Source organism: Streptacidiphilus albus JL83, from assembly GCF_000744705.1.
Classification (GTDB): Bacteria; Actinomycetota; Actinomycetes; order Streptomycetales; family Streptomycetaceae; genus Streptacidiphilus; species Streptacidiphilus albus.
Genome location: NZ_JQML01000001.1, coordinates 9,486,312 through 9,597,873 on the forward strand (window position 1 = coordinate 9,486,312; position 111,562 = coordinate 9,597,873).

Consider the following 111,562-nt stretch of genomic DNA (forward strand, 5'->3'; position numbering starts at 1 on the left):
ACGGCTGGGTGCGCACCGGCGACCTCGCCTGGATGCGGGAGGACGGCTACCTGTTCATCGTCGACCGTAGGAAAGACATGATCATCTCCGGCGGCTTCAACATCTACTCGACCGAGGTCGAGGCCGTGCTCGACGAGCACCCGGCCGTCCAGGAGGCCTGCGTCGTCGGCGTACCGGACGAGCGTTGGGGCGAGGCGGTCCAGGCCGTCGTGGTCGTCCGCGACGGCGCCCGGGTCGGCGCCGAGGAGCTGATCGCCTTCTGCGCCGAGCGCCTGGACCGGTTCAAGAAGCCCCGCTCCGTCGACTTCCTGCCCGAACTCCCGCACAACCGCAACGGCAAGCTCGACCGCAAGGCCGTCCGCGAGACCTACTGGGCCGGCGCCTCGCGCCGGGTCAACTGAAAGGCCGTCCGATGCTCTTCTCCCTGCGCCCCGACTACTCCCACGACCCCTTCCTCGACGACCTGGTGCAACAGCTGCGCGCCTACCTGGACGGCGAGTTGGCCGAGTACGAGCGCGCCCACACGGTCACTCCGGAGAGCCCGATCAGCCGAGCCCTGCTGGAGCCGGTCTGGCGCCGCAGCCGCGAACTCGGCTTCTACGGCATCCACCTGCCGCCCGAGCTCGGCGGCCGGGGCCTGACGTACACGCAGCTCGCCGCGCTCAAGGAGGAGGTCGCCGCCGCCGGACGCGTGCTCGGCCACAGCGTGCTCGGCGAGATGGGCGGACCGCTGCGGGTCGGCGACATCCTCGCCGGTGCCACGCCGCACCAGTTGGAGCGCTGGTTCCTGCCCGTGGTGCGCGGCGAACGCGCCTGCTGCTTCTCCCTCACCGAGGCCGACGCGGGCTCGGACGTCCGGTCGATGCGCACCACTGCCGTCCGCGAGCCGGACGGCCAGGGCTACCGGCTGACCGGCCACAAGGTCTTCTCCAGTGCCGGACCGGTGGCCGACTTCGCCATCGTCATCGCCCGCATGGACGGCACCGAGAAGACGTACTCCGCCTTCCTGGTCGACCTCGACAGCCCCGGCTGCCAGGTGCTCGACGGAGCCACGCCGATGTCCGGCGAACACATCGAGAGCGACATCGTGCTGACCGACTGCCGGGTCCCGGCCGCGAACCTGCTCGGCGCGGAGGGCGACGGACTGCTGCTCGGACTCGGCCGGGTCAACGTCAACCGGCTGCTCCACTGCCCGAGCGTGCTCGGCCTGACCCGCCGCGCCCTGGAACTGACGCTGGACCGGGCCCGCACCCGTACCGTGGCCGGCGCTCCGCTCGCCGACCTGCAGTCGATCCAGCACAAGCTGGCCGACATGGCCACCTCCTACTACGCCGCCCGCGCCATGACCTACGCGGCGCTGGCCGCGCTCGACACCGGCACGGTGCCACGGCTGGAGGCCTTCATGTGCAAGCTGAACGTCGCCGAGAGCGCGTTCCGGATCCTCGACGAGGCGGTGCAGATCCACGGCAAGGAGGGCCTGACCCAGGGCAACGAGGTCGAGTTCCTGTTCCGCAAGGTGCGGATGTTCCGGGTGCTCACCGGCACCTCGGAGATCCAGAAGAACGGCATCGCCAAACTGCTGCTGCGGCAGGCGGGATGAGTACCGCGGCCCGCCCCGCCCCCGCCTGGTCGTCCCTGGCCGGCACCCGCATCCTGGACCTGTCCCGGCTGCTGCCGGGCCCGTTCGCCACCTCGCTGCTCGCGGACCTGGGCGCGGACGTGGTGACGGTGGAGGACCCCGGGCGCCCGGACCGACTCCGGACGGACCGCGAGGCGTTCGCCCGGATCCACCGCAACAAGCGCTCCGTCGCCCTGGACCTGCGCACCGACGCGGGCCGCAGCGCCCTGCTGCGGCTGGTCGCCGCGGCCGACGCGGTCGTGGAGAGCAACCGCCCTGGCGTCCTGTCCGCCCTGGGCCTCGGCTACCGGCAGTTGCGGCGCGCCAACCCGCGCATCGTGCTGTGCTCGCTCACCGGATACGGGCAGACCGGCCCCTACGCCGACAAGCCCGGACACGACCTCAACTTCCTCGGGCTGTCCGGATTCTTCGCCACCCCCGGCAGCCGGGACGGCCGGACCGCCCGTCCCGGCACCCGGGTCGGCGACCTGATCGGTGCGATGTACGCGGCGCTGGCGCTGGCCGTCGCCGTCCCGGGCGCCCGGGCGACCGGGGAGGGCCAGCACATCGACCTCTCACTCACCGAGGCGGCCACCGCCTGGTGCGCCCCCTTCGCCCTGAACGTACGGGAGTCGGACGACCCGACGGAGGCGTTCACGGTCCAGGGCGACAACGACGTCTTCGAGACGGCCGACGGCCACCGGATCTCCCTGGCCACCTTCGAGGACAAGTTCTGGCTCGCCTTCCGCACCTCTCTCGCAGCCGACTTCCCCGACTGCCCCGCCCTGGCGGACGGCGCCTGGGACGCCAGACTGCCCAGAACGGCCGCCAGACACGAGGTCGGGACGCTCCTCGCCGAACTCTTCCGGGCCCGGGACCTCGGCTGGTGGCGGCAGCGCCTCGATGCGCTGAACCTCCCCTGGGCCCCGGTCCACACCCAGGCGCGGCAACTGCTCGACGACCCGCACGCGCGCGAACGCGAGCTGTTCGCCACCGTCCTCGACACCGTGACCGGAGCCGGGATCCCGCAGGTCCGCTTCCCGGTGCGGTTCGGGCAGGGACTGGACAGCTTCCGCCGACCCGCGCCGGAGCCGGGCGAGCACACCGACGAGGTGTCGGCGGAATGGGACGCGGCCTGACCGCACACGTCGCTCCGCACGACGGCCCAACCGATCAGCACACCCCCACCCCGCCCCCAGGAGTACTGGATGCCCGTACCCGAGAAGTCCGTGCGCGAGAAGTCCGTACCCGAGAAGTCCGTGCGCGAGAAGTCCGTACCCGAGAAGTCCGTGCGCGAGGAAGCCCGCACGCTCGCCGGGGAGTTGACCGCCCTGCGCCGCGAGCTCCACGCCGAGCCCGAACTCGGGCGACACCTGCCCCGCACCCAGCAGCGTGTGCTGGACGCCCTGGCCGGACTGCCGCTGGAGATCAGCACCGGGACGGCGCTCTCCTCGGTGACGGCCGTCCTGCGGGGCGGGCGGCCCGGTCCGACCGTGCTGCTCCGCGCGGACATGGACGCCCTGCCGGTCACCGAGGACGCAGACCTGCCCTACGCCTCCCGCATCCCGGGCGTGATGCACGCCTGCGGGCACGACCTGCACACCGCCATGCTGGTCGGCGCCGCCCGCCTGCTCTCCGCGCGCCGGCCGGATCTGGCCGGGGCGGTGGTGTTCATGTTCCAGCCCGACGAGGAGGGCACCGACGGCGGCGGCGCGGCGCCGATGCTGGCCGAGGGACTGCTGGACGCCTCCGGCGAGCTCCCGGTGGCCGCTTTCGCGCTGCACGTGGCCGCCAACCGGCTGCCGTTCGGCCTGTTCGCCTCCCGGGCCGGAACGGCCGCCGCGGCCTCCGACACCCTGCGGGTGACCGTGCGCGGCAAGGGCGGACACGGCTCCGCCCCGCACAAGGCCGCCGATCCGATCCCACCGCTGTGCGAGATGGTGACCGCGCTGCAGACCCTGGTGACCCGCCGTTTCGACGTCCACGACCCGGTGGTGCTGACGGTCGGCGTGATCCACGGCGGCACCAAGGCGAATGTGATCCCGGACCACGCCGGGTTCGAGGCCACCGTGCGGACCTACTCCGCGGAGGCGCGCGAACGGGTGCGCACGAGCACGCAGGCGCTGCTGAGCGGCATCGCCACCGCGCACGGGCTCACCGCGGAAGTCGAGTACCGGAACGGCTACCCGGCTCTGGTCAACGACCCCGTCGAGACGGCGTTCGCCGCACACACCGTCACCGAGTTGTTCGGCCGGCCGCGCTATCTGGACGCTCCCGCCCCCACCCCGGGTGCGGAGGACATGGCGTTCGTGCTCGACCGGATCCCCGGTGCCTACCTGATGCTCGGCGCCTGCCCGCCGCACACCGACCTTGCCACCGCGGCCTACAACCACTCCCCGCAGGCGGTCTTCGACGACTCCGTCCTGCCCGACGGGGCCGCGTTGCTGGCCGAACTGGCACTGCGGCGGCTCACCCGCGACGCGCAGGCCCCGATCGGATGACCGCGACCCCACCCCATGCCGCCGCCTCCGACACCGCCGCCACCTCCGGTTCCTCCGACTCCACCGCCGGTTCCTCCGACTCCGCCGCCGGTGGGCGGGCACTGCGGCCCACCCTCGCCGCGCTGCTCCTCATCGTGCTGTTCAGCGGCTTCCAGCAGAGCTACTTCACCCCGCTCTTCCAGGCCCTGGGCAACCGGTACCACGTGGGGGTCACGCCGCTGGCCTGGACGGTCACCGGACCCGCGCTGACAGCGGCGATCGCCACCCCGCTGCTGACCGCCCTGGGCGACCGGCACGGGCACCTGCGGGTCCTGCGCGCCACGACGGCGGCGGTCGCGGTCGCCGCTGTGCTGATCGCGGTCGCGCCCGGCTACCCGCTGCTCGTGGCCGGTCGGGTGCTGCAGGGCTGCCTCGCGGGCTTCCTGCCGTTGATGTCGGGTCTGGTCCGCCGCCGCCACGGAATCCAGGACACCCGTCGGGCCATCGCCTACCTGGCGGCGGCGCTGATGTTCGGGGTGCTCCTCGGCAGCGTCTGCTCCTCGCTGCTGCTCCGTACGGCCGGACTCGGCCCGGCGCTGTGGACACCGGCCGTCGGAACAGTCGCCGGCCTCGGCCTGCTGCTGCGGGTGGGACGTGGGGACACGTCCCACCGCTCGCCCACGACCACGCGGGTCGACTGGGCCGGTGCCGTGCTGCTGGCCACAGCCCTGGTCCTGGTCGTACTGGCGCTGCACCAGGGCGCGGCCTGGGGCTGGGGCTCCCCCGGCACCCTGGGCTGCGGCGCTGCGGGCGCGGTACTGCTGGCCGTCTGGGCCGTGGTCCAACTGCGCAGCCCGGCACCGCTGATCGACATACGCCGCCTGCTGCGACCGCGGCTGCTACCGGTCTTCGTGGTCGGTTTCGCCGTCCACTACGTCGTCCTCGGCGGCCAGATCTCCTACTCGAGCTACATCACCCTCCCTGCGGGACTGGGCCTGCGGTCCTCCTCCGTCGGTCTGGTGCTGCTGCCTGCCTTCTTCGGGATGACCGTCCTCGCCGCGTGCAGCGGCAGGTTCGGACGGGCGGTCGGCTACCCGAAGGTCATCGTGCTGGGGGCGGCGCTGGTCCTACTGGGCACGACGGGACTGCTGCTCCGGCACGCGGAGGCGGTGGACCTCGCGATCACCCTCGGCATCACCGGTGCCGGGATGGGACTGATCTCCGGTGCTGCCCGCATCATCGTCGTCGACGGAGTACGGGCCGAGGAGACAGCGGCCGGCTCGGGGCTGTTCGAACTCGTGGTCAGCCTCGGCGCCGCGGTGGGATCGGCGACCGACGCGGCGGTCCTGACCGCGCAGGGCGGCGGCCACCGGGCGTACCTGACGGCCTGGGCGGTGAGTGCCGGGGTCGCGCTGATCGGCCTGGCTGCCGCCCTGCTCCTCCGCTCGTATCCCCGGGTACGGCACGGGGCCAGGTTCGGCAACGGGTGATCTGTGCCCACTGACTCCTCGACGGAAGCGGCTGGTAGTACCCGTGGCGGGGCGGTCCAGGGTCGGTTGTAGCCTTGGGCCGCCCCGCCCTGCATTCCGGGTTCATTTGCGACAGCGGTAGCGGTAGAAAAGGGAAGGTGTTCCTGGATGGGCGTCTGGAAAGATCGCCGCCTCGGGGCCAGGGCGATCCGTCGATGGCTGGTGGGAGGGTTCGGCGTCTGGCTGGCGTCCCTGGTGCTGCTGGCCGACACGGTGGGGCAGCAGTCGAACGCCTTCCGCCTGGTCGGCGGCGGCGGGTTCGCGGTGGGCGCCGTCCTGCTGTGGTCGGGGGCGGTGTGGCGGATGGCCCACATCGGGATCTACGTCAACGACCGCGGGGTGCTCGTCCGCTACCTTCTGTCGTCGAGGAGTCTCACCTGGGACCAGGTGGCCGGTGTGCATCCGGACGACCCGACCGCGCCCGCCGCCCGGCAGGCCGGGCCAGGCCGCGTCATCTGGATCACGCCCACGGCGGGCGCTCCGTTCGAGACCTCCGTCGTCCGCAAGGGATCCAGGGACGCCGGGCTGCGCAAGCGGAACCGGCGCATGCTGTCGACCCCCGACTTCGCCGCCGCGCTGTCCGAGCTCAGGGGATACACCCCCGCACCGCCACAGGTGGCGGCCGACCGGTCGAACGGCTTCGACGACTGGTGAGTCCTACGGCCGGTCGACCGACTTCTGCAGGAGGACCGCACCCATGTTCACCACCCGGCCGACCCTGCAGGGAACCTTCGGCATGGTCTCGTCGACCCACTGGCTGGCCTCGCAGTGTGCGATGGCGGTGCTGGAGGGCGGCGGCAACGCCTTCGACGCCGCAGTCGCCGCGGGCTTCGTGCTGCACGTGGTCGAGCCGCACCTGAACGGCCCGGCGGGTGAGGTGCCGATCATCCTCGCCCCGGCGGACGGCCGGCCGACGGTGCTCTGCGGGCAGGGCCCGGCCCCCGCCGGAGCCACCATCGAGCACTACACCTCGCTCCGCCTGGACCTGGTGCCCGGTGCAGATGACCTGGCTGGAGCCGGGCCTGCCCAACTCGCTCACCCCCGGCCGCCGCCCGCGCACTACGCTCAGCCCGTCCCTGGCGCTGCGGGACGGCGTGCCGGTCCTGGCCTTCGGCACGCCCGGCGGCGACCAGCAGGACCAGTCGATCACACCGTCGATGACGCCGCTGGCCAGGTCCGCCAGGAGTTGCCGGAACTGGGGGCGGACCACGACCCAGTCGACGCTTCCCTCGTCCTTGATGACCTTCCGCTTCTTGAAAGCGGAGGTGTCGTTCTCCTTGTAGACCTTGGTGAACCCGGGCCAGCGCAGCCGGGTGCGGGTGTCGTCGGCGTCCTGCTGCTGGCGGTCGACGCCGGCCTCCAGGCCGAAGCGGTCGGAGGAGATGCGGAGGTAGGCGGCAGGGCGCTTGGGGATGTAGGCGGAGAGGTGGTCGTGGAGGTTGAGCGTGACCTGGCCTCGGCGGCCCTGCGGCGGCACGACGAAGTCGTCCCAGCCGGACGGTGACAGTGCGGACATGCGGTTCCAGCTCCAGCGTTTGGAGTGTCTCGGACGCCGGTCACCCTCCGTGGATATCGCGGTTTCTCCGTGCCGTGACCTGGTGGTACGGTCCGCGGTCCGGCACGGGATACTGATCAACATGCGAATCGACTTCGACCCGCAGGTCATGGACTCGTCCGCCTTCTACAGGCTGCTGACGTCAGTGGTCGTACCCAGGCCGATCGCCTGGGTCTCCACCCTGTCGCCAGTAGTCCCATTCCCAGCAAATCTTGCCCCGCACTCCTTCTTCACCGTGGCCTGTACCGAGCCGCCGATCGTGCAGTTCACCTCGGTGGGGCGGAAGGACACGCTGAACAACGTCGAGGCGACCGGCGAGTTCGTCGTCAACTTCTGCTCCGAGCCGCAGTTCGAGCAGATCAACGCGACGGGCACCGACTTCCCGCCCGGGGTCGGGGAGTTCGACGCGGTGGGGATCGAGCAGGAGGCGTCGCTGCGGGTGAAACCGCCGCGGGTGGCCGGGTCGCCGGTGGCGCTGGAGTGCCGGCTGCACAGCACGCTGCGGCTGGGGAACTCGACGGTCGTCTTCGGCGAGGTCGTGCACGCCGCCGTCGACGAGGACACCATGGTCGACGGGCTGCCGGACGTCCGGCTGCTGCGCCCGCTCTCCCGGCTGGGGAGGAACGAGTGGGGCAACACCCCCGCGTCCGGGATCCGGGACATTGCGCGGATCCGCTACCAGGACTGGACGAAGGGCGAGTAGGCGCGAGCGCCGGCGGGGCCTGCGCGTCGCCGGCATCGGGCTGGGGGACACCGGCCGGAAGGCCACCGCCGGCCATGATCTGTTTGGTACGTGTGCCTGATTCCCATGCCCTCGCCGGACCTCACCCCGGCCGACAGCAAGCCGCACCCGGAGGAGAACCTCATGGCCGCCACCCGGTACGTCTGTGACGGCCCGTAGGGCGCAGAGAACCGGCGCGTAAGGTGGGGGCGTCGATGATCGTCCGCACGTATGGAGACCCAATGAGTTCGCCCCTCTCGCCCGGTGACCTGCTCCCCGTCGGAGTGATCGGCCTCGGCGACATCGCGCAGAAGGCGTACCTGCCGGTCCTCACCGGCCTGCCCGGTCTCGACCTGAGGCTGATGACCCGCGACCGGGCGAAGCTCGATCGCCTCGGCGACACCTACCGGATCGACGCGGCTGCCAGGTTCACCGACCTCGGGGAGCTGATCGGCAGTGGCATCCGGGCCGCCTTCGTCCACGCCGCCACCGATCAGCACGTCCCGATCGTCGAGACCCTGCTGACGGCGGGCATCGACGTCTACGTGGACAAGCCGCTCGCCTACGACCTAGAGGGAGCGCGCCGGCTGGTCGAGCTTGCCGAGCGCGAGGGGCGTTCACTGATGGTCGGCTTCAACCGGCGGCACGCCCCTGGCTATGTCCTGGCGAAGGAGCACGCGCGCGACCTGATCGTGTTGCAGAAGAACAGGGAGAGCCTGGCCGAGGCACCCCGGACGATGGTCTTCGACGACTATGTGCACGTGGTCGATCTGCTCAGGTTCCTGGTTCCCGGCGAGATCGAGCACATCGACGTCCGCGCCCGTCGCGTGGACGGCCTGTTGGAGCATGTGGTGCTCACGCTGGCAGGGGAGGGGTTCACCGCCCTGGGCATCATGAACCGAGTCAGCGGGGCCGTCGAAGAGGTGCTTGAGGTCTCCGGCGACAACACCAAGCGGCAGGTGGTCAACATGGCCGAGGTCATCGACTACAAAGGGCAGCCCACCGTCCGCCGCCGCGGGGATTGGGTGCCCGTCGCCCGCCAGCGCGGCATCGAGCAGGTGGTCCTCGCTTTCCTGAACGCCGTCCGCTCCGGACAGACCCTCGACGCCTGGGACGCCCTGCGCACCCATGAGCTGTGCGAGGAGATCGTCCGCCGAATCGAGTCGTGTCCTGGCCGTTTGCCAGAGTTGACCGGTACCCCTTTGGCGTAGTCGTGACCTCACCCGATGGCCGGGCCCACACACTCCTGTTCGAATGATCGCGTCAGGCAACGACGCCTGGCTACGAGCGTCACGGAGTACAGGCATGCGTATGACCATCGTCACGGCCCTCACGGTCACGGCTATTGCGGCGGGCGCCGTCACCGCCACCGCCGCCCAGGCGGCCCCCTCGCAGCTGCGATCACTCGGCGCCACGCACATCGTCACGTCAACGGTCAGCACCCCGAGCGCAATCTCCGGTGCGAATTACCCGGCCACTGCTACCTGTGCTGACACGGAGCAGGCCGTTGGCGGGGGAGTGAGCATCCAGACGGGATTCCCGCCCGGTGTCTTCGCGGTCATCCAGTCACAGCCTTCGATCGATGGGAAATCGTGGGTGGGAAGTGCCGCTACCGCGCAGAAGATCCCCAGTGGGAGAAGTCTTACCGTCACGACCTACGCCGTCTGTGCGCCGTTCGGCGTCTAGTACTCCAGTCATACTTCGCGATCTGCTTCGATAGCCTGCAGACGTGCTGGTCTGAGCTGAATCACGGGGGTGGGTGGATGGACGAGCGCACGGTCAGGCTGAACGAGCTCGCGCAGGGAATGCGTCCGCTTGGGCAGGGCGTCGCGTGGTTCGAGGACCTTGCCCATGACGAGCAGTTCGAGGTGCTGCGGGACCTGAGCGGGTTCTGCATCCAGGCCCGCGCGACAGTGGAGGACAGCCCGGAGAGCGTGCGCATGGCCGGCATCCGGCCGACGCATACTCCAGCGGTCCTGATCGCGCGCGGGCAACTGCACGGACAGCTGGAAAAGATCATCAATCTGCCCCAGGACGAGCGGGTGAAGGCGTTTCGGCTGCTGGTAGCCCTGCTGGGAGTAGCCGACAAGCGCCGCCGGGAGCGGTTCTGCGCCGACGGGTGCACCCACGCCTGGCACCAGCCGGCGGCCGGGACCGATACGGAAGCGGCCACCGCGTGATCATCAGAGGTTGTGTGGACTCCTGAAGACAGTGCGGTGGCCGCGGGCCACAGCGTAGACCCCGCCCGCTGGCGGGCGATGTTCGACCAGGCCATGGCCCGCATCGCGGGCCGGTTCCGACGCGTTGAACCCCGGGCGACGGCAAGGGCGTTCGTGCTCGGGCTGCTGTCCGGCGTCGAACGAAAGAACTGCTGGCAGTTGGCCGAGCAAGCCGGGCACGCCCGTCCCGGCGCGATGCAGCGGCTGCTGCGGAGCGCACGCTGGGACGCCGACGAGGTGCGCGACGAAGTCCGCTCTTACGTCCTGGAGCACCTTGGCGGTGGTGGGGTGCTGATCGTGGACGAGACGGGGTTCCTGAAGAAGGGCGACCGCTCGGCGGGCGTCCAGCGGCAGTACACCGGCACTGCGGGAAGAATCGAGAATGCCCAGGTCGGAGTGTTTCTCGCCTACGCATCCGAGCGGGGACGGTCGCTGATCGACCGTCGGCTCTACCTGCCCGAGCACACCTGGTGCAAGGACTCCGAGCGACGGTCGGGCTCCGGCGTTCCCGAGGACATCGAGTTCGCGACCAAGCCCCGCCTGGCCCTGCAGATGATCGAAGCGGCCCTGGACGCGGGATGCCAGTCCTCCTGGGTGACCGGCGACGAGGTCTACGGCCAGGACCCGCAGCTTCGCTCCGCGTTGGAGGCACGGGGGGTCGGCTACGTCCTGGCGGTCGCCTGCACCACCCGTGTGCGGATCAACCAGGACCGCACCGTCATCCGGGCCGACGCCGCGGCAACCGCCCTGCCCCCTGACGCCTGGCACCGACAGAGCGCCGGCGCCGGGGCGAAGGGCCCGCGCTACTACGACTGGGCCTGGGTGCAGATCGGCCCCGACGCCAACCGCTGCCTTCTGGTCCGCCGCAACCCCGCAACCGGTGAACTCGCCTTCTATCTCTGCTGGTCACCGGGACAAGTAGCCCTGTCGGCACTGGTGCGCGTCGCCGGGATCAGGTGGTGCATCGAAGAGTGCTTCCAAGCCGCGAAGGGCCAGGTCGGCCTGGACCACTACCAGGTCCGCCACTGGACCGCCTGGCACCGCCACATCACACTCGCCATGCTCGCGCTGGCCTTCCTGGCCGCCGTCGCCACCAGCACGAAACCCGCCAGAAGCGCAGACCCGTCCCGTCCCGCCCGCAGCAGCGACCCGATCGACCTCAGCATCCCGGAGATCCGGCACCTGATCGGGGCCCTGTTCAAGCGGCCATCCCTATCGGTGACCACGCTGCTGGCCTGGTCAATCTGGCGCAGACGCCACCAAGCACAGGCCAGGCGCTGCCACTATCGACGACGCCTCACCACCCGTTCGCCCACCTAAATCACGAAGTCGAACTGGAGTACTAGGGCTCCGACTTGTCGACTGAGGACCCCGTCTCCCCTTCCTGGGAGATACGGGGTCCTCAGTGGTGCTGTGGCTGTCGGTCCGTACTTGACCTGTGAGTTTCCAGGGTTGGGGTGTTGATGCCACACACATCGTGGACATCCTCCGCTGTCTCGCTCCCGGCGAGATCGACCACGTGGACCACGTGCAGCCCTGCGGACCCACGAGGTCTGTGAGCGGATCGTGCTGGAGATCGAGGACAGCGTGAGCGCGGTGGCGGCGGGGTGGTGGACGGGCGGGGGCGGTCCCGGCGCGTTGCGCGGGACGGTGCCTGACGGCTTGTCATCATGATCGGACGGTCGTGCACAGCCGATCGTCCGATCATGACTCCGGCTGGAGGTCCGACATGAGGCGGGACCTGTCACGGCGGTGGGCGGCAGCCCGGTGCGCACTGCCGCTGTCCGTCGCACTGGCGCTGACACTGGGAGCGGGAGCCGGTGGGGCGGCGGCTGCCGCGCAGCGCGGCACGGCGGGACAGGTGTCGGCGGGGGAACGTGCCTTGGCCGCTGTACTCGCCGAACGCTTCCCCCGGGCCGGGCTGGGGCCGGGCGGGGTCGGCCAGGTGATCGACGCGGCGTCCGGGCGCGTCCTGTGGTCCTCGGGGCCGGGGACGGGACGGATGCCCGCCTCGACCGCCAAGCTGGCCACGGCGGTGGCCGCGCTGACCGTCCTCGGACCGGAGCGGACCGAGTCGACCAGCACCCGCTACCGCGCCGAGGACGGCACCCTCTACCTGGTGGCCGGCGGCGATCCGGAGCTGGACCCCGACGGACTCGGCGCGCTGGCGGCGGACACCGCGAAGGCGCTGAAGGCGCGCGGGGTCACCCAGGTCCACCTGTCGCTCGACGACACCCTCTTCCCCGCGCCCAGCAGGCCGCCGGGCTGGCCGCCCGGCTACTACCCCTATGTCGTCGCCCCGGTACGGGCACTGTCCCTGGTCGGCGACCGGACCGAGGACACGGCGCAGACGGCGGCCCGACTCTTCCAGCGGCAGCTGGCCGGGGACGGGGTCCGGAGCGTGGCGGGCGGTCCGCCGTCGGGCACCCCGGCTCCGCCGACCCCTGCCCCGCCGACCTCGACCGGGCCGAGCGGGCCGACGGGTCCGAGCGATCCGACCGACCCGGGCGCGCCGCCGGTCGAGGAAGGCGATGCGGCGGCCGGGCGCTCCGGGGCGCTGCGGTCCGCCGCGTCGTATGCGACCGCCACCAGGACTGCCACCACGGCCGCCGCTGCGACTGCCGCCCCGGCGATCGGCCGGGCCGCCGTGCCGCGCGAGGCGGAGCTGCTGGCGGTGCACACCTCCCGGCCGCTCTGGAGCACCGTCGAGTACATGCTGAAGGTCAGCGACAACGAGATCGCCGAGGAACTGCTGCGGCTCACCGCGCTGGCCACCGGCCGACCCGCGACCTGGTACGACGGCACCGCCGCCGTCACCCGGGTGCTCGCCGGGTACCACGTGCCGCTCGACGGCGTGGCGCTCTACGACGGCAGCGGACTCTCCCGTCGGGACCGGCTCACCGCCCGTGCGCTCTCGGCGCTCGCCGCCCTCACCGTCGCCCCCGCGTACCGATCGCTGCTGTGGCCGGTCTACGCCGGGATGCCGGTGGCCGGGCGCGACGGCACGCTCAGCTCCGACCTGCACCGGTTCAGCACCCGTCCCAGCAGCTGCGCCGCCGGCCTGGTCCGGGCGAAGACCGGGACCCTGCACGACGCCACGGCGCTGGCGGGGGTGACCCGCGACCGCAATGGACGCTGGCTGGCCTTCGCTTTCCTGGAGAACGGCAGCACGCCCGTCCACACGGCCCGCCACGGACTGGACGGCCTCGCAGCGACCGTGGAGGGCTGCTGGTGAGCGGTGGCGGCGCCGGAGCGAAGGGCAGCGGAGCAGCCGGACGGGGGATGCTGACTGGCCGGGTTGTCGGTCCGGGCCGATAAGCTTGCGAGCTGCGCAGCATGCGCACCAGTTTCATCGCAGGGGAGGAACCCATGGGCCGGGCTCGGGGCCTGATGGCCATTCACGCACATCCGGACGACGAGTCCCTCTGGACGGGCGGCGTACTCGCCCAGCACGTCGCCCAGGGACGGCCGACGGCCGTGCTCACCTGCACCGATGGCGAGCGGGCGGACGAGGAGCCCTTCGCCGGGCCGGGCACGCGGGCCAAGGAGCTGGCCCAGGCGCTGGAGTTGCTGGGCGTCGCCGAGTCGGGGATGCTCCGCTACCACGACTCCGGGCACCTCGGGCGCGGCCCGGGTTCGCTCTGCGAGGCGCCCTTCGACGAGTTCGTCGGCGAGCTGGTCGCGCGGATCCGCTCGTTCCGACCGGCCGCCGTCGTCACCTACGACGCCTACGGGATATACGGACACCCCGACCATGTCCGGGTGCACCGCGCGGTGCTGGCGGCGGTGGAGGCCGCGGCCTGTGCCAGCACGCTGCCGCAGGCCGGACCGGCCTGGGCGGTGGACTCGCTGTGGCTGGCCACGGTCCCCGAGTCGCTGGTGCGGCAGCTCATCGGACTCGGCCTCGACCAGCCCATGCCGTCCACCCCGGACGCGCGGATCGCCGCCGACGTCGACGTCCGGCCCTGGCTGGACGTCAAATGGGCGGCCGTCCGGTCCCATGCGACCGAGTTCGCCCGGGGGGCACGGATCGCGGCGTTCGAGGAGCCGCAGCTGCGCGAGCTGTGCCTCGGGCGGGAGTGGTTCCTCTACCGGCCGGGACCGGGCGCGCAGAGCGGCCGGGAGCCGTACCGGGGCGGGCTGCTCGCCGACCGGGACTGAGGCCGGGACCGGCGAGCCGCCGCCCGGCCTCGGTTCAGGAAGCGGCGGAGGAGGCAGAGGAGGGGGAGGGGACGGAGGCGGCGACGGTGCGGGCGACGGCCGGTGCGATCCGGGTGGCCGCGTAGCGCGTGCCGACCACGAAGCGCATCATCGGGCCGAAGGCCGGCGCCGACAGGTTGCCGGTGAAGTAGAGGCCGGGCACGCTCGACTCGAAGTTCGCCGACAGCCGGGGGCCGCGCGCGCCCGGCACCCGGACCAGGGAGGCGCGCAGCTCCGGGGCGAGGAAGCGGGTCGCCTCGATGTCGATCCGGTAGCCGGTGGCCGCCAGGACATGATCGACCGTCAGCACCTTGGGCCCGGGGCCCGCGCCGCGCAGCCGCAGCCGGATCCCGTCCGTGCCCGCCTCGGCGTGGATGACCTCGCGGTTGGTGTGGATGGTGACCAGCCCGTCCACGCGCTCCCGCAGCCACCAGCCGCCCGAGGGGCCGAGCACCCGGCGCAGGATGTAGCGGCGGGTCGGACTCGGGAGCTTGCGTACCAGCTGCGGGTAGCGGCAGATCACCGCGAGCGCCCAGCCGGTGCCCAGTGGCGAGGAGGGTTTCACCAGCCGCTCGACCCGGCTGCGGGTCAGCACCGGGCGGCCCCCGAAGATCACCTTGTCGGCGCGCACCAGGACGTCGACCGTCGCGCCGGACTCCTGCATCAGCGCGGCGCTCTCCAGGGCGGACTGGCCCGCCCCGATCACCGCGACCCGCTTCCCGGCGAAGACCGAGAGGTCGGCGTGGTGGCTGGTGTGCGAGAGCAGCGCGTCGGCGGCGGGCCCCTCCGGGGCGAGGTGGGCGAGGTGCTGCGGGATCTGCGCGAGTCCGGTCAGTCCGGAGGCCACGACCACGGCGGACGCCGCGAACTCCTCGCCGTCCTCCAGCAGGACGGTGAAGCCGGGCGCGCCCCCGTCCGCCGCCACCTTGTTCTGCCGGACCGCCGCGACCCGGGTCTCCTCGACCTCGCCGACGTGCCGCTCCTGGAACCAGAGGCCGTAGCGGACGAACAGGGTGCACGGTATCGGCGTGAGCTCGGTCAGCTCCGACTCGCCCACGGCGCGGACGAAGTCCGCGAGCTCCGCGCCGGGTACGGGTGCCGAGAGGTCCACCGCGTCCGGCGTGGACTTGAGGAACATGCCCGAGGCCATGTCGTGCCTCCAGCTGCCCATCACCACGCCGAAGACGCGTACGGGTATGCCGAGGGCGCGGAGGTGGGCCGCGACGGAGAGCCCGTAGGGCCCGGCGCCGATCACCGCGACCGGCGCGGCGTCCGCCACCGGGTCGGCGGCGGGCTGCGCCGCGCGGCGGTTCCGTTCCATGGCGTCGTCCTGCTTGGACAGTGGCTGGGCCACAGAACCCCCCAGTGCGTCGATGTGCACCTCTCCCCAGGGTGCACGGCGGCAAGGACGCCACCGGTTCCGGATCGATCGTGCCAACCGTTGTCCGGAGGTGGCGACATCCAGTCCAGTGTGATCCATCGATCCTGGGAACAGGAGGACTTCAACGAAACTGAACGGTCCGACCGAGCCGGTCGCAGTCCATGTCCGGCCTGCTCCGACGCCCCGGCAGACCCCTGCGTCCCGGCCGACCCTGAGGCCCTTCCGGTGCACCACCCGGGCGGTGCACCGCGGTGCGCCCGAGCCCCGGTCGGGCTGGTCCGGCCCGGGTCGGTCTGGCGGGCCGGTCAGGCGGGCCGGTCAGGCGGGCCGGTCGGCGGGCCGGTCAGGCGGGCCGGTCGGCGGGCCGGTCGGCGGACCGGTCAGGTCCGGTCGGCCGGACGGCGGTGCCGCAGCAGCACCCACACCAGCACCGCCGCACCGACCAGCAGCGCGCCGGAGAGCACCGCCGCCAGGTTCATCCCCTGGACGAAGGCGCCACGGGCGCTGCTCAGCAGGGCGTCAGCCGATCCGGACGGCAGGGTGGACGCGGTGTGGACGGCTCCGCCGAGCGAGTTGGCCGACTCCGTCGCCGCCGGTCCGTGCACGGTCGCGGGCAGCACCAGCCCGGAGCGGTAGACGGCCGTCAGTACCGAGCCGACCAGCGCGATGCCCAGCGCGGTGCCCAGTTCGTAGGCGGTCTCCGAGACGGCGCCCGCTGCGCCCGACTTCTCCTTGGGGGCGGCGTCCAGCACCATCGTCGTCGACATCGCGTAGACGACGCCCTCGGCGACGCCGGTGACCAGGAAGGCGACGGCGATCAGCAGGTACGAGGTCCCGCTGTGGACCCAGCCCAGCGCGCCCAGGCCCAGGCCCATCGCCAGCAGGCCGCCGGCGAAGGCCGCGCGGTGGCCGCAGCGGCGGGCCAGGTAGGCGGCGGTGAGCCCGCCGACCACCGAGCCGGCGAAGGCCGGCATGTCCGCGAGCCCGGCCTGCAGCGGCGAGTAGCCGCGCACCAGCTGGAAGTACTGGGAGAGGAAGAAGACCACGCCGGCCAGCCCGATCAGCGCGATCAGCGCACCGGAGGCGGCAGCGGTGAAGCGCGGGTCCGCGAACAGCCGCACGTCCAGCAGCGGCACCGGCAGCCGCAGCTGCCGCCGGACGAAACCGATCAGGCAGCCGGTGCCGAGCACCGCCGTGACGATGACGCCGGCCTCGAACGGCCCGTTCACCGCGGCCTCCTTGACCGCGTAGACCACGGCGATGATCCCGACCAGGGACAGCCCGACGCTGGGCAGGTCCCAGGCCCCCGGGTTCGGGTCGCGGGACTCCGGCAGCAGCCGCCAGCCGAGCACCATCAGCAGGGCGATCAGCGGAAGGTTGATCAGGAAGACCGAGCCCCACCAGAAGTGCTCCAGCAGGAGGCCGCCGAGCAGCGGACCGCCGGCGGCGCCGGCGGTGGCCGCCGCGCCCCAGATGCCGATGGCCCTGGCCCGCTCGCCGTCGTCCGGGAACAGGTTGCGGATCAGCGACAGGGTGGAGGGCATGATGGTCGCCCCGGCGACGCCGAGCAGCGCGCGGGCGGCGATCAGCCAGCCCGCCCCGGGCGCGTAGGCGGCGAGGAGGGAGGCCGCGCCGAAGGCCAGCGAGCCGATCAGCAGCAGCCGCTTGCGTCCGATCCGGTCGCTGAGCGAGCCCATGCTGACCAGGAGTCCGGCCAGCACGAAGGAGTAGCTGTCGCCGATCCAGAGCAGCTGGGTGGCGGAGGGGTTCAGGCTCTCGCTGATGAAGGGGATCGCCAGGACCAGGACGGTGGCGTCGAGGGTGACCAGCAGCACGGCCAGGATGAGCACGGCGAGCGCGATCCAGCGGCGGCGCGCGGCGGGCGGGCCCGGCCGCGACGGGGTCGCGGCGGCGGGCGGCGCGGGCCGGACGGCGGCGCTCGGGGCTGCGGCCTGGGACGGGGCCTGGGACGGGGACGGGGTGTGCGGCCGTCCCTGGGGACTTCGGTACGCGGACGTGGTCTGCGGGACCGTCGGGCTGGTGGTCATGCCGGATCTCTCCTGAGGGCGCCGCCGAGGAAGAGCTCGGTCAGCGCATGGGTGCTGTCACGGGGGGCGAGGCGTCCTTCCTGGACCGCCCAGCCGACGCCGGCGAGCAGGTCGAGGAAGGCCTCGCTGAGCCAGGCCGCGGTCAGTTCGACGCGCAGTGCCCCGCACTGCTGGCCGCGCAGGAACAGCGCGGCGACGCGGGCGTCCAGGACGTCCCAGGCGTCGTTGATGGACTCGTCGTCGTAGAGGCGGTTCTCGCCGGCGACGAAGGCGGCCAGGCTGGCGTGCGGGATGAACGCCTCCGCCAGGCGACGGACGGCGGCCACCGGATCGCCCTCCTCGGGACGCGCCGAGTCCAGCGCTTCGTTCAGCCGGCGCAGCGCGTGCGCGCCCACCTCGTGGACGAGCGCATCGCGGCCGGGGAACATCCGGTGCAGGGTCGCTCGGCTGATCCCGGCCGCCCGCGCGATCTCGTCCATGGCAGCGGTGGGCTGCCGGGAGAGCACGCCGACGGCGGCGATGAGTACAGCGTTGCGATCCGTGGCCATGCGCCAAGGATAGCTCACATGAGACAGTTGTGTCTCAAGAGATACTGTCGAGACGCAAGGTCTTGTGCGGAACGGTCGAGCGGGCCCGGGGGACGGGGACAGGGGAGGTGGGAGGGGGCAGCCGCTGCCGACGCTGAACCCGCGCCCCCTGCGCTACTCCTCGGTCAGCGACCGGTACGCGGGCTCCAGCAGGGACTCCAGCGGGCGTCCCCGGACCAGGATGCCGGAGGGACCGAGCTGCGCCAGGGCGGTCGGTCCGGTCCGGTCCGGCTCGGCGGCCGGCAGCCGGTGCCGGTCGCCCTCGCGCCAGAAGTCCTCCAGGCACTCGGTCAGTGGCCGGTCGACCACCCGGAGCGTGCCCCCGCCCGGCCCGGCGTCGGCCGGGGGCTCCGCCGCGCGCAGTTCCCGCAGATGGCGCAGCAGTCGCTCGCGGGTGCGTCCGCGCCAGCGCAGCAGCAGGAACGGATCCGCGTCGAAGGCCGCCGCGAGCGTGCCCAGGGCCGCCGCCAGGTGGACGCAGGAGGACCACTGCGGGCAGGGGCACTCGGCGACCAGGTCGCGGGCGCGGGCGGGGAGCAGCGAGAGGCCCGCCCGGGCGAAGACGGCCTCCGTCCGGTCGGGGAACTCGCCGTCGAGCAGTTGCTCGCGGGCCTCGGCGTCCGCGTTGAGAGCCTGCTCGGCCCGGGTCCAGCGGAGGCCGTCGAACACCGGGAGCTCGAACCACACCTCGTAGCCGTCCCCGTCGCCGGACGGGTCCGCTACCCGGACGCGGACCGAGCCCGCGCCCACCTCGGGTCCGTCCACCGCCAGTGTTCGGGCGGCCTCGCGCACGGCGGAGGCGGTCAGGCCGGTGCCGAAGGACTCGACCCGTTCCAGGAACCGCTCCGACCACGGACCGCCGCCGTCGGCCGCACTGCCCGGCGCACCGCTCATGCCTCGCTCACCTCATGCCTCGCTCACCGCGTCCACCGACAGGGCCAGTACCTCGCGCAGGGCGTCCAGCGGCAGCTCGCCGAGCCAGCCCTCGGCGGAGCCGACGCCGACGCCGACCACCGCGTCCGCCAGCGCCCGTTTGGCCTCGATCATGGCGTCCACCCGCTCCTCGACCGTCCCCACGCAGACGAACCGGCGTACCTGGACGTCGCGCTGCTGGCCGAGCCGGTAGGCGCGGTCGGTGGCCTGCTCCTCGACCGCCGGGTTCCACCAGCGGTCGATGTGCACCACCTGGTTGGCCGCCGTCAGGTTCAGCCCGCGCCCGCCGGCCTTGAGCGACAGCAGGAAGACCGAGGGGCCGTCGGGATCCTGGAAGCGGTCCACCGTCGCGTCCCGCTGCCGCTTGGTCATCCCGCCGTGGAGGAACAGCACCTCGCTGTCCAGGCGCTCCGCCAGGTAGGGCTGGAGCAGCGAGCCGAACTCGGTGTACTGGGTGAAGCAGAGGGTGCGGTCGCCCTCGGCCACGGCCTCCTCCAGGGTCTCCTCCAACCGGGCCAGCTTGCCCGAGCGGCCGTCCAGCCGGGGCGGACCCGTGGGCCCGCGTTCGCCGGAGTAGTGCGCCGGGTGGTTGCAGATCTGCTTCAGCCGGGTCAGCGCGGCCAGCACGGTGCCCTTGCGCTCGATGGTGGAGTGGCTGCCGTCGCGGATCCGCTCCATCCGCCGCAGCAGGTCGTCCACCACCGCCTGGTAGAGGCCGGCCTGCTCGGCCGTCAGATTGCACAGCACCGTCATCTCCTGCTTGCGCGGCAGGTCCAGCGCGATGGCGGGGTCGTTCTTGGTGCGCCGCAGCACGAAGGGGGAGGTGAGCCGCCGCAGTTCGCTGGTGGCGCGGACGCTGGCATTGCGTTCGATCGGGACCGAGTAGCGCTCCTTGAAGCGCTCGGCGGAACCGAACAGGCCGGGGTTGGCGAAGTCCAGCACCGCGTGCAGCTCGCCGAGGCGGTTCTCGACCGGGGTGCCGGTCAGGGCCAGCCGGTGCCGGGCCGGCAGTCCGCGCACGGCGCGGGACTGCTGGGTGGCGCTGTTCTTCAGATGGTGGGCCTCGTCGGCGACCACCCGGTGCCAGTCGACCGAGCGCAGCGCGTCGAAGTCGCGCAGTGCCAGCCCGTAGGTGGTGATCACCACATCGGCCCCGGCCACCTCACGGCGCAGCGCCGGGCCGTCCGGGCGGCCCGCGCCGTGGTGGACGTAGACGCGCAGCTCCGGCGCGAACCGGGCGCACTCGCGCTGCCAGTTGCCGACCAGCGACATCGGGCAGACCACCAGGGTCGGGGCCGACCGCGCACCGGGCGGCCGGGGCGCGTCGTGCTCGACCGCGAGCAGCGCCAGGGTCTGCACGGTCTTGCCGAGGCCCATGTCGTCGGCGAGCACCCCGCCCAGCCCCAGACTGCTGAGGAAGGCCAACCAGGCCAGCCCGCGCTGCTGGTACGGGCGGAGCGCCGTGCCGAACCAGGGCGGGACGGCGACCGGGGCGGGCCGCAGCGCCGCGCCGGAGGGGCCCGCAGTGCCCCCGCCGTCGGGAGTTCCGCCGTCGGGGCTGCGTCGTTCGGGGCCCCGCCCCGGAGGCCGCGCAGCAGCTCGCCGAGCGCGCCCAGCTCCCCTTCGCTCCGGGTCACCAGGACCGGTAGGCCGGTGCCCGGCTCCTGCCCGGCGAGGGCGATCCGCAGCAGCTCGCCGGCGGTCGTCACGCCCGCCGCCTCGGCGCGGGCCAGGAACGCCGCGGCGGCCGCGATCCCGGCCCGGTCCGCCTCCAGCCAGTGGCCCCGGAGCCGGACCAGGGTGCCCTTGGCCGCGGCCAGCTCGGCCAGTTCGGCCGGACTGAGCGGCACCTCGCCGAGCGCGGCCTGCCAGGCGAACTCCACCAGCTCGTCCTTGCCGACCAGGCTCAGCTGCTCCACCGCGCCCGCCTGGACCGGACGGGCCGTCAGCGCCAGCCCCACCCGCACCGGCTGACGCCACCAGGCGGGCAGGAGCACGCCGAAGCCGGCGTCGGCGAGCGCGGGCGCGGCCTCGCGGAGGAAGTCCAGCGCCCCGGCGCGGTCCAGCGGCAGCCCGGTCGGGCGGTGTTCGAGCAGTGCGGGTTCCAGCTCGGGGCGGCAGCGGGCGGCCCGCTCCAACTCGGCGAGGAACGCCTCGCGCGGACGGTCCACCAGCCGCAGCAGCGCGTCCGCCGCCGGGCCGCCGGCCCACAGGTCGGCCGCCTCGACCAGCACCGAGGGCTCGTCCACCGCCTGGAGGCTGAACTCCAGCCGCCACGGGTCCTCCGGTGCGGGCTCGCCGGGCCGACCGGGCTCGCCGGGGAGGGCGTCGTTGTCGCCGAGGCGGTCGTCCGGGCGGTCGTCCCGGCGGTGGTCCGGGTGGTCGTCGAGGTCGTCGCCCATCGGTTCGACCAGTCGGAAGCCCAGCCGCAGCGGTCCGGGGGCCGCGCCGGGGGAGCGGTGCCAGGCGGTGAGCCGGCTCTGCAGGACGTCGAGCTCGGTGCGGGCGGACTCCTGATCGGGGAGCGCCGGCTCCGGCAGGCGCGGGTCGGCGGTCGACAGGGCGTGCAGCCAGCGCTCCGCGCCGGTGGCGGGGGGCCGGGTGCGGCCGGAGCGCAGCAGCGACGGACCGTCGGCCAGTACCGCCCGCACCTCGTAGTCGACCAGCGCGCTCAGTAGGTCCTCGACCAGCTCGACGGAGCCGGGGCCGACGGGGCCGCCCTCGGGGTCGGCCTCCGCCCGGCAGACCGGCGGGCAGTCGGCGGCCAGCGCGGCCGACTCGCGCCGGGCGGCGGCGTCGGGGCGGGGCGCCAACGGGCGCAGGCCGCGCCCGACTCGAACGCCAGCGCGGGCAGTACCCGGCCGCGACCGGCGAGCCGCCAGGCCAGGTCGTGGACCTCCGCCAGCCAGCGCAGCGACGCGCCGTAGGGGGCCTCGATCTGGCCCACCCCGGGGCGCTCGGGCTGGAGCACGGAGCGGTGCGGGTCGTAGAGCTCGCCGAGCAGTTGCGCGGCCTCGGCCGGCGCGAAGATCAGTGCCGGGAGCCGCCAGGGTGCCAGTGCCGCCGCCCCGGCGCGCCGGCCACCGCCGGTCCGGGCGGTCGCGGCCCGCTCCGCTTCGGGTGGGGCCGGTGGGAACGGGGGCGGGTCGGGCAGCGCCAGCTCCGGCGAGGGAATCCGGACGCCGTCCACGGTGGGGAGCAGCAGCGATGCGTGCCCCGCCGCCGCGCGTTCCGCGAGCCACTCCAGCCCCGGGCCGACCGAGCCGAGCAGGGCCCGCAGGGTCGGCGCGTCGCAGCCGAAGGGGGAACCGTCCTCCGCCCAGAGGGCGAGCTGTCGGTCGGTCCGCCAGAGTCCGTGCAGGACGATCAATGCTGTCACCCGCTCCCGCAGGCCGAAGGGTGTGCAGCGCGGAAGCGCTGCACACCCACCACCCTACGTAGCACCACCGTCATCGCCCGCCCCGAAGGCGAGCGGGGCCGCGCTCCGGGAGCTCAGCTCTGGTTGTAGAAGCCGGAGCCGTCCGAGGACTTGTCGATCACCAGCACCTCGACCTCGGGCGGGGCCAGCAGGAACACCCGCTTGGCGATCCGCTCGAAGTTGCCCCGGGTGCCGAAGACCAGGCCGGAGGCGAAGTCGACCAGGCGCTTGGCGTCCTCGTTCGACATCTCGCTCAGGTCCATGATGACCGGGGTACCGACCCGGACGTGTTCGCCGATGACCCGTGCCGACTCGAATCCGGTCGGTCGCACGGTCGTGATCTGCGGCGCCTGTGGAACCGGGGTGAACTCGGGGGAGTCCCAGGGCTCCTCGTAGTCCGGGACCGCCACCGGATAGTTCCCGGAGGGCGCCAGCCACCCGCGGTAGTCGTCACGCAGTGCTGCTCCCATGCCGTGCCTCCCCATCTTTGCTGCTGCCCCGTAATACGCACGCGGGTCGGCGTGCGGTTCTGCTGTTGCCCGATGTTTCTGCGCCGGATGTTTCCGGACTGTCCCACCGTGCTGTCTGAGTATCGCATTGATCACCGACAAGACACTCGTCCGGTCGTGCCGCCGCGCCGTTCGTGTCAACCGTTCTGACGTGCTGTTCGGACAGAGAAGCGAGATGCCCGAGAGCGTTCGCACAGTTGTACGAATATAGTGTCGCTGATTATGCTGAGCTGGAAGCGAGCCGGGTTTTGCTCAGGGAACTCCGGGCATGACCCCATGATCGTCCATCATCTGGCGTTTCTCTTGCGCACTCTGACGCACCATCATTGCGTGTGGACGATTTTCATACCAGCCCTTTTGCCCAAGGCGTTAAGAAGGGCTAACTATGCCGCCGCCCTCCGGATGCACGAACGGCCAGGCCCGGAGACCGGCCCGGCTGTTGTGACACTTCTGTGCCCCGGAGAGTTCACCCGGCGTCGGTTCAGGAGGCGTGTGCCCGGCCCGCCGTGGCGCCCGGAGTCGAATCCGAAGCCATATTCGAATGTGAATTCGAATCTGCTGCCAGGGTCGAGGCCGGGGTCGAGGCCAGGGTCGAGGTCGGGGTCGAAACCGGGGCCGGCGGCGCCAGCACCCCGGCGCCCAGGACCAGGCCCAGCGTCAGCACCGTGACCACGCCGAAGGAGACCGGGAGGGAGGTCCCCTGGGCGACCCAGCCGATCGTGGCCGGCGCCAGCAGCCCCGAGGTATAGGTGACGGTCGCCACTCCGGCGATCGAGCGGCTCGGGTTGTCGCCGCTGCGCCCGGCCGCCGCGAAGCAGAGCGGGACGACCACGGCGATGCCGATGCCGAGCAGGGCGAAGCCCGCGATCGCCGGCGCCGGGTTCCGGGCGACGACCACCAGTACGCCGCCGGCCAGCGCGACCAGGCCGCCCAGCCGGACCGCCGCCACCGCCCCCAGCCGCCGTACCGCCGCGTCCCCGAACAGCCGGCTGAGCGCCATCATGCAGGCGAAGACCGTGTAGCTGCAGGCGGCGACGGTCGCCGAGGAGCCGGCCACGCCGTGCAGGTAGACACCGCTCCAGTCGCCGCTGGCCCCCTCCGCGAAGACCGCGCAGAAGCCGACCATCCCGATCGCCAGGGCGGAGCGGGGCGGCAGGGCGAAGCGCGGGGGAGCCTCGCTCTCCGGCTCCGGGTGGACGTCCAGCAGGCCCCGGCAGGCGACCGCGCCCAGGGCGATCAGGACCGCCGCCACCACCGCCAGGTCGAGCCTGGCATCCATGTGCAGCGCGATGGCGGCGACGCCGACGCCCGAGGCGGCCAGGCAGCCGACGCTCCACATCCCGTGCAGCCCGGACATGATCGAACGGCCGTGGCGCTGCTCGACCTCCACGCCCTGGGCGTTCATCGCCACGTCGGCCGTCCCGGCCGCCGCCCCGGACAGCAGCAGGCTCAGCACCAGCACCGGCAGGTCGGGTGCGAGCACCGGCAGCACCAGCGAGGCGCAGCACAGCAACAGCAGCAGCCGCACCGCCGAGCGGTGTCCTCGTGCGTGGACCAGCCGCCCGGCGAGCGGCATCGCCAGCGAGGACCCGATCGCGGGCGCCATCAGGGCGATGCCGAGCTCGCCGGTGGAGAGGTGCAGATGCGCCTTGATCCAGGGGATGCGGGTGGCGAAGGAGCCGGACTGCGCCCCGTGCACGGCGAAGACGGCGGCGATGGAGCGACGCGCTCGACGTATCTCGGGTTGATGCACGATCGGAGCCCCCTGGGCCAGGATGGATCAAGGGATCAAACCTATCCGATCGGACTGCTGCGGCCTGAGGATTTTTGAGATCCTCCGAGGTGACCGACTGTCACCTCGCACATGCAAGGGGCATAGAGCGATGGCCCTTGCCTGTGCAATGCTACGAGTGACCAGGAGACAGCACATGCGACAGGATGACACTCAGGTGAACAGCTACCGGATCGGTGAAGCTGCCACTCTGCTCGGGGTCAGCGCGGACACCATGCGGCGCTGGGTCGACGGAGGGCGGCTCGACGCCGAGCGGGACGAGCACGGCCACCGGATCGTCCCCGGTGCCAAGCTGGCGGCCTTCGCCCGCGAGCTGGCCCGACCGGACACCGCTGCCGAGGAGGGCTACCCCTCGTCGGCGCGGAACCGCTTCCGCGGCATCGTCACCGAGGTGCTCCTCGGGGACGTGATGGCGCAGGTGGAGATCCAGGCCGGACCGCATCGCGTGGTCTCACTGATCAGCCGGGAGTCGGCCGAGGAACTGGGCCTCCAGCCCGGGACGCCGGCCGTCGCGGTCGTCAAGTCGACCAATGTGGTGGTCGAACGTGCCTGACACCGACAGCCCGGCAGCGATCCGGACGCCCGGCGTCCGGTCTCTTTTATTAGCAAACCCTGACATAAGCACCAGCTGACTACCGACGCCCTTGGGGGTACCGCCATGACCGCTGACCAGACCGCCGACACCGCCGCAGCCCGTCGCCCCGGCCGGACCAGGATCCGACGATCCGGTGCCGTGTTGACCGCCGCTGCGGCACTGCTCGCCCTGGCCGCCTGTAGTTCGAGCAGCAGCGCCTCAGCCGGCGCCTCGGCCTCGGCCACGGCCTCCGCCGGTTCTTCCTCCTCGACCGCCGCGAGTCCGGCGGTCACCGGGAAGATCACCGTCTTCGCGGCGTCCTCGCTGCAGCAGGTCTTCACCAAGCTGGGCAACCAGTTCGAGGCCGCCAACCCCGGAGCCAAGGTCACTTTCAACTTCAGCGGCAGCGGCACGCTCGCGGCCAGCATCACCTCCGGCGCCCCGGCCGACGTCTTCGCCGCCGCCAGCGACGCGACCATGGCGACCGTCACCAAGGCCGGTGACAACTCCGGCGCCCCGGTGACCTTCACCAAGAACATCCTGGAGATCGCCACCGCGCCCGGGAACCCGAAGCACATCACCAGCCTGGCCGACCTGACCAAGCCCGGGATCAAGGTCGCGCTGTGCGCCGTGACCGAGCCCTGCGGCGCGGCCGCGGTGACCGCGCTCAAGGACGCCGGGGTCAAGCTCAAGCCGGTCACCTACGAGCAGGACGTCACCAGCGCCCAGAACGTGGTCCAGCTGGGCGAGGTGGATGCCTCGCTGGTCTACCGGACCAACGTCCTCGGTGCGGGCGGCAAGATCACCGGCGTGGACTTCCCGACCGCGGTCCAGGCCATCACCGACTACCCGATCGCCGTGCTGAAGGACGCCCCCAACGCCGCGGGGGCCCAGGCGTTCGTCAACTACATCCTCTCCGCCCAGGGTCAGCAGGTGCTGACCGCCGCCGGATTCGAGAGCCCGTGACCTCGAACACCACCGCGCCGGCCGGGGGCGGGTCCGTGCGGACCGCCCCCGGCCCGGCGCGGGTCCGCCGCACCGCCCGCAAGGGCGGCGGCGTGCCCGTCGTGCTACTGGTTCCGGCCCTGCTCGGGCTGGCCTTCCTGGTGCTGCCGCTGATCGGGCTGCTGGTCAAGGCGCCCTGGAGCAGCATGTCCAGCGAGTTGGACGGCGGCACGGTCTGGCCCGCGCTGCGGCTCTCGCTGGAGACGGCGACCGCCGCCACCGCCGTCTCGCTGGTGCTCGGCGTCCCGCTGGCCTGGCTGCTGGCCCGCACCGAGTTCCCCGGACGCCGGTTCGCGCGCACCCTGGTGACCCTGCCGCTGGTGATGCCGCCGGTGGTCGGCGGGGTCGCGCTGCTGCTGGTGTTCGGCCGGAACGGGCTGGTCGGCGAGTGGTTGAACAGCGCCTTCGGGATCACCCTGCCGTTCACCACGGCGGGGGTGGTGGTCGCCGAGGCATTCGTGGCCATGCCCTTCCTGGTGCTCAGCGTCGAGGGCGCGCTGCGCGGCTCGGACTCCCGCTACGAGGAGGCCGCCGCGACCCTCGGCGCGTCCCGCTTCACCGCCTTCCGCCGGGTCACCCTGCCGCTGGTCGCCCCCGGCATCGGGGCCGGCGCGGTGCTGGCCTGGGCCCGCGCGCTCGGCGAGTTCGGCGCCACCATCACCTTCGCCGGGGACTTCCCCGGCACCACCCAGACCATGCCGCTGGCCGTCTACCTGGCACTGGAGAGCGACCCGGACGCAGCCATCGCGCTGAGCGTGGTGCTGCTGATCGTCTCCGTGCTGGTCCTGGCCGGACTGCGCGGACGCTGGACGGGAGGTGCGGCGTGAGCGCGCCCACGGCCCCGCGGACCGGCTCCGAGGGCGTCGAGGCCCATCTCGTGGTCGACCGGGGTGACTTCAGCCTCGACGTCGCGCTCACCGCCCGTCCGGGCGAGGTGCTGGGGCTGCTCGGTCCCAACGGCGCGGGCAAGACCACCGCGCTGCGCGCCCTGGCCGGGCTGACCCCGCTCACCGACGGGCGGCTCAGCCTGGACGGCGAGGTCCTGGAGGAGCCTGCCGCCGGACGCCGGGTCCCCACCGAGGACCGGCCGGTCGGCGTGGTCTTCCAGGACTACCTGCTCTTCCCGCACCTGTCGGCGCTCGACAACGTCGCCTTCGGGCTGCGCACCCGCGGTCGGCGCCGGGCCGAGGCCAGGGCCGAGGCCGCGGACTGGCTGGAGCGGGTCGGCCTGGCCGACCACGCCTCGGCCCGGCCCCGGGCGCTGTCCGGCGGGCAGGCGCAACGGGTGGCACTGGCCCGGGCGCTCGCGCCGCGGCCCCGGCTGCTGCTGCTGGACGAGCCGATGGCCGCCCTCGACGCCCGCACCAGGCTCGACGTCCGCGCCCAGCTGCGCCGCCACCTGGCGGCCTTCGACGCGGTCGCGGTGCTGGTCACCCACGACCCGCTGGACGCGATGGTGCTCGCCGACCGGCTCACCGTGATCGAGGCCGGGCGGGTGGTGCAGCACGGGACCCCGTCCGACATCGCCCGGCACCCGCGCAGCGACTACATCGCCCGGCTGGTCGGGCTCAACCTCTACCGGGGCACCGCCGAGGGCCACGACGTCCGGGTGGACGCCACCGGCGCGGGCGGGGCGACCGGCGCCGGCCCGGTGCTGGCGACCGCCGACAGCCACCAGGGGCCGGTCTTCGCGGCCTTCGCGCCCTCGGCGGTCACCCTGCACCGCAGCCGCCCGGAGACCAGTGCCCGGAACCTCTGGCAGGTCACCGTGCAGGGCATGGAACTCCACGGCGACCAGGTGCGGATCGCCCTGAGCGGACCGCTGGCGATAACCGCGGACCTCACCCCGGCCGCCGTCGCCGACCTCGCCCTGGGCGAGGGCAGCGAGGTCTGGGCCGCCGTCAAGGCGACCCAGACGCGCTCGTACCCGGCCTGACCCGGTGGCTGTCGCCGGTCGCCGACGTGCCCTCACGGCGTCATGCCGTCCGCCGACCGGCGCGCGACCGCCGGTCGCGCGCCACCCGGACAGATGATCGGGGATGCGGCGCCCGGTCCGGCGGAGGAGCCTCGACAGGGGTACCGCGGAACGGGCGGGCGAACGGAGTGGGATGACGGACCAGCAGCACCAGCGGGGGCGGCGCACCGGCGTCCGGGCCGCAGCCCTCGCCGCGCTCGCGGCCGGCTGCGCCGCACTGGCCGGCTGCGGGAGCGCCGGCTCCACCGCGGCCGGTTCGACCGCCGGCGGCCCGGCGTCCGCCTCCGGCGCCCACCCGGTCACGCTGACCGTCAGCGGCAGCCCCCGGGCCTGGTCGAAGGAGCGCTTCGAGAAGGCGCTGTCGGAGCACGGCGGCACCTTCCACGCGGCCAAGGCCACCACCAGCAACGCCCGGGTGGGGGCGATCTTCTCGCAGGGCGTCGACGGCGACCACTTCTGCACCGCCAGCGTGGTCCACAGCGCCGCCGGGGACCTGCTGGTCACCGCCGCCCACTGCGTCCACGGCGGCCAGGGCGGCAGCTACGGCAGCGACCTGGTCTTCGTTCCGGACTACCGCGACGGCAGCGCGCCCGACGGGCAGTGGCCGGTCACCCGGATCGTGGTGGACCCGCGCTGGATCTCCTCCTCCGACCCCGACCTCGACGTGGCCTTCGTGACCGTCGGCCAGGTCGGCGGCAGGAGCATCGAGCAGGTGCTGGGCGGGAACACCCTCGGCATTGACAAGGGCTTCACCAAGGTCGTCCAGATCACCGGCTACCCGTCCACGGCGAGCGCCCCGATCTCCTGCTTCAACCGGACCACCCAGCAGAGCCAGTACCAGATGCGGATCGCCTGCACCGGTTTCCCCGGCGGCACCAGCGGCAGCCCCTGGCTGACCTCCTTCGACCGGACCACCCGCACCGGGACGGTCATCGGCGTCATCGGCGGCTACCAGCAGGGCGGCGACACCGCCGACGTCTCCTACAGCCCGTACTTCGACGCCGACGTCCAGACGCTCTACAACGAGGCCGCCGGCCAGGGTAGCTGAGCCGGAAGGGGCCCAGGGGGCCGAGCGGGAGATCGGGTCGGACTCGCGGCAACTCGCACCAAGCCGTACGCCCGACCGTGTCGAATCACTTGTGACCAGGGAATCTGGGCAAGGGTCGCGTGACTGCGGCCGGGATTCGGGACGCAGGGGTGAGTGGGGATGTTCGAGAGCGCAGCGACAACCGCCGTACCGGGGCCGGTCGGCGGCGGTCGCCCCCGCCCCGGGCGGCACCGGGGCGCGGAACCCGGCCGCCGCGTCGCCGTGGTGGGCAGCGGCGTGGCCGGGCTCACCGCCGCCCACGAGCTCACCCGCAGCGGCGCCCGGGTCACCCTGCTGGAGGCCGACGACCGGCTCGGCGGCCACGCCCACACCCAGGACGTCACCGGGGGCGACGGTCGGGCGCTCGCGCTGGACACCGCGTTCCTGGTCCACAACGAGCGCACCTACCCCCGGTTGCTGCGGCTCTTCGCCGAACTCGGGGTCGCCACCCAGGAGTCCGAGATGAGCATGTCGGTCCGCTGCCTGGGCTGCGGCCTGGAGTACGCCGGGGCGCGCGGCGCGTCAGGTCTGCTCGCCCGGCCCGGGAGCCTGCTGCGGGGCGACTACCTGCGGATGCTGGCCGAGGTCCCGCGCTTCCACCGGCAGGCCCGCCGACTGCTCGCCGCCGGCGCCGCCGACGACACCCTGACGCTCGGCGCCTTCCTCCGCGCGGGCGGCTTCTCGCCCTACTTCGCCGCCCACTTCATGACCCCGCTGGTCTCCGCCGTCTGGTCGTGCGACCCGGCGCTGGCCGCCGACTACCCCGCCCGCTACCTGTTCGCCTTCATGGACAACCACGGCATGCTGTCGGTCACCGGCTCGCCCACCTGGCGCACCGTCGTCGGCGGCTCCCGCACCTATGTCGAGCGGATCGCCGCCCGGCTGCACAGCGTCCGGACAAGCGCCCCGGTCACCCGGGTGCACCGCCACCCGGACGGGGTCACCCTGACCACCGGCGACGGCCTCGCCGCCCGCTACGACGCGGTGGTCCTGGCGACCCACCCCGACCAGGCGCTGCGGCTGCTGGCCGACCCGACGGCGGACGAGCGGCGCACCCTGGGCGCGTTCCGCTACAGCCGGAACCCCACCGTGCTGCACCGCGACGCCTCGGTGCTGCCCCGGGCCCGGCGGGCCCGGGCCTCCTGGAACTACCTGATGTCCTCCTGCGAGGACCGCTCCGAGCAGGTCCGGGTGTCGTACCACCTGAACCGGCTGCTCCGGCTCGACACCGAGGAGGACTACCTGGTCACCCTCAACGAGGACCCGGCCGCGCCCGTCCCCGAGCGGTACGTCCTCTCCCGGACGGTCTACCGGCACCCCCAGTACACGCCGGACTCGCTCGCCGCCCAGCGCCTGCTGCCCGCGCTCAACCGGGGCCGCACCGCCTTCGCCGGCGCCTACCACGGCTGGGGCTTCCACGAGGACGGCTGCCGTTCCGGCGTGGAGGCCGCCGAGTCCCTGCACGCACTGGTGGCGGCATGAGCACCCGGGCCCCGCAGCAGGAGGCGGCCCCGGACCGGGCGGCCGTGCCCCCGCCGCTGCCCGGCCCCTGGGGTGCGGCGCTCTACGACTGCCGGATAGCCCACGTCCGCACCCGGCCGCTGCGGCACGCCTTCACCCACCGCACCTACCTCTGGCTGGTCGACCTGGACCACCTCCCCGCCCTGCCCGCCGCGCTGCGCCCGCTCGCCCGGTTCCGGGCCCGCGACCACCTCGGCGACCCGGACCGCACGCTGCGGCAGAACCTCGACCGCTACCTCGCCGTCCACGGCGTCGACCTGCACGGCGGGCGGGTGCTGATGCTCGCCCACGCCCGCTCTGTCGGCCACGTCTTCAACCCGCTGACCCTGTACTGGTGCCACGACGCGGCCGGCGCCCCGGTGTGCACCGTCGCCGAGGTCCACAACACCTACGGCCAGCGCCACTGCTACCTGCTCCGGCCGGACGCCGAGGGGCGGTCCCGGACCGGCAAGGACTTCTACGTCTCGCCGTTCTTCCCGGTCGACGGCGGCTACCGGATGTCCCTGCCCGAGCCGGACGCCGCGCTCCGGGTCACCATGCACCTGGAGCGGGAGGGCGACCGGGTGTTCACCGCCACCGTGCGCGGCCGCCGCCGCCCGGCCACCCCGGTCGGACTGCTCCGCGCGGCGGTGCGGCACCCGCTGTCGACCCTCGCGGTGTCGGTGCACATCCGGCTCCAGGGGCTGCGGCTGCTCGCCCGCGGCCTGCCGGTCCAACCCAGACCCGACCATCCGCACCAGGACGGAGTGACCACACGATGACCCAGGTATCCACCCGGACGGCCCTCGTCGTCCCGGCCGCCGACGCCCGCCGCTGGCCCGACGTCGTCGCGGTCCCGCACGGACCGCTGCGGGCCCGCGTCGCCCGGCTGCTGCTGCGCCGGGTCGCCCGTCGGCTGGCGATCCGGGTCGAACTCCCCGGTGGCAGGCTGCTGGCGCCCGCGCCGGCCGGCGCCGAGGTGCTCCGGCTGCACGACCCGGACGCCTTCTTCAGCCGCGTCGGCGCCGGCGGGCTGATCGGCTTCGGCGAGTCCTACCAGGCCGGCGACTGGGACAGCCCGGACCTGGTCGGCGTGCTGACCGTGCTTGCCCGCTCGCTGCCCTCGCTGGTCCCGGCCCGGCTGCAGCACCTGCGCCGCTGGTACGCGGCCCGGCAGCCGGAGGAGCAGAACGGCACTCCGGAGAACGCCCGGCGCAACATCGCCGCCCACTACGACCTCTCCAACGAGCTCTTCGCGCTCTTCCTCGACCCGACCATGACCTACTCCTCGGCCGTGTTCGAGCCGGGCCCGACCGGTGAGCCGGTCGCCCGTCCCGAACTGCTGGTGGCCGCCCAGCACCGCAAGATCGACCGGCTGCTCGACCTGGCCGGGGTCGGGGCCGGCACCCGGCTGCTGGAGATCGGCACCGGCTGGGGCGAGCTGGCGCTGCGGGCCGCCGCCCGCGGCGCCGACGTGGTCACCCTCACCCTGTCGACCGAGCAGCAGGCCCTCGCCCGGCAGCGGATCGCCGCCGCCGGCCACGCCGACCGGGTCGACGTCCGGCTGTGCGACTACCGGGCCGCCACGGGCGAGTACGACGCCATCGTCAGCGTGGAGATGGTGGAGGCCGTCGGCCGGGCCTACTGGCCCGCCTACTTCGGGGTGCTGGACCGGCTGCTCGCCCCCGGCGGCCGGGTCGCCCTGCAGGCGATCACCATGCCGCACGAGCGGATGCTCGCCACCGAGGCGACCTTCACCTGGATCCAGAAGTACATCTTCCCCGGCGGGCTGCTGCCCTCGGTCGAGGCGGTCGAGCAGACCCTGGCCGCGCACACCGGACTGCGGCTGGCGCACCGTCAGTCCTTCGGCGCCCACTACGCCGAGACCCTGCGGCTGTGGCGGGAGCGGTTCGCCGCGCGCGGCGCCGAGGTCGCCGCCCTCGGCTTCGACCAGGTGTTCCGCCGGATGTGGACGCTCTACCTCGGCTACTCCGAGGCCGGGTTCCGCAGCGGCTACCTCGACGTCCAACACCTGCTGCTGACCCGACAGGACGAGGTGCGATGACCCGAACCACGCCTGGGGCCGCCGGTCGCCCCGCCGCTCGGGCGGGCGAGTGAACGGCATCGACGGTGCGGCGCTGGCCGACTGCCTGGCGGCCACCCTCGGCGCGGCCCTCGCCGTGCTGCTGGCGGCCTTCGTGGTCGGCGCGCGCAGCGGCGTCCACCGCCATGTCGACGTGGCCTGGGGGCTGGCCTTCTGCGCCGTCGCGCTCACCGGCTTCCTGCTCTCGGCCGGCCACGGCGCCGACTCCCGACGGGTGCTGATGCTGGTCCTGGTACTGCTCTGGGGCCTCCGGCTGTCTGCCCACATCTGGTGGCGCGGCCGCGGCCGGCCGGAGGACCCGCGCTACGCCCGGCTGCTGGAACGCGCCCCGGTCGAGCGGCGCACCGGCTACGCCCTGCGGAAGGTCTACCTGCTCCAGGGCGCGATCGTCTGGCTGGTGTCGCTGCCGGTCCAGGTCGCGATGTTCCTGCCGCACCCGCCCGCCCTCCTCGGCTGGACGGGCACCGCCCTGTGGGCGGTCGGCCTGTTCTTCGAATCCGTCGGCGACCACCAGCTCGGCCGCTTCCGCGCCGACCCCGCCAACCGGGGCCGGGTCATGGACGGCGGACTGTGGCGGTACACCCGGCACCCCAACTACTTCGGCGACGCCTGCGTCTGGTGGGGCCTGTTCCTCTGCGCCGCCGACGCCCCGATCGGCTGGGCCACCGTCCTCTCGCCGCTGCTGATGACCTACCTGCTGGTCAACGGCAGCGGCAAGCCCATGCTGGAACGGCAGTTGGGCTCCAGCAAGCCGGGTTGGGCCGACTACGCGGCCCGCACCAGCGGCTTCCTGCCGCTGCCGCCGCGCCACCGGCACGCGGCGGGGGGCCGCTCGCACCCGACCCGCCGACCCGAGGGCTGATCAGCCGAGCTCGGCGCGGGTCCGGTCGATCCACCCGGCGGTCCCGTGCGCGCCGCTCGCCGCGGCCAGGGCGGCGGCCTCGTCCAGCAGTGCCAGCGCCTCCGCCCGGTCGCCGGTCCGGGCCGCGAACTCGGCCAGGCTGAGCTTGGCCGCCGCGACGCCCGGGAGGAAGCCGACCTCCTCCCGGAGCCGTACCGACTCCTCGAACAGCCGCCGGGCCTCCGCGGCGCTGCCCTCGTACATCTCGAAGAAGGCCAGGTGCCGCACCGCGTAGGAGAGGGTGAGCCGGTCCCCGGCCTGTCCGGCGAGTTCGCGGGCGCGTCGGAGGGAGGGCAGCGAGCCGCGCCCGTCGCGCAGCACCACCTGGTGGTAGAGGCCCACCCAGAGCAGCGCCTCGCCCTCGCCGCGCACCTCCCCCAGCGACCGGAAGAGCTCCGCCGAGCGGGTGAACAGCCGCAGCTCCTCGGGGTCCGGCCGCTGGTCGTCGAGGAAGCGCGCGTGCAGGATCCGCCCCCGGGCCAGTGCCAGTTCCGCCTCCACCCGGTCCAGCAGCCGGTCCGCCCGGCCGGGCGCCGTGGCGTCCCCGCCGAAGACCGCGGCCTCGTACAACTCTCGTGCGGTGTCGGCCCAGTTCGCGTCGTCGATGGTCATGGCGGCACGGTAGCCGGTGGTGGCCGGCGCGTGCCCGCAATATCCGCTTGCGCGGACGATTCGGCCTCGTCTAACGTCGGCGCCAACGCTACGAGGGAGACGAGTAGCCCCGGGGAACGGGTGGGACGAGAGAGCCGCCGGCAGCTGTGAAGGCGGCCCACACACCCGGGACGAAGACACTCCTGAGCGCGGGGAGGAAATGCCCCGCCGGCCTGCCCCCGTCACCGGGCCGAACGAGGCCGCCACCCCCGGTGGCGGCGAAAGTGCGGTGGCACCGCGAGTCGCCCTTCTCGCCCGCACTTCCAAGGGATCAGCCGAGGTCCGCAGGAGGACTGAGATGATCCGCACGACAGAGCACACCGTGACGCGGCCCACCGCGACACCGCGCACCCTGGTCCACGACCTGCGCGCACACCTGGGCGGGACGGTCTCCGTCTCGGGCTGGGTGAACACCCTCCGCCTCCAGCGCGCCATGCAGTTCGTGCTGGTGCGCGACCACACCGGCACGGTCCAGGTCGCCCACCGCCGGGCCGGCGCCGGCCCGGACGACGCGCGGGCCGCAGCGCTGGCCGAGCTCATCGACGGGCTCACGCCCGAGTCGGCGGTCCGGATCACCGGCCGGGTCGTCGAGAACCCCGTCGTCAAGCTCGGCGGCCTGGAGATCGTCCCGACGCGGGTCGAGGTGCTCAACCGGGCGGAGACGCCGCTGCCGATCGACCAGCAGACCGGGCTCGAACACCGCCTGGACTGGCGCTTCCTGGACGTGCGGGCCCGCCCGGCGGCCCAGCTGCTGTTCGCGGTGCAGACCACCGTCGAGCGGGCCATGCGGGCGTTCGCCCAGGCCGAGGGCTGCACCGAGATGCACACCCCGAAGCTGATGGGCACCGCCTCCGAGTCCGGCGCGGAGGTCTTCGAGCTCGGCTACTTCGGCCGCAGCGCGTACCTTGCCCAGTCGCCGCAGTTCTACAAGCAGATGGCGATCGCGGCCGGCATCGACCGGGTGTTCGAGGTCGGCCCGGTGTTCCGGGCCGAGCCCTCGTTCACCTCCCGGCACGCCACCGAGTTCACCGGCGTCGACGTCGAACTGGCCTGGATCGACGGGGTCGAGGACGTGATGGACTTCGAGGAGCGGATGCTCGCCCACGCCCTGGCCGAGGTGGCGGCGGTCCACGGCGCGGCGATCCGTGAGCAGTTCGGCATCGAGGTCACCGTGCCGCAACTGCCGTTCCCCCGCATCACCATGGCCGAGGCCCAGGAACTGCTGCGGGCGGAGGGCTGGGACCCGGAGGGGCTGAAGGAGGACCTCGACCCGGACGGGGAGCGCCGACTGGCCGCGCACATCCGTGAGCGCAGCGGTCACGAGTTCGTCTTCGTCACCCACTACCCGTCCGGCATCCGGCCGTTCTACCACATGCGGCCGGAGGGGCAGGACGGGCTGACGCTCAGCTTCGACCTGCTGTGGAAGGGGCTGGAGATCACCACCGGCGCCCAGCGCGAGCACCGCTACGAGGTGCTGCTCCGCCAGGCGGCGGAGAAGGGCGTGGGCACCGAGTCGCTCCGCGACTACCTCAACTGCTTCCGCTTCGGCTGCCCGCCGCACGGCGGCCTGGGGATGGGGCTCGGCCGGGTGCTGATGGTGCTGCTGGGACTGGAGTCGATCCGCGAGGCGACCTTCCTCTTCCGCGGCCCGAACCGGCTCACCCCCTAGCCGGGAGGCTGCGCCGATCCGGGCGGACCTCAGAGCGTGCGGCGGCGGGGGAGCGGCAGGTCGAGACCGCCCGGGTCGGTGCCGCGTCGGTCGAAGGCGTCGCAGACCTCGCCGGGCAGCGGGGTCAGCCCGAGCAGGCCGGTCGCCAGGCGGGTGGTGACGGCGTGCCAGTCGGCGGCGCGCTCCAGCATCGCGTGCCGGCCGCCGGGCAGGGTGAGGACACAGACCTCGGCCCCGGCCGCCCGGGCCTCGCGGGCTGTCCGGCGCGAGGCCGCCGGCTCGGTCACCCGGTCGGCCGAGCCGTGGACCACGGCCAGCCGCCGCCCGGCCAGCTGCGTGCACGGTTCGCCCGGCGGGCACCAGGGCGCCAGCGCCACCACGCCGGTGACCGCCGGACCGCCGGCCGCCCGCAGCGCCGCCCGGCCGCCCATCGAGTGGCCCACCAGCACCACCGGCACCGGCCCCCAGTCCGCCGCCACCTCCTCGACCGCCGCGACCGCGTCCACGGCCGCGTCGGCCCGGCCGCCGTTCCAGCCCTCGCAGCGGTAGACGACCTCGCCGACCGCGACCCCCCGTCCGCGCGTCGCCCGTGCGAGCGCGGAGACGAACGGGAGCATCCGCAGCCTGGCCGGCGTCCAGCGCCCGGGCGGCTGGAGCCCGTGCTCCTGCCCGCCGTGCAGCACCAGGACGACCGCCCGGGGCTGCGCCCCGGCCCGGCGCCAGCGCACCCTTGCGCTGCTGCGGACGGCAGTGGCGGGCCAGGTGTCCATGGCTTCCTCTCGCACGGCGGCCGGGGCGCCGGCGGCGGTCACGTCCAGCGGTACGAGCTGACGCTGCCCCCGGCGACGGCCACCACGCCCTCGACGGTGTCCGGATCGCGCCAGACGGTGTAGTCCCCTTCGGGCAGGGGAGTGATGACGACGCAGTACACAGTACGGCCCACCAGTTGCCGGGGGCGCACGGCGGCATGGGTCCGCCGGGCGTCGTCGCCGACAGGGCTGACCTCGATCTCCTGGCCGTCCTGCTCGGGGCCGGTGTGGATGATCAGCGCGCCGGTGTCCGCGCCGATGTCCAGCACCACGCTGCCCTCCCGCGAGGGCGGGGGAAGCGGTGCGTGGGTCGACCCGGCAACGTGCGGATGGGCGTGCGGGTGCGGGTGGTCGTGGCGGGACGGCGAGGTCATCGGGAGGACTCCAGGGGGGTGAACCGGCCGGGCCGGTGCGAGCAGCAGTGGGCGCGGTGCAGGGCCGCGCCGGAAGGTCCCGGTTCCGGGACCACCGGCGGGCCCTGGGGGAGCGTCAGCTCGGGTTGTAGAAGCCGTCGTAGGGCACCCCGAGGTACGGGAAGCGGTCCAGGTAGGGGTTCTTCACATCGGCCGGCGTCAGCCCGTCCGTCACCTGGCCGGCCGCGCCGTCCGGGGTGTAGGTCGGGTCCACCAGCGGGATGGTCACCCCCGCGATGGCCCGCAGCTCCACCGTGACCACGTCGTCGAAGACCCGGCGGCCGTTGGGGAAGCCGGCCGCGTCACCGGCGACCAGGCCGAGGATGTCGGGCTTGTCCACGGTGGGCGGGACCGCGACGTTGAGCCGCAGCATGTCCGCCTGCACCGTGCCGGTGTAGTTCTGGAAGCCGGGGACGACGCCCTTCGGGATCCCGGTGAGCAGGATCGCCAGCAGGTCCGCGCGCGGCTTGCCGGCCTTGGTCCGCGCCTCCAGGTTGGGGAACACCCCCGGGTAGAGCGAGGGCAGCAGCGAGGCCAGCTCCGGCTTGGCCACGTAGCCGGCGAACTGGCTGTCCTCGGCCGGCGGCAGCGAGTTCCAGCGGTCCTTGCGGCTCATCGGGACCAGCACCTCGTTGAACAGCGGGTTGCCCAGCCGGGAGACCTGGACGAACGGCCCCGACTCGTGGTCGGTGCCGGTGCGCGGCTCGATCACCCGGGCCGCGCGGCGGCTCGCCGTGGTCCACACGCCGATGGTGGCCCGCGGGTCGTCGACGTCGCCGCCGTTCCAGCCGTCGCGGGTCAGGTCGGCGATCGGCAGCTGCAGCGCCAGGCTGTGGACGTTCAGCTCGCGGGTGGTGTTCACCCCGGGCGCCGGCTTGTCGAAGAGGTGCAGGCCGAACTGGTTGTGCAGCTGCTGGAACGGGCGCAGGTTGCCCAGGTCGAAGATGGCGCCCAGGTCGACGTAGAAGCCCTCGGCACGCTGCCCGGCGAAGACCTTGCGCCCGTGGCCCAGCTGGTGCACCGCCTCGTCCGCCAGCTTCGGGTAGTCCGGGGTGGACAGCGGGCCGATGTTGCACGGCGGGCAGGGCAGGTCGGTCCCCAGCACCGTGCTGCGGCCGCGCGCCTCGACCCGGGTGAGGGTGTAGCTCTGGTGGCGGTTCCAGTTCGGGGAGTCCAGCGAGCCGATCGGACCGGTGTTGTAGAGGAAGGTGTCGTTGTCGCGCAGCTTGGTGGTGAAGCGGAACTGGTAGCTGATGTCGGGTCGGCCGTCGCCGTCGTTGTCGATGTGGATCTCGTACAGCACGTCGTCGCCGAACTCGAAGAAGTTCGGTCCGGAGGCCGCGCCCTGGAGCGGGATGTAGTTGGCGATCAGGGTGACCTTGGTGCAGTCGTCCGGGCTGACGAACGCGTAGACGTCGGTGCTGTCCGCCACCGGGTCCTGGGAGATCTCGGGGGCTTCACGGTGCGACGACATGGGGTAGTCCTCACTGGTGGGGGGAGCGGGGCAGGGGAGCTGGGCTGGGGAGACGCGGGGCGGGAGCGGGACGCGGAGGGGTCAGCCCGCGGCCTTGCGCAGCGCGGCGGCGAGGTCGGCGTCGTGCACCTGGCGGTGTTCCTCGCCGTGGAAGATGTCCAGGGCGTCCGAGCCCGCTGCGGGCAGACGGACGATCAGCGGTTCGGCCACCGCCGCGCGCCGGTCGGGCGCGGCGGCAGCGGGCTGGGCAGCGGGCTCGGCCCGGCCGGGGGTGGCGGCCGAGGCGGCGGAAGCGTTGAGCAGCACACCTGCGGCGAGGCCGGCGGCTCCGGCCCCGGCGGCGTTGCGGATCAGGCCGCGCCGGGAGAGCGCCGACGCGGTGTCGTTCTCGGGTACGGGGGATTCGATGGCCATGGACGGATCCTTTGCAGAAAGCGAAGTTGGAAGCCGGTGAGCGGAGCTGCGGGAGGAATCCCGGCGCATTCACGGCTGAGCCGACGCAGGTGCGCCGGACCGACTTGTGGCAGACGAACTGCAGCCACTCGGAAGTGAAGACCTGTCCGGCTGCGGCGTCAAGGGGACACGCGTAACGGGAGCCGGAGATCGGTGGCGCTTCAGCCATCTGCACTGGTCAAGGCGGTCATTGTGGCTTCCTGGCGACGGTGCGGAAATCTCTTCGGACGCGGACCGATCCAAAGCGCCCACGGCTCCGAACCACTGTCGGCAGAAGACTTGTGGAGGTGGCCGAGAGCCGAGCGCCGTGACGAATCGTCATTTCAATGGAGAGCACGGCCCGTATTTCGCACGGAAACAGTGTCAGGGGTCGTGGCGCTCCTGCGCGCCCAATTCCATTTGTGTGCAGAAGGTGTACCGGCCAAGGCGATCTCGGGAATCAGCCGGTGCGGCGACGGCTCGCGCGGGGTTGTCGAACCGGACCAGCAGGCCCTGCCGGCACGCGAGTTAGGCCCGGTCCGCTCGAACTCGCGGCGCGGCAGCCCGCGATCGGCGGCGCTGGCCGACGGTGGCTCAGTAGCGGGCGGAGGGGCCGCCGTCGGGCTCGGGGGTGTCGACCACGCCCAGCCGCAGGTGCTCGACATGGAAGATGGCCTGGTCCAGCAGTTCGGCCACATGGTGGTCGTGGAGCGCGTAGACGATCGAGCGGCCGTGGCGTTCGCCGGTGATCAGGCCGAGGTTCTTCAGCAGCCGCAGCTGGTGCGAGCAGGCGGAGCGCTCCATCCCGGCGGCCTCGGCCAACTCCCCGGCCGAGCAGGCGCCCTCGGCCAGGCGGGCGAGGATCAGCAGCCGGGACGGGGTGGCCAGGGCCTGGAGCATGGTGGCGACGCTGGTGCTGCCGACCGTGTCCAGCCGTTCGCGCGCGGTGGCTTGCTGCTTCGCTGCGGTTCCGTGGCCCATGCGGTCATCCTACCGACGATGCGTGAATGGTTGTTCAATCATGCGTGTATGGTGGTCGGGTCGCCCTGTCCTGCCGCCGCGAAGGATGCCGAACGCCATGTCGACGACCCTCACCGCACGCCCGGCGCCACCCGCCGCGCGCGACGTCTCCCCACCCCGGCGGCGCACCCGCCTGCTCGCGCAGCCCGAGGCGCGCTGGGCGGCGGCGGCCACCGTGCTGTTCCTGCTCGCCCTCGCGCTGCAGCTGGCCGGGGCGAGCGCCTGGGTCTGGGGCCCCCTCTACGCGCTCGGCTACGCCACCGGCGGTTGGGAGCCCGGCCTGGCCGGGCTCCGGGCGCTGCGTGAGCGGACCCTGGACGTGGACCTGCTGATGATCGTCGCGGCCCTCGGCGCCGCCGCCATCGGCCAGGTCATGGACGGCGGCCTGCTGATCGTCATCTTCGCCACCTCCGGCGCGCTGGAGGCGCTGGCCACCGCCCGGACCCAGGACTCGGTGCGGGCCCTGCTCGACCTCGCCCCGGCCACCGCCACCCGGCTCACCGCCGACGGCGGCGAGGAGACCGTCGCCACCGGCGAACTGGGCGTCGGCGACCTGGTCCTGGTCCGCCCCGGCGAGAGGATCGGTGCGGACGGCCGGGTCCTGGACGGGAGCAGCGAGGTCGACCAGGCCACCGTCACCGGCGAGCCGCTGCCGGTGGCCAAGGCCCCCGGCGACGAGGTCTTCGCCGGAACCCTCAACGGCACCGGCGCGCTCCGGGTACGGATCGAGCGCGACCCCGCCGACTCGGTGATCGCCCGGATCGTCCAGCTGGTCGAGGAGGCGTCCGAGACCAAGGCGCCGACCCAGCTGTTCATCGAGAAGGTCGAGCAGCGCTACTCGATCGCCATGGTGATCGCCACCCTCGTGGTCTTCCTGGCCCCGGTCGCCCTCGGCGGGAACACCACGGCCGCCCTGCTGCGGGCGATGACCTTCATGATCGTCGCCTCGCCCTGCGCGGTGGTGCTGGCCACCATGCCGCCGCTGCTGTCCGCCATCGCCAACGCCGGCCGGCACGGCGTCCTGGTCAAGTCGGCCGTGGTGATGGAGCAGCTCGGCCAGGTCGACGCGGTCGCCCTGGACAAGACCGGCACCCTCACCGAGGGCGCCCCGCGCGTCGCCGAGACCCGTCCGCTCGCCGGCAGCGGCCTGTCCGAGGACGACCTGCTCGCACTCGCGGCGGCGGCCGAGCACCCCAGCGAGCACCCGCTGGCCCGGGCCGTGGTCGACGCGGCCCGCGCGCGCGGACTGGAACCGGCCGAGGCCCGGGACTTCGCCTCCGCGCCGGGCATCGGGGTGACCGCCACCGTCGACGGCTCCGCCGTCGCGGTCGGCGCCCCGGCCCGGCTGCTGGGCGGCAGTGCTGACACCGAAGCCGTGGAGGCCGCCGCCGTCGCCCGGGAACTGGAGGTGCGGGGCCGGACGGCGGTCCTGGTCGAACGCGACGGCGTCCCGGTCGGCCTGCTGGGCATCGCCGACCGGCTCCGCCCGGACGCCGCCGCCACCGTCGCCGCGCTGACGGCGCTGACCGCCCTCCCGCCGATGCTGCTCACCGGGGACAACCCGCGCGCCGCCGCGCGACTGGCCGCCGAGGCGGGCATCCCGGCCCGGGGCGTCCGCGCCGGGCTGCTGCCGCAGGACAAGGTGGCGGAGGTCCGCCGGCTGGAGGCGGACGGCCACCGGGTGCTGGTGGTCGGCGACGGCGTCAACGACGCGCCCGCGCTGGCCGCCGCCCACGCCGGGATCGCCATGGGCCGGGCCGGCTCGGACCTGGCACTGGAGACCGCCGACGCGGTGATCGTCCGCGACGAGCTCGGCACCGTCCCCACCGTCGTCGCGCTCTCCCGCCGGGCGCGCCGGCTGGTGGTGCAGAACCTGGTGGTCGCCGCCGTGTTCGTCACCGGCCTGGTGGTCTGGGACCTGGCCGGGCGCCTGCCGCTGCCGCTGGGCGTCCTCGGCCACGAGGGCTCCACGGTCGTGGTCGGACTCAACGGGCTGCGGCTGCTGCGCGACCGCGCCTGGGAGCGGGCCGGCGCGGGCAGCTGACCGGCTCGGCCCACGGACCGGCGCGCCGCCCGGTCCACTGTCCGGCCGCCACGCCCACCGGACCACCCGGCGGGCGTGGCGGCCCGGGCGGCGTGACAATGACGGCATGAGCGACAGTACGGAACCCGAGCCGCCGCACCATCTGGTCGAGGTCGCGCCGTTCTCCGCCGACACCCGCTACCGGCTGGTGCGGCTGATGGGCGTGGGCTGGAGCCCGATGGACGAGGAGGAGTTCGCGGCCAGGGTCCGCTCGGTCTTCGTGGACATCGACCTCAACGACCCGGAGCAGGTCCAGTGGGCGGACCGGCCGGGGGAGTGGCCCAGGTGACCGACGCCGGCGGCCCGCCGCCGAGCGGAGAGCCGGACCGCCCGCCGACCGCTCCGCCGGTCCCGGACGCCGGTCCGGTGCCGCCGGCCGCACCGCCGGTGCCGCCGTCCCCGCCGTCCCCGCCCTCCGCGCCGCCTCCGATCGCGTCCCCGTCGGGGCCCCCGTCGGGGTTCCCGTCCGGGGCCGGCGCGGAGCGGACCTGGGACCGGAGCCATGTCATCGGGCTGGTCGCCGCCACGCTGATCGCGGTGGCCGCGATCGGCTTCGCGGTCGGGCGCAGCACCGCGCCCCGGATCGCGGTGGGCAGCGAGCCGCAGGCCCCGGTGGCGGTGGGCGACTGCACCACCGCCCAGCGTCCCGGCGGCGGTGCCAACACCTTCGTGGTGGTCGGCTGCCGGGACAGGGCCGCCCGCTACGAGGTGCTCCAGGTGTTCTCGGGCACGACCGACCAGCGGCTGTGCGACGAGGTCCCGAACGTGGAGTTCGCCCTGACGCAGCAGACGACGAAGACCTCGGCGGGCTTCGTCGTCTGCGTCGATCGGCTGGACGTGCCGGCCCGCGGCAGCCAGGAGTAGCGACCCGGGCCCGCCGGCCGGGCGGTGCGGATCAGACGTGCTTGCGGTGGCCCCGCTCCTGCTGCGGGAAGCGCTGGTCGGCGCCGGGCAGCGTCGGCGCCGGCAGCGTGGCGACCTCCTGCTCGGCCAGGGCCAGCTGGGCGGCGGTGGGCGGCAGCGGCGGGGCGCTCTTGCCGCGCCGGTGGAACTGGAAGGCGGAGGTCAGGTCGCCGAAGGTCTCGCGCCGCCAGTCGGTGACGTTCACCGCCGGGACGCCGGTGAAGCTCTCCAGGAACTGCAGCACCGAGGTGTGGTCGAAGGCCTCGGTGGCGACGTAGCCGCCGACCGTCCACGGGGAGACGATGATGCACGGCACCCGGAAGCCGCCGCCGATCGGCAGGCCGCCGATGTACTCGTCCTTGGTGCCGGCCGGCGAGGTCGGCGGCACGACGTGGTCGAACAGGCCGTCGTTCTCGTCGTAGTTGAGGATGAAGACGGTCTTCGCCCACACCTCCGGGTTGGAGGCGATGGCCTCGATCTTCGAGGCGACGAAGTCCGCGCCCGCCGCCGGCAGGTAGTCCGGGTGCTCCGACTGGTAGCTGGTCGGCAGGATCCAGGACACGGCCGGGAGCCGGTCGTTGCGGGCGTCGTCCTCGAAGGTGCCGGTCGGCTGCGCCAGCATGCCCTTGTCGTAGAGCGGGTCGCCGGGCTTGGCCTGCTGGAAGGTCTCGAAGAGCGAGAGCACGTCGGTGCCGTAGTTGTCGGTCTCCTGGTAGACCTTCCAGCTCACGCCGGCCTCTTCCAGGCTCTCCGCGTAGGTCTTCCAGGTCAGCGGCGTGGGAGCGGCGTTCTGGATTATCGGGCCGCCGCCGGTGCCGGCCGGGTCTATCGAGCCGGTCATCCAGTAGAGCCGGTTCGGCCAGGTCGGGCCCTGGACCGAGCAGAAGTAGTTGTCGCAGATGGTGAAGGACTCGGCGAGGGCGAACTGGAAGGGGATGTCCTCGCGGGTGTAGTAGCCCATCACGTAGGGGCCGTTGACGCCGTCGGCGGCCCGGTGCGCGGGCAGCCACTGGTCCATCTTGCCGTCGTTCCAGGCCTCGTGCTGGACCGACCAGGCGTGGCTGGTGGAGGGGATGGCCTGGGCGCTGGTGGTGCTGGTGTTCAGGTGGAACGGCAGGGTGTAGCCGTCCGGGTTGACCGCGTCGGGCTGGTAGAAGACGGAGCGTCCGGTGTCCAGCCGCAGGGCGTGCGGGTCGTTGAAGCCGCGGACGCCGGACAGGGTGCCGAAGTAGTGGTCGAACGAGCGGTTCTCCTGCATCAGCAGGACCACGTGCTCGATGTCCGCCATCGAGCCGCGCTTGGGCACTCCGGCCGCCACGGCCTGCTGGACGCTGGCCGGCAGCAGTGACAGCGCTGCCGCTCCGCCGGCCACGCCGGCCGTCGAACCGAGCAGCCGGCGTCGGGTCATTCCGGACATGTATGTCTCCCCATCTGTCGTACCTCAGTTGGTACTTGAGCTACTTGAGGTGTTCGAGGTAAGGCCGTCCAAGGCCGAGGAAGACTCTGGCGCAGGGGGGAGCCCGGGTGCGGGAGGCTGTTGGTGAACAGATGGATAATGTCAGGGACGCGGCAGAACCGGAGCGCGTCCTCCTGCGTCTGCGGCGCGCCGGTCGACTATGCTGCCTCTCCGGGCACGGCAAGCGCGGAGACCTCCGCGGCGTGACTCCCCGCCACCGTCCCGACCAGCTCTGGTACCAAATGAACCGCTTGACGACCGCTCACGGCCCGCTCGACCTGGCCCGCCACCCCGAGGACCCCCGGGAGCAGCTCCGGGCCTGGGACGCCGCCGACGAGTACCTGCTCCGCCACCTCGCCGGAACCGCCGCGCTGCCGGGAGCGGAGCCCGCCGCGCCGGTGGACCTCTCCGGCGCCGTCGCCGTCGTCGGCGACCGCTGGGGCGCGCTGGCCACCGCCCTCGCCGTGCAGCGCCAGGCGCAGCCGCCGGTGCAGATCAGCGACTCCTACCTGGCCCAGCAGGCGACGCTGCGCAACCTCGACCGGAACGGCCTCGCCCCGGAGGCGGTCCGGCAGCTCACCACCCGGGACGCCCCGCCGGAGCGGATCGACGTGCTGGTGGTCCGGGTGCCCAAGAGCCTGGCCCTGCTGGAGGACCAGCTGCACCGGCTGGCCCCGGCGCTCCACGCCGGGACCGCCGTGGTCGGCGCCGGCATGGTCACCGAGGTCCACACCTCGACCCTGCAGACCTTCGAACGGCTGGTCGGGCCGGTCCGGACCTCGCTCGCGGTCCGCAAGGCGCGCCTGATCCACTGCGCGCCCGACCCGGAGCTGGTCCGACCGGCCAACCCCTGGCCGCACCGGTACGACCTGCCCGCCGACACCGGCCCGCTGGCCGGACGGACCGTCACCAACCACGCGGGCGTGTTCTGCGCCGACCACCTGGACATCGGCACCCGCTTCCTCCTGCGGAACCTGCCGCAGCGGCACGGCTTCCGCCGGATCGTCGACCTCGGCTGCGGCAACGGCGTCGTCGGCACCGCCGCCGCGCTCGCCGCGCCCGGAGCCGAGCTGCTCTTCGTCGACGAGTCGCACCAGGCCGTCGCCTCCGCCCGGGAGACCTTCACCGCCAATGCCGCGCCGGAGGCGGTCGCCGACGCGAGCTTCCGGGTCGGCGACGGCATGGCCGGGATCCCGGCCGGCTCGGTCGACCTGGTCCTGAACAACCCGCCCTTCCACACCTACCACGCCTCCACCGACTCCACGGCCTGGCGGATGTTCAGCGGCGCGCACGTGGCGCTGCGCCCCGGCGGCGAACTGTGGGTGGTCGGCAACCGGCACCTCGGCTACCACGTGAAGCTGCGCCGGATCTTCGGCAACAGCGAGGTCGTCGCGAGCGACCCGAAGTTCGTGGTGCTGCGGGCGGTCAGGAACTGACGGCTGGTCCGGCCGAGTCGTCGGCCGCCCAGCGCCGCACCGCGCAGGCGGCCAGCAGGGTGGCGCCGGCCAGGCCGCCCCACAGCACGCCCGAGCCCCGGTCGAGCAGCGCCATCAGCACGGCGGGTGAGGCCGCCAGCCCGATCCCGCTGCTCAGCTGGAACCGCGCCAGCGCCCGTCCCAGCTGCCCGGGCGGGGTGGTCGCGGCGATCAGCGCGGTGGCGCTGCCGGTGTAGAGGATCTCCCCGGCGGTATAGACCACCGACACCAGGGCGATCCCGGCCGGGGCGGCCCAGGAGCCGAGCGAGCCGGCTGCCCAGAAGCCCAGGTAGGAGCCGGCCAGGAGCAACCCGGAGAGGGCCAGCGTCGAGCGCCGCGCCCGGGTGCGCAGCCGGGTCACCACGGCGATCTGGGCGGCGACGACGATGGCGGTGTTGCCCACGAAGATCCCGGCGGACCAGGCGGGCGCGGCGTGCAGCCGGGTGACCAGCACGGCCGGGAGGGCGACCTCCAGCACGTTGAAGCAGAAGGCGTAGGGCAGGTTGGCGACGTCCAGCACGCCGAGCCCCCGGCCCCCGGACCGGCCCCCGGACCGGGACCGAGCGCCGGGCCCGGACCGGTCACCGGAGCGCGACCGGTCGCCGGACGGCGCCCGCCCGGGTTCGGCCGGGCCGGCCGCGCGCACCCGGACCGACCACGCCAGTACACCGGCCACCGCGTAGCCCAGCGCGGTCACCGCCGCCAGCACCCGCAGCGCGCCGGCCCCGCCGCCCAGGCAGACGGTGGCGATCAGCGCGCCCGCGCCCAGCCCGGCGTTGCGCAGCGACCGCCCGGCGGCCAGCGCGGCGTCCCGCTCCTCGGCCGCCGCCACCGTGGCGACCAGCGCGGCGTGCGCCGGGGGCCAGCACTGGTTGCCCACCCCCAGGAACAGTGCGGCCACGGCGAAACCCCAGACCGGCGGAGCTCCGGCGTGCCCGGCCGCGAGCAGCAGCGCCACGCCCAGCACCCGGACCAGCATCGCCGCCGCGACCACCGTCGAGCGGGCGCCCCGGTCGATCCACCGTCCGACGAAAGGCACCGAGACCAGCCCCAGCACCATCCCCGCCGACATCGCCACCCCGGTCGCCGCCGCGCCGAGCCCCAGTACCTTGATGCCGTAGAGCAGCAGGAAGGGCCGCAGCAGGCCGGAGCCGAGCGAGTCCACGACCAGCGCCAGGCCGTAGCGGGGCCCGCCGGAGGCCCGCACCAGCGCGCCGAGCCGCAGCAGGGGCGGACGGTCGGCGGTGCGGGCGGGTGGGTCGGCGGCGGGCGAGCCGGAGCCGGGTACGACGGCGTCGCGGCCGACCGGGGGCCGGATCATCGAGGAGGTCATGCGGTCACCGTCGCGGTCCCGCCCGCCGCCGGTCACGCCGATTGACGGTTGTCGTCAATCGGCGCCGGAACAGCGGTTTCCACCTGCGACGATGTCCGGGTGAGCCTCACCGTCGACATCACCGGCGTCCAGCCGGAGCAGCTGCTGTTCGCGGCCTCGCCGCTGGCCGAGCTGACCGCCATGCTGCACGTCCTCGCCGTGCCCGGACACCACCCCGCCTGGCAGGGCTGGGCGGCCAAGACCCGGACGGCGCTCGACCCCGACCTCGCCGAACGCCTCGCCGAGGCCGAGTTCCTGTGGCGCTCCTCGCGCGCCGACTTCCTGCTGCCCGGCCGCCCCGGCGCCTCCCTGGCCGAGGAGCTGGACACGGTCGACCGGCTCGACGACCACGTCTACGTCGCCGCCGCGCTGACCACCACCTGCGGCAGCGACCGGACGCTCTTCGGACTGCCCTCACCGCTGGCGGACGCCCGGGTCCGGGCCCGTGCCCTCGACCTCGCCCAGGCGCGGGGCCCGCAGCAGGCGTCCTTCGCCGACCGGCTGATGGCCGACCCGGCCTCGGTGCGGGCCCGGGTCCGGCGGACGCTGGAGGACTGCGGACCGGCCTTCTTCGACGCGACCTGGCAGCGCGTCCACCCGCAACTCGCCGCCGACCTGCGGCTCAAGGCCGACCTGATGGCCCGGCGCGGCCTTGCCGACACCCTGGCCTCGGTCTCCGGCTCGGTCGGCCTCGACCCGGCCCGGCGGACCATCGTCGTCGACAAGCTCCAGGACAACCGCGCCGACGCGACCGGCGGCGGCCTGACCTTCGTCCCCACCGTGTTCGGCCGGCCGCACCTGGTCGTCGTGCACGCCCCCGGCTGGCGCCCGGTCATGCAGTACCCGGTCGCCACGGCGGAGGAGCCGGCGCCCGTCCCGATGGAGCTGGTGCGGCTGCGGCTGGACGCCCTCGCGCACCCGGTCCGGCTGCGGTTGCTCCGCACCCTGGCCCGGGGCCCGCACACCACCGGCGAACTCGCCTCGGGCTGGGACCTCAGCGCCCCCGAGGTCTCCCGCCACCTGGCCCTGCTGCGCCGCGCCGGACTGCTGACGACCCGTCGGCGCGGACGCTACGTCCTCTACGAGCTCGACGCATCCACCACGGCCGACCTCGGCCCCGACCTCCTCGACGCGCTGCTGCGCTGACCGGGAGCGGGCGGCCGGTCCGGCCGGCCCCCCCGAGCCCGGCCGGACCGGTCCGCCCCCGGTGTCAGCCGAGGAAGTTCGACCCCCCGGTGCTGCCGAGGCGGTGCTGCTCCTCGATCCGGATCGCGGTCACGTCCGGCCCCGGGGCCCCGTACTGCTGGGTCGAGCCCGCCAGGTCCCGGTTCCGGTCCCCGGCCAGCCACACCCGCCGAGCCACCGACACGATCGTTGCCCACACCCGCTTCATAGCGATCCCCCTGACACCCGAACAAGTACTGCTGATGGCACACAGTAAGCCCGGAACCATGGCCGGAGAACGAATATTGAGCTGAATCTGAGGTTGATCGTCCCGCCTCCCCGGGCGCGGAGCTCCGACGCCGGATCAGGGGCGGTCGGCGGCGGCGGACGAGTGGAGGAACGGGGGCGCGTCTCCCACACTGGAGGGCAGGTCACCCCGGTCGGGGTGCGCGTCCGAAGGGGAGCCCGCCGTGGCTGCTGTGCACAGTGTCCTGTTCATCACCGCCACGGACGGCGATCAGATCTCCAAGGCCTTCGAGGAGGCCCAGCACCTGCCCGGGATCCGCCAGGCCGCCGTGCTGACCCGCTCGGCCGAGGGCATCGTCGAGATGGGCGACAGCTACGTCCACCTCGCGGGTGCCCCGACCGTGCTGACCGGGGCGATCGGGGCGCTGGTGGGCCTGGTCGCCGGGCCGATGGGCTCCTTCCTCGGGATGGCGGCGGGGGCCTGGGTCGGCAGTGCGCTGGAGGGCCACAACATCCAGGAGGCGGGGGCCGGGCTGATCTTCCTGGGCGCGGGCGTCCCCGACGCCAGCAGTCAGCTGATCGTCGAGCTGAAGGAGGAGGACCCCGCGCCGGCCGACGAGCTCGCCGCCCGCCACGGCGCCACGCTGGTGCGCCGTCCGGCGGAGGAGGTCGCCGAGCAGGTGCGGGCGGCGGAGAAGGCGGCGGAGGACTCGCTGCACGGAGAGGTCGAGCTGGCCGAGTCCGAGGACGACGACGATGACGCGGATCTCGGCGACGGCCACGGCGGCCCGGAGAGCGGCAGCGGTCGCACGGACTGACCCGCTCGCTCAGCCGGGGGCCGGTCCCCCCGGCTGCGGGAGTTCCCGCAGCCGGGGGAGCGGGGAGGGCAGCAGCCAGAGGAACGAGGCGGTGGCGCCCGCGACGGCGAGCCACAGCGTCGGCCGCAGGCCGATCGCACCGGCCAGCAGTCCGCCGGCGAGCGAGCCCAGCGGCCGGACGCCGAAGTTGACGGTGCGGTAGGCGCCGGTGACCCGGGAGAGCAGCTCGGGCGGGACGACTGTGGAGAAGATCGATCCGGCGGCGATGTCCAGCCACATCATGCCGATTCCGGAGCCGAACTCGGCGGCGAAGAGCAGCGCGAGGATGGTCGGGGTGGGCCCGTGCGCGGCCGGGATCAGCAGCATGGGCGCCGGGAACACGATCAGGCCGATCAGGAACGTCCGGCCGACGCCCACCCGCCGGGCCACGGCCCCGGCGCTGACCGCGCCCACCACCCCGCCGACCGCCCCCGCGCCGAGGACCGCGCCCAGCAGCCCGGCGCTCAGGTGCAGGGTGCCGATCGCGTAGAGCACGAACAGCGCGTTGGCCATGAAGGTGAAGAAGTTGACGGTCGCGGTGGCGGCCAGCGCGGCCCGCATCACCGAGGAGCCGGCGATGAACCGGCGTCCGGCCGTGAGTCCGCCCCGGCCGCCGGGGGTCGGCGGCGGTTCGGCCGGGGAGATCCGGGACAGGCAGAGCGCCGAGGCGACGAAGGAGAGCGCGTCGGCCAGCAGCGCGAGCGGCGCGGAGAGCAGTTGGACCAGCAGCCCGCCCAGGCCCGGTCCGAGGACCTGCGCCATCGCGCTGCTGCCGCTGACCAGCGAACTGCCTTCGACATAGCGTCCGGCCGGGACCAGCGCCTGGAACAGCGGGGCCCGGCTGACGTCGAAGAGCACGGACAGGGTCCCGGTCGCGAAGGCCACGACGTAGAGCTGGGTCAGCGTCAGGGCGTGCAGGGCGTAGCCGAGCGGCAGGGTGGCGACCAGGGCGGCGCGGCCGAGGTCGGTGGCGATCATCGTCCGGCGCCGCCGGCCCCGGCGGTCGGCCCAGGCGCCCGCGTGCAGCGCGAAGAGCAGGTTGGGCAGCCAGATCGCGGCGGTCAGGAAGCCCATCCGGGTCGCGTCGGCGTGCAGGGTGACGACCGCGATCAGCGGGAGGGCGAGGGCGGAGACCTGGTCGCCGAGCACGGATATGGACTGGCCGGTCCAGTAGCGGCGGAAGGCGGTGTCCAGGAGCAGTTCGGGTATCCACCGGCGGCGGACCGCGGCCCCGGCCGTCGGCCGGGCGGAGGGGTCGACGGCGGTCATGAGTCCTGGCTCCCGGTGGTGTCGGTCCCGCTGAAGCGGCTGGGGAAGGCCAGGTGCACCAGGCTGATGGGCCGTGACCCCTCGGGGCGGAGCCCGGGGTTGACCAGCCGCTCCTGATAGGGCCGCATCAGCTGCTGGAACTGCTCGCCCAGCTCGGTCAGTTCGGCGGCGGTCAGGTACAGCAGCGAGTCGCCGAAGTGCGCCGCCTGCTGCCACTCCGCGGGCTCCCGCGGACGGTCCCGGATCCAGCGCGTGGTGAGGTCGAAGTACAGCCCCGCGATCGCGAGCTGCAGCGCCTCGCTGGCGGCTGCGGCGGCCGGGTCGGCCGGGCCGTCGTCCCAGCTGGTGGTCATCGCGGTGGCCTGCCACGGCTTCTGCCGGCCGCGCCCGCCGCCGGCCTCCTCCACCAGCCCGTACTTGGCGAGCTGGCGCAGGTGGAAGGAGCAGCTGGCGACGCTCTCGCCGATGACCGCCGAGGCCTGGGTGGCCGTCAGCGGGCCCTCCCGGCGCAGTAGTCCGACCAGGGCCATCCGGGTCGGGTGGGCGTAGGCGCGGAGGGCGCGGGGGTCGGTCAGGCGGATGGAGGGCAGCGGTTCCTGCTCGGTCATGATGGAAAGATATCTTTAGAAAGAACCCTTTACAAGCACCGCGGGCGATCGCCGTCGGGCGAAGGCGGTTGATGGCCTCCAGCGGTCCGCCCTAGATTGGCGCGATGAGTGAAGCCCCGGACGTCCCGCCCACCCTGCTGCGCATCATCGGTCCGCCCGCCGTGGGCAAGATGGCCGTCGGGCACGAGATCGCCGCCAGGACCGGGCTGCGGCTGTTCCACAACCACGTGTCGATCGAGCCGGTGCTGCGCTACTTCGACTTCGGGACGCCGCAGTTCCACCGGCTGGTGGGCGGCTTCCGGCGACAGCTGATGGCGGAGGTCGCCGGAAGCGACCTGCCCGGACTGATCTTCACCTATGTGCTCGCCTTCGAGGAGCCCGAGGACCACCGGGCGCTGGAGGAGTACGCGGCCCCGTTCCGGGCGCGCGGCGGCCGGGTGCTGCTGCTCGAACTGGCGGCGAGTCGGACCGAGCGGCTGCGCCGCAACGAGGGCGAACTGCGGCTGGCCGAGAAGCCGTCCAAGCGCGACCTCGCGGCCTCGCGCCGCCATGTGGTGGAGCTGGACGGCGCCCACCGGCTGAACTCCGAGGGCGACTTCGACCACTGGCCGGACTCGGAGTACCTGCGGATCGACAACACCCACCGTTCGGTGGCGGAGGTGGCGGAGCGGACGATCGAGCACTTCGGCCTGGTCCGGGCGGCGGAGAACGGCTGAGTCGACGGATGGGTGCGTCGGTGGCAGGACCCGGGGCGTTGCCCTTACAGGTTGTCAGTGGTCGGCGCGGCCGGGCCGGGACCAGGGTGGGGGACGGTCCGGCAGGACCGTCGTTCCCGTCGGCCGGGGCCCGTGCCTGGGCCCCGGCCGCACCGTTCGAGGCAGGAAGTCACCGCATCATGGCCATAGTGCTGCACGCCGCCGACAGCGCCGATCTGGGCGCCCGCGCCCCCAAGCCGACCACCACCACGCCGGGCCAGGAAGAGGCCGCGCTGACGGTGTGGCAGACGGAGGGCGGCGTCGAGACCGGTATCTGGGAGGCCACCCCCGGCCGCTTCACGGCCGCACGCGCCGGCTACCACGAGGTCTGCCAGATCCTCTCGGGCCGCGCCACCGTCACCGAGACCGGCGGTGAGCCGGTGGAGATCGGTCCGGGCGACACCCTGGTCACCCCGGCCGGCTGGACCGGGGTGTGGCAGGTCCACGAGACGCTGCGCAAGACCTACGTGGTCATGGACGAGGTCACCCCGCAGGGCTGAGCACCACCACGGCGGCGGTGCCGTCCACCTCCAGGACGGCGCCGCCGCCGGTCAGCAGTACCGCGTCCAGCGGCCCCAGGTGCTCCGGCGCGGTGGCGTCGCCGCCACGGAGCACCGCGCCGCCCTCGAACAGGATGGCCAGCACCGTCGGCCCTTCCAGCCGGGTCGTGCCCCTGACGATGTCGACGCGCGCGGTGACCGTGCCCCGACGGGTCATCACATTGAAGTCGACGAGCGCCCCTTCGAGCAGCCGGCAGTCGGTGTCCGCGTCCCCGGAGAAGGCGAACGGCCGGTAGGGCTCGTCGACCACGTGGTCCGTCCCGTCGACGGTCAGCACCATGCCGCCGCCCCGGACGACGGTGATCACCCGGTCGATGCCGGCGAAGACCGAGAACGGTCCGCCCCGGGCCACGTCGGCGAGGCTCACCCGCCAGTGGAACCCGGCCAGGTCCGCGCCCTCGGGAAAGGCCGCGACCTCGCGGGTCACCCCGCCGCCGTTCTTCCACGCGGACGCCGTCCGCTCGCCCGCCCGCAGTACCCGTACCTCTGCCGTCGCCATTGACCGCTCTCCGTTCCGTGCCGTGCCGTGTGGTGCCGTGCCGTGTCTGCGACGTCTGTCGCGGCCTGCGACGGCCATGATCACATGTCGGCCCCGGCCACGGGGGGCGCCGGGGCGGGGGAGAGGGCCTCGCCGGTGCCGAACAGGGGGCCGAGGACCAGGCCCGCCGCGCCGAGGGCGACCGCCTGCCGACCCGCCCCGGCCACCGAGACCGCCACCTGCTGCCAGTCCGGGTCCGGCAGCCGCTCGCCCAGCAGCGCGGTGATCCGGGTGCGGTAGAGCTCGGGCGCGGCCAGGACGGCCCGGCCGCCGAGGACCACCTCGTCCAGGTCCAGCAGCCGGACCAGGTTGGCGATGCCCTCGCCGAGGAGGTCGGCGGCGCGGTCCGGCGCCCCGGCGTCCAGCGCGGCCAGGCACAGGGCCTCCAGGCAGCCCAGGTTGCCGCAGGCGCAGCGCGGGCCGCGCGGGTCGAGGACCTGGTGGCCGAACTCGCCGGCGTTGGTGCGGGCCCCGCGCTGCACCCGGCCGCCGAGGACCAGCCCGGCGCCCAGCCCGTCGTCCAGGTAGACGAAGGCGCGGTCGGGCGATCCTGGCTGGCTGAGCACGCCGGCGGTGGTGTTCTTGTCCAGGGCGACGGGCAGGCCGAGCCGGGCGCCGAGCTCCGGTCCCAGCGCCGCGCCCGCCCAGCCGGGCCGTCCGGTGACCCGGTGCAGCACGCCGGCCCGCTGGTCCAGCGGTCCTGGGCAGGCCAGGCCGACGCCCAGCACCCGCTCGCGCTCGACCCCGGCGAGCAGGCCGTCGACGAGCTCGGCGAGCCGGTCCAGGATGTGGTCGGGGGTGATGTCCGGGCCGATCGCCAGCGCGGCGGATCCGGCGACCCGGCCGTCGAGGTCGACCAGCAGCGCGGTCACCCCGCTGCGGTGCAGGTGGGCGCCGACGGCCCAGCGGGCCTGCGGGACCAGCCGGAGCAGGGTGCGGGGCTTGCCGCCGGTCGGCAGGGCCTGCCCGGCCCGGGTGACCAGGCCCTCCTCGGCCAGCCGCTTCACGATCTTGCTGATCGCCTGGGCGGTGAGCCCGGTCGCGGCGGCGAGTTCCACCTGGCTGGTCTCGCCCGCGCCGCGGATCGCCCCGAGGACGGCGGCGGTGTTGTGGTCGCGCAGGGCGGTGAGGTTGGCCATGGACTCCAGTATGGCGCAGCTTGCCACTTTCTCCACACTGTTGTTTTACTGGGGGCATGGCTACTCCTCCTTCTTCCAGCCCCGCTCCGCTGCGGGTCGGCCTGATCGGCTACGGCCTGGCCGGCTCCGTCTTCCACGCGCCGCTGATCGCCGCCACCCCGGACCTGGAGCTGACCGCGGTCGTCACCGGTGACCCCGGGCGCCGGGCGCAGGCGCTGCGCGAGCACCCCGGCGTGCGGGTGGTGGACGACGCGGCCGAACTGCCGACCCTCGGCCTCGACCTGGTCGTCGTCGCCTCGCCCAACCGGTTCCACGTCCCGCAGGCGACCGCGGCGCTGGAGGCCGGCCTGGCGGTGGTCGTGGACAAGCCGCTGGCGGCCTCCGCGGCCGAGGCGCGCACCCTGGCGGCCCTCGCCGAGCGGCGCGGCCTGCTGCTGAGCGCCTTCCAGAACCGGCGCTGGGACGGTGACTTCCGCACGGTCGCCGAACTCGTCAGCACCGGCAAGCTGGGCACGGTGCACCGGTTCGAGTCCCGGTTCGAGCGCTGGCGCCCGCAGCTCAAGGGCGGCTGGCGCGAGCTGGGCGACCCGGCCGAGGCCGGCGGGCTGCTCTACGACCTGGGCAGCCACCTGGTCGACCAGGCGCTGACCCTGTTCGGTCCGGTCGCCGAGGTCTACGCCGAACTGGACGCCCGCCGGGCGGGCGCGCAGACCGACGACGACGCCTTCCTCGCCCTGCGCCACGTCGGCGGCGTCCGCTCGCACCTGTGGATGAGCGCGGTCGCCGGCGACCCGGGCCCCCGGTTCCGGGTCCTCGGCAGCGAGGCCGCGTACGTCTGCCACGGGCTCGACGGGCAGGAGGCCGCGCTGAAGGCCGGCGGCTCCCCGACCGCTCCGGACTGGGGCACGACCCCGCCGGAGGGCTACGGGCTGCTGGGCGCCGACGACCGGCTCGCGCCCCATCCGACCGAGCGCGGCGCCTACCAGGACTACTACGCCGCCGTCGCCGAGGCGCTGCGCGGCCGGGGACCGGTGCCGGTGACCGCCGAGGAGGCGGCGGTGGCGCTCACCGTCCTGGAGGCCGCGCGCCGCTCGGCCGCCGAGCAGCGGGTGGTGGCCCTGTGACGGCCGAACAGCCGCCGACCTCCGCCGAGTTGGAGGCCGAGGAGCAGCGGCTGCTGCTGCCGCGCCTCGACAACGACGACGCCTGGCGGCTCGGCTGCCTGACGGTCGCCCTCGCCCGCGAACGGGGCCACGCGGTCACCGTCGACATCCGGCGCGGCGAGCAGCAGCTGTTCCACTGCGCGCTGCCCGGCACCACTCCGGAGAACGACGCCTGGATCGAGCGGAAGACCGCCGTGGTCCGCCGCTTCGACGCGAGCTCCTACCGGGTCGGGCAGCGCTTCCGGGACCGGGGCGTCAGCTTCGAGGAGGGCTCCCGGCTGGACCCCGCCCGCTTCGCGGCGCACGGCGGGGCGTTCCCGCTGCGCGTCCGCGACGTCGGCCCGGTCGGGACGTTCGCGGTCTCCGGGCTGCCGCAGCTCGCCGACCACCGGCTGGTGGTCGAGGCGCTGGGACTGTTCCTGGCCGAGCCGGCGGCGGCCGACGGCGGGGAGCGGGGCCTAGCCGGCCGGGGCGTCGAGCCGGGCGGCGACCAGCAGTTCACAGCCGGTCGCCGCGCGGACCTCGTCCACGGTGACCCCCGGGGCGAGCTCCACCAGCCGCAGGCCCGCCGGGGTGACGTCGAGGACGGCCAGGTCGGTCACCACCCGGTCGACCACGGACTGTCCGGTCAGCGGCAGGGTGCAGCACTCCAGCAGCTTCGGGCTGCCGTCCTTCGCGGTGTGCTCCATCACCACCACGACCCGGCGGGCCCCGTGGACCAGGTCCATCGCCCCGCCCATGCCCTTGACCAGCCTGCCGGGGATCGTCCAGTTGGCCAGGTCGCCCCCGGCCGAGACCTGCATCGCGCCCAGCACGGTGACGTCCACCCGCCCGCTGCGGACCATGCCGAAGGAGGCGGCCGAGTCGAAGCAGGACGCGCCGGGGCGCAGCGTCACCGTCTCCTTGCCGGCGTTGACCAGGTCGGGGTGGGCCTCGCCCGGGTACGGGTAGGGGCCGACGCCGAGGATGCCGTTCTCCGAGTGCAGGACCACCTCCACCCCGGGCGGCAGGTGGCTCGGGATCAGCGTCGGCAGGCCGATGCCGAGGTTCACGTACTGGCCGTCGCGGAGTTCGGCGGCGGCGCGGGCGGCGAGCCGGTCACGGGTGAGCGGTGGCACGGTTCAGTCCTTCCTGGGCGTGGTCGTGGTGCGCTCGATGCGCTTGTCGCCGGGGTCGGCGCGGACGATCCGGTCGACGTGGATGCCGGGCAGGTGCACGGCGTCCGGCGGGATCTCCCCGGGCTCGACGATCCGCTCCGCCTCGACCAGCGTGGTCCGCCCGGCCATCGCCGCCAGCGGGTTGAAGTTGCGGGCGGCGGCGTGGAAGACCAGGTTGCCGTGACGGTCCGCCAGTTCGGCCCGGACCAGGGCGAAGTCCGTGCCGATCGCCTCCTCCAGCAGGTAGCGGCGACCGCCGAAGACGCGGACCTCCTTGGCCGGAGAGGCCAGCGCCACCGCGCCGTCGGCGGCGTATCGCCAGGGCAGGCCGCCGGCCTCGACCTGGGTGCCGACACCGGCCGGGGTGAAGAACGCCGGGATGCCGCAGCCGCCCGCCCGCAGCCGCTCCGCGAGCGTGCCCTGCGGGGTGAGCTCCACCTCCAGCTCCCCGCTCAGGTACTGCCGGGCGAACTCCTTGTTCTCGCCGACGTAGGACGAGGTCATCCGGCTGATCCGGCCGGCCCGCAGCAGCAGCCCCAGCCCCCAGTCGTCGACCCCGCAGTTGTTCGACACCACCCGGAGCCCGCCGGTCCCGGCCTCCGCCAGGGCCGCGATCAGCGTCGAGGGGATGCCGCAGAGGCCGAAGCCGCCGACGGCGAGTGACGCCCCGTCGGGAATGTCGGCCACCGCCTCGGCGACCGAGCCCACCACCTTGTCCATAACGTTCTCGCCTGTGCCTTCCACGCGTCCCGGCTGTGCCCCGCCGTCCCTCGGCGGGGTGTGCCCACCCTTGCTGCGGCGGCGCTGTGCGGTCCATGTGCGCCGGACACATGGGCGCGCCGGTAGGAACGGTTGCCCACCACATGTCCAGCCCGGTGCCGTGCTCCTACGGTTCGAGCAACCAAAACCACCCAGGCCGGGCCGCACCCGGGCGCCGAGCAGCACCGGCGTCCTGGGGCTCCACGAGAGGGCCAACCATGAAGCCGAACACCAGCACCGCCGCCACCGCCGCCGGCCGGGGCAGACTGCTCCCGCCGCTGGCCCTGGTCACTGCCGCAGGACTCCTGCTCGCCGGCTGCGCCTCGGCCGGGACCGCGGGCACCGCCGCCGGGGGCCCGGCCTCCGCGACCGCGCCGGTGAAGGTCGGGCTGATCTACTCCAGGACCGGCCCGCTCGCCGCCTACGGGCTCCAGTACCAGCAGGGCTTCGAGGCCGGGCTCGCCTACGCCACCGGCGGCAGCGGCAAGGTGGACGGGCACCGGATCGAGGTCACCGAGGACGACGACACCGGCAGCCCGACCACCGCCGTCGCCGACGCCAAGGACCTGATCGGCAAGGGCTACAAGGTCCTGGCCGGCACCGTCGACTCCGGCATCGCGGTGCAGCTGGCCCCGCTCGCCGCACAGAACCAGGTGCTCTACATCAGCGGCCCGGCCGCCGCCGACGCGATCACCGGCAGCAACAAGTACACCTTCCGCTCCGGACGGCAGAGCTACCAGGACGTCGCCGCCGCCGGCAGCCTGGTCGGCGACCCCGCCGGGAAGAAGATCCTGGTCCTCAGCCAGGACTCGGCCTTCGGCCAGGCCAACGTCGCCGCCGTCAAGGAGGTCCTCGGCGCCAAGGGCGCCACGATCAGCTCGGTGCTGGTCCCGCCCAGCGCGACCGACCTCACCTCCTACGCCCAGCAGGTCAAGTCCGCCGCGCCGGACCTGGTCTACGTGGCCTGGGCCGGGGCCAACGCCCCCGCCCTGTGGACCGCGCTGGACCAGCAGGGCGTGGTCGGCTCGGTCAAGGTGGTCACCGGCCTGGCCGGCGTCGCCTCCTACCCGCTGTTCGGCGACGCGGGCAGCAAGGTCTCCTTCATCGCCCACTACTTCCCGGGCGCCGGCGGCGACAACCCGGTCGAGACCGCGATGATCAACGGCATCACCAAGGCCGGCGGCACCCCCGACCTGTTCTCCCCGGACGGCTTCACCGCCGCGCAGATGATCGTGCACGCGCTGCAGTCCAGCACCACCAGCACCGCGACCATGGTCGGCGCGCTGGAGGGCTGGAGCTTCGACGGCCCCAAGGGACCCGAGCAGATCCGTGCCGCCGACCACGCGCTGCTCCAGCCGAGGTTCCAGGCGACCCTGGTCGGCACCGGCGCCGCTGCCAAGCCGCAGCTGGTCGCCACCCTGACGGCCGCTCAGGTGGCCCCGCCCACCGTGACCATGGCGGGCTGAGCCGATGAGCACCCCCACCCCGACCGGCGGCCGCGGGCCCGCGACGGTCGAGGCCGAGGACCCGGGTGCGGGGACGGCGGCCACGGCCGTCCCCGCACCCGTGCTCCGACTCGCCTCCCTGGGCTGGCAGGTCGGCGGCGCGACCATTCTCGACGAGGTCACGTTCGACGTCCGCGAGGGCGAGTTCCTGGCCTTCATCGGACCCAACGGGGCCGGCAAGACCTCGCTGTTCAACCTGATCAGCGGGCTCAACCGGGCCACCCGGGGCAGCATCGCGCTGGACGGCACCGACATCACCGCGCTGCCGCCGCACGCCCGCGCCCGGCGCGGCCTCGGCCGGACCTTCCAGACCTCCAGCCTCTGGCCCGGGATGACCGTCGCCGACCACGTCCGGCTGGCCGCGCAGGCCGCGGGCGGCGGCTCCTACAGCCTGTGGCGGCGCGCCCGTCCCTACACCGGGGAGACCGCCCGCACCCTGGAGCGCACCGGCCTCGCCCACCGCGCCGACACCCCGGCCGGCGCCCTCTCGCACGGCGAGAAGCGCAAGCTCGAACTGGCGGTGCTGCTGGTCGGCGACCCCCGGGTGATGCTGCTGGACGAGCCGATGGCCGGCGTCAGCGCCGAGGAGGTCCCCGCGCTCACCGAGCTGATCCGCTCGCTCCACCGCGACGAGGGCCGGACCGTGCTGATGGTCGAACACCACATGGACGTCCTGCTCGGACTCGCCGACCGGCTCGCCGTGATGCACCACGGGACGCTGCTGGCGCTGGACACCCCGGAGGCCGTCACCGCCGACGAGACCGTCCAGTCCGCGTACCTGGGGGAGGCCCTGTGACCGCCGAACCCCTGCTGCGCGTCCGCGACCTCCGGGTGGTCATCGGCGGCCGGCACATCCTGCACGGCGTCGGCTTCGACGTCGCCGCGAGCGGGGTGACCGCACTGCTCGGGCGCAACGGCGCGGGCAAGACCACCACCGTGCGCGGCATCCTCGGACTGGTGCCCCGGACCGGCAGCATCCGGTTCGACGGCGCGGAGACCGTCGGCCTCCCCACCCACGCCCTGGTGCGCCGGGGCATCGGCTACGTGCCGGAGGACCGGGGCGTCTTCGCCGGGCTCACCGTCGCCGAGAACCTCCGCCTCGCGGAGCGGTCCGGACCGGGCGAGGCCGCCGAGCCCGACTACGCGCTGGTGCACGAGCTGTTCCCGGAGCTCAGGCAGCGCGCCCGGCAGGCCGCCGGGACGCTCTCCGGCGGCCAGCAGCAGATGGTCGCCATCGCCCGGACCCTGCTCAACGGCAACCGCCTGATCATCGCCGACGAGCCCACCAAGGGCCTCGCCCCGCGCATCGTGACCGAGGTCGCGGTCGCGCTGGAGCGCGCCGCCGAGGCGGTGCCGGTGCTGCTGGTCGAACAGAACCTGGCGCTGGTCCGCCGGCTCGCCGCCGACTGCGTGGTCCTCGCCGACGGGCGCACCGCGCACACCGGCCCCGCCGCCGAGCTCCTCGCCGACGCCTCCGCCGCCCGCACCCTGCTCGGCGTCGGCCGGAGCACCCCGCTCCGACCTGCGGCGGAACCCGCAGCGGTGGAACTGTCAGTGACGGCGGCCATACCTGACCCCACGTCAACCCACTCCCCCCGACCGACCGGCACCCCCCGGGCAGGAGGTCTCTGATGTCCGTCCTCGTACTGCTCACCCTCACCGGACTCGGCCTCGGCGCGCTGTACTTCCTCGTCGCCTCCGGCCTCTCGCTCATCTTCGGGCTGATGGACGTGCTGAACTTCGCCCACGGCGCGCTGCTCGCCGTCGGCGCCTACGCCACCTGGTGGGCCGCCTCCCGGGGCAGCGGCTTCGTCCTCGCCGTGCTCTTCGGCACGGCCGTCGGCACCGCCGCCGCCGTGCTGCTGGAACTCGGCCTGATCCGCCGGCTCTACGCCAGGCCCCGCGAACAGGTGCTGGTCACCGTCGGCGTCGGCCTCGCCGTGCCCGCGCTGCTCTCCGCGATCTGGGGCTCCGACGCCCGCACCTTCCCCACCCCGGCCGCGCTGGCCGGCACCGTCCGCGTCCTCGGCGCGGTGATACCGGTCAACCGGCTGCTGCTGATCGGCGCGGCGGTGCTGGTCCTGGCCGGACTCGAACTCTTCCTCGGGCGCACCCGCTTCGGCCTGGTCGTCCGGGCCGGCGTCGAGGACCGCGCCATGGTCACCGCCCTCGGCATCGACGTCCGCAGGGCGTTCACCCTGGTCTTCGCCCTCGGCGGGGCCGCCGCCGCCCTCGCCGGGGCGCTCGGCGGCGTCTACTTCGGCGAGGTCGACCCCGGCCAGGGCAGCTCGCTGCTGATCTTCGCCTTCGTGGTGGTGGTGATGGGCGGCATGGGCTCCGTGCGCGGCGCCGCGCTCGCCTCCGTCGTCGTCGGCCTGGTCCAGCAGTTCGCCAACTACTACACCACCGGCGGCCTCGGCGACCTCTCCGTGGTCGTGCTGCTCGCCGCCCTGCTGCTGCTCCGGCCGCGCGGACTGACCGGGAGGCTCGCTTGAACTCCACCGCCCTGCACCCGCCCACCACCCCGGCCCCGCGCCGACCGCCGCCCGCGCCGACCGCCGCGCCCTGCTGCGCCGGAGCGGACGCTACTGGCCGGCCGCCGTCCTGCTGCTGCTGGTCGTCGCCCCCTACAGCGCGCTGCCGCTGCCCGGCCTGCTCGACGGTCCGGTCGGCAGCCCCGGCAACCTCCAACTGCTGGCCCTGTGCCTGGTCTTCGGCGCCCTCGCCACCGGCTACGACCTGCTGCTCGGCCGCACCGGACTGCTCTCCTTCGGCCACGCCCTCTACTTCGCGGCCGGCACCTACGCCACCAACACCCTGATGCTGGAGTCCGGCCTGGGCTTCTGGCCCGCCGCCCTGCTCGGCCTCGCCTTCGGGACGCTGCTCGCCGCCCTGCTCGGCTCGGTCAGCCTCCGGGTCAGCGGCATCGGCTTCTCCATGGTCACCCTGGCCTTCGCCCAGGCCGGGTCGATCCTGGTGAACCGCGACCCCGGCGGCGTCACCGGCGGCGAGGAGGGCCGCGCCGCCCAGGGCCTGCCCGGCGCCTTCGTCGGCATCGACCACACCGCCAACCTCTACTGGGTGGCCCTCGGCTACCTGGTGCTGACCCTCGCCGCCGTCCACTGGGCGGTCCGCTCGCCCACCGGCCGGGTCTGGGAGGGCATCAAGGAGAACGAACGCCGGGTCGAGGTGCTGGGGCTGCGCCCCTACGGCTACAAGCTCGTGGCCTTCACCCTGGCCGGGGCGCTGGCCGCGCTCGGCGGCGTGGTCTACCTGCTGCTCACCGGCGGCGCGACCCCGCAGACCACCACCTCGGACTTCACCCTGTCGCTGCTGGTGATGGTCGTTCTCGGCGGCTCCGGCAGCCGTTGGGGGCCGATGGTCGGCGGGATCCTCTACACCTGGGCGCAGCAGCGGCTCACCGACCTGGCCGGCACCGGCGCCGTCGCCGGGCTGCCGGCGGTGCTGCGGGTGCCGCTGTCGCAGCCGCTGTTCCTGCTCGGCGCCCTCTTCGTGCTGATCGTGTACGCCCTCCCCGGGGGCGTGGTACGACTTCCGGAACACATCCGCGCGGTCCGCGCCGCCCGGCGGGAACAGCGTCAGCAGCGGGTCGAGCAGAGAGGGAGGACAGCGGCATGACCGACCACCAGGAGATCCGGGTCCCCGTCGACGGCGGCGAACTGACCGCGCTGCGCTGGCCCGCGACCCGGGCGGACGCCCCGGTGGTGCTGGCGCTGCACGGCGTCACCGCCAACGCCCTGTCCTGGGGCCGGGTCGCCGACGCGCTGGCCGGACGGGCCACCCTGATCGCCCCCGACCTGCGCGGCCGGGCCGGCAGCAGGGCCGTCGCCGGCCCGTTCGGGATCGGGGTGCACGCCGACGACGTCGCCGCGCTGGCCACGGCGCTGCGCCTGCCGGCCGTGGTCCTCACCGGCCATTCGATGGGCGCCTTCGTCGCCGCGACGGCCGCCGTCCGCCACCCGCAGCTGGCGGACCGGCTGCTGCTGGTCGACGGCGGGGTCGGCTTCCCGCGTCCGGCCGGGGTCGACCCGGACGAGCTGATCACCGCCGTGATCGGCCCGGCGATGACCCGGCTGTCGATGACCTTCCCGGACCGCGCGGCCTACCGGACCTTCTGGCGGCGGCATCCCGCCTTCGCCGACGACTGGTCGGACTGGGCCGACGCCTACATCCAGCGGGACCTCACCGGCACCGAGCCGGAGCTCCGCTCGACCTGTCGGCTGGACGCGGTGCGGGCCGACAGCGTCGACCTGTTCGACAGCGAGGAGGTGCTGGGCGCCGTGCACCGGCTGCCCTGCCCGGCCCGACTGCTCCGGGCCGAACGCGGCCTGATGGACGAGGCCCAGGGGCTGTACGACCCGAAGCGACTGGAGGCGGCGGCGCTCGACCCGGACCGGCTCGCCGTCGAGCTCGTCCCCGACACCAACCACTACAGCATCCTGATCGGCGAGCGCGGCGCCCGCACGGTCGCCGACCGGCTGCTGGCCGCCGCCCGGTGAAGTGGCCTCAGGCCAGTTGCGGGGTGTTCCGCCGCAGGCCCCTGCGGTCGTAGCGGAGGCCATGAGACTTCCCGGGGCCTCTGGGGCACCGGAACATGCTGATATCGGACACCCCGACCACAGGCTCAGTTCGTGGACGGACCCGGGCGCGACACCGGTTCCGCCCGGCGCTGCGCCGATGCGGCGAATGCCGCGCAGCCGTCGTGACGGAACCGTGGGCTGCTGGTCGGCACTGGCGGACCCCGTCGCGGCCGACGAGGGCCTCGGGGCCGGGGCGCTGTGCCCGAGTCGACAGATTGCCCCAGTCAGGATCGGGTAGCAGGTCGGCAGCCGACCGAGAAGGAGTTCGCGTATGAGTTCGCCCGACGTGCCCGCCGAGAACGAGACGCCGCAGCCCCAACCCAGGCCACCGGCTCCGGAGCAGGGCTTCTGGGCGGAGTGGTGGGACGCCGTGTCTCCTCGCACGGTCGCCCTGCTGTTCGGGGTGCTCCTGCTCCAGCTCGCGTTCATCCTGTCCTACGTGGGCGCCTTCCACTCCCCGCAGCCGCACCGGATACCCGTCGCCGTGGTCGCCCCGGCGCAGGTCTCGGCCCGGACCGTCGACCAGCTGAACGCGATCGGGTCGAACCCGGTGAAAGCGACCGCCGTCGCCGACCAGGCCCTGGCCGAACAGCAGATCCGCGACGACGACACCTCGGCCGCGTTCATCGTCGATCCGACGTCCAACACCGACACACTGCTCGTGTCCTCGGCCGGAGGCACCTCGGTCTCGGGGGCGGTCACCACCGTGCTCACCCAGGTCGACGCCGCGCAGCACCGCTCCCTGACGGTGCGGGACATCGTGCCCCTGCAGCCCGGCGACGGGCGCGGCCTGACCGGGTTCTACCTGGTCATCGGCTGGATCGTCGGCGGCTATCTGGTGGCTGCGCTGCTCGGCGTCGCCAAGGGAGTCCGGCCGGCCACACCGCGCCGCGCGTATTTCCGCCTCGCCGCAGTCGTCCCGTACGCCGTCCTGTCGGGACTGGGCGGCGCGTTCGTCGTCGACCAGCTCCTGGGCGCCCTCACCGGCCACTTCCTCGCCCTGTGGCTGCTCGGCGCGCTCCTGGTCGCCTCCTCGGCCACCGTCACCATGGCCTTCCAGATGCTCTTCGGCGTGCTGGGCATCGGGGTGACCGTGCTGGTGTTCGTGATCCTCGGCAACCCGTCCGCCGGCGGCGCCTACCAGCCCACCCTGTTGCCGCCGTTCTGGCGGGCGCTGAGCGGCGCCCTGCCCAACGGGGCCGGTACGGACGCGGTCCGACGGATCGTCTACTTCGGCGCCGACGGCATCACCGGTCATCTGATCGTCATCGCGGTCTACATCCTCGGCGGCGCGGTGATCGCCGCAGCAGGCTCGCACCTGCAGCACCACCGGCTCCGCCGGCGCGGCGAAACCGCTTCGCCGACCGGCGAGTTCGACACCGACACGGCCGTCGCCTGACGGCTCGCCCGGCCGGCCGTGGCGCGGTGACCACGGCCGGCCGCCACGGGGCGCGCCGCGACGAGTCCTTGAGCCGCTCGTCAGGCTTCGCCTAGAGTGCGGTCGCGAGGGAGGGAGCACGGATGGCGGACGGGTTCGCGGAGTTCATGCGGACGGCGACGGGGCACACGCCCTACGGGTACCAGGCCGCGCTGGCGGCCGACGGGCTTCCCGAGTACCTGGAAGCGCCGTCGGGGGCGGGCAAGACCGCCGCCGCCGTACTGCCCTGGCTCTACCGGCGGCAGGTCGCCGCAACCGGGGTGACGCCGCGTCGGCTGGTCCACGTGCTGCCCGCGCACAGCCTGGCCCACGGCACGGCCGTGCGGATCGGGGAGTGGCTGCGGCGGCTCGGGCTCGCCGACGAGGTCGGGCTGCACCTGGTCGCGGGCGCGGCGGCGTCCGGGGGAGCCTGGCGGCGGCGTCCCGAGCAGAGCGCGATCCTGGTCGGCACGGCCGACGCGCTGCTCAGCCGGGCGCTGATGCGCGGCTTCGCCGACTGGCGCGGGATGGAGGCGGTGTCCTTCGCGCTGCTGCACACCGACACCCAGTGGGTCTTCGACGAGATGCACCTGCTCGGACCGGCACGGCAGACCGGCATCCGGCTCCAGCAGCTCCGCGACGAGCTCGGCACGGTCGCGCCCACGCGCACCATGTGGATGTGCTCGACCCGGACGGGTGGCGGGATCGGGGACGACGAGGAGGCGCTGCAGGCGCGGCTGGGCGCGGAGCGGCGGGTCGAACGGCTGCGACCCGACCCCGCCCGGTACCTGCCGGAGCTCGCTCGGTCGCTGGTCGCGGCGCACGTCCCCGGCACGCGGAGCATCGCCGTCCTCAACACCGCCGAGCGGGCGCGGGCGCTGTACCGGGAGCTGCGGGCGACCGCGCCCGGACGCGAGGTGCGCCTGCTGCACCGGGGGTTCCGGGCCGGGGAGCGCCCCGTCGTCACGGAGGGACCGGCCGACCTGATCCTGGTCGCCACCCCGGCGCTGGAGGCCGGGACCGACCTCTCGGCGCGGACGCTGCTGACCGAACTCGCCCCCTGGGCGTCGATCGTGCAGCGGGCCGGCCGCTGCAACCGCCACGGCGAGGAGCCCGACGGCGGGCGGCTGCTGTGGTGCCCGCCGCCGGGAGCGGACGGCGGCGGCGACCGGGTCGCCGAGTGGTTGACGGAGCGTGAGGGGAGGGCGGTGAGCACGGGGGAGTTCTTCGAGGCGTCGGTCGCCGAGCCCTCCCCGCCCGCGCCCCCGCTGCGGCGGGCGGACCTGCTCGACCTCTTCGACACCAGCCGCGAGCCGGACGGCACCGGCGTCGCCGGTTGGATCCTCGGGCCCGCCGAGGGCGACGCCCTGGTGGCCTGGCGCCGTTGGGAGCAGGGCGCGCCCGGCGAGGAGGAGCCCGACCCGGGTGCCGACGAGCTCTGCCCGGTGCCGCTCGCCGACCTGCCCGAGCTGCTCGACGGCCGCGCCTGGACCCGGGACCGCCGGGACCACCGGTGGCGGCCCGCCGACGCCGGCGACCTGCGTCCCGGGGCGGTCCTGCTGCTCGACGCCGGGCTCGGCGGCTACCTGCAGGACGAGGGCTGGGCCCCCGACAGCCGGACGCCGGTCGTGCCCTGCGGTGCGATCGCGGAACCCGGGTCCGCTGCCACGGCCCGGCAGCTCTTCGCCTGCACCAGCTGGGTGAGCCTCGACCAGCACCTGATGGAGACCGAGGAGGAGGCCGAGCGGCTGGTCACGGCGCTGACCGGCGTCTCGGCGGCCCACCGGGCGGCCGTCGCCCGGGCCGCGCGCTACCACGACCTGGGCAAGTGCCACCCGGCGTTCCAGGAGATGCTGCGCTCCGGCGGCGGCGACCCGCCGCCCGGCCTGCTGGCGAAGTCCAAGGCGCCCCACAACGGCATCGGCAACAGCCGGGCCCACTTCCGCCACGAACTGGTCAGCGCCCTGATCCTGCTGGGCGAGGAGCAGCCCGACGGCGGCGGCGAGCCGGACCACCGGCTGGTGGCGTACCTCGCCGCCGCCCACCACGGCCAGCTGCGGATCGCGCCGCACCGCCGTCCGGAGGAGGCAGCGCAGCTGCTGGGCGTCCGCGACGGGGACCGCACACCCCCGATCGAGCTCTCCACCGGCGAGCGGTTCCGCGCGCGGACCCTGAGCACGGCGGCGTTCCGCACCGCCGGGCCGGGATCCTGGACGGAACAGGCCCTGGCCCTCCGCGACCGGGAGGACCTGGGACCGTTCCGCCTCGCCTACCTGGAGACCCTGGTCCGGGTCGCGGACTGGCGCTCCAGCGCCCGCCACGACGGTCCGGTGCCGCCGCTGCTGCTGCCGCCCGGCTAGTCAGCGGGGGTCGAGTCCCGCCAGCATCTCCGGCAGCTCCCCGCTGTGGACGACCCCGAGGGTCTTCGTGGCGCGGGTGAGCGCGACATAGAGGTCGTTCACGCCGCGGCTGTGCGCCGCGAGGATCTCCGTGGGCTCGACGACCAGGACCGAGTCGAACTCCAGCCCCTTGGACTGGGCGGCCGTCATCAGCACCACCGGCGAGTCCAGCGCCGACGGCCCGTCCGCGACCGTGACCCCCTCCAACCCGGCCAGCAGGTCGATCAGTCCGGCCGGGAACCCGGGGGCGTGGATGATCGCCATCCGGCGGCCGTCCAGCGCCGCGACCTCCCGCTCGACGGCGGTGCGCAGCGCCGGCCCCCGGTCGTCCCCGGGGATCCGGAGGCTCCACGGGCGGCTGCCGCCCTCGCGCACCGCGCTGGGCGCGGTGAGTGCCGGGCCGACCGCCCGCAGGACGCCCTCGGTGACCCGCATGATCTCGGCCGGGGTCCGGTAGTTGACGGTGAGTTCGACCGTGCGCCAGCGCCCCGCCGTGTACTCCTCCAGCGCCTCGCTCCAGGCGTTCAGCCCGGCCGGGGCGCCGGTCTGCGCCAGGTCGCCCACGATGGTCATGGAGCGGCCGGGGCAGTGACGGGTCAGCAGCCGCCAGTCCATGGGGGAGAGTTCCTGTGCCTCGTCCACGATCACGTGGCCGAAGGCCCAGGTCCGGTCCTCGGTCGCGCGCTCGGACAGGGGGCGGAGCGACTCGTCGCCCCGGTACTGGCGGGCCAGCATCTCCGCGTCCATCTCCACCAGGCCCACGCCGAAGTCGTCGAGGACGATCTTGGCGAACTCCAGCTCGGCGGCGTCCGGTCCGCCCCGGTGGGCGGTGTCGCTGCCGGGGAGCGGACCGAGCAGCTCGGCGGCCTCGTCGAGCAGCGGCACGTCGGCCACGGTCCAGGCGGGCGCGGGAACGGTTGACGTCGCGGTTGCAGTCGCGGCCGCCGCATCCGTGTCCGGCAGTTCGCGCAGCAGCGCGGCGCGCTCGGCACCGGTGAAGCCCGGCATGGCCCGCGCCAGCCGTTCGGGGGAGGCCAACAGGGTGGTGAGCAACTGCTCCGGGCTCAGCAGCGGCCACAGCCGGTCGGCCGCGGCCTGGAGCTCGGGCTCGCCGACGAGCGCGTCGGCGAGGTCCGCCACGTCGTCCAGGTGCATCCGGGAGCCCGGGTCCTTGGCGTCCCGGTCCCTGGCGATCCGCAGGGCCAGCTCCGAGGAGAGCCGCTCGACCAGGTCGGCCCGCGCCTGGTTGTGCGGTTCGCGGCTGCGGTGCGCGGCGGCGTGGGCCCGTTCGCACAGGGCCCGGCTCAGCTCCAGCTCCAGGTGGTAGGGCGAGCTCTTGCCGACGGTGATGGTCCAGGACTCCTCCGGCAGCTCGCGCAGGCCGTCCAGCGCGGCGGCGAGCACCCCGGCCATCCGGACGTCGCCCTTGACGGCCGCGGCCTCGGGCGTGTCCGTGCCGGTCGGGGTGACGCCGGGGAAGAGCGCGCCGATGCTGCTGAGCACGACCTCGCTCTCGCCGAGCGCGGGGAGCACCTGGTCGATGTAGCGGAGGAAGGTCGTGTTCGGCCCGATGACCAGCACGCCGCTCTTGGCCAGCCGGTCGCGGTGGGTGTAGAGGAGGTAGGCGGCGCGGTGCAGCGCGACCACGGTCTTGCCGGTGCCCGGGCCGCCCTGGACCACCAGCACGCCGCCGAGTTCGGAGCGGATGACCCGGTCCTGCTCGGCCTGGATGGTGGAGACGATGTCGCCCATCCGCCCGGTGCGGGCCGCCGTCAGCGAGGCGAGCAGCGCGGTCTCCCCGCTCAGCTCGGAGCTGTCCCGGCCCTCCAGGGCGTTCAGGCCGAAGGCGTCGTCGTCGAAGTCGACGACGGTGCGGCCCTTGCTGCGCAGGTGCCGTCGTGCCGCCACGGCGCCGGGGGCGGCCGGCGTCGCGCGGTAGAACGGCTCGGCGGCGGAGGCCCGCCAGTCGGTGAGCAGCGGCTCGTGCTCCTCGTCGGCCAGGGCGATCCGGCCGATGTACTGGCGCTCGCCGTCGGCGCTGTCGATCCGTCCGAAGCAGAGCCCGTACTCGGCGGCGTGCAGTTCCGACAACCGGCGGGTGTGGTGGATTTCGAGCGTGTCGCGCTCCATGCGGGACTGGCTCGTTCCGCCTTTGTCCTGGAGGTGGATCTCGCGCAGTCGGGCGGTGGCGAGTTCGCGCTGGGCGTCGAGCCGCTGGTACAGCCTGCCGACGTACTCGTTCTCCGCGCGCAGCTCCCCGGCCCGCCAGGTGTCGGAGGCTTCGGCAGGGCCCGTTGAATCGATTTCGGACGATGACGATGACGATGACGCGGCGACCACGGTTGCTCCATTGACTAGAAAGAATTGGGCCGGGGCAGACGTGCGGGGCACGCATTCCGCGGTTTCCAATTCCGTCGATTTCGACCTCGGCCGTCGATTGTGCAGCATGACCAGGGCCTTGCGGCAAGCCCCCCGGTACGCTATATATTAGTTATGGAGAGGAGTGGGTAAACCTCCTCGTTCCTGGTCCGCGTGACGCGGAAGCCATCGGTCAGAGACCGGTACGGTACGCCTCCAGCCGCTCCGCCAGTTCCTTCGGGTGGCCGAGCATGGGGCAGTGGTCGCCGCGCATCTCGTCCGGCCGGAAGCCCAGCCGGTCGGTGACCGTGCCCCGGACGAAGTCGGCCGGGAAGAAGCGGTCGTCGGCTGCGAGCAGGAACCTGGTCTCCACCTCCGGCCAGGCGTCCAGCGGCCACGGCTCGCCGAACGGGGCCGGCGCCTGGCTCCGTTGGTGCGCGGCGACGAACTCGGCGGCCAGTTCGGCCGGGGTGTCGTGCAGCACCAGCGAGAGCACGTCCTCCCCGGCGCCGTCGGCGACGCCCCGGTTCCGGTCGGCCTCCTGCCGGGCCGGGCCGTAGCCGGTGTTGCCCCACCAGGCGCCCGGCGACTCGCCCGGTGCCGGGACCTGGGCCTGGAGCAGCACCAGCAGCTGCACCGGCACCCGGTCACAGACGAGCGGCCCGGTGAACCCGCCGAACGAGTGGGCGACGACGACGAGTTCGGTGCGCCCGCCGATCGCCGCGACCACCGCATCGGTGTACTGCGCGAGTCCGGCCGACTCGTCCTCGCACGGCAGGTCCGGTGCGACCACGTCGTGGCCCCGGTCGCGCAACTCGGCGGCCAGCGGGCCCCAGTACCATGAGTCGACCGCTGCGCCATGGATCAGTACGTATGTCGCCATGCACCGGGATCCTGCCCGATCGGCGCGTGCGGGCGCCACCGGGACGGGCGCGGACCCGCCGGCCGGCCGGGCGAACAGTTCGGCCTGTGGATCCGACACTCATAAGTGGTCTAGTCCAGAATACGGAGCCCCGGGAGCCCCTGGTCTGGACCTGAGGCCGGCAATGAGCAGGTGAACTACGGCTCTCGACAAAAAGGTTGACTGTACATCAGAGGAGCTGGTCTACTCAGCGCCCAGATTGGTCTACTCCACTTCTGTTTGCTGACATGACAAGGAGTGACGATGGCGCATCGCAGTCGCCGCATCCCACTGGCTGTAGCAGCAGTCCTCGGCGTCGGGCTGTTCGCCCCGTCGGCCGTGCCCGCGACAGCCGCGCCCGCGCGCCCGGCGGCGCGCCCGGCCGGCGACCGGCCCGCCCTGCCTTCCGTCCACCCGGTGCCGCAGTCGATGCAGTCGCACGGCCCGAATGTCCGGCTCGGCAGCTCGGTCGCGCTGGTCGCGCCCGCCGACGTGGACCCCTCCGCCCTCGCCGCCGCCCGCGCGGTGCTGCAGCAGGCCGGGGTGGCCCGGATCGACCAGGTCGCCTCTTCGGCCGGGATCGGCCACGACGAGACCGCCGTCTGCCTCGGCTACGAGCTGGAGGCCTACCCGCTGGTCTGACCCGACACCGGGGCCCCGGTCCTCGGCCCGCACCGGACCGGGGCCCCGCCGACCACCCCGGCCGCGACCCTCGGCCGAGCTACAGCCGGCCGATGGCGACGAAGGCGGCCAGGGCCAGGTAGACGACGTTGACGGCCACCAGCTTGGACTGGTTCAGCCGGGCGTGGGTGGCCATGGCGCCGACCATCAGCAGGATCCAGCAGAGGGCGGTGACCGGGACCATCACCGGGGCGATGCCGAGCGCGGCCGGCAGGACCAGGCCGGCGGCGGCGAGGAGCTCGACTGCGCCGAGGGCCTTGACGAGGCCGGGCGGGACGTTCGCGGTCCACTCGCCGCCGTGCTGCGCGGCCAGCCTGGCCCGGGGGACGAAGGACTTGGTGAGGCCGCCGACCAGCGCGACGGGGGCCAGCAGGGAGGCGGCGATCCAGAGGGCGAGGTGCATGGCAGGACTCCTCAGGCTGCGGTGGTGGGCATGTTGTGGGCGGTGCCGGGGAGCGGGGTGTCGTCGAGGTAGCGAACCTCGTAGACGCGCTCGGCGAACCGCCAGCCGTCCCGGGTCCGGCGGTAACGGTCGTGGTAGAGCGCGTAGTTGAGGTGCGAGCTGCCGTCGCGCAGCCGACCGAACTCCTGGATCCAGGCGCGGCCGGTGGCGGCGTCGCCGTCGAGGCGCACCACACCTGAGTGGGTGTGCTGCACGAAGAACTCCCACAGGCCCTGGCCCCAGGCGATGCCCGCCCGGATCTGCTCCCGGCCGACGAACTCCCGGTTGATGTGCGGCCAGCTCACCACCGCGTCGGGGGTGAACTGCTCGGCCACCCGTTCGAAGTCGCGCATCAGGATCGCGTCGGTGAGCTCGGCGCAGAGCGCCTCGATCTCCACCCGGTCGGCGGTGAGCCGCATCTCGTCCATCGGAAACTCCTTGTTCTGCGGACCGGACCGCTCGCCGATCCGCTGAATCAAGGTTCGTCCCGCTCGGGAACCGGAACAATGAGAGGTTCACCGACCGATCGATAACACCGGGGTTATGGGTGGAGCTGCGCGACATCGAGATCTTCCTGACGCTGGCCGAGGAACTGCACTTCGGCCGCACTGCCGAGCGGCTCCACGTCTCGCAGGCCCGGGTGAGCCAGGCGGTGGCCCGGCAGGAGCGGCAGTTGGGCGTGGCGCTGTTCGACCGCACCAGCCGCCGGGTCGTGCTCACGCCTGTCGGTCGTCGGCTGCGGGAGGACCTGCAGCAGGTGGTGGAGCTGCTGCAGCAGAGCCTGGACCGGGCCCGCGCCGCCGGACCCGAAGGCCCCGGACGCCCGCTGCGGGTGGGCGTGTTCGGCCAGGCGGGCCACGAGCTGCTGCCGCTGGTCGAGGCCTTCCGTGCGCAACACCCGGGGCAGGAGCTGGAGTTCGCGGAGGTCAACGGCACCGATCCGTTCACCCCGCTGCGCACCGGGGAGCAGGACGCCGCCGTGCTGTGGCTCCCGGTGGCGGAGCCGGACCTCACCGTCGGCCCGGTGCTGCTCACCGGCGGCCGGGTGCTGGCCGTCGCGGCCGACCACCCGCTGGCCGCGCGCGGCAGCGCCGGCCTGGAGGCCCTGGCCGAGGAGCACGTGGTGGACCTGGGCCCGGACGCCCCCGATTACTGGGTGGCGTCCATGGTGCCGACGCACACCCCGCTCGGCCGCCGCATCCCGCGCGGCCCCGCCGCCAGGACCTTCCACGAGATCCTGTCGCTGGTGGCGTCCGGCCGCTGCGTCCACCCGCTGGGCGAGATCGCGGCCCGCTACACCCGCCCGCCGGGCATCGTCTTCCTCCCGATGCCGGACGCCCCGGTGCTGCACTGGGCGTTGGTGTGGCCCTCCCAGACCGACAACCCCGCCGTGCGCGCCCTCGCCCGCACCGCCGGCGCACTGGGTCCGCTGCTGCTGTAGCGGTCCGTGCGGCGCTGCAGCCCGGGGGCCGAACGGCTCAGGCGCCGGACAGGGCGTGCAGCCGCAGGGCGAGTTGGAGCTCCAGGGCGCGCTGCGGGCTGTTCCAGTCCGGGCCGAGCAGCGACTGGATCCGGTCCAGCCGCTGGACCACCGTGTTCACATGGACGTGCAGCTGCTCCTTGGCCCGGATCAGGCTCCCGGAGCAGGCGAAGTAGGCGTCCAGGGTGCGGACCAGCGCGGTGCCGCGCCGGGCGTCGTACTCCAGCAGCGGGCGCAGCGTCGCCGTGACGAAGCCGCCCACGTCGTGGCCGTCGCCCAGCAGCACGCCGAGGAAGCCCAGTTCGAGCGCGTCCGCGCCCTCGCCGACGCGGCCCAGGACCTGCAGCGCGCGCAGGCAGCGGACCGCCTCGGCGTGGGCGGCGGCCAGCGGCAGCGGTCCGGCCGCGGGCCCGGCCGCCGCGACCGTGACCGGGGTGCCCAGACGGTGCGTCAGCTCGGCCGCCGCCGCCCGTGCGGCGGCGCCGGGCGCGGTCCCACCGTGGGGGAGCAGCAGCACCACCGCCCCGGCGTGCTCCGCGCCGATCCCCTCACCGGTGAAGAGGTACTGGGTGGCGGCCCCGGCCAGCCGGTCCCGGTGCGCCGGGCCGGCCTCGGCGACCAGCAACAGGTGCGGGCGGTCGAGCCGGACGCCCAGCCGCCGTCCGCGCTCGGCCAGCCCCGCCGGATCGCGGTCCGGCGCGGTCAGCAGGTCCGCGATCAGCTCGCCGCGCACCCGGTTCTCGGTCTCGGCGACGGTGCGCCGCAGTAGCAGCAGCAGCGCGGTGACCACCCCGGCCCGCTCGAACAGCCGCCGGTCCGGGTCCTCCAACTGCGCCCGGCCGCGCAGCACGAAGCTGCCCAGCAGCTCCTGACCGGCCAGCACCGCGCAGATCCAGGCGTCCTCCCGGAGCACCGCCCGCCCGGCGGCCCGGGAGTCCTCCACCGCCTGCGCCAGCGCGGCCGCGCCCACCGGGTCGGCCTCCGTGCGCGGCGCGACCGCGCCGTCCGGCCGGGCGACTGCCAGCGGCAGGCCCAGCGGATCGTGGAGGGTGATGGTCCCGCCCAGCAGCCGGGCGACGGCGGCGGCGACCTCCGGCACGTCCCCGCCGCGCAGCACCAGGTCGGTCAGCCGGTCGTGGGCCTCCTCGGCCCGCTGCATCGCGGCGGCGTGCTCCTGGATCACCGCGTTCGCCCCGGCCAGTTCGACCAGCGCCGCACGGGTGTCGGACAGTGCGCGGGCGGTGTCGATGGCGATCGCGGCATGGGCCGCCAGCGAGCACAGCAGCGCGACCTCCTCCGGCGAGAACGTCCGGGCGCTGCGGTCCGAGGCGAACAGCACCCCGATCACCTGGCCGCCGTTCTGCCGGCTGCTGCCCAGCAGCAGCGGCACCCCGAGGATGGCGACCAGCCCCTCCTCCAGCACCCCGGCGTCGATGCTGCCCCGGCGGCGGAACCGCTCGTCGGTGCGGTAGTCGGCGGACGCGTAGGGCCGGGCGCTCTGCGCGACCAGGCCGCCGAGACCGTCGCCCGGACGCAGCCGCAGCGACTGGAAGACGGGGGAGATGGAGCCGTCGGTGACCCGCATGTAGGTGTCCCCGGCCTGCTCGTCCGGCAGCGTCAGATAGGCGACGTCGGTGCCGAGCAGCATCCGGGCCCGGCGGACGATGGAGCGGAGCACCGCGTCCAGGTCCCGCAGCGCGGCCAGGTCGCTCGCGGTGTCGAAGAGCGCGGCCAGCTCCGTCTCCCGCCGCCGGTGCTGCCGCAGGGTGCTGCGCACCCGCAGCGCGGTGCCGGTCGAGCGGTCCACCTCGGCGATGTCCGGCGCCGCCGCGCCGCTGGCGCGGGCGGCGACCGCCACCGCCTCGAACTCCTCGGCCGGCGCGTCCTCCGCCAGCAGCTCCAGCAGCCGGCGCAGGTAGGGCGCGGCGGAGGGGACGGCGGAGGGGGTCAGGTCGGCCATGGCGGGTCATCCTTCCACAGGTCGGGCCGGGGGTCGGCGTCAGTGCGCGGTCCAACCGCCGTCCAGCGGGAGCGAGGTGCCGGTGACGTAGCCGGCGTGCGGCGAGCACAGCCACAGCGCGGCCTGGGCGACCTCCTCCGGCTCGATCAGCCGCTTGATCGCGCTGCGCTCCAGCATCACCTTCCGCACCACGTCGTCGGCGGGGATGCCGTGGGCCAGGGCCTGGGTGGCGATCTGGTTCTCGACCAGCGGGGTGCGGACATAGCCGGGGTTGATGCAGTTGCTGGTCACCCCCTGGGCGGCGGCCTCCAGGGCGACGACCTTGCTCAGCCCCTCCAGCGCGTGCTTGGCCGTCACGTAGGCGCACTTGTAGGGGCTGGCGCGGAGCCCGTGGACGGAGGAGATGTTGACGACCCGTCCCCACTGCTTCCGGTACATGTGCGGCAGGGTGCGCCGGAGGATCCGGAACGGGGCCTCCACCATCACCCGCTGGATCAGGGTGAACATCTCCGGCGGGAAGTCCTGGACCGGCGCGACATGCTGCAGCCCGGCGTTGTTGACCACGATGTCCGCGTCCTCCGGCAGTCCGTCGACGGCCGCCGGGTCCGAGAGGTCGACGACCAACGCGGTCCCGCCGATCTCCTCGGCCACCTGCTTCGCCGCCGCAGCGGCCCGGTCGACCACGTAGACGTCGGCCCCGGCCCCGGCCAGGGCCAGCGCGCAGGCCCGGCCGATGCCGCTGGCGGCACCGGTGACCAGCGCGGTCCGGCCCGCCAGGAACGCCTCGGGCGGGGCCTTCCGGCCGACCGCCGGGTCGAGGCCGGGCGGGTCTGCCCGGTCGTCTGCCCGGTCGTCGGCGTGGTCGGCGGTGCGGCGGGAGGGGGCGGTCCGGCCGGTGGCGGGCCGGGACGGGGCCGGGGGCGTGCCGGGGCTCTGGATGCTCTGCATGGCCGCCACGCTAGGAACGGCCGTCCTCCCGGCACATGTGGCAGCGAGCCACAGTTGGCAACCGATCCATGGTGTCCACCACCATGCCGGGACGGCTGCCGGGCCATCCGGGCAGACCGGGCCGGGGCGCGGCCGGGGCGCACGCGGCGCAATGGGGCCGCACGCCATGCCGGGGCCGGGGAACTGTCGGCCCACCCCATGCCCACGCCCGGCGGCGAGTCGTAGCGTCCGGCGCCAGAACCGCGAAGTCCCAGAACCGCGAAGTCCCGGCCGCTCCACCCACGGCGGCACCCCCACCCCGAGGAGATCCACCCATGCAACTCTCCCTGCGGAGACGCCTCTTCCGAGGCATCACCCTGGCCACCGTGACCGGCCTGCTCGCCGCCGGCCTCGGCCTGGTGGCCGCGTCCGCCCCGGCCTCCGCCGCCACCGGATCGTTCCAGCAGGTCACGAGCTTCGGTTCGAACCCCGGCGCGCTGCAGATGTACAGCTACGTCTCCGCCGCGCCCCAGGCCGCCGCGCCGCTCGTGGTCGCCCTGCACGGCTGCACCCAGACCGCCACCGAGTACGAGCAGGACTCCGGCTGGCAGCAGTACGCCGACCAGTGGGGCTTCGACATGGTCTACCCCCAGCAGACCAGCTCCAACAACTCACTGGAGTGCTTCGACTTCTTCGACCCCTCCCAGGACGCCCGGGGCAACGGCGGCGCGGCCTCGGTGGTCCAGATGGTCCAGTACATGGAGGCGCACTACAGCATCGACCCGAGCCGGGTCTACGTCACCGGCCTCTCGGCGGGCGGCGGGCTGACCTCCGAGCTGCTGGCCGACTACCCCGACGTCTTCGCCGGCGGCGCCATCGACTCCGGGCTCCCGGCCCAGTGCGCCACCGGCGGCAGCAACTCCGCCTACACCTGCATGGACGGCGCGGTGAACAACACCGAGGCCCAGTGGACCTCGCTGGTCACCAACTCCGACCCGGGCTACACCGGTCACTGGCCGCGCGTCGCCATCTGGCAGGGCACCTCCGACACGGAGGTAAACCCGGCCAACGCCACCGAGGAGATGGACCAGTGGACGGGTGTCTGGGGGATCTCCCAGACGGCGTCCAGCACCCAGTCGCTCACCGGCGGCACCACCGAGTCCGTCTACAACGACGCCACCGGCAAGCCGGCGGTGGAGCTCTACGCGATCTCCGGCATGGGCCACGGACTCGCCGTCAACCCGGGCAGCGGCACCGGCCAGTGCGGGACGACCGGGGCCTACTTCCTCCAGGCGATCTGCTCCAGCTACTACACCGCGCTGTTCTGGGGCCTGAACAACACCGGCTCCACCGCCTCGCCCACTCCCACCCCGTCCGCGTCCGCGTCCGCGTCCACCTCGGCCTCACCGACCCCGACGCCGACCGCGTCGGCCTCGGCATCCGCCTCACCGACCCCCACGCCGAGCGCGAGCTCCACCCCGCTCGCCAACTGCTGGACCACCAACAACGTCGCCCAGAACCTGGCCGGCCGCTCCTACTTCATCGGCACCGAGAGCTACGCGATCGGCTCCAACGAGGACGCCGGCGCCTACAGCAGCACCGTCATCAGCAGCATCCAGGAACCGAGCCCCGGCTACTGGACCGTCGTCCCGCACTGCTGACCGGGACGCGGCGCGGGGTCGCGGCAGCCGCCGCGCCCCCGCGCGCTCTGCGGTCGTCGCGCTTCGGGCGAGCCCGCTGGGCTGATCCGCGCATGGCTACTTCCCTCTGTTCACCCATCGGGGTGATCATCAAATTAGATAGTGTTCGCACCGTTTCCCGGTCGATGCAGCTCTGAGCTGCGCAGACATCTCCAATTGCGTTGTGCGGGCCGGTTCTTCGGCGCCCGTGCGAGGTGACTCAAGATCCCTCTTTGCCTACAGTCGAGCCGGTTCCCTTGGGCTTGATCTTGGTGAGGTTACGAGTGTCGATCGAACTCGGCTCCGCAGCAGCGGTGTTGGAGGGACTGGGCGGCTGGGTGCCGCCGCGGGTGGTGACCAATGAGGAGTTGCCCGCAGCCTGGGGAGTCGACGATGCCTGGGTGCGGCAGCGCACCGGCATCGCCACCCGGCACTGGGCGGACGCCGGTACCTCGACCGGGGATGCGGCCGAGCGGGCCGCGCGACGCGCGCTGGCCACCGTCGGCACGCCCCGGACGGACGCGGTCATCGTGGCCACCTCGACCCCGGACCGCCCGATGCCCGCAACGGCACCGCAGCTCGCGGCCCGGCTGGGGCTGGACGGGGCTGCGGCCTGGGACGTCTCGGCGGCGTGCAGCGGGTTCGTCTACGGGCTGGCCGCCGCCGCGGGCGCGATCTGCGCCGGCATCGCCGAACGGGTCCTGCTGGTGGGCGTCGAGATCTACTCCACGCTGATCGCCCCTGACGACCGCAGCGCGGGAGTGGTCTTCGCGGACGGCGCCGGCGCCGTCGTGCTGCGCCGTGGCCTGGCCGGGGAGCCGGGCAGCGTGCTGGGCTTCGACCTCGGCAGCGACGGGTCCGGCCACCGCCTGATCGAGGTGCCCGGAGGCGGAGCGCTGGAGCGGGCCAGACCGGAGGCCTACGGGCCGGCCGACCGCTACTTCCGGATGGACGGCCGTGAGGTCTTCCAGCACGCCGTGACCCGGATGACCGAATCCTCGCGACTGCTGCTGAAGAACGTCGTCTGGACCGTGGCGGACGTCGACCGGCTGGTCGCGCACCAGGCCAACGCCCGCATCCTGAGCGCCGTGGGCGAACGCCTGGGCATCCCCGCAGAGCGCCGCATCCACCACATCGAGAAGGTCGGCAACACCGGCGCGGCCTCGATCCCGCTGGCCCTCGCCGACGCAGCCGCCCGCGAGGACCTGCGCCCCGGCGAGAAGGTCCTGCTCACCGCCTTCGGGGCCGGACTCACCTGGGGCTCGGCCGCTGTGCTGTGGCCCGGGCTTCCCCCCATTGCGCCGGTGCACGACACCGGCGTCCCCACCGTCCGCTCGCTCTGAGCGGCCCTTCCATCCCGAAAGGGCTTTGCCATGTCCTCTGTTCAGATGTCCCTCCATGCCGCCTTGACCGCCAAGTTCGAGGTCCCGGCGTCCGCGATCGTTCCCGACGCCACCCTGGAGAGCCTCGGTCTGGACTCGCTGTCGCTGGCCGAACTGGCGCTGGTCCTGCAGGAGGATCTCGGCCTCATGGTCGAGGAGTACGAAACGACCGGCGGGACCACCGTGGGCGAGCTCACCCAGGTGCTCACCGCCAAGCGCGCGGCGTCGGCAGGGGCAGGGGCAGGGGCGGAGTGACCCGCACCCGCCGGGGCGGTGGCGGGCAGTTGTGAGGTGGGTGCGGACTGCGGTCTGCGCCTCAAGGTACGGGTACGGCCGGACGGTGCGTACCCGATGTCGAGGGAAGGAACAACCGTGCTGTCCGAATGCACGACACCTGATCGCGCGTGGCACATCTCCGCGGTCCATGTTGCACGGGACGCCCCCGCTGACGACGCGTTGGTCAGCGACGTGCGGCAGTTGAGGGCGCGAATCCTGTACGACCGTGGGCGCCGGCCCGACTTCCGCACCCCGGACGGCCTGTACGCGGATGATCAGAACCTGGACTTCGGCGCCTGGCACTTCTTCGCCGGACGCACACCGCACGGGCACCCCCTGGGCTATGTGCGGCTCTCGACGCCGGAGACGAGCGAGCTCTTCCAGAGCAGGGCGTTCCTGGGGTCCGAGCGCTTCGAGGAAGTGCTGCGCGCGCACGGCCTGGGCGCTGCTGAAACGTTTGAGCACAGTCGCCTCGTCGTCGAGCACCATGCCCGGAAGCTGGGTCTGGGTGTCCACCTGAACGCGGTCGCCATCGCGGCCGCACAGCACCTGGGCGCCAAGGCGATGATCGGGACCTCGGGCACGGCGGACGGCCAGGACCGGTTCCACGAGCGCTTCGGGTTTCGGCCGGTGGCGGGAACGCGGCGGTACGTGGAGCAGTACACGGAGGACGTCGTTGCCATGCTCTACCGGCTGGTGGAACCGGCCGGGGAGTACCGCGACCTGGTCGAACGCCTGGAGGAGGACTTCCCTGCCTTCGTGACCACGGCTGAGCAGATGCGGACCGATGCGGCGCGGGCGGGGCACGAGCGGGGCGAACGCGGGCGCAGTGCCCCGACCGGTACCGCGCGTCCGGACGGTCTCGACTGCTGGCAGCCGGTTCTGTTCGACCTCGGATGCGAGCGGGACGGGGCGGACTTCGCGGCCCTGCTCGCATCGGGACAGGTCCGCGAGGTGCTGGACACGATCGAGGACCAGCTCAAGGAGCTGGTCACCAGCCGCGACCCCGGGCTGCGGCGCTCCGCCGAGGCCGTCGACCAGGCCGTCACGGAGCAGTTGGCGGGAGGCGGGCCGGGGGAGTACGGAACCTGGGTCTGGTACCCGTGGTCGGGCCGGGTCGTGCACCTGCTGCCGCGCGACGAGTTCCGGCTGGTGCGGACCGACCGCAACCGGGGCCGGATCGAGCGCCCGCAACAGCGGCAACTGTTCGAACGTCGGGTCGGCATCATCGGCCTGTCGGTCGGCAGCAGCGCCGCCCTGACCTTCGCCATGGAGGGGCTCGCCGGGGCGTTCAGACTGGCCGACTTCGACACCCTCAGCCTGTCCAACCTCAACCGGCTGCGCGCCGGCGTCCATCACCTGGGGCTGAACAAGTGCGTGATCGCCGCCCGGCAGATGGCGGAGATCGACCCCTGGCTGGACATCGAGATCTACCCCGGCGGCCTGACCGACGACCTGATGGAACGCTTCTTCACCGGTGGAGCGGGGCCCATTGACCTCCTCGTGGAGGAGTGTGACACCCCCTACGTGAAGCTCGCTGCCCGCGAGCATGCCCGTGCCCTGCGCATTCCCGTCGTCATGGACGCCAACGACCGCGGCATGCTGGACATCGAACGATTCGACCTGGAACCGCAGCGGCCTCTCCTCCACGGGCTGCTCGGCCGGACCACGGCACAGGACCTCGCCGACCTCACGCACCAGGAGACGGTGGACACCATTCTCGCGATGGTCGGCCGGGACACGATCAGTGCCGACATGGCCGCCGCCATCCCCAGAATCGGCACCACCCTGAGCAGTTGGCCCCAACTGGCCTCCGGGGTCGCCCTGGGCGGAGCCCTCACCGCGGAGGCGGCCCGCCGCATCCTGCTGGGAATGCCCCGTCCGTCAGGACGGTTCTACGCCGATCTCGAAGCCCTCACCTCTGCCGACCGGAGCACGCTGACATGACCACGGTCGCCCACGAGCAGACCGCTGCCTCCCACACCGGAGACGGCTTGGCCGTGCCCTTCGCGATCACCGGCACCGGCATCCACATCCCGTCCGCGGTGGTGACGAACGCGGACCTCACCCACACCACCCAGCGGAGCGGCGACTGGATCGCCGCGCGCACCGGCATCCACGAACGGCGCCGTCTGGCACCGGAGCTGGCCACCTCCGACATGTGCGCGGCCGCCGCTCGTCCCGCCTTGGCAGCGGCCCGGGTCGGCCCGTCCGACCTCGACGCCATCATCGTGGCCAGCTACACCCACGACCAGCCCATGCCCTCGACCTCACTGATCGTCAAAGACACCCTGGGAGCGCGCCGGGCCATGGCCCTCGACGTGGCCCAGGCCGCCTGCGCCTCCGGCGTCCACGCCGTACTCCTGGCCGCCCACCTCCTGCAGAACCCCTGTATCGGCACCGTCCTCGTCATCGGTGCCGACTGCGCCTCCCGCGTCACCCGGCCCGGCGACCGCACCGCCGGAGTCTTCTTCGGCGACGCGGCGGCCGCCGCGGTCCTGAGCCGCAGCGGGACACCGGGAGCCGGACTGCTCTCCTACGACATCGGCTCGCAGCTCTCCTACGCCGTGCAGATCCCGGCCGGTGGCTCCCGACTGCCCACCAGTTCCGAAACGCTCGCCGCCGGAACCCACTACGTCAGCATGGACGGTCCGGCTGTCTGGGACACCGCCACCGCCCGCCTGCCCGAGAGCATCACCAACGCCACCCGCCAGGCCGGCCTCACGCCCCGGGACATCGACCACTTCTTCCTCCACCAGGCCAACATCAATATCCTGGACGCGGCCCGCGACGCGCTCGGCATCGCCGCGGACCGTGTCCCCATCACCCTCGACCGACTCGGGAACACCGGCGCCGCCGGCATCTTCACCGCCCTGCACCAGACCGCCTCCGCCGGCGGACTGCGCTCGGGAGACACTTACGTCATGTCCGCCATCGGTGCCGGATTCCACTGGGGCACCCTTTGCCTGCGCCAGGCCTGACCCCCGGGCCAACACGGAGAACTGCGGCGTTGTTGCCGAGCGGCTCCCGCGGACGGTCGTCGACGCCGGGGCGGCGACGGTGGTGCGGGCTACGAGGTGGGTCGGTCGGCGGCGCGGGCGGCCATCTTGGCGAGGGTGACGGTTTCGTCGGCGCGGCCCCAACCGCCGTCGGTGACCTCGTCGATGAGGACCATGGTGTGCGGGCGGGCGCCGTCGCCGAAGTAGTCGGCGAGGAGGCTGGTGGTGCGGTGGATGATCTCCTCCTTCTGCTCGGCGGTCAGGGTGCCCTGGGGGATCTTGTAGTTCGCGAACGGCACGGTGGTGTTCCTCTGCTGTCTGGTGGCGTGGTGTGCTGCGGGTGGGCGGGGTCAGTGGGAGCCGGTGCGGGTGAGCAGGTCCTCCAGGTCGATGCGGCGGTAGAAGTCGGCGCGGATGCGGTCGGCGACCGCGGACACGACGTCGCTGCCGTCCCCGCTGGGGTCGATGTGGACGCGGAAGGGACGCTGGCCGCGGGGGAGGTCGACCACGTGGGCGATGGCCCGGGCGACCTCGTTCGCGTCGGCGTCCGGCGGGACCAGGGCCGAGAGGCGGCTGTCGAGGTCGTGCATCAGGTCGCCGTAGCGGGTGCCGTAGGCGGCGGCGCGCACGGTGTCGGCCGGGGTGCCGGCGTTGGCGAAGTGGTTGGTGCCGGAGGTGTAGGCGCCGGGGACGATGATCGTGGTGTCGATGCCGAAGCGGATCAGTTCGGCCGCGTAGCTGACGGCGATGGCGTCCATGGCCGCCTTGGCGCCGAAGTAGGGGGCCAGGAAGGGCGGGCAGCCGCCGCGGGTGCTGGAGGAGCCGACCCAGACGACCAGGCCGCTGCCCTGGGTGCGCAGGTAGGGCAGGGCTGCGCGGTTGACGCGCTGGGTGCCCAGGACGTTGACGTCGTAGACGCTCGCGTACTGCTCGGGGGTGAAGGCCTCGGCCGGCCCCTGGACCATGTGGCCGGCGTTGTGGACGACGACGTCCAGATGCCCCTGTTCGTCGACGATCCGGTCGATGGCGGCGTCGACGGAGGGCTGTGAGGTGACGTCCAGTTCGACGGGGCGCAGGTCCACGCCGTGCAGCGGGGCTTTGTGCTGGATCTCGGCGACGGCGGGGGCGTTGCGGCCGGTGGTGTCGCGCATCCCGGCGTAGACGGTGTGTCCGGCGCGGGCCAGGGCGCGGACGGTCAGTGCACCGAAGCCGCTGGAGGCCCCGGTGACCACGACGGTCTGACGGGCGCTCTGCTCCGGGGTGTCGTGCGGGACGGGGCTGGTGGTGTCGGGCATGGGTGTCCTCTGCTGGGGGCGGGAACCCGGGGGCGGGAATCCGGGGCGGTGGCTGGGGCGGGGTCTCAGGCCAGGCCGCCGTTGACGCGGATGTTCTGGCCGTTGACCCAGTGGCCGGCGGCGCTGGTGAGGAAGGCGACCAGTTCGGCGATGTCACCCGGGGTGCCCAGGCGCTGCAGCGGGACGGCGTCGGCCAGGCGGGCGATCTGCTGCTCGTCCTTGCCCTCGAAGAACAGGTCGGTCGCGGTCGGGCCGGGCGCGACCGCGTTGACGGTCACGTCGCGTCCGCGCAGTTCCCGGGCCAGGATCAGGGTCATGGCCTCCACCGCGCCCTTGCTGGCGGCGTAGGCGGAGTACTCGGGGAAGGAGGTGCCGAGCACCGAGGTGGAGAAGTTGACGATCGATCCGCCGGGCCGCAGCCGGCGCGCGGCCTGCTGGTTGGTGACGAAGGTGCCGCGAATGTTGGTGCGGTGCACCGCGTCCAGCACGTCCAGGTCCAGCTCCGCCAGCGGCGCCAGCACCATCCGGCCGGCGGCGTGCACCAGGATGTCGACACCGCCGAAGACCTGCTCGGCCTGCCCGAACACCTCCGCCATCGCCTTCTCGTCCGCCACGTCGGCGCGCACCGCGATCGCCCGCCCACCCCGCTCGGTCACCTCGGCGACCGCGGCCGTGGCCGCCACGTCGTTGGAGGCGTAGGCGATGACGACCGCCACGCCCTCGTCGGCGAGCCGGAGGGCGGTCCGCTGTCCGATCCCGCGCGACCCTCCGGTGACCACTGCCACCCGGCCGGTGCTGTTCTGCTCTGCCATGGGTTCGGCTCCTGTCTGTGCGGGTGCTCCGGTGGCAGCGGGTCCTCCCTGCTGCCGTTACCCAGCCTCGGCCACGCAGGGCTATGCGTCCAATGAATCATTCGGATATAGGGTATGCGTGTGACGCATCTCGATCGGGTGGACCTGAATCTCCTCATGCCGCTGGCCGCACTGCTGGAGGAGCGGCACGTCTCGCGCGCCGCTCAGCGGGTCAACCTCTCCCAGCCCGCAGTGAGCCGAGCACTGCAGCGCCTGCGCGAGACGCTGGGCGACGAACTCCTCGTCCGGGGCGCGGCCGGCTACGAACTGACCCCGCGCGCCGAACGCATCCAGCGTCAACTGGTCGCGGTCCTGCCCCGGCTGGAGATCCTGTTCGCCGGCGAGACGTTCGACCCCGCATCCGCGGCCGAGTCGTTCCGCCTCGCCGGCACGGACTACCCCGCGATGGTGTTCGGCCCCGCCCTGTTCCAACGCGTCTTCCAGCAGTCGCCGCACTCCACCGTCGCCTTCCGGGCCTGGCACGACGGCGTCTTCGAGGACCTCACCCGAGGGCTGACCGACATCGTCTTCTACGGCGTGGCGGCACCACCCGTCCTGCGCTCCGAGAAACTGTTCAAGGAGACCTTCGTCTGCGTCATGTCCGCAGACCACCCCCTCAGCGCCCAGGCACAGCTGCAACTGGACGACTACCTGCGCTGCTCGCACGTCATGGTCGACATCGTCGAAGGCGACCAGACCGTGATCGACCGCCACCTGCACGCCCTCGGCACCCCGCGCACGGCGAGCCTCAGGGTGCCGTACCACGCCGCCGCCCCCCTGGCCGTACCCGGAACATCGCTGGTCGCGACCCTGCCCCGGCGCATGGCCGCGCAGCACGCCGACAACCCCGCCCTGCGCCTGGTGCCCGCGCCGACCGAGATCCTGGAGATGACCTACTACATGTCCTGGCACCCCCGACTCGACGACGACCCGGCCCAGCGCTGGCTCCGTGAGACCGTACGGTCCGTCACCGCCGACATCTGAGGGTCTGTAGGGTGCGCGGTCGCGCTCTCAGGCGTCGAGCACCAGCCGCAGCAGCGCGCGCAGCGACTCGCGTTGCTGCGGGGTGAGCCGCTCCGGCGGGGCTGCGGCGAAGGGCATCCGGGCGCGGAGGTCGGCGGCGTACGCGCGTTCACCGCCGTCAAGCTCGCGGACGGCGACGAGCTCCAGCGTCCGCGACTGCTCCTCCGCGTCGCCGATGGCACAGCCTGGGGAAGGAGGGGGCGGGGGCGCCGGCCCCTCTCCAGGACAAGCCGACGGCCCCGCCGCACGGGGGAGCGGTAGGGCCGTCGTGGGTCCAGGATGCACCGTCTGACCGGTGTCTGGCTGGAGATCGGGCAGACTGCAGCCAGGGCCACGCGCAAGACCGGCCGGAGCCGAGCAGCGGACAGTGGCTTCGGTCACGACGATCCGCAGCAGCAGGTGCCCGTCGGCGGGTGCGGCGGTGGGGGCGGGCGGCGGCGGATCAGCGACCGGTGGTGACGACCATGCGGAAGCGGGCCTTGCCGCTGGACATCTTTGCCACGGCGGCGGCGGTCTGCTCCAGCGGGACTTCCTCGATCCAGGCCCGCACGCCGGTCTGGGCGGCGAAGCGCAGGGTGTCCTGGGTGTCCAGGGCGGCGCCGGAGGAGTGGCCGTAGACCTTGCGGTCCCCGGCCAGCAGTTGCAGCGGGCTGACGGCGACCGGCTCCAGAGAGACGCCGACGATGATGAGTTCGCCGCGGCGGCCCAGGCCGTCGACGGTGGCGGACATCGCGTCGGCGTCGGTGACGGTGGCCAGGACCACCTTGGCGCCGCCGAGCGCCTGGAGGGCTTCGGCGACGTTCCCGGCGGTGCTGTCGATGTAGTGGTCCGCGCCGAGCTTGTGCGCCAGGGGTTCCTTCTCCGCGCCGCGGGCGATGGCGACCGTACGGAAGCCCATGGCGTGGGCGAACTGGACGCCCAGGTGGCCGAGGCCGCCCACGCCGAGGATCGCGACGGTGTCGCCCGCGCGGGCGGCGGAATGGCGCAGGGCGTTGAAGACGGTGACGCCGGCGCAGGCCAGCGGCGCGGCCTCGGCATCGGTCAGTTCGTCGGGCACGGCCGCGAGTGCGTCGGCGGGCACGATGACGGAGTCGGCGTAGCCGCCCGGGTAGGCGGCGCCGGGGATCTGCAACTGGGCGCAGTGGATGGCGTCGCCGTCGCGGCAGGCCTCGCAGTGTCCGCAGCTGCCGCCGAACCAGCCCACCGCGACCCGGTCGCCGACCTGCCAGCCCTCGACGCCGTCGCCGAGGGCGTCGATGCGGCCGGCGATCTCGTGACCGGGGGTGACCGGGAAAGTGGTGCCGGGCAGCAGGCCGGCGCCGATCAGCAGGTCGGAGTGGCAGACGCCGCACGCCACGACGGCGATGCGGACCGCGCCGGGGCCGGGCTCGCGCAGCGGCACTTCGACCAGTTCGAGCGCCGCGTCGGGGGCGGCGAGCTGAACGGCGCGCACGGTGTTGGCGGAGGTGGGGACGGCAGGGGAGGCGGGGGTGGAGGCAGCCATGGAGGGTTCCTTTGCCAGGGGCTCTGCGCGGGGTGGGGCCCGCACCTGCCGGCCCCACCGCTTCGATACGTCCACCATCGGTCGGCCACGTACTGCCGGTCCGATGACGAGTGGTCCGTGACCAGTCCACCGTGACCGGAGCCCCGCCGCACGCTGGATGCAGCCGCCCGGTGCCGCGGGGCACTGCCGTGTGCGGCGCGGCGCTGCCGGCCAGGGCGTCCCGGTCGGCTGCGGTCATCAGGCCGTCGGCCTGCAACTGGGCTGCCATCGGGAAGGTGTCGACCGGTGGGAGCAGGGGAGGGAAGGCGCGGTGTGGGGTGCATGCAGGCTGCGGAAGCCAGGCCGGGGGTGGCTCAGTCCCTACGATCTGTTCTCCTGGTCATTCCTTCGAGCACCAGTCGCGAGGTAGCCTTTCCATATGCCGATGCTCGTTTCCCGTCTCCATGTGGATCTCCTCCGTGTCACGAGCATGTCCTGTCGCGCCGACGTCTGACCTCAGAACTCTCTCCCCACCGGTGCCACACCCCCTGGACGTGTCATGTCCGAGCAGCTTCCCCTGATCGACCTCTCCCGCATCGACCGCGAGGCATTGCACCGCGCGGCCCGCGATGTGGGGTTCTTCCAGCTCGTCGGCCACGGTGTGACCGCCGCGGAGACCGAGGCACTGCTCTCCGCGGCGCGGGCCTTCTTCGCGCTGCCCGAGGCCGACCGGCTGGCGATCGACAACCTCAACTCCCCGCACTTCCGTGGCTACACCCGTACCGGCAACGAACTCACCCGGGGCACCCGCGACTGGCGCGACCAGCTGGACATCGGCGCCGAGCTGCCCCCGCACTTGCCGGGGGCGGGTGAACCCGACTACTGGTGGCTGGAAGGCCCCAATCAGTGGCCCGAGGCCCAGCCCGAGCTGCGCAGGGTCACGCTGGACTGGATCGAGCGGCTGAGCGCCGTCTCGCACCGGCTGCTGCACGAGCTGCTGGCTGCGGTCGGGGCCCCGGAGGACTTCTACGACGACGCCTTCGCCGGGCACCCGCACGCCAATCTGAAGCTGATCCGCTACCCCGGACGCGCCCCCGAGGGGGACGAGCAGGGGGTGGGCGTCCACAAGGACTACGGCTTCCTGACCCTGCTGCTGACCGACGGCGTGGGCGGGCTGCAGGTCGAGGACCAGGACGGCGTGTTCCAGGACGTCCCGTACATACCGGGCGCGTTCGTGGTCAACCTCGGCGAGTTGCTGGAGGTCGCCACCGACGGTTACCTCAAGGCCACCAACCACCGCGTGATCAGCCCGCCCGGGGCGCGGACGCGCTACTCGGCGCCCTTCTTCTACAACCCGCGCCTGGACGCCCGGATCGCGCCGCTGCCGTTCCCGCACGCCCAGCACGCCACCGGGGTCACCCAGGACCCGGAGAACCCGCTGTTCGCCGAGTACGGGCAGAACGCCCTCAAGGGGTGGGTCCGCGCGCACCCCGAGGTCGCGCGCAAGCACCACCCGGGCCTGGTCACCCCCAGGGCCTGATCGGCCGTGGCGCCCGCCCGGGGACCGGGCGCAGGCGCCGCCGGACAGGGCGATCGTGGGACGGGCCTACGGACTGCCGGCGGAGAGTACTTGTTCCTGACATGTCGTGTTCCGGCCCGACGGGCCGCTGGCGGCTTCCCAGCGCCGAGGGCGTGATCGGCGTCCGCCCGAGCGTCACGGGTGGACGCCGATCGTCGTGTACCGCAGGCAGTGTTCATCGGCGGTTGCGGCGGTTGCGCAGCAGGCGGACGAGGTAGATGGGAGCGCAAGCTGCAGGCCGCCACCACTGACCTCAGTGGTGGCGGCCTGCGCTGCACAGGCACCGTCCGGTGCCGATCCGCTGCCCTGGCCGCCGTCTGTGTGGCGGCCTTCGGTCAGTGCTACTGGTTGCAGGGGGCGTTGGTGGGAGGTTCGGGGGAGGTGTTGGTGAAGATGACGGTGCGTTGGCCGCCCGTGTTGTCCTGGGCGTTGGAGAGGTTGTGGCCGGGGATGGTGTACGTGTACCCGCCGACGCTGAACTTCCAGTAGCCGATGGTCTCCATGACCAGGGGGGATTCCTCGATCCAGCCGAACTGTCCGGGCGGTACCTGGATGTCCACCGTCTGCGCGGTCTCGTCCTGGTCGACCCAGGTGTGGTTGGCCGAGAAGTCGATGCCGAGGAACTCGAAGGGCTCGAAGGACAGTTCACCGCCGACCGACCACTCGGAGCCGGTCAGGTGCTTCCACTCGGCGCCCAGTGTGGCCGGGCTGTCGGGGCTCTTGTTGTAGAGGACGTTGCCGAACACGCAGGCGGGTGCGTTGTAGGGGGCCGGGGTGCTGCTGTCCTGGAAGGTGCAGTTGGACGTCTTGTCGTTGGCGCAGGCGGCGGCGGTGTGTTCGAGGGCGAGGTTGAGGATGCCGGGGGCGGTGGTGCCGTTTCCGCCCAGGTTCCAGGCCTGCTTGTGGTTCGGGTCGCCGTCACCGCAGGTGAGTCGAAGGATGTCCTGGGGATTGAAGCCGCCCTCGGCGTTCTGCAGAGCTGTGAGGCAGTAGGCTCCGCCGGCCTCGTGGATGCGGTAGCGCGTCGGCTTCCCGGTGTTGTCGGTGGTCGCCGGTTCGAGGTACCACGTCCCCAGGGGGGTGGCGGGGTTGGTGCAGCTGGTTACGGACACCGGCTGAGCCTGCCCGGCCATGCACCTGAGGGTGCTGTGGTTGACGATTCTGAACGTGCCGTTGGTGGCGCCGGGAACGGGCGTGAGGGCCCATTCCTGAGTTGCCGAGTGCGGGTTGGCGGCGTCGGGGGTGACGAACTCGTGGGCGGCGCTGTCGAGATCGAGATCGAGGTTCAGGTCGGCGTTCTCAATGGTGAGGCAGTCCAGCGAGCCGGCGCCGGCGCAGTAGTCGGTCTGGATCTGGGCCGGGTCGCTCCAGTCGAGCCAGGTGCCGGCCGGTGAGTCGGGGGTGCCGGCGGCGAGCTGGTCGATGACGGACATCGTGGCGGCGGCCTTGTCGACGACGATGAGCGTGAAGGCGCCGGAGGCGGTGCGGGTGACGGTCAGCGCAGTGGCCGTCGCCCCGGCTTGTTGCGGCCAGCCCCCGTCCCAAATGCCGGTGGCGTTGGTGCCCGGGACGAGGGTGTGGGTCTGGGAGCGGTGGACGACGGTGTGGTCGGCGTTGAAGCCGAAGACCGACAGGCGTCCGTCGCTGGCCACGGCGACCACGGGCGGTGAGGTGAGGGCCAGGCCGAGGTCGTAGGGGTGGCTGGTGTCCCAGGTGCCGTCGGGGGTGGCTGCGGTGCCGGACTGGGACTGGGCGATGGTCCACGGGTGGTGGTCGCTGCGGTTGGCGAAGGCCTGCAGCAGGGTGCCGTTGCCGTGCGTGCTGGTCTGCCCGGTGTTGGTCCTGTAGGCGTTGGTCACGAGTTGCGGGTTGCTGATGAAGTCGGCGCCCAGATCGGTCCAGGGCGCCCAGTTGTCGGTAGGCAGCGCGAGCTGCTCCGTGCTGGGCTGCTTCTGGCTGGTCGCGTTCAGATGACCGTCGCTGGTACGGGCCACCAGCGCGATGCGACCGGCACCGGCGACGACGGCGGCGGGGTCACCGGCCCACGGCCCGCCGCCCAGCTTCTCCCACGCGCTCCAGCCACCGTCGTTGGGAGCCTTCTGGGCGCGATGCCAGATGGCGTTGTCCGCGCCGCGCACGAACAGCTCCAGGCGGCCGTCCGAGTTGCCCTGGACCTGGCCGCTGGCACGGGTGGAGGCGGCGGCGTTGTTGTCGGTCACCACGACCGGCGTCCCGGCCGCCGTCGTGCCGGTCGGAGTGCCCATGTCGCTCCAGGCACCCCAGCCCGACGCCTCCTGCGCCTGGAACCAGACGTGACCGGAGGCACGGGTGGCGAAGACCTCCAACCCGCCGTCCAGCCTGTGCCCGACGGCGGGGTTCTTGCTGGTCTGTCCGCCGGTGTCGATCCAGTGGCCCCACTGGCCGGTGGCGGAGTTGCGCTCGCGCCGCAGCAGGCCGTCGGGAGACCCGCCGACGGCGAGGGGAGCGCGGACGAACACCACCGTGCTGCCGTCCTCGGCCGTGGCCACGACCGGCGCCCCCGCCGTGGTGGGAGACTGCGCTCCCGCCGTGGCCGGAGACTGCGCCTGTGCCGCGGGTGCGACGGCGGCCGGAAGCAGTCCGGCCGTGGCAAGGGCGGCGACAAGCGTCAGGTGCAGGGCCCGCCTGCGCGGGCGGGCCGGCTGTCGGTAGGAGCGGGCTGGGAGAGTGGGAAATCTGTGCATGAGCAGACCTTCGGGGACGACGGGACGAGAGGCTTGTGCAGTGCAGGCAGGCGAGCCGGCAGCCGGTACAGCCGGGGCGGGGAACGCACCCTCGGCGTGTGGCTAGTGGCCGGACACGATGGCAGCGGGCATGGCTATGGACCGGCCAACGCTGACGCTCCGGCTGCCCAGGAGCAGCCCGCCCTCGCGGTCGCAATCACCGCTCCCGGAGGTGGTCCGGTCTCGAACGCAAAGCCGGGGCCACCCAAGGCCCGGCGTCGTCTGCGCCATTCGGCCCCGTGTCCTCACTGGTGCCATGTCGTCCGAAACATCTACTGACACCTCATCAGGAGCCATAATGGCAAAAAATATCTGTTTACGACTCAAAGTCAACGAGCGACCCGGATTCCTCGCCGCTCCCTGACGAGTGGTCCGGCCGCGCGTCCTCCGGGGCGGCGTGGCCCGGTGGGGCACAGTAGTGCCCATGCGCTGGTTCGACGCCCCCGACTACTGGCTCGGCCGGCTGCTCTTCCAACGCGCCCTGGCCGGGGTGTACCTGGTCGGCTTCCTGGCCGCCGCGCGGCAGTGCCGGGCGCTGATCGGCGAACACGGTCTGCTGCCCGCGCCGCGCCACCTCGCCCGGACCACCGGCCGCGACACGCCGACCCTGTTCCGGCTGCACTACTCGGACCGCTTCCTCGCCGCCGTGGCCTGGGCCGGCGTGCTGCTGGCCGTGGCGCTGGCCGCCGGGCTCGGTGACGAAGCGCCGCTGTGGGGCGGCATGCTGCTGTGGACCGCGCCGTGGGTGCTGTACCTCTCGATCGTCAACATCGGGCAGACCTGGTACTCGTTCGGCTGGGAGTCGCTGCTGCTGGAGGCCGGCGCGCTGGCCGTCTTCCTGGGCAACGCCCACACCGCGCCGCCCTGGCCGGTGCTGCTGCTGATCCGCTGGCTGCTCTTCCGGGTCGAGGTGGGAGCAGGCCTGATCAAGCTGCGCGGGGACAGTTGCTGGCGCGATCTGACCTGCCTCTACTACCACCACGAGACCCAGCCCATGCCGGGGCCGCTCAGCTGGTGGTTCCACTGGCTGCCGCGTCCGCTGCACCGGGTCGAGGCCGCGGCCAACCACCTGGTGCAGCTGGTCGCGCCGGTGGCGCTGTTCCTGCCGCAGCCGGTGGCGACGGTCGCGGCGGCGGTGATCGTCGCCACCCAGCTGTGGCTGGTGCTCTCCGGGAACTTCGCCTGGCTGAACTGGCTGACCATCACCCTGGCGCTGAGCGCGGTCAGCACCGGGTCGCCGCGCGCCTACCCGGCCACCCCCGACTGGTTCCTCGCCTGTGCGACGGCCTACAGCGCGCTGGTGGTCGTCCTCAGCTACCACCCGGCCCGGAACCTGCTGTCGCGGCGGCAGGCGATGAACCGCTCGTTCGACCCGCTGCACCTGGTCAACAGTTACGGCGCCTTCGGCAGCGTGACCCGGCTGCGGCACGAAGTGGTGCTGGAGGGCAGCGCCGACGGGCACACCTGGCTCGCCTACGAGTTCAAGGGCAAGCCCGGCGATCCGCACCGCCGACCGCGCCAGTGGGCCCCGTACCACCTGCGGCTGGACTGGCTGATGTGGTTCGCCGCGATCAATCCCGGCTACGCCGGGCCCTGGATGACGCCGCTGCTGCACCGACTGCTGGACGGTGACCGGGACACGCTCCGGCTGCTGCGCGGCAACCCCTTCCCGGACCGGCCGCCGGCCCGGGTCCGGGCGATGCTCTACCGCTACCGCTTCACCACCCGCGCCGAGCGTCGCGCCACCGGCGCCTGGTGGCACCGGGAACCGGTCGGCACCTTCCACCGACCGCTGTCCGCAGCGGAGCGGCCGAGCAGCGCGGACCGCTGAACCCGACCGACGCCCCATATCCACGAGAGCGACGGCGGCCGAGCAAGGCGGGCCGCCACCAACTCCGGCTCGGGAACTGGCTGCTCCCGTCCCGTCAGGGCTGAAACAGTTCCCACTGCCCCTCGGAGACGACCTTGATGGCGCCGTCGACCACCTTGATGGCGGTCCCGTCGTCGATCGCGTACGTCGGTGCGGGAATCCGGGCCGCCCACTTCTGCGCGTTGGCCAGCGAAGCGTCGGGGTGGTTCGGGTTCTCCAGGTGCGGGATCACCGCGAAGTCAACGAGTCCCGCTCCCTGTCCGGTAACGAGGATCCGGTCGACGTCACCCTGGGGCGTGGCGAAGACGATGTCCTCCGACCGCAGCGGCCCGTCGTTCCCGCGCGGTGGCTCCGTGTAGGTCTCGACGAAGGTGGAGGCAGCAGCCATGCTCCCGGCGCTCACCCCCACGTAGACCGCCTCGGGGCGCAGCGTCGGCAGGAGATCGGTCAGGCCGGAGCGCCGCATCCAGTTGGCGAGAAACAGGGGGTCACCGCCCCATACCAACAGTGCGTCGGCGTCCCGGACCGTCGGCACCCAGGCAGCCTCCTCGATGCTGGGCAGCGCCGTCAGCTCCAGGACCCCCAACGATTTCCAACCCAAGTCGCACAACGGTGACGGGCCCTTGCCGCAGATCGCGCGATACGCCATGCCGGGCCCGCCGGGGAAGGGGTAGATGGCGGTGGGGATGAAGAGGGCATTCGACTCCGCGATCGGCTTGCCCAGCAGGTCGACCAGCGCGTCGTGGATGGTGCTGTTCGTGATCCCGGACGAGGTGAGAAGCGCTCTCATGGTCCTGCCCTTCCTGAGTTTGAAATCCCGTCATGCCTGAACTGCCTACTGCGGCGCCTCCGACCCTAGACGTCACCTATGACAGTCACGCCGATCGCCGCGATCACCGCCCGGTCGTCGGCCAACCCCCGGTTACCCCACCGAACAGGAAATCCGCCCCGTCTCCCGGACCCGGGCCTCAGCCAACTGCGACCTGGCAGCCTGGTCCTGCCGGAACAGTGAACATCGAAGACGACACCGCGAAAGAGGCAGCAATGGACCAAGGCACCCGCGTCGAGCTCATCGGTCGGCTGACCGAGGCGATCAGCTCCGTCACGACCGCGCATCCGCTGCGGGTGGCCATCGACGGGCCGCCCGCCGCCGGCAAGACCACGCTGGCCGACGAGCTCGCCGTCGTCCTGCGCGCGCAGGATCGGGAGGTCATCCGCGCGACCGTCGACGACTTCCTCTTCCCCCGCGCGCAGCGCTACCGACGCGGCCAGTACTCGGCCGAAGGCTGCTACTTCGACGCCCACGACCACGCCGCGCTGTGCCGGGTCCTGCTCGACCCGCTGGGCCCGGGCGGAGACCGAAGGTTCCAATGCGCGGCCTACGACAAGGACACCGACACCTCGTCGTCCCCGCCGGCCACGACCGCCCCCGCAGACGCCGTGCTGCTCTTCGACGGCGTCTTCCTGCTGCGCCCGGAGCTGATCGACCGGTGGGACCTGCGCATCTTCGTGTCCATCCCATTGGAGCAGACGGTAGACCGCGCCCGGGTCCGAGGAACGGCGCCGGCCGGATCCACCGCCGACACCGCCGAAATCGAACGGTCCTGGCGCTACCGCTACATCCCCTCCCAGCAGCTCTACTTCGCCACGGCCCGCCCGACCGACCACGCCGACATCATCGTGAACAACGATCAGCCCGAACGGCCGACCTGGGAAGTCCGACCACACTCAGCGACACCCGGGCTTTGAGGCAACGGGTCACTCCCGGCGTCCAGCACCGGCGGCGGACCAGCGGGTGACGGTGAGGCCCGCCGCTGTTCGGCGGCCTGCCCGCCACCGGCGTTGTCGGGGCCGGGGATTCACGCGGGCCGGTGGCGGGCAGGGAGGACGCGTACGCCTGCCCCGGCAGACTACGGGGTGACGTACTTCTCGCCGTCGGCGAAGGCGGGGTCGCCGGTCTTGACGGCATCCACGAAGGAGGAGAACGCGGCGCCGGAGAACATAAGCGCGGGGCCCTGCGGGTCCTTCGAGTCACGCACCGGGACAGCACCGGACACGGTGTAGGAACTGGGGGACCATTCCAGGCAGTTGCCCCCTCCGTTGGCGCTGTAGCTGGACTTGATCCAGACCAGGGGGAGCTTGGCGGGTGCTGTGCTCATGCGGGGAGGCCCTCCAGAACGGACAGAATCAACTCTCTTGACCTGGCGGGGGACCAGGCCGATGACCTGAGGCGATCGTACAACCGGGAGAGAGTCCGGACGCTATCAATATCTTCGAGCAGCGTGCCGGTGGTTGTGCTCTCCTCCCAGGCGATCTGCATGCCCGAGGCCAGCGTGAACAGAGCCAGCGTCCCGCCCATCAGTGGATGCGCACCCTCTTCGAGGGGGACGATCTGCACGCTTGACGTCGCCGTCTCCGCATAGTCCGCCAGTCGCCCAAGTTGACTGCGCATAACCTGCGGACCACCGACCAGGCGTCGAATGACCGTCTCGTCGATGATGATCGAGTGATCGGGAGGGACTGTCGTCGTCAGCACCGATTGCCGCGCCATCCTCGCAACCACGAGTTCGTCGATCTGGTCGGCCGTCCTCCGAAGGTCGCCCGCCCCCTCGAAGAGGGCACGGGCGTAGTCCTCGGTCTGAATGAGGCCCGGAATGATCTGGGGACTGTACTCCTCGATCACCACCGCCTGGTCCTCGAAATCCATTCGCTGCCGGACCCAATCCGGATGCGCTTCCTTGCGTGCGAGGATGTAGAGGTCCGAGAACTGGCGGGTGCCGAATGCCGCGTCCAACGCGGCCGGCATGCCCGGGGGAATCACCTGCTGCGCCTTTTCCACGCGGGCGACGGTGGCCTTGCTCCAGGAGATGATCCTGCTCAGCTCGTCCTGGCTCATGCCTGCGGTCTCGCGGTGTTCTCGCAGCACGTGGCCGAACAGATGTCTCGCACTCTTGTCCGGTGTCAAATGACTCGCAGGCGTGGGCATATGACTGATGCCTCCTCAATTGCGGGCTATCTGTGATTCATCATGCCGCCCCGCGAGATCCGCCGCAGGTTCTTGACGCATCACGGCGCCATCGGAGCCATGTCGCGATTCACAGAGCTCCGACCAGGGAGGACTGTTGAAGAGGAGAGATTCTCCAGGAACGTCGATGACCCCCGGGTCGGACAGGAGCGGAACGCATGGGCGGGAGAGCAGAGGAAACGGTGGCGGCAACCGTCGCGCAGGCGCCGGACGCGAGCGTCCAGGACCCCGAGCGGGATGCCTACGAGGCTCGGATGCGCTTTCTTTCGGTGATGAACGAGTTGGGTTTGGAGGTGACCTCGGGTGCGGTGCAGCGGTCGCAGCACGGGGAGTTCGGGGTGCGGCTGGGCGTCGTCGCCCCGGCCGTGCTGGACCGGGTGTCGGCGCTGCTGGAGGCGGACTGCCTGAGCCGGCGGCTGGCCGGCCTGCTGTCGCTGCGCACGGCTCGGGGGTGCGAGCCGTGACGGTGTCGGACGGCCGACGCGGCGGCCCGGCCACGGGCATGACGCTGAGCGTCTACCGGCTGAGCCCGGCCACGGGGGAGCGGACGGTGCTGCCGAACGTCGACCCCTCCCCGATCGAGCAGAGCGCCGCCGGGACGCTCGCCTATCCGCCCTGCGCCTGCCCCAGGTGCTGCCGGACCGCCGCCGAGCCCCACGCGAGCGGCTGAGGCCGCAGCGGGCTCGGGCGGGCGCGGCCGTCCTCCTGGCGTCCTACCGGGGCTTCTGCCGTGGCCCGACCAGGGCCTCGTACATCGCCCGCCGCTCCTTCGAGCCGTCCTGGGTGGCGCGCAGCTCCGTGTCCCACTGCTGCTTGACCTCGTCCAGGAAGACGCGCCAGTCCCCGCTGGCGTGGGCCGCGCCCATCTCCCGCAGGTCCACGAAGCGCTCGTTCCTGCTGAGTCCTCCGGAGCCGACCTTGTCGGCCTTGTGGCCGTGGAGGGAGGACTCCGGGTTGGCGGTGGCCTCGGTGGAGCGGACGTCGTGCTCGTAGCCCACCGGGCTCTCCGCGTGCGGCTTGATGGTCTCGATGCCGATCTGCAGCGAGCCGTCCCGCTTCGCGGTCGGGCGGTGGAAGACCAGCAGCATGTGGCCGTGCGAGCCGTTCGGCAGGACCACCTCGCCGTTCCAGTCCTTGGAGCCGACGCCGCCGCCGGAGATGTCCTGTCCCCAGAGGTCCGGACGGGCCGCGCCGAGCGCCAGGGCGTTGGTGGCGGACGCCAGGACGCCGCCCTTCTCCTTGAACTCGCCCGGCCTGCCTTCCTTGTTGGCCGTGATGGAGGTCCGGTGCGTGGCGAACGGCCGGTCGTCCACGTCCTCCGCGCGCTCGCCGTCGCTACCGGATTTGGTCGCGCCCAGGAACTCGGGCAGCGAGTAGGCTGACTCGCCCGCGCGCAGGGCGGGGATCCGGATGTTGACCCGGCCGCCGTGTGCGAGCGCACGGATCACGTCGTGCTCGTAGTTGACGACGTGCGTCCGCGCCTCCGGGTCGTACAGCTTCAGTCCGTTCTGCAGGACCAGCAGCACCTTGGTGAGCATCTCGCGGGCACGCGCGTCCTTCGCCAGGAAGTCCGGGGCCCTGCCCTTGCCCTTGCCGGTACCGGCGCCGGCCGCCGGGACGCCGTCCGGGTGCCTGCGGTCGGGCGCCATCCCGGCCGGGTACACGGTGTCGATGGCCGTCTCCCGGATCTGCCTGTTGCGCTCCTCCTCCAGGGTCCGCCGTTCGTCGGGCGAGGTGCCGGGCGCCTGGGTGAGCATGAAGCGGCCGAGGGTGTAGTCCGGGGAGATCGGGGTGGCCAGGCTCGCCGCGCGGACGGCCGGGTGGTTGGCCCGGACGGCCAGGGTGGCGGTGAGGATGCGCTTGCCGGGCGCGAGCTTCAGCCAGTCCTTGAACTGGCCCTTGGTGTAGGCCTCGGCCTGGTCGTAGCTGCCGATGCCCACGTCGTCGAGCCAGCGCGGGTTCACCTCGGAGAGGTGCTTGACGTCCGCCAGCTCCTGGGAGTTGAACGCCTCGCCGCGCATCACCCGCCGGTCCAGGGTCTTCCGGAGCCTGGCCGGCCCGGCGACCATCCACTGCTCGGGCCACCAGGTGCCCGGCGCGAAGACGTTCCGCTTCGTCCTGCTCTGGATCGTGTTGTGTTCGATCGACTGGCTGAGCCGGGCGATGACCTCCGCGCCCTGGGCCGTGGACTCGCCCTGGCCGGCGTGTTCCGCCGGGCCGGCCTGCTCGGCGGCGGGCCCGGCGGTGTCGGTCTGCCCGGCTCGCTGGGCGGAGGCCGGGCCGGTGCCCGACGCGACGCGCTGCAGGTGCTGCACCCACGGACCCGTCAACCCCACGGACGGCGGCTGCTGACGGGGTGTGCCCGACGTCCGCTCACCGGCCTGCCGGTGCTCCCGCTCGACGGTCTTCACGGCAGTCCTCCTACTAGGTAACTGACTTGTCGATCCTAGACGAGTCGTTCGGGACGACTGCAGCTTCAGCGGGGACGAGAGGTGGCCGAGTGGGCGGAGCGCGTCCTGCCTATGACGTCCCGTCGGCGTGGGCCTCCTGCGCCGTCAGCAGGCGTGCGGCGGCGGCGTTTCCGGCCGTGAGCTGGAGCAGCGCCAGGCGGGCGAGCACGGCGCTCTCGGGCGCGGCCTGCGCGATCCGCCGGTCCGGGCCCGGCGGCCCCGGAGGGGCGTCCGCCGGGGATGCCCGGGCGCCGACGCCGTGCGACTGCCCGTCCCGTGCGTGTTCGGCCATCGCCCACCTCCGCCGCTCGGCCGCGCCATGGCTCGCATCCTACGAGAACGCGGCCGAGGCGAGGGCCGCGCAGCTCAGGGCCGCAGGACGACCTTGCCGAGGTTGGTGCGGGCCTCGATGATCGCGTGTGCCCGCGCTGCCTCGGCCAGCGGGATCTCGGCGTGGACGGCGGGCCGCAGCCTGCCGGACGCGGCGAGCTCCCACAACTGCTCGCCGTGCCGGTCGTAGAGCTCGCGCTGGGTGGTCGAGTACCGCGCCATGGTGAGACCGGTGATGGTCTTCGCCCCGGCGAGGAGGTCGAAGGCGGGGACGGTGCCGCCGCCCGAGCCGAAGAACACCAGGCGTCCGCCGGGTGCGAGGGCGGCCACCGCTCGGGGCAGCAGCTCACCGCCGACACCCTCCAGGACCACGTCGACGGGTTCGCCCCAGCTCTCGCTGTCGTAGGTCACGACCTCGTCCGCGCCCAGGGCCCGGAGGAAGTCCGCCTTCTCGGGCGAGCCCACGGCCGCGACGACCCTGCCCACCCCCTGGAGCTTGGCGAGCTGGACCGCGAGGTGCCCGACGCCGCTGGCGGCCCCGGTGATCAGGACCGACTCGTCCGGCCCGGGCCGGGCCGTGGCCAGCGCGGCCAGGGCGACCTGTCCGCCGCGCACCAGCGCGACGGCCTGCGCGGCGCCGACGCCCGCCGGCACCCGGTCCGCCAGGAAGGCCGGGACGGTGGCGAGTTCGGCGTAGGAGCCGGTGAAGCTGAGACCGGTGACCCGGTCGCCGACCTCGAACCCGGTCACCTCCGGGCCGAGCGCGACCACCTCGCCCGCGACGTCGCCGCCCAGCAGCCCCGGCAGCGCCATCCCGCCCTCGCCCCGCACCTTGCGGACGGAGGGCAGCGAGACGCCGATGGCCTCGGTCCGGACCAGCAGCTCGCCGGGTCCGGGCTCGGGAGCCTCGGCCTCCTCGACACGCAGAACCTCGGGACCGCCGTACTCGTAGAAGCGGACGCGCCGCATGAACACCTCCAGATCATTGGGTATCCCAACGTTAGCAAATTTCATTGGGACAGCCAATGGTTTTCTGGATACTCTTCCTCCATGGACGAAGCCCCCTACGCCCCCGCCCGCATCAGGACGTTGCCGAGCTGGCTCCTGGGCCGCGCCGCCGCCCGTGGCCACCGGCTGGTCGCGGAGGCCCTGGCCCGCGAGGGCCTGCGGATGATGCACCACGCCGTCCTGTCGGCCGTCGCCGAGCTGGGGCCGGTCTCGCAGGCGCAGCTGGGCCGCAGCCTGCACATCGATCCCAAGGACATGGTCGCGATCGTCAACGACCTCCAGGAGGCGGGCCTGGTGACCCGCACGCCCGACCCGGCCGACCGCCGGAAGAACGCCATCACCATCTCGGCGAGCGGCCGTGAGCGGCTGGCGCGGACGGAGCAACTGAGCGACGAGGCGAACGAGGAACTGACCGCCGCGCTGACCCCCGCCGAACGCGCACAGCTCATCGGCCTCCTGGCGCGGGTCGTCGAGCCGGAGTAGTCCGGCCGTCCGGCGTCGCCAAGGAGGCGGTAGTATCGCCGACTTGTACGAGGGGGACGGATGGGTGAATCGGTGGTCGATCCCGGGGTGGCCGAAGCGGGTGGCAGGGCTGCGGCTGTCGGACGGCTGCTCCGGCATCCACGGATGTGGGTACTCGCGGCCTTCGGGGTCGGACTGGTCGCCGGCCCGCTCGCCTACGGGACCCTCGTGGGCGGTTACCTGGCCGGCCCCGGGACCGGGACGTTCTTGCGGATCGTCTCCGCCGGGCTGGGAACCCTCGCGCTGGGCGGCTGCTGGCTCTGGCTCACCAGCTTAACCGGCACGTTCCTGGGGGCGCCGGTGCGACGCGCCATGGCACTTTCCGCGCTGGTCCTCGGCGTCGGAAGCGTGGGGTGGGTGCTGCTCGCGGCGACCGGACTGCCTGCCGTCGGCCTCCCTGCGACCGTGGCCGGTTGGGTCCTGCTCTCGGCGCCGTACGCCCTCGCCGCAGCCGTCGTCCGTCCCGGAGTCGCCACCAGGTCACGCGTGGTCACCGTGGCGGCAGTACTGGCGCTGGCGGGCGTGTGGACCTCGGCCGCCTACGGGCTGATGCGTCATCAGAACGCCGCCGCGCTCGCCTCCCTCGGCCTGCCGTCCACCATGTACCGGGTGATCGACCTCCCGGGCTACGTCGCCGGTCCCTACACGTCCTCCCAGGGGGTGCTGCTGCTCGGCTACGACGCCCCGGACGAAAGCCCGATGGCTCCGGGAGACGACCTGGTGCTCACGGTGGTCCGCGCCGACGGCACCACACCGTGCGTGGACGGGCGGCCGGGGCCGGGCGACGGGCTCCTGGGGAGCCGCTGCCGGCCCGCGACCGGCTCCGGCTGGTGGTTCGGCGACCAGTCGGGCGACACCACGTTGGTCGAGTCCGACCGTGGGATGTTCGTCGGCATGACCGTCGACCCCGGCTCCGACAGCCCGGTCGCGTCGTCCCGCCTGCCCGCCCTGTTCACCACCCTGCACAGCCCGGACACGGCCGAGCTCTCGGCGCTCGCCGCCGGCAACGGCTGACCGGACCGGGAGCGCGGCGCTGCGCCGTGCGCTGAAAAACCGTCAGTCGCCGGGCCGGTTCCTCCCCTTGTGCCAAATGGTTTGCAGTGCAAAGCTGATGGGACATCAAACCTATTGGGGGAGTCATGATGGAAGCGGAAGAGCCTGCGCAACTCCTGGCTGCGGCGACCCGGGCAGCGAAGCGGACACGTGAGGCGAGGCGCGGGTTCTGGTTCCCGCTCGTGCTGTTCGGGATCATCGTCATCGGAGCGGCCCCCTGGTACCGGGCCACCACGGCTACGGGGTGTGCCCAGGTCGTTCAGGTCGGCCCCCTGGTCGAGATCTGCCACGCCCACGACCCCGGCTTCGGGGTTCCCGGCGGGGACAGCGGTGACGCCACCCTGTACTGGCTGATCGCCGTGGTCCTGGGGTACGCCGTGACCGTGGCCTTCTACCAGTGGCGACGTTTTCGCACCGGCGTGGCGGGACGGGTGCTGCCCTACGCGTTGGCCGGTGTCGTGCTGTTCGCCCTCGCGGTCCTGGCCACGCCGACCGCGACCCAGCGCTGGAGCCTGGACCCGTTGGCCCACCTGCCGGGCGACCTGGTGCTGCGTGGCTTGACGCCCCTGCTGGTGATAGCGCTGGCCCTGTTCGTGCTCGCCCGGCTGGAGCGCAGCCTCCCGCTGACCGCCTTCGCCGCCCTCTTCCTGGTCGTGGCCCTGGTGTCGAACCTGTACGACGTGGAGAACCAGACGGCCTCCCTCGGCTGGACCACCCCCCAGGACTCGACGATGGTGCCCAACCTCTGGCTCTCCGGGTTCACCCTGCTGCTGGGCGGAATCGGCTTCGGCCTGGCCGTCGTGGCCCGCTCCCGGGGCCGACGATGACGCACCCCACCAACGGCCTGAACGACACCGTTCACCAACGGGCCCGGCTGGGGATCCTGGCCGTGCTGCACGAGACCCCCACGGCCGAGTTCTCCTTCCTGCGGGACGCCCTCGACCTCACCGCAGGCAACCTCTCCCGGCACCTGCAGGTGCTGGAGGAGGCGGCGCTGGTGACCATCGACAAGGGCTACGAGGGGCGCCGGGCCCGGACCTGGGTGCGGATCACCAAGTCCGGTCGGACGGCGTTCGAGAAGGAGATCCGGAAGCTCAAGGAGCTGATCCGACGGGTGGAGCAGCCGGTGCCGCCGCCGGAGGGGACCGGAGACGACACGGGGTGACCGGATCGCCCCGCGGCGGACCCGGGGCGCGGCGGAGGTGTTCAGCCGACCTGGAACCCGGCGGCGACGGAGGCGAAGTAGGCGGCTCCCACATTGGACCGGGAGAGCGGGGCGGAGACCCAGATGTCGTAGGAGGTGCCGTTCTGGTCCCAGCAGAGGTCCTTGGAGCGGCGCTGGCCGAACCCGTCGCTGTAGCCGTTCCAGGTCCACTGCCACACGGCGGCGTCGGTGATGCCGTGGTAGTCGGTGGCCTGCACGCTGTAGTCCTGGTAACCGGGGTAGTCGGGATCGGGGCCCAGGTTCTGGGTGCTCTCGGACTGCAGCTCGCCGAGGGCGCCGTGGTCGCTGATGCCGGTGATGTGGATGCCTATGCGGTACGCGCCGTTGGGCGAGATGTAGTAGATCCGGCCGGCCGAGTCGGTGCTCCGGGTCCAGTCGGCCGGGACGGGGATCGCGAAGCCGGCGGGGTCGGCGCGCAGCGTGGAGCCGGCCGGCAGCCCCGGCGCCGGTGATCCTGCCGACACGCTGGGCGAAGCGACGGTGTGCGGCCGGTGCGAGGCCGAGTCCGCGAGCGCCGCAGTCGATCCGGCCGGGCCGGCGGAGGTATGCGTCGACCCACTGAACAGCAGCGTCACCACACCGACACCGGCCAGGGCGCCGCCGACCACCGTCCCGGCCAGGGCCAGGGAGATGCGCCGGACGCTGCGCGGTTCCTGCTCACCCTGCTTCTGCTCATCCTGCTCCCGCGTTGCTGTGGCGGTGCGCTCGACGGGCGACATCGATTTCCCCTGATCTGACCTGACTTGCCCTGGTCGGGCGGACGGCGTGGGACGTGCTGCGGGATGAACGGGACGCGGCGGGTCGCCGGGATCGGGTGGGCCTCGTCGGAGCAGGACCCTACCTGATCCCGATTTCGCCGAGTCGGCGCGGCAGACCGCCGGGGGCGGGCTCAGTGCCGGAAGTGCCGGAGGGGATCGGGGCCGGCGCCGCGAAGGCGGGAGAGGTAGCGGCGTGGGGCGGCTGTTCCGGTCATCCGTCGGGCTCCTTCGGCGATAGTCGCGATCACGCTTGGCACCGGGATGACGCCAACTCCCCGGATCCCGGTTCCCGCCGACCCGACGGCCGCTCCGGGCAGTGCCCGGGCGCTGTTCGGTTTCAGCACCTCCGTGGGCGATGCCGCTGAACCGGACGCCGCCGAACCGGACGCCGCCCCCTCCTCGGCCCGACTCGGGCCGAGGAGGGGGCGGTCGGTGGTGGGCCCGCACTACTTGCCGCTGACCCGCAGCTCGTCGGCGGTCAGCCAGCCGTTCTTGGCGGCCAGGTAGTGCCAGTACCACTGGCCGGGCACGTCGTCGGTGCCCGAGTAGAGCTGCCACGACTGCCCGTTGGCCACGGTGGTGACCCCGTTGGCGACGGTGAGCGCGCCGGTGGAGTGCACCCGGTCGGTGGACTGGACGAAGGCGGACGGGATCGCCGCCGGCGCCAGCAGGCCGAGCCGGGCGGCCGGGTCGTGCGGGGCCCAGCGGACGCTGACCGCGTCCCGCAGCTGCCGGGTCATGTCCACGGTGGCGGCCAGCGAGAAGTCGGTGTTGGTCGTCCCCTGGTCGTAGAGGTCCACGGAGATCGGGTACGACCACTGGTGGGTCCTGACCTGGGTGCTGCCCCGACTGTCGGTGGTCACCGACACGTTCCGGCCCTGGTCGCGCTCGGTGATGTCCTGGGCGAAGCCGCCCTTGCTGACCACGTCCACATTGCTGAACGAGGCCTGCTGGGAGACGGTCGTGGTCTCCCGCCCGGCGGAGGTGACGACGTAACCGCTGGTCCGCCAGGAGCGGTCGGCGCCGACGGTGGCGGTGAGCGAGCCGTTGGCCGAGGTCGACTCGTGCTGCGACATGGCAGCGGTGGGGGCGATGGTGTCCTCGGTCAGCGCGCCGCTGGTGGTGGCCGCGTGGTGGTCCGTGTAGAGCAGCAGGTTCGCGCTCAGGTTCCAGACGTCGCCGGCGTCGGCGACGGTCAGCGCGACGTCATGGCTGCCGCCGTCGACCAGCTCGCCCACGAAGGGGGTGACGTCGAGCAGTTCGGGGGACATGTCGAAGGTCCCGACCGCCGGGATCGGCCGCCACAGCTGGGGGACGATGCCGCCGGTGTAGATGTAGGGGAAGTACTGGGTGACGCCGGCGGCCTTGCCGTCGATCGAGGCGTCCACCTCGCGGTAGGGACCGTTGCCGCACATCTCCGCCGCCGGGTACGTGGCGGCCACGTCGTCGGGCACGTCGGTGAACCACTGCTCGTCGCAGCCGTTGCCCTTGATGTAGACCTCAAGGTAGGCGTGGGTGATGTTGCGCGGCAGGCCCGAGGCGGTCAGGTGCACCGTCGGCTGCGTCCCGGAGGCGTCCTGGGAGCCGAGGCCGACCACGGTGTCCGGCTCGGCCGGGGCGGGGTTCGCCCGGTCGGCCTGGTAGTAGGTCACGGTCACGGTCTGGGCGTAGACCCCGTTGTCGACGCTGCTGGTGTAGTTGCCGATCCCGCCGTCGAAGGCCTGCGGCGACCGGAGCAGCGAGCTGTACTCGGTCAGGTCCTTGGCGAAGTGGTAGGTCTTCCCGGCCGGGTCGGGCTCGTAGGTGGTGCCGAAGTAGACCATGGTGGAGCCGATGTCCAGGGAGCCGGACCGGTCGTACTGCCGGCCCTTGACGCTGGTCGTCCAGTCGAGCACCACCTTGGCCCAGGGACCGGGGCAGGCGGCGGGCGGGGCCAGCGTCCCGGAGAAGTTCTGCGGGGCGCCGGTGGCGGTGTTCGAGGGGAAGTCGTCGGCCAGGGTCTGCGTGCACGACCGGGTGGCGGGCCGGGACACCGGGGGCTCGGCGGTGACCGGGTCCTGCGAGTTCACCTCGATGGCGGTCTTCGCGGCCGCCTCGGCGGCCGCCCTGGTGGCCGCCTTCGCCGCCGGAGCTGCGGCGCTCGCCGCTGGAGCGGCGAGCAGTCCTATGCCGAGCGCGAGCACGGCCGCCGTGGCGACACTCCGCGCGCGACCGAAGGGGATGCGTGATCGACGCATGCGTGGACCTCCAGTGTGCTGGGGGTCGAGGGGAACCGGTTGATTGTTCACCGACATAGTCATACCAGGACTTCGCGCCTGCTCGAAGGGGGTCGGGAGGCCGCCTCGCCGGATTCCCGGATGACGGGACGTCAGCAGCCCCCGGCGGCACCGTCTCAGCTGACGGACAGGACCGGGACGTCGAGCGGGTCATGGCGGATCCGCGAGCGCGGGACCCCGGTCCGGGTCAGCAGGTCCGCGGCGGCGGTCACCATGGGGGCGGGGCCGCTGAGGTAGGCGTCGTACCGGTGCCAGGGGCCGAACTCCGCCAGCACCTCCGGCAGCGACCCGTTGAGTCCGAGGATGTCCTCGTCGGAGACGGCGGCCCGGACGTTGAGCCAGTGGTTGCGCTGCGCGAAGCGGAGCATGTCGTCCAGCCCGTAGAGCTCGTCGGACGTCCGCGCCCCGACGAAGACGTCCATCTTGCGTCGGTTCCCGCTGCGGGCGCTCTCCTCGACGAGGGCGCGGATCGGTGCCAGCCCGGTGCCCCCGGCCACGCACAGGATGTCGCGGCTGGAGCCGGGATCGAGCACCATGTCGCCCATGGGCGGCCCGAGTCGGACGACATCGCCCAGTACCGCGCGCCGGACCAGGGCGTTGCTCACCCAGCCGGTCGGCAGGGCGCGGATGTGGAAGGTGAGCGTGCCGTCGGGGCGCGGGGCGTTGGCCGGGGAGAAGTAGCGCCACTCCCGGGGCCACCACGGAGTCTCCATGCTGACGTACTGTCCGGCGGCGTAGTGGTAGGGCTGGTCGGGCTGGACGGTGATCGCCGCGATGCCGTGCGAGAAGTCCTGGCGGTGCACGATCCGGGCGCCCCACACCGCGGGCCGCACCCGGGCGTCCTGCTCCGCGGCCTGCGTCATGACCTGGGCGACGGCGGTGTAGGCGAGGGTCCAGGCGCGAGCCGCCTCGGGGCTCCACGCGGGGCCGGCGAAGCGGGCGAGAGCGGCCAGCAGGCACTCGCCGACGGCATCGTAGTGCGCGCTCTCGGTGCCGAACTTGCGGTGGTCCCGCCCCAGGTGCGAGCAGAAGCGCTGCAGGCCCTCCGGGTCGTCCACCAGGTCCACGATGTGCAGCAGCGCTCGCAGCAGGCGGCCGCGCTGGACGTCCATTCCCGGCGGGAACATGTCTCTGAGCAGCGGATATCGAGTGAACAGGATCGAATAGAAATAGACCGCCAGATCGGCTGCCAACGGCTCGACCACGGCCAGGCTCGTTCGTATCAGGACGATGTCATGGCTGGTCAGGCCGCCTTCGCCGGTGTCCGCGCCCGGTGCCTCCGCGCTTCCGACGTCCGGTGGCTCCGGCCAGGGGGCGCCCGGGACCCCGCTGCGGGGGGTGTCGGACCCGGGAGCGTCCCGGGCTTGGCGGGTTTGGAACCACACGGCAGATTGCTCCAGGTCGCAACGGACTTCGCAGGACACCCCCGTCGGCGTCGCGGCTCGATGCCGGGCCGACCGCCGGGCAGATTCTGCCCACATCGCTCTCCGTACCCGCAACTTCGTCTCGGGGTGAGCGGTGGATCAGCACAAACCATCCACATTCGAGCCTACTTGACGGACCTGCATCAACCTAGCACGTCGATTCCCCGCCGTCCGGAGAGTCGCTCCTTCGGGTCGAGGACGGGGGTGTACGGCCTCTACCGACGGGTAGGGGAAGGTCCTGTCGCGAGGAAGTGAAGGAATTTTGAAGAACAGTCAAGATCCCCTGGGTCTGGCGTTGACACGTCAAGTGGATCGGCTAGGGTCAACCGGAATTGCCCCATCCGATCCCGGGTGGCGCGGTCCTGGAGGCCCTGCAATCCCGATGTCAGATCTGCCCGCACACGCTGGACGCAGCAATTCGGAATCCCCTCGCGGGCCCGCCCGGTCGCGCTTTCCGACGTGCCCGCTTTGAGCACGGACGGCACCGAGGGACCCGGGTTGTCACCGCTCCGAAGATGAGAGCTTGTTGATTTCGATGATGCACCACAGTGACATGTGGCGCGGCCGGTGAGGATCTCTGCGCGCCTGTTCCGTCCGGCGAGCAAGGGCGCCAAGGAGGCCGGGGCGGAGCTTCCCCCGGGCCCACCCGTCCGGTCGCGTCCAGCCGACACCGCCCCCGCGCCCGCCCCGCTGACAGCGCAGGAGATCTCCCTGCTGCGCGCCAGCATCGAGGTGGTCAGCCCCCTGGCCGGCGAGGTCACGGTCTACTTCTACGCCATCCTGTTCACGCGGTACCCGGAGGTCCGCGACCTGTTCCCGGCCGACCTGGACGTGCAGCGCGACCGGCTGCTCCGGGGCCTGCTGCGGATCGTCGACCTGGTCGACGATCCGGACAACCTGGTGCGGTTCTGCGCGCGGCTGGGTCGTGACCATCGCAAGTTCGGGGCCCTGAACGGTCACTACCCGGCCGTCGGCGCCTGCCTGCTGGACTCGCTGGCGCGTTTCGCGGGCCCCGTCTGGAGCGAGGAACTGGCAGCAGCCTGGACCCGCGCCTACGGCCTGGTCGCCCAGGTGATGTCGCAGGCTGCGGACGAGGACGCCCGGTCGAGCCCCGCCGTCTGGCCGGCGGAGATCATCCACCATGTGCAGCGGGGGCACGGCATCGCCGAGATCACCGTGCGCCCGCAGAGCCCCTACCCGTACACGGCAGGCCAGTACGCCAGCGTGGAGACGCCGTGGCAACCCCGGGCCTGGCGCTACTACTCGCCCTCGCACGCGCCTCGCGCCGACACCACCCTCACCTTCCACGTGCGCGCGGTGCGCGGGGGCCAGGTCAGCAATCCCCTGGTCCACCAGGCGAAGGTGGGCGACGTGATCAGGCTCGGGCCGGCGCAGGGCGAGATGACCCTGGAGCCCGGCACCAACCGCGACCTGGTGTGCGTGGCCGGGGGAACCGGCCTGGCACCGATCCGGGCCCTGGTCGATCAGGCGGCACAGAGCGGCTTGCAGCGCTTTGTGGACGTGTTCATCGGTGCCCGCACCTCGGACGAACTCTACGGACTGGACGACATGCTCAGAATGTCCCAACGCCACCACTGGCTGTCGGTGCGCGCGGCTGTGTCGCACGAGCGGATACCCGGGCTGGAGGGCACCCTTCCGGAGGTCCTGCGCGACTTCGGACCCTGGTACCGACACGAGGCGTTCCTGTCCGGACCGGTCGAGATGGTCACCGAGGCCGCACGGATCCTGCTGCGCCAGGGCGCGTCCCCGGCGCGCATCCACTACGACCCCTTCGACGTCCCCGTCCTGGAGGCAGCGCTGCTGCCCCGCCGAGTCGAGGCGGAGGCCCGGCCGTCATGACCCTTCGCGACCACGACATCCTCGCCCCCTCGTGCGGCTCCCGCTTCCGGGACCAGCAGCCGGTGGAGGGCGAGGCGTCCCTGTTCCGCCGCACCCCGCCCGGCGCCGGCCAGGGCCGGCCGCCGGAGCACAGCAGCACGCTCAGGGAGGCCGAGTCGTTCATCCGGCAGTTCGCCGAGGAGAACCCGGACTCGGGCAACCCCGAGCGGCGGCTCCGCGAGGTCCGCGCCGCGATCGAGGCGCACGGCACCTACGAGCACACTCCCCAGGAACTGGCCTTCGGCGCGCGTGCCGCCTGGCGCAACGCCGCGCGCTGCATCGGCAGGCTGTACTGGAACAACCTGACCGTCCGCGACCTGCGGCACCTGAGCCACCCCGACGACATCGCCGAGGGGTCCTTCGACCACCTGCGCCTGGCCACCAACGGCGGCCGGATCAGGCCGGTCATCAGCGTCTTCGCCCCCGACCGCCCCGGGCGTCCCGCGCCCCGCCTGCTCGGTGAGCAGCTGGTGCGCTACGCGGACGACCGGCGCAGCGCGCAGCGCACGGCGCTGGCGCAGCAGTTGGGCTGGAAGGGCGGCGCGGAGAGGTTCGAGGTGCTGCCGCTGCTGGTCCAGTCCGCCCCGGACCGCGCACCGGAGTTCTACGAGCCGCCCGAGGACGCCGTGCTGGAGGTGCCGCTCACCCATCCCGGGCATCCCGGCTTCGCCGACCTGGCCCTGCGCTGGTACGCCGTCCCCGCCGTGTCGGACATGACCCTGGAGATCGGTGGGGTCAGCTATCCGGCGGCCCCGTTCAACGGCTGGTACATGGGCACGGAGATCGGGTCGCGCAACCTCGGCGACACCGACCGCTACAACCTGCTGCCGGCCGTGGCCGAGCTGTTCGAGTTGGACCGCCGCAGCGACCGGACCCTCTGGCGCGACCGCGCGCTGGTGGAGCTGAACCTGGCGGTGCTGCACTCCTTCGAGGCGGCGGGGGTGACCATCGCCGACCACCACACCGAGTCGGCCCGCTTCCTCGCCCACATCGACCGGGAACAGCGCCACGGCCGCAGTGTGCCCGCGGACTGGAGCTGGATAGTGCCGCCGCTGTCGGGGTCCGCGACGCCGGTGTTCCACCGCTACTACGACCTCCCCGACGAGCAGCTCCGTCCCGCGTACGTCCACCGGGCCGCGCCGTGGGCGGCCACCCCGTAGCGCTCGATCCTGTCGAGGGGGGTGGGGAGGGCGGCCCCACCCCCCCTGCACGCGCGCTAACCCACCTGGATCTCGCCGACGCGGGTCGGGATGTAGACGAGGCCGGGGTTCTCCATCAGGTTCCACAGGTGGTCGTCGAAGCCGTGGTTGGCCCAGGTCGAGCCGGTGCCGGAGCACTGGTACACCGTGAGCTGCGGATCCGGGTTCCGGTCGGTGTTGTTGTAGGCCCAGCCCGAGACGTCGAGGCAGAGGTCCGACTTGTAGTTGCGGATCAGGACCCCCAGCCCGCCGGAGCTCACCGAGTTGACGTAGGGGAGCTCCCACAGCTGGTTGTCGGCGCTCGCGGGCGTGGTGCAGGTGAACGTGTACACCCGGCTGGACTGGACGGCTCCGTAGCCGGGCAGGTCCATGCAGAGGTTGGAACCGAGCGCGTTGCGGATCCAGTACAGCGGTT

Annotated in this window: 104 protein-coding genes and 4 pseudogenes (2 of these 108 only partly in view); 62 read left to right on the top strand and 46 right to left on the bottom strand. The window is 73.1% G+C overall.

Annotation, left to right across the window (positions count from 1 at the left end):
• The 3 genes in view from BS75_RS41095 to BS75_RS41105 are tightly spaced (at most 11 nt apart) and all read left to right on the top strand, a layout consistent with a single transcriptional unit that may run on beyond the window.
• Nucleotides 1-401, top strand: partial view of an AMP-binding protein gene (locus BS75_RS41095; RefSeq protein ID WP_231608053.1) — the final stretch only. Its footprint begins 1,123 nt before the window's first position; 401 of the gene's 1,524 nt are visible here — the last part of the coding sequence; the start codon falls outside the window, past its left edge; it ends in the stop codon at nucleotides 399-401.
• Nucleotides 402-412: 11 nt separating this feature from the next.
• Nucleotides 413-1,600: an acyl-CoA dehydrogenase family protein gene (locus tag BS75_RS41100; RefSeq protein WP_034091853.1), complete on the top strand. Its 1,188-nt coding sequence runs from the start codon at nucleotides 413-415 to the stop codon at nucleotides 1,598-1,600.
• A complete protein-coding gene (locus BS75_RS41105; RefSeq protein WP_034091854.1) occupies nucleotides 1,597-2,757 on the top strand; it encodes a CaiB/BaiF CoA transferase family protein in 1,161 nt (386 codons plus the stop codon). Before BS75_RS41100 ends, BS75_RS41105 begins: the two co-directional genes overlap by 4 nt.
• Before the next feature lie 113 nt (nucleotides 2,758-2,870).
• On the opposite strand, the pseudogene BS75_RS52395 reads toward BS75_RS41105, so the two are convergent.
• Nucleotides 2,871-2,927 (bottom strand): annotated as a pseudogene (locus tag BS75_RS52395) (hypothetical protein); the annotation flags it as partial.
• Here BS75_RS52395 and BS75_RS41110 point away from each other — a divergent pair.
• The 11 genes and pseudogenes from BS75_RS41110 to BS75_RS41170 all read left to right on the top strand — a co-directional run bounded on the left by BS75_RS41110 (nucleotide 2,908) and on the right by BS75_RS41170 (nucleotide 14,283).
• Nucleotides 2,908-4,119 carry a M20 metallopeptidase family protein gene (locus tag BS75_RS41110; RefSeq protein ID WP_369405864.1) on the top strand — a complete coding sequence of 404 codons (1,212 nt, stop codon included), beginning with the start codon at nucleotides 2,908-2,910 and terminating at the stop codon, nucleotides 4,117-4,119. The pseudogene BS75_RS52395 and the gene BS75_RS41110 overlap by 20 nt on opposite strands.
• The gene (locus BS75_RS45390; protein WP_052070416.1) at nucleotides 4,116-5,588 is read left to right on the top strand and encodes an MFS transporter; all 1,473 of its coding nucleotides are present in this window, start codon (nucleotides 4,116-4,118) and stop codon (nucleotides 5,586-5,588) included. Before BS75_RS41110 ends, BS75_RS45390 begins: the two co-directional genes overlap by 4 nt.
• A 147-nt stretch (nucleotides 5,589-5,735) precedes the next feature.
• Nucleotides 5,736-6,281, top strand: a complete 546-nt coding sequence (locus tag BS75_RS41120) for a hypothetical protein (RefSeq protein WP_152645845.1) — start codon at nucleotides 5,736-5,738, stop codon at nucleotides 6,279-6,281.
• Between the two features lie 43 nt (nucleotides 6,282-6,324).
• Nucleotides 6,325-6,651: pseudogene (locus BS75_RS47470) on the top strand (gamma-glutamyltransferase); the annotation flags it as partial.
• A 613-nt stretch (nucleotides 6,652-7,264) separates the two neighbouring features.
• Nucleotides 7,265-7,885: a flavin reductase family protein gene (locus BS75_RS41135; RefSeq protein ID WP_034094829.1), complete on the top strand. Its 621-nt coding sequence runs from the start codon at nucleotides 7,265-7,267 to the stop codon at nucleotides 7,883-7,885.
• 260 nt (nucleotides 7,886-8,145) lie between these two features.
• Nucleotides 8,146-9,114: a Gfo/Idh/MocA family protein gene (locus BS75_RS41140; protein WP_042437950.1), complete on the top strand. Its 969-nt coding sequence runs from the start codon at nucleotides 8,146-8,148 to the stop codon at nucleotides 9,112-9,114.
• A gap of 94 nt (nucleotides 9,115-9,208) precedes the next feature.
• The gene (locus BS75_RS41145) at nucleotides 9,209-9,589 is read left to right on the top strand and encodes a hypothetical protein (protein WP_034091858.1); all 381 of its coding nucleotides are present in this window, start codon (nucleotides 9,209-9,211) and stop codon (nucleotides 9,587-9,589) included.
• Nucleotides 9,590-9,666: 77 nt separating this feature from the next.
• Nucleotides 9,667-10,083, top strand: a complete 417-nt coding sequence (locus BS75_RS41150; RefSeq protein WP_034091859.1) for a DUF5958 family protein — start codon at nucleotides 9,667-9,669, stop codon at nucleotides 10,081-10,083.
• Nucleotides 10,084-10,161: 78 nt separating this feature from the next.
• Nucleotides 10,162-11,442, top strand: coding sequence for an IS701 family transposase (locus BS75_RS41155; protein WP_081983481.1), 1,281 nt, complete (start codon nucleotides 10,162-10,164; stop codon nucleotides 11,440-11,442).
• Between the two features lie 562 nt (nucleotides 11,443-12,004).
• A complete protein-coding gene (dacB, locus tag BS75_RS45395) occupies nucleotides 12,005-13,357 on the top strand; it encodes a D-alanyl-D-alanine carboxypeptidase/D-alanyl-D-alanine endopeptidase (protein ID WP_052070418.1) in 1,353 nt (450 codons plus the stop codon).
• A 155-nt stretch (nucleotides 13,358-13,512) separates the two neighbouring features.
• Nucleotides 13,513-14,283 (top strand): PIG-L deacetylase family protein, encoded by a 771-nt coding sequence (locus BS75_RS41170; protein WP_052070420.1) that lies wholly within the window; start codon nucleotides 13,513-13,515, stop codon nucleotides 14,281-14,283.
• Nucleotides 14,284-14,317: 34 nt separating this feature from the next.
• Here the strand turns inward: BS75_RS41170 and BS75_RS41175 are convergent, their stop codons facing one another.
• From BS75_RS41175 to BS75_RS41205, 9 genes and pseudogenes are all read right to left on the bottom strand, one after another.
• Nucleotides 14,318-15,643 (bottom strand): FAD-dependent oxidoreductase, encoded by a 1,326-nt coding sequence (locus BS75_RS41175; RefSeq protein ID WP_042437947.1) that lies wholly within the window; start codon nucleotides 15,641-15,643, stop codon nucleotides 14,318-14,320.
• A 440-nt stretch (nucleotides 15,644-16,083) separates the two neighbouring features.
• Nucleotides 16,084-17,751, bottom strand: a complete 1,668-nt coding sequence (locus BS75_RS41180) for an MFS transporter (protein WP_081983112.1) — start codon at nucleotides 17,749-17,751, stop codon at nucleotides 16,084-16,086.
• Entirely contained in the window at nucleotides 17,748-18,299 is a 552-nt protein-coding gene (locus BS75_RS41185; protein WP_034091861.1) for a TetR/AcrR family transcriptional regulator, read from the bottom strand. Before BS75_RS41185 ends, BS75_RS41180 begins: the two co-directional genes overlap by 4 nt.
• Before the next feature lie 153 nt (nucleotides 18,300-18,452).
• Nucleotides 18,453-19,232 carry an SWIM zinc finger family protein gene (locus tag BS75_RS41190; protein ID WP_052070421.1) on the bottom strand — a complete coding sequence of 260 codons (780 nt, stop codon included), beginning with the start codon at nucleotides 19,230-19,232 and terminating at the stop codon, nucleotides 18,453-18,455.
• A 12-nt stretch (nucleotides 19,233-19,244) separates the two neighbouring features.
• Nucleotides 19,245-20,663 carry a DEAD/DEAH box helicase gene (locus BS75_RS49735; RefSeq protein ID WP_331281465.1) on the bottom strand — a complete coding sequence of 473 codons (1,419 nt, stop codon included), beginning with the start codon at nucleotides 20,661-20,663 and terminating at the stop codon, nucleotides 19,245-19,247.
• Between the two features lie 293 nt (nucleotides 20,664-20,956).
• Nucleotides 20,957-21,673 (bottom strand): annotated as a pseudogene (locus BS75_RS51180) (SNF2 helicase-associated domain-containing protein); the annotation flags it as partial.
• Nucleotides 21,674-21,942: 269 nt separating this feature from the next.
• Nucleotides 21,943-22,650 (bottom strand): hypothetical protein, encoded by a 708-nt coding sequence (locus BS75_RS49740; RefSeq protein WP_197092014.1) that lies wholly within the window; start codon nucleotides 22,648-22,650, stop codon nucleotides 21,943-21,945.
• Between the two features lie 113 nt (nucleotides 22,651-22,763).
• Complete coding sequence (locus BS75_RS41200; RefSeq protein ID WP_052070427.1) at nucleotides 22,764-23,159, bottom strand: cell division protein SepF; 396 nt, start codon at nucleotides 23,157-23,159, stop codon at nucleotides 22,764-22,766.
• 520 nt (nucleotides 23,160-23,679) lie between these two features.
• Nucleotides 23,680-24,951, bottom strand: coding sequence for an MFS transporter (locus tag BS75_RS41205; protein ID WP_231608054.1), 1,272 nt, complete (start codon nucleotides 24,949-24,951; stop codon nucleotides 23,680-23,682).
• Between the two features lie 175 nt (nucleotides 24,952-25,126).
• Here BS75_RS41205 and BS75_RS41210 point away from each other — a divergent pair, with 175 nt between their 5' ends.
• The 9 genes from BS75_RS41210 (at nucleotide 25,127) to BS75_RS41250 (ending at nucleotide 34,097) form a co-directional block, all read left to right on the top strand.
• Nucleotides 25,127-25,543, top strand: a complete 417-nt coding sequence (locus BS75_RS41210; protein ID WP_081983115.1) for a TOBE domain-containing protein — start codon at nucleotides 25,127-25,129, stop codon at nucleotides 25,541-25,543.
• Between the two features lie 105 nt (nucleotides 25,544-25,648).
• Nucleotides 25,649-26,530, top strand: a complete 882-nt coding sequence (modA, locus tag BS75_RS41215; protein ID WP_034091862.1) for a molybdate ABC transporter substrate-binding protein — start codon at nucleotides 25,649-25,651, stop codon at nucleotides 26,528-26,530.
• Nucleotides 26,527-27,396, top strand: a complete 870-nt coding sequence (locus tag BS75_RS41220) for an ABC transporter permease (protein WP_034091863.1) — start codon at nucleotides 26,527-26,529, stop codon at nucleotides 27,394-27,396. Before modA ends, BS75_RS41220 begins: the two co-directional genes overlap by 4 nt.
• On the top strand, nucleotides 27,393-28,505 hold the full coding sequence (locus tag BS75_RS41225) for an ABC transporter ATP-binding protein (protein WP_231608055.1): 1,113 nt from the start codon (nucleotides 27,393-27,395) through the stop codon (nucleotides 28,503-28,505). The genes BS75_RS41220 and BS75_RS41225 overlap by 4 nt, the downstream gene beginning before the upstream one ends.
• Before the next feature lie 172 nt (nucleotides 28,506-28,677).
• Nucleotides 28,678-29,592, top strand: a complete 915-nt coding sequence (locus BS75_RS41230; protein WP_231608056.1) for a trypsin-like serine peptidase — start codon at nucleotides 28,678-28,680, stop codon at nucleotides 29,590-29,592.
• A gap of 159 nt (nucleotides 29,593-29,751) precedes the next feature.
• Complete coding sequence (locus tag BS75_RS41235) at nucleotides 29,752-31,113, top strand: NAD(P)/FAD-dependent oxidoreductase (RefSeq protein WP_081983116.1); 1,362 nt, start codon at nucleotides 29,752-29,754, stop codon at nucleotides 31,111-31,113.
• The gene (locus BS75_RS41240; protein WP_081983117.1) at nucleotides 31,110-31,913 is read left to right on the top strand and encodes a DUF1365 domain-containing protein; all 804 of its coding nucleotides are present in this window, start codon (nucleotides 31,110-31,112) and stop codon (nucleotides 31,911-31,913) included. The genes BS75_RS41235 and BS75_RS41240 overlap by 4 nt, the downstream gene beginning before the upstream one ends.
• Nucleotides 31,910-33,196 (top strand): class I SAM-dependent methyltransferase, encoded by a 1,287-nt coding sequence (locus BS75_RS41245; RefSeq protein ID WP_034091864.1) that lies wholly within the window; start codon nucleotides 31,910-31,912, stop codon nucleotides 33,194-33,196. Before BS75_RS41240 ends, BS75_RS41245 begins: the two co-directional genes overlap by 4 nt.
• 49 nt (nucleotides 33,197-33,245) lie before the next feature.
• A complete protein-coding gene (locus tag BS75_RS41250) occupies nucleotides 33,246-34,097 on the top strand; it encodes a DUF1295 domain-containing protein (RefSeq protein ID WP_042437942.1) in 852 nt (283 codons plus the stop codon).
• Here BS75_RS41250 and BS75_RS41255 read toward each other — a convergent pair whose 3' ends face one another.
• Complete coding sequence (locus tag BS75_RS41255) at nucleotides 34,098-34,748, bottom strand: hypothetical protein (protein ID WP_034091865.1); 651 nt, start codon at nucleotides 34,746-34,748, stop codon at nucleotides 34,098-34,100.
• 337 nt (nucleotides 34,749-35,085) lie between these two features.
• Between BS75_RS41255 and aspS the strand changes: the two genes are divergently transcribed.
• The gene (aspS, locus tag BS75_RS41260) at nucleotides 35,086-36,456 is read left to right on the top strand and encodes an aspartate--tRNA(Asn) ligase (RefSeq protein WP_042437939.1); all 1,371 of its coding nucleotides are present in this window, start codon (nucleotides 35,086-35,088) and stop codon (nucleotides 36,454-36,456) included.
• A gap of 29 nt (nucleotides 36,457-36,485) precedes the next feature.
• Here the strand turns inward: aspS and BS75_RS41265 are convergent, their stop codons facing one another.
• From BS75_RS41265 to BS75_RS41285, 5 genes are all read right to left on the bottom strand, one after another.
• On the bottom strand, nucleotides 36,486-37,226 hold the full coding sequence (locus BS75_RS41265; protein WP_081983118.1) for an alpha/beta hydrolase: 741 nt from the start codon (nucleotides 37,224-37,226) through the stop codon (nucleotides 36,486-36,488).
• Nucleotides 37,227-37,264: 38 nt separating this feature from the next.
• Entirely contained in the window at nucleotides 37,265-37,639 is a 375-nt protein-coding gene (locus BS75_RS41270; RefSeq protein WP_197092015.1) for a hypothetical protein, read from the bottom strand.
• A gap of 115 nt (nucleotides 37,640-37,754) precedes the next feature.
• Nucleotides 37,755-39,152 (bottom strand): DUF4331 domain-containing protein, encoded by a 1,398-nt coding sequence (locus BS75_RS41275; RefSeq protein ID WP_034091866.1) that lies wholly within the window; start codon nucleotides 39,150-39,152, stop codon nucleotides 37,755-37,757.
• Between the two features lie 81 nt (nucleotides 39,153-39,233).
• Nucleotides 39,234-39,566 (bottom strand): hypothetical protein, encoded by a 333-nt coding sequence (locus tag BS75_RS41280; RefSeq protein WP_034091867.1) that lies wholly within the window; start codon nucleotides 39,564-39,566, stop codon nucleotides 39,234-39,236.
• A gap of 612 nt (nucleotides 39,567-40,178) precedes the next feature.
• Nucleotides 40,179-40,565: an ArsR/SmtB family transcription factor gene (locus tag BS75_RS41285; RefSeq protein WP_034091868.1), complete on the bottom strand. Its 387-nt coding sequence runs from the start codon at nucleotides 40,563-40,565 to the stop codon at nucleotides 40,179-40,181.
• Nucleotides 40,566-40,662: 97 nt separating this feature from the next.
• Here BS75_RS41285 and BS75_RS41290 point away from each other — a divergent pair, with 97 nt between their 5' ends.
• The 3 genes from BS75_RS41290 to BS75_RS45410 all read left to right on the top strand — a co-directional run bounded on the left by BS75_RS41290 (nucleotide 40,663) and on the right by BS75_RS45410 (nucleotide 43,551).
• Entirely contained in the window at nucleotides 40,663-42,648 is a 1,986-nt protein-coding gene (locus tag BS75_RS41290; RefSeq protein ID WP_152645843.1) for a heavy metal translocating P-type ATPase, read from the top strand.
• A gap of 106 nt (nucleotides 42,649-42,754) precedes the next feature.
• Nucleotides 42,755-42,976 (top strand): hypothetical protein, encoded by a 222-nt coding sequence (locus BS75_RS41295; protein ID WP_034091870.1) that lies wholly within the window; start codon nucleotides 42,755-42,757, stop codon nucleotides 42,974-42,976.
• Nucleotides 42,973-43,551: an LppU/SCO3897 family protein gene (locus BS75_RS45410; protein ID WP_152645842.1), complete on the top strand. Its 579-nt coding sequence runs from the start codon at nucleotides 42,973-42,975 to the stop codon at nucleotides 43,549-43,551. Before BS75_RS41295 ends, BS75_RS45410 begins: the two co-directional genes overlap by 4 nt.
• A gap of 31 nt (nucleotides 43,552-43,582) precedes the next feature.
• Here the strand turns inward: BS75_RS45410 and BS75_RS41310 are convergent, their stop codons facing one another.
• The gene (locus tag BS75_RS41310; RefSeq protein ID WP_034091872.1) at nucleotides 43,583-45,007 is read right to left on the bottom strand and encodes an alkaline phosphatase family protein; all 1,425 of its coding nucleotides are present in this window, start codon (nucleotides 45,005-45,007) and stop codon (nucleotides 43,583-43,585) included.
• A gap of 281 nt (nucleotides 45,008-45,288) precedes the next feature.
• Between BS75_RS41310 and BS75_RS41315 the strand changes: the two genes are divergently transcribed.
• Nucleotides 45,289-46,482 (top strand): methyltransferase, encoded by a 1,194-nt coding sequence (locus tag BS75_RS41315; RefSeq protein WP_152645841.1) that lies wholly within the window; start codon nucleotides 45,289-45,291, stop codon nucleotides 46,480-46,482.
• On the opposite strand, the gene BS75_RS41320 is transcribed toward BS75_RS41315, so the two are convergent.
• Nucleotides 46,472-47,854: an MFS transporter gene (locus tag BS75_RS41320; RefSeq protein ID WP_231608057.1), complete on the bottom strand. Its 1,383-nt coding sequence runs from the start codon at nucleotides 47,852-47,854 to the stop codon at nucleotides 46,472-46,474. The genes BS75_RS41315 and BS75_RS41320 overlap by 11 nt on opposite strands.
• Before the next feature lie 99 nt (nucleotides 47,855-47,953).
• Between BS75_RS41320 and BS75_RS41325 the strand changes: the two genes are divergently transcribed.
• Nucleotides 47,954-49,039 carry a DUF5937 family protein gene (locus BS75_RS41325; protein ID WP_034091874.1) on the top strand — a complete coding sequence of 362 codons (1,086 nt, stop codon included), beginning with the start codon at nucleotides 47,954-47,956 and terminating at the stop codon, nucleotides 49,037-49,039.
• A gap of 64 nt (nucleotides 49,040-49,103) precedes the next feature.
• On the opposite strand, the gene BS75_RS41330 is transcribed toward BS75_RS41325, so the two are convergent.
• Nucleotides 49,104-49,256: a hypothetical protein gene (locus tag BS75_RS41330; protein ID WP_156164342.1), complete on the bottom strand. Its 153-nt coding sequence runs from the start codon at nucleotides 49,254-49,256 to the stop codon at nucleotides 49,104-49,106.
• 271 nt (nucleotides 49,257-49,527) lie between these two features.
• On the opposite strand from BS75_RS41330, the gene BS75_RS41335 reads away from it, so the two are divergent.
• Nucleotides 49,528-50,121, top strand: coding sequence for a histidine kinase (locus BS75_RS41335; RefSeq protein ID WP_152645840.1), 594 nt, complete (start codon nucleotides 49,528-49,530; stop codon nucleotides 50,119-50,121).
• A gap of 9 nt (nucleotides 50,122-50,130) precedes the next feature.
• Here the strand turns inward: BS75_RS41335 and BS75_RS41340 are convergent, their stop codons facing one another.
• Nucleotides 50,131-51,429, bottom strand: a complete 1,299-nt coding sequence (locus tag BS75_RS41340) for an MFS transporter (protein ID WP_081983119.1) — start codon at nucleotides 51,427-51,429, stop codon at nucleotides 50,131-50,133.
• Nucleotides 51,426-52,037 carry a winged helix-turn-helix domain-containing protein gene (locus BS75_RS41345; RefSeq protein ID WP_034091876.1) on the bottom strand — a complete coding sequence of 204 codons (612 nt, stop codon included), beginning with the start codon at nucleotides 52,035-52,037 and terminating at the stop codon, nucleotides 51,426-51,428. Before BS75_RS41345 ends, BS75_RS41340 begins: the two co-directional genes overlap by 4 nt.
• A 104-nt stretch (nucleotides 52,038-52,141) precedes the next feature.
• On the opposite strand from BS75_RS41345, the gene BS75_RS41350 reads away from it, so the two are divergent.
• Together BS75_RS41350 and BS75_RS41355 are read left to right on the top strand one after the other, a co-directional pair.
• On the top strand, nucleotides 52,142-52,753 hold the full coding sequence (locus tag BS75_RS41350) for a DEAD/DEAH box helicase family protein (RefSeq protein WP_034091877.1): 612 nt from the start codon (nucleotides 52,142-52,144) through the stop codon (nucleotides 52,751-52,753).
• Nucleotides 52,754-52,932: 179 nt separating this feature from the next.
• Nucleotides 52,933-53,292, top strand: coding sequence for a cupin domain-containing protein (locus BS75_RS41355; protein WP_034091878.1), 360 nt, complete (start codon nucleotides 52,933-52,935; stop codon nucleotides 53,290-53,292).
• Here the strand turns inward: BS75_RS41355 and BS75_RS41360 are convergent.
• Together BS75_RS41360 and BS75_RS41365 are read right to left on the bottom strand one after the other, a co-directional pair.
• The gene (locus tag BS75_RS41360; RefSeq protein ID WP_034091879.1) at nucleotides 53,276-53,851 is read right to left on the bottom strand and encodes a HutD/Ves family protein; all 576 of its coding nucleotides are present in this window, start codon (nucleotides 53,849-53,851) and stop codon (nucleotides 53,276-53,278) included. The two genes, BS75_RS41355 and BS75_RS41360, sit on opposite strands and share 17 nt — an antisense overlap.
• Nucleotides 53,852-53,931: 80 nt before the next feature.
• Nucleotides 53,932-55,029 (bottom strand): ROK family transcriptional regulator, encoded by a 1,098-nt coding sequence (locus BS75_RS41365; RefSeq protein WP_034091880.1) that lies wholly within the window; start codon nucleotides 55,027-55,029, stop codon nucleotides 53,932-53,934.
• Nucleotides 55,030-55,085: 56 nt separating this feature from the next.
• Between BS75_RS41365 and BS75_RS41370 the strand changes: the two genes are divergently transcribed.
• Together BS75_RS41370 and BS75_RS47475 are read left to right on the top strand one after the other, a co-directional pair.
• Nucleotides 55,086-56,153, top strand: coding sequence for a Gfo/Idh/MocA family oxidoreductase (locus tag BS75_RS41370; RefSeq protein WP_034091881.1), 1,068 nt, complete (start codon nucleotides 55,086-55,088; stop codon nucleotides 56,151-56,153).
• Nucleotides 56,150-56,620, top strand: a pseudogene (locus BS75_RS47475) (heme-degrading domain-containing protein); the annotation flags it as partial. The gene BS75_RS41370 and the pseudogene BS75_RS47475, both read left to right, overlap by 4 nt.
• A 30-nt stretch (nucleotides 56,621-56,650) precedes the next feature.
• On the opposite strand, the gene BS75_RS41375 reads toward BS75_RS47475, so the two are convergent.
• Entirely contained in the window at nucleotides 56,651-57,310 is a 660-nt protein-coding gene (locus BS75_RS41375; RefSeq protein ID WP_034091882.1) for a 3-oxoacid CoA-transferase subunit B, read from the bottom strand.
• A gap of 3 nt (nucleotides 57,311-57,313) precedes the next feature.
• Nucleotides 57,314-58,069, bottom strand: a complete 756-nt coding sequence (locus BS75_RS41380) for a CoA transferase subunit A (RefSeq protein ID WP_034091883.1) — start codon at nucleotides 58,067-58,069, stop codon at nucleotides 57,314-57,316.
• A 257-nt stretch (nucleotides 58,070-58,326) separates the two neighbouring features.
• On the opposite strand from BS75_RS41380, the gene BS75_RS41385 reads away from it, so the two are divergent.
• The 8 genes from BS75_RS41385 (at nucleotide 58,327) to cas3g (ending at nucleotide 67,991) form a co-directional block, all read left to right on the top strand.
• Entirely contained in the window at nucleotides 58,327-59,574 is a 1,248-nt protein-coding gene (locus BS75_RS41385; protein WP_042437931.1) for a substrate-binding domain-containing protein, read from the top strand.
• 4 nt (nucleotides 59,575-59,578) lie between these two features.
• Nucleotides 59,579-60,409, top strand: a complete 831-nt coding sequence (locus tag BS75_RS41390) for an ABC transporter ATP-binding protein (RefSeq protein ID WP_081983120.1) — start codon at nucleotides 59,579-59,581, stop codon at nucleotides 60,407-60,409.
• A complete protein-coding gene (locus BS75_RS41395) occupies nucleotides 60,406-61,245 on the top strand; it encodes an ABC transporter ATP-binding protein (protein WP_042437930.1) in 840 nt (279 codons plus the stop codon). The genes BS75_RS41390 and BS75_RS41395 overlap by 4 nt, the downstream gene beginning before the upstream one ends.
• Entirely contained in the window at nucleotides 61,245-62,108 is an 864-nt protein-coding gene (locus tag BS75_RS41400) for a branched-chain amino acid ABC transporter permease (RefSeq protein ID WP_034091884.1), read from the top strand. The genes BS75_RS41395 and BS75_RS41400 overlap by 1 nt, the downstream gene beginning before the upstream one ends.
• Nucleotides 62,109-62,178: 70 nt before the next feature.
• Nucleotides 62,179-63,252, top strand: a complete 1,074-nt coding sequence (locus BS75_RS41405) for a branched-chain amino acid ABC transporter permease (RefSeq protein ID WP_052070433.1) — start codon at nucleotides 62,179-62,181, stop codon at nucleotides 63,250-63,252.
• Nucleotides 63,249-64,133: an alpha/beta hydrolase gene (locus BS75_RS41410; protein WP_034091885.1), complete on the top strand. Its 885-nt coding sequence runs from the start codon at nucleotides 63,249-63,251 to the stop codon at nucleotides 64,131-64,133. The genes BS75_RS41405 and BS75_RS41410 overlap by 4 nt, the downstream gene beginning before the upstream one ends.
• 352 nt (nucleotides 64,134-64,485) lie before the next feature.
• Nucleotides 64,486-65,613, top strand: coding sequence for a YhgE/Pip domain-containing protein (locus tag BS75_RS41415; protein WP_034091886.1), 1,128 nt, complete (start codon nucleotides 64,486-64,488; stop codon nucleotides 65,611-65,613).
• 122 nt (nucleotides 65,614-65,735) lie between these two features.
• Nucleotides 65,736-67,991 carry a type I-G CRISPR-associated helicase/endonuclease Cas3g gene (cas3g, locus tag BS75_RS41420; protein WP_034091887.1) on the top strand — a complete coding sequence of 752 codons (2,256 nt, stop codon included), beginning with the start codon at nucleotides 65,736-65,738 and terminating at the stop codon, nucleotides 67,989-67,991.
• Here the strand turns inward: cas3g and BS75_RS41425 are convergent, their stop codons facing one another.
• Complete coding sequence (locus tag BS75_RS41425) at nucleotides 67,992-70,370, bottom strand: HelD family protein (protein WP_231608058.1); 2,379 nt, start codon at nucleotides 70,368-70,370, stop codon at nucleotides 67,992-67,994.
• A gap of 211 nt (nucleotides 70,371-70,581) precedes the next feature.
• Entirely contained in the window at nucleotides 70,582-71,271 is a 690-nt protein-coding gene (locus BS75_RS41430; protein ID WP_034091888.1) for an alpha/beta hydrolase, read from the bottom strand.
• A gap of 282 nt (nucleotides 71,272-71,553) precedes the next feature.
• On the opposite strand from BS75_RS41430, the gene BS75_RS41435 reads away from it, so the two are divergent.
• The gene (locus tag BS75_RS41435; RefSeq protein ID WP_034091889.1) at nucleotides 71,554-71,931 is read left to right on the top strand and encodes a hypothetical protein; all 378 of its coding nucleotides are present in this window, start codon (nucleotides 71,554-71,556) and stop codon (nucleotides 71,929-71,931) included.
• A 79-nt stretch (nucleotides 71,932-72,010) separates the two neighbouring features.
• Here the strand turns inward: BS75_RS41435 and BS75_RS41440 are convergent, their stop codons facing one another.
• Both BS75_RS41440 and BS75_RS41445 read right to left on the bottom strand, forming a co-directional pair.
• Complete coding sequence (locus BS75_RS41440) at nucleotides 72,011-72,373, bottom strand: DoxX family protein (protein ID WP_034091890.1); 363 nt, start codon at nucleotides 72,371-72,373, stop codon at nucleotides 72,011-72,013.
• An 11-nt stretch (nucleotides 72,374-72,384) separates the two neighbouring features.
• Nucleotides 72,385-72,840, bottom strand: coding sequence for a nuclear transport factor 2 family protein (locus BS75_RS41445; protein WP_034091891.1), 456 nt, complete (start codon nucleotides 72,838-72,840; stop codon nucleotides 72,385-72,387).
• A gap of 119 nt (nucleotides 72,841-72,959) precedes the next feature.
• Between BS75_RS41445 and BS75_RS41450 the strand changes: the two genes are divergently transcribed.
• On the top strand, nucleotides 72,960-73,853 hold the full coding sequence (locus BS75_RS41450; protein ID WP_034091892.1) for a LysR family transcriptional regulator: 894 nt from the start codon (nucleotides 72,960-72,962) through the stop codon (nucleotides 73,851-73,853).
• Nucleotides 73,854-73,890: 37 nt separating this feature from the next.
• On the opposite strand, the gene BS75_RS41455 is transcribed toward BS75_RS41450, so the two are convergent.
• Together BS75_RS41455 and BS75_RS41460 are read right to left on the bottom strand one after the other, a co-directional pair.
• Nucleotides 73,891-75,852 (bottom strand): helix-turn-helix domain-containing protein, encoded by a 1,962-nt coding sequence (locus BS75_RS41455; RefSeq protein WP_034091893.1) that lies wholly within the window; start codon nucleotides 75,850-75,852, stop codon nucleotides 73,891-73,893.
• 39 nt (nucleotides 75,853-75,891) lie between these two features.
• Nucleotides 75,892-76,800 (bottom strand): 3-hydroxybutyrate dehydrogenase, encoded by a 909-nt coding sequence (locus tag BS75_RS41460; RefSeq protein WP_152645839.1) that lies wholly within the window; start codon nucleotides 76,798-76,800, stop codon nucleotides 75,892-75,894.
• Nucleotides 76,801-77,114: 314 nt separating this feature from the next.
• On the opposite strand from BS75_RS41460, the gene BS75_RS41465 reads away from it, so the two are divergent.
• The 5 genes from BS75_RS41465 (at nucleotide 77,115) to BS75_RS41485 (ending at nucleotide 83,097) form a co-directional block, all read left to right on the top strand.
• Nucleotides 77,115-78,440 carry an extracellular catalytic domain type 1 short-chain-length polyhydroxyalkanoate depolymerase gene (locus BS75_RS41465; RefSeq protein ID WP_034091894.1) on the top strand — a complete coding sequence of 442 codons (1,326 nt, stop codon included), beginning with the start codon at nucleotides 77,115-77,117 and terminating at the stop codon, nucleotides 78,438-78,440.
• Nucleotides 78,441-78,742: 302 nt separating this feature from the next.
• Complete coding sequence (locus BS75_RS41470) at nucleotides 78,743-79,801, top strand: beta-ketoacyl-ACP synthase 3 (protein WP_034091895.1); 1,059 nt, start codon at nucleotides 78,743-78,745, stop codon at nucleotides 79,799-79,801.
• A 30-nt stretch (nucleotides 79,802-79,831) separates the two neighbouring features.
• A complete protein-coding gene (locus BS75_RS41475; protein WP_034091896.1) occupies nucleotides 79,832-80,095 on the top strand; it encodes an acyl carrier protein in 264 nt (87 codons plus the stop codon).
• A 222-nt stretch (nucleotides 80,096-80,317) separates the two neighbouring features.
• Entirely contained in the window at nucleotides 80,318-82,063 is a 1,746-nt protein-coding gene (locus BS75_RS49745) for a ThiF family adenylyltransferase (protein ID WP_231608059.1), read from the top strand.
• Nucleotides 82,060-83,097, top strand: a complete 1,038-nt coding sequence (locus BS75_RS41485; RefSeq protein WP_034091898.1) for a 3-oxoacyl-ACP synthase III family protein — start codon at nucleotides 82,060-82,062, stop codon at nucleotides 83,095-83,097. Before BS75_RS49745 ends, BS75_RS41485 begins: the two co-directional genes overlap by 4 nt.
• An 89-nt stretch (nucleotides 83,098-83,186) precedes the next feature.
• Here the strand turns inward: BS75_RS41485 and BS75_RS41490 are convergent, their stop codons facing one another.
• From BS75_RS41490 to BS75_RS41500, 3 genes are all read right to left on the bottom strand, one after another.
• Nucleotides 83,187-83,414: a tautomerase family protein gene (locus tag BS75_RS41490; RefSeq protein WP_034091899.1), complete on the bottom strand. Its 228-nt coding sequence runs from the start codon at nucleotides 83,412-83,414 to the stop codon at nucleotides 83,187-83,189.
• Between the two features lie 51 nt (nucleotides 83,415-83,465).
• On the bottom strand, nucleotides 83,466-84,410 hold the full coding sequence (locus BS75_RS41495; protein WP_042437925.1) for an SDR family oxidoreductase: 945 nt from the start codon (nucleotides 84,408-84,410) through the stop codon (nucleotides 83,466-83,468).
• A gap of 65 nt (nucleotides 84,411-84,475) precedes the next feature.
• Nucleotides 84,476-85,222 (bottom strand): SDR family oxidoreductase, encoded by a 747-nt coding sequence (locus BS75_RS41500; protein ID WP_034091900.1) that lies wholly within the window; start codon nucleotides 85,220-85,222, stop codon nucleotides 84,476-84,478.
• Nucleotides 85,223-85,342: 120 nt separating this feature from the next.
• Between BS75_RS41500 and BS75_RS41505 the strand changes: the two genes are divergently transcribed.
• A complete protein-coding gene (locus tag BS75_RS41505; RefSeq protein WP_081983484.1) occupies nucleotides 85,343-86,245 on the top strand; it encodes a LysR family transcriptional regulator in 903 nt (300 codons plus the stop codon).
• Nucleotides 86,246-86,726: 481 nt separating this feature from the next.
• On the opposite strand, the gene BS75_RS41510 is transcribed toward BS75_RS41505, so the two are convergent.
• Nucleotides 86,727-87,788, bottom strand: a complete 1,062-nt coding sequence (locus BS75_RS41510) for an alcohol dehydrogenase catalytic domain-containing protein (RefSeq protein WP_042437921.1) — start codon at nucleotides 87,786-87,788, stop codon at nucleotides 86,727-86,729.
• Nucleotides 87,789-88,206: 418 nt separating this feature from the next.
• Here BS75_RS41510 and BS75_RS52405 point away from each other — a divergent pair, with 418 nt between their 5' ends.
• Both BS75_RS52405 and BS75_RS41515 read left to right on the top strand, forming a co-directional pair.
• Nucleotides 88,207-88,281, top strand: a complete 75-nt coding sequence (locus tag BS75_RS52405) for a putative leader peptide (protein WP_369405863.1) — start codon at nucleotides 88,207-88,209, stop codon at nucleotides 88,279-88,281.
• 45 nt (nucleotides 88,282-88,326) lie between these two features.
• Nucleotides 88,327-89,307 carry an isopenicillin N synthase family dioxygenase gene (locus BS75_RS41515; protein ID WP_034091902.1) on the top strand — a complete coding sequence of 327 codons (981 nt, stop codon included), beginning with the start codon at nucleotides 88,327-88,329 and terminating at the stop codon, nucleotides 89,305-89,307.
• A 380-nt stretch (nucleotides 89,308-89,687) separates the two neighbouring features.
• Here BS75_RS41515 and BS75_RS41520 read toward each other — a convergent pair whose 3' ends face one another.
• Nucleotides 89,688-91,874 (bottom strand): hypothetical protein, encoded by a 2,187-nt coding sequence (locus tag BS75_RS41520; protein WP_034091903.1) that lies wholly within the window; start codon nucleotides 91,872-91,874, stop codon nucleotides 89,688-89,690.
• Nucleotides 91,875-92,532: 658 nt separating this feature from the next.
• Between BS75_RS41520 and BS75_RS41525 the strand changes: the two genes are divergently transcribed.
• Complete coding sequence (locus BS75_RS41525; protein ID WP_034091904.1) at nucleotides 92,533-93,939, top strand: lipase maturation factor family protein; 1,407 nt, start codon at nucleotides 92,533-92,535, stop codon at nucleotides 93,937-93,939.
• Nucleotides 93,940-94,033: 94 nt separating this feature from the next.
• Here BS75_RS41525 and BS75_RS41530 read toward each other — a convergent pair whose 3' ends face one another.
• Entirely contained in the window at nucleotides 94,034-94,768 is a 735-nt protein-coding gene (locus BS75_RS41530) for a Type 1 glutamine amidotransferase-like domain-containing protein (protein WP_034091905.1), read from the bottom strand.
• Nucleotides 94,769-95,022: 254 nt separating this feature from the next.
• On the opposite strand from BS75_RS41530, the gene BS75_RS41535 reads away from it, so the two are divergent.
• Complete coding sequence (locus tag BS75_RS41535; RefSeq protein ID WP_034091906.1) at nucleotides 95,023-95,727, top strand: cytidylate kinase family protein; 705 nt, start codon at nucleotides 95,023-95,025, stop codon at nucleotides 95,725-95,727.
• A 161-nt stretch (nucleotides 95,728-95,888) separates the two neighbouring features.
• On the opposite strand, the gene BS75_RS41540 is transcribed toward BS75_RS41535, so the two are convergent.
• Both BS75_RS41540 and BS75_RS41545 read right to left on the bottom strand, forming a co-directional pair.
• On the bottom strand, nucleotides 95,889-96,137 hold the full coding sequence (locus tag BS75_RS41540) for a DUF397 domain-containing protein (protein WP_034091907.1): 249 nt from the start codon (nucleotides 96,135-96,137) through the stop codon (nucleotides 95,889-95,891).
• Entirely contained in the window at nucleotides 96,134-96,964 is an 831-nt protein-coding gene (locus BS75_RS41545; protein WP_034091908.1) for a helix-turn-helix domain-containing protein, read from the bottom strand. Before BS75_RS41545 ends, BS75_RS41540 begins: the two co-directional genes overlap by 4 nt.
• 197 nt (nucleotides 96,965-97,161) lie before the next feature.
• Between BS75_RS41545 and BS75_RS41550 the strand changes: the two genes are divergently transcribed.
• On the top strand, nucleotides 97,162-97,467 hold the full coding sequence (locus BS75_RS41550) for a hypothetical protein (protein ID WP_034091909.1): 306 nt from the start codon (nucleotides 97,162-97,164) through the stop codon (nucleotides 97,465-97,467).
• Nucleotides 97,464-97,673, top strand: a complete 210-nt coding sequence (locus BS75_RS41555; RefSeq protein WP_042437919.1) for a hypothetical protein — start codon at nucleotides 97,464-97,466, stop codon at nucleotides 97,671-97,673. The genes BS75_RS41550 and BS75_RS41555 overlap by 4 nt, the downstream gene beginning before the upstream one ends.
• A gap of 43 nt (nucleotides 97,674-97,716) precedes the next feature.
• Here BS75_RS41555 and BS75_RS41560 read toward each other — a convergent pair whose 3' ends face one another.
• The 3 genes from BS75_RS41560 to BS75_RS41570 all read right to left on the bottom strand — a co-directional run bounded on the left by BS75_RS41560 (nucleotide 97,717) and on the right by BS75_RS41570 (nucleotide 100,752).
• Complete coding sequence (locus BS75_RS41560) at nucleotides 97,717-99,414, bottom strand: PE-PGRS family protein (RefSeq protein ID WP_034091911.1); 1,698 nt, start codon at nucleotides 99,412-99,414, stop codon at nucleotides 97,717-97,719.
• Nucleotides 99,415-99,523: 109 nt separating this feature from the next.
• A complete protein-coding gene (locus tag BS75_RS41565) occupies nucleotides 99,524-99,745 on the bottom strand; it encodes a hypothetical protein (RefSeq protein ID WP_034091912.1) in 222 nt (73 codons plus the stop codon).
• Between the two features lie 74 nt (nucleotides 99,746-99,819).
• Nucleotides 99,820-100,752: a quinone oxidoreductase family protein gene (locus tag BS75_RS41570; protein ID WP_034094859.1), complete on the bottom strand. Its 933-nt coding sequence runs from the start codon at nucleotides 100,750-100,752 to the stop codon at nucleotides 99,820-99,822.
• Nucleotides 100,753-100,833: 81 nt separating this feature from the next.
• On the opposite strand from BS75_RS41570, the gene BS75_RS41575 reads away from it, so the two are divergent.
• From BS75_RS41575 to BS75_RS41590, 4 genes are all read left to right on the top strand, one after another.
• Complete coding sequence (locus BS75_RS41575; protein WP_034091913.1) at nucleotides 100,834-101,274, top strand: MarR family winged helix-turn-helix transcriptional regulator; 441 nt, start codon at nucleotides 100,834-100,836, stop codon at nucleotides 101,272-101,274.
• Between the two features lie 60 nt (nucleotides 101,275-101,334).
• A complete protein-coding gene (locus tag BS75_RS41580) occupies nucleotides 101,335-102,327 on the top strand; it encodes a hypothetical protein (RefSeq protein WP_034091914.1) in 993 nt (330 codons plus the stop codon).
• A gap of 125 nt (nucleotides 102,328-102,452) precedes the next feature.
• A complete protein-coding gene (locus BS75_RS41585) occupies nucleotides 102,453-103,193 on the top strand; it encodes a hypothetical protein (protein ID WP_156164343.1) in 741 nt (246 codons plus the stop codon).
• The gene (locus tag BS75_RS41590; RefSeq protein ID WP_042437917.1) at nucleotides 103,190-103,531 is read left to right on the top strand and encodes a winged helix-turn-helix domain-containing protein; all 342 of its coding nucleotides are present in this window, start codon (nucleotides 103,190-103,192) and stop codon (nucleotides 103,529-103,531) included. The genes BS75_RS41585 and BS75_RS41590 overlap by 4 nt, the downstream gene beginning before the upstream one ends.
• A 41-nt stretch (nucleotides 103,532-103,572) precedes the next feature.
• Here BS75_RS41590 and BS75_RS41595 read toward each other — a convergent pair whose 3' ends face one another.
• The 3 genes from BS75_RS41595 to BS75_RS41605 all read right to left on the bottom strand — a co-directional run bounded on the left by BS75_RS41595 (nucleotide 103,573) and on the right by BS75_RS41605 (nucleotide 107,830).
• Nucleotides 103,573-104,310 carry a hypothetical protein gene (locus tag BS75_RS41595; RefSeq protein WP_034091916.1) on the bottom strand — a complete coding sequence of 246 codons (738 nt, stop codon included), beginning with the start codon at nucleotides 104,308-104,310 and terminating at the stop codon, nucleotides 103,573-103,575.
• A 485-nt stretch (nucleotides 104,311-104,795) separates the two neighbouring features.
• Nucleotides 104,796-106,586, bottom strand: a complete 1,791-nt coding sequence (locus tag BS75_RS41600) for a peptide-N4-asparagine amidase (RefSeq protein ID WP_081983122.1) — start codon at nucleotides 106,584-106,586, stop codon at nucleotides 104,796-104,798.
• A gap of 155 nt (nucleotides 106,587-106,741) precedes the next feature.
• Nucleotides 106,742-107,830 (bottom strand): globin domain-containing protein, encoded by a 1,089-nt coding sequence (locus BS75_RS41605; RefSeq protein ID WP_231608061.1) that lies wholly within the window; start codon nucleotides 107,828-107,830, stop codon nucleotides 106,742-106,744.
• A gap of 786 nt (nucleotides 107,831-108,616) precedes the next feature.
• Here BS75_RS41605 and BS75_RS41610 point away from each other — a divergent pair.
• Nucleotides 108,617-109,909 (top strand): globin domain-containing protein, encoded by a 1,293-nt coding sequence (locus BS75_RS41610; RefSeq protein ID WP_231608062.1) that lies wholly within the window; start codon nucleotides 108,617-108,619, stop codon nucleotides 109,907-109,909.
• Nucleotides 109,906-111,108, top strand: coding sequence for a nitric oxide synthase oxygenase (locus tag BS75_RS41615; protein WP_081983124.1), 1,203 nt, complete (start codon nucleotides 109,906-109,908; stop codon nucleotides 111,106-111,108). The genes BS75_RS41610 and BS75_RS41615 overlap by 4 nt, the downstream gene beginning before the upstream one ends.
• Nucleotides 111,109-111,164: 56 nt before the next feature.
• On the opposite strand, the gene BS75_RS41620 is transcribed toward BS75_RS41615, so the two are convergent.
• Nucleotides 111,165-111,562: the final stretch of an RICIN domain-containing protein gene (locus BS75_RS41620; RefSeq protein ID WP_063771488.1), read on the bottom strand. 1,078 nt of this gene lie beyond the right edge of the window; the window shows 398 of its 1,476 coding nt (coding positions 1,079-1,476); its start codon lies off the right edge, out of view; the stop codon is at nucleotides 111,165-111,167.

Bases quoted from the DNA above. Each gene is read 5' to 3' on its own strand.
- BS75_RS41265 (WP_081983118.1), bottom strand. From the start codon at position 37,226: ATGGACACCTGGCCCGCCACTGCCGTCCGCAGCAGCGCAAGGGTGCGC.
- BS75_RS41515 (WP_034091902.1), top strand. From the start codon at position 88,327: ATGTCCGAGCAGCTTCCCCTGATCGACCTCTCCCGCATCGACCGCGAG.
- BS75_RS41530 (WP_034091905.1), bottom strand. From the start codon at position 94,768: ATGAGAGCGCTTCTCACCTCGTCCGGGATCACGAACAGCACCATCCAC.
- BS75_RS41550 (WP_034091909.1), top strand. From the start codon at position 97,162: ATGGGCGGGAGAGCAGAGGAAACGGTGGCGGCAACCGTCGCGCAGGCG.
- BS75_RS41345 (WP_034091876.1), bottom strand. From the start codon at position 52,037: ATGACCGAGCAGGAACCGCTGCCCTCCATCCGCCTGACCGACCCCCGC.
- BS75_RS41430 (WP_034091888.1), bottom strand. From the start codon at position 71,271: ATGGCGACATACGTACTGATCCATGGCGCAGCGGTCGACTCATGGTAC.
- BS75_RS41445 (WP_034091891.1), bottom strand. From the start codon at position 72,840: ATGGACGAGATGCGGCTCACCGCCGACCGGGTGGAGATCGAGGCGCTC.
- BS75_RS41145 (WP_034091858.1), top strand. From the start codon at position 9,209: ATGCGTATGACCATCGTCACGGCCCTCACGGTCACGGCTATTGCGGCG.
- BS75_RS41320 (WP_231608057.1), bottom strand. From the start codon at position 47,854: ATGACCTCCTCGATGATCCGGCCCCCGGTCGGCCGCGACGCCGTCGTA.
- BS75_RS45390 (WP_052070416.1), top strand. From the start codon at position 4,116: ATGACCGCGACCCCACCCCATGCCGCCGCCTCCGACACCGCCGCCACC.
- BS75_RS41540 (WP_034091907.1), bottom strand. From the start codon at position 96,137: ATGAGCACAGCACCCGCCAAGCTCCCCCTGGTCTGGATCAAGTCCAGC.
- BS75_RS41590 (WP_042437917.1), top strand. From the start codon at position 103,190: ATGACGCACCCCACCAACGGCCTGAACGACACCGTTCACCAACGGGCC.
- BS75_RS41365 (WP_034091880.1), bottom strand. From the start codon at position 55,029: ATGGCCAACCTCACCGCCCTGCGCGACCACAACACCGCCGCCGTCCTC.
- BS75_RS41285 (WP_034091868.1), bottom strand. From the start codon at position 40,565: ATGGGCCACGGAACCGCAGCGAAGCAGCAAGCCACCGCGCGCGAACGG.
- BS75_RS41400 (WP_034091884.1), top strand. From the start codon at position 61,245: ATGTCCGTCCTCGTACTGCTCACCCTCACCGGACTCGGCCTCGGCGCG.
- BS75_RS41410 (WP_034091885.1), top strand. From the start codon at position 63,249: ATGACCGACCACCAGGAGATCCGGGTCCCCGTCGACGGCGGCGAACTG.
- BS75_RS41495 (WP_042437925.1), bottom strand. From the start codon at position 84,410: ATGCCCGACACCACCAGCCCCGTCCCGCACGACACCCCGGAGCAGAGC.
- BS75_RS41295 (WP_034091870.1), top strand. From the start codon at position 42,755: ATGAGCGACAGTACGGAACCCGAGCCGCCGCACCATCTGGTCGAGGTC.
- BS75_RS41475 (WP_034091896.1), top strand. From the start codon at position 79,832: ATGTCCTCTGTTCAGATGTCCCTCCATGCCGCCTTGACCGCCAAGTTC.
- BS75_RS41460 (WP_152645839.1), bottom strand. From the start codon at position 76,800: ATGCAGAGCATCCAGAGCCCCGGCACGCCCCCGGCCCCGTCCCGGCCC.
- BS75_RS41565 (WP_034091912.1), bottom strand. From the start codon at position 99,745: ATGGCCGAACACGCACGGGACGGGCAGTCGCACGGCGTCGGCGCCCGG.
- BS75_RS41415 (WP_034091886.1), top strand. From the start codon at position 64,486: ATGAGTTCGCCCGACGTGCCCGCCGAGAACGAGACGCCGCAGCCCCAA.
- BS75_RS41270 (WP_197092015.1), bottom strand. From the start codon at position 37,639: ATGACCTCGCCGTCCCGCCACGACCACCCGCACCCGCACGCCCATCCG.
- BS75_RS41105 (WP_034091854.1), top strand. From the start codon at position 1,597: ATGAGTACCGCGGCCCGCCCCGCCCCCGCCTGGTCGTCCCTGGCCGGC.
- BS75_RS41350 (WP_034091877.1), top strand. From the start codon at position 52,142: ATGAGTGAAGCCCCGGACGTCCCGCCCACCCTGCTGCGCATCATCGGT.
- BS75_RS41290 (WP_152645843.1), top strand. From the start codon at position 40,663: ATGTCGACGACCCTCACCGCACGCCCGGCGCCACCCGCCGCGCGCGAC.
- BS75_RS41135 (WP_034094829.1), top strand. From the start codon at position 7,265: ATGCGAATCGACTTCGACCCGCAGGTCATGGACTCGTCCGCCTTCTAC.
- BS75_RS41485 (WP_034091898.1), top strand. From the start codon at position 82,060: ATGACCACGGTCGCCCACGAGCAGACCGCTGCCTCCCACACCGGAGAC.
- BS75_RS41155 (WP_081983481.1), top strand. From the start codon at position 10,162: ATGTTCGACCAGGCCATGGCCCGCATCGCGGGCCGGTTCCGACGCGTT.
- BS75_RS41140 (WP_042437950.1), top strand. From the start codon at position 8,146: ATGAGTTCGCCCCTCTCGCCCGGTGACCTGCTCCCCGTCGGAGTGATC.
- BS75_RS41200 (WP_052070427.1), bottom strand. From the start codon at position 23,159: ATGGGAGCAGCACTGCGTGACGACTACCGCGGGTGGCTGGCGCCCTCC.
- BS75_RS41340 (WP_081983119.1), bottom strand. From the start codon at position 51,429: ATGACCGCCGTCGACCCCTCCGCCCGGCCGACGGCCGGGGCCGCGGTC.
- BS75_RS41535 (WP_034091906.1), top strand. From the start codon at position 95,023: ATGGACCAAGGCACCCGCGTCGAGCTCATCGGTCGGCTGACCGAGGCG.
- BS75_RS41575 (WP_034091913.1), top strand. From the start codon at position 100,834: ATGGACGAAGCCCCCTACGCCCCCGCCCGCATCAGGACGTTGCCGAGC.
- BS75_RS41580 (WP_034091914.1), top strand. From the start codon at position 101,335: ATGGGTGAATCGGTGGTCGATCCCGGGGTGGCCGAAGCGGGTGGCAGG.
- BS75_RS41170 (WP_052070420.1), top strand. From the start codon at position 13,513: ATGGCCATTCACGCACATCCGGACGACGAGTCCCTCTGGACGGGCGGC.
- BS75_RS41280 (WP_034091867.1), bottom strand. From the start codon at position 39,566: ATGGCCATCGAATCCCCCGTACCCGAGAACGACACCGCGTCGGCGCTC.
- BS75_RS41240 (WP_081983117.1), top strand. From the start codon at position 31,110: ATGAGCACCCGGGCCCCGCAGCAGGAGGCGGCCCCGGACCGGGCGGCC.
- BS75_RS41545 (WP_034091908.1), bottom strand. From the start codon at position 96,964: ATGCCCACGCCTGCGAGTCATTTGACACCGGACAAGAGTGCGAGACAT.
- cas3g (WP_034091887.1), top strand. From the start codon at position 65,736: ATGGCGGACGGGTTCGCGGAGTTCATGCGGACGGCGACGGGGCACACG.
- BS75_RS41360 (WP_034091879.1), bottom strand. From the start codon at position 53,851: ATGGCGACGGCAGAGGTACGGGTACTGCGGGCGGGCGAGCGGACGGCG.
- BS75_RS41390 (WP_081983120.1), top strand. From the start codon at position 59,579: ATGAGCACCCCCACCCCGACCGGCGGCCGCGGGCCCGCGACGGTCGAG.
- BS75_RS41440 (WP_034091890.1), bottom strand. From the start codon at position 72,373: ATGCACCTCGCCCTCTGGATCGCCGCCTCCCTGCTGGCCCCCGTCGCG.
- BS75_RS41185 (WP_034091861.1), bottom strand. From the start codon at position 18,299: ATGGCCACGGATCGCAACGCTGTACTCATCGCCGCCGTCGGCGTGCTC.
- BS75_RS41435 (WP_034091889.1), top strand. From the start codon at position 71,554: ATGGCGCATCGCAGTCGCCGCATCCCACTGGCTGTAGCAGCAGTCCTC.
- BS75_RS41275 (WP_034091866.1), bottom strand. From the start codon at position 39,152: ATGTCGTCGCACCGTGAAGCCCCCGAGATCTCCCAGGACCCGGTGGCG.
- BS75_RS41230 (WP_231608056.1), top strand. From the start codon at position 28,678: ATGACGGACCAGCAGCACCAGCGGGGGCGGCGCACCGGCGTCCGGGCC.
- BS75_RS41255 (WP_034091865.1), bottom strand. From the start codon at position 34,748: ATGACCATCGACGACGCGAACTGGGCCGACACCGCACGAGAGTTGTAC.
- BS75_RS41190 (WP_052070421.1), bottom strand. From the start codon at position 19,232: ATGAGCGGTGCGCCGGGCAGTGCGGCCGACGGCGGCGGTCCGTGGTCG.
- BS75_RS41385 (WP_042437931.1), top strand. From the start codon at position 58,327: ATGAAGCCGAACACCAGCACCGCCGCCACCGCCGCCGGCCGGGGCAGA.
- BS75_RS41500 (WP_034091900.1), bottom strand. From the start codon at position 85,222: ATGGCAGAGCAGAACAGCACCGGCCGGGTGGCAGTGGTCACCGGAGGG.
- BS75_RS41570 (WP_034094859.1), bottom strand. From the start codon at position 100,752: ATGCGGCGCGTCCGCTTCTACGAGTACGGCGGTCCCGAGGTTCTGCGT.
- BS75_RS41210 (WP_081983115.1), top strand. From the start codon at position 25,127: ATGCGACAGGATGACACTCAGGTGAACAGCTACCGGATCGGTGAAGCT.
- BS75_RS41510 (WP_042437921.1), bottom strand. From the start codon at position 87,788: ATGGCTGCCTCCACCCCCGCCTCCCCTGCCGTCCCCACCTCCGCCAAC.
- aspS (WP_042437939.1), top strand. From the start codon at position 35,086: ATGATCCGCACGACAGAGCACACCGTGACGCGGCCCACCGCGACACCG.
- BS75_RS41585 (WP_156164343.1), top strand. From the start codon at position 102,453: ATGATGGAAGCGGAAGAGCCTGCGCAACTCCTGGCTGCGGCGACCCGG.
- BS75_RS41175 (WP_042437947.1), bottom strand. From the start codon at position 15,643: ATGGAACGGAACCGCCGCGCGGCGCAGCCCGCCGCCGACCCGGTGGCG.
- BS75_RS41150 (WP_034091859.1), top strand. From the start codon at position 9,667: ATGGACGAGCGCACGGTCAGGCTGAACGAGCTCGCGCAGGGAATGCGT.
- BS75_RS41380 (WP_034091883.1), bottom strand. From the start codon at position 58,069: ATGGACAAGGTGGTGGGCTCGGTCGCCGAGGCGGTGGCCGACATTCCC.
- BS75_RS41465 (WP_034091894.1), top strand. From the start codon at position 77,115: ATGCAACTCTCCCTGCGGAGACGCCTCTTCCGAGGCATCACCCTGGCC.
- BS75_RS41355 (WP_034091878.1), top strand. From the start codon at position 52,933: ATGGCCATAGTGCTGCACGCCGCCGACAGCGCCGATCTGGGCGCCCGC.
- modA (WP_034091862.1), top strand. From the start codon at position 25,649: ATGACCGCTGACCAGACCGCCGACACCGCCGCAGCCCGTCGCCCCGGC.
- BS75_RS41600 (WP_081983122.1), bottom strand. From the start codon at position 106,586: ATGCGTCGATCACGCATCCCCTTCGGTCGCGCGCGGAGTGTCGCCACG.
- BS75_RS41180 (WP_081983112.1), bottom strand. From the start codon at position 17,751: ATGACCACCAGCCCGACGGTCCCGCAGACCACGTCCGCGTACCGAAGT.
- BS75_RS41315 (WP_152645841.1), top strand. From the start codon at position 45,289: ATGAACCGCTTGACGACCGCTCACGGCCCGCTCGACCTGGCCCGCCAC.
- BS75_RS41245 (WP_034091864.1), top strand. From the start codon at position 31,910: ATGACCCAGGTATCCACCCGGACGGCCCTCGTCGTCCCGGCCGCCGAC.
- BS75_RS41525 (WP_034091904.1), top strand. From the start codon at position 92,533: ATGCGCTGGTTCGACGCCCCCGACTACTGGCTCGGCCGGCTGCTCTTC.
- BS75_RS41370 (WP_034091881.1), top strand. From the start codon at position 55,086: ATGGCTACTCCTCCTTCTTCCAGCCCCGCTCCGCTGCGGGTCGGCCTG.
- BS75_RS41455 (WP_034091893.1), bottom strand. From the start codon at position 75,852: ATGGCCGACCTGACCCCCTCCGCCGTCCCCTCCGCCGCGCCCTACCTG.
- BS75_RS41120 (WP_152645845.1), top strand. From the start codon at position 5,736: ATGGGCGTCTGGAAAGATCGCCGCCTCGGGGCCAGGGCGATCCGTCGA.
- BS75_RS41310 (WP_034091872.1), bottom strand. From the start codon at position 45,007: ATGTCCGGAATGACCCGACGCCGGCTGCTCGGTTCGACGGCCGGCGTG.
- BS75_RS41235 (WP_081983116.1), top strand. From the start codon at position 29,752: ATGTTCGAGAGCGCAGCGACAACCGCCGTACCGGGGCCGGTCGGCGGC.
- BS75_RS41615 (WP_081983124.1), top strand. From the start codon at position 109,906: ATGACCCTTCGCGACCACGACATCCTCGCCCCCTCGTGCGGCTCCCGC.
- BS75_RS41100 (WP_034091853.1), top strand. From the start codon at position 413: ATGCTCTTCTCCCTGCGCCCCGACTACTCCCACGACCCCTTCCTCGAC.
- BS75_RS41595 (WP_034091916.1), bottom strand. From the start codon at position 104,310: ATGTCGCCCGTCGAGCGCACCGCCACAGCAACGCGGGAGCAGGATGAG.